Below are 114,023 nucleotides of genomic sequence, written 5' to 3'. Positions count from 1 at the left end.
TGGCCCGGCCTTCGCGCTTCTTCACCTGCTGGCGCAGGAACGGCATCCGGATCGCGTGGGTGGCGTGGGTCGTCTGCATCGGTGTAGCAAAGTCGTGCGGCACGCCCGAGAGCGGTGACACCCGCCCCGCCTCCATCGCCGGTTCCAGTTGCTCGGCGGGTACGTCGACGATCACTTCGTCCCCGTCGCGCCGGCAATGCCACAGCGCCGCGACGCCCCGCGCGGTCAGCCACTTCTCGGCGATGATCCGGTCCAGCATCGCCTGCGCATCGGCATAGAGCGACGTGGCACTCTCGCCGACGACCTCATCGGTCAGGATCGCCGGGAAATTGCCCGCCAGTTCCCATGCGCGGAAGAACGGCGTCCAGTCGATATAGTCGCGCAGATCGGCAAGGTCCCAGTCGTCGAATACATGCCGCCCCGGCTTGTTGGGCGCAGCCGGCTTCTGGTTGAAATCGATCACGAACCCGTTGTCCCGTGCCTCGGCGATCGGCGAAAGGTCGCTCTGCCCCTTGCCGGCACGGGCGATCCGGACCGCCTCGTAATCCGCGGCAACCTGTTCGACATAGGCAGCCCGCCCGGTATCGCTCACCAGCGTGGTCGCGACGCCCACCGCGCGGCTGGCGTCGAGGACAAGGACGATCGGCCCGTCATAGGCCGGCGAGATGCGCAGCGCGGTATGCACCTTCGACGTGGTGGCGCCACCGATCAGCAGCGGCATCGTCATGCCCGCCCGCTTCATCTCCTCGGCCACAGTCACCATCTCGTCCAGCGACGGCGTGATGAGGCCCGACAAGCCGATCATGTCGGCGTCATTCTCGTTCGCGGCTTCGAGGATTTTCGTCCACGGCACCATCACGCCCAGATCGACCACGTCGAAACCGTTGCACTGCAGGACGACGCCGACGATGTTCTTGCCGATATCATGGACGTCGCCCTTCACGGTCGCCATGATGATCTTGCCCTTGCCCTTGGCGCCGGGCTCCTTGGCCGCTTCGATGAAGGGCAACAGGTGCGCCACCGCCTTCTTCATCACCCGCGCCGACTTCACCACCTGCGGCAGAAACATCTTGCCCGACCCGAACAGGTCGCCGACCACGTTCATACCGTCCATCAACGGCCCTTCGATCACCTCGATGGGCCGTGCGAATTGTTGGCGGCATTCCTCGGTATCGTCGACGACATGCGCGTCGATGCCCTTGACCAGCGCGTATTCCAGCCGCTTGACGACCGGCAGCGAGCGCCATTCGGCCGCCGCCTTCTCGGCGACCGCATCGGTCCCCTTATACTTCTCCGCCAGCGCGATCAGCCGTTCGGTCGCTTCGGAATCGCGGTTGAGGATGACGTCCTCGCACGCCGTCCGCAGATCGGCATCGATCGTGTCGTACACGTCGAGCTGACCGGCATTGACGATCCCCATGTCCATCCCTGCCGGAATGGCGTGATAGAGAAAGATCGAATGCATTGCCCGGCGCACCGGCTCGTTCCCGCGAAAGCTGAACGACAGGTTCGATAGCCCGCCCGAGATATGGCAGTGCGGGCAGCGCGCCTTGATCTCGCGGCACGCCTCGATGAAATCGACGCCGTAGTTGTTATGCTCCTCGATCCCAGTCGCCACCGCGAAGATATTGGGATCGAAGATGATGTCCTCCGGCGGAAAGCCCATGCCGGTCAGCAACTTGTAGGCGCGCTCGCAGATCTCGACCTTGCGTTCCTTGGTGTCGGCCTGCCCGACCTCATCGAACGCCATCACGACGACCGCCGCGCCATAGTTCATGCAGATGCGGGCGTGGTGGAGGAACTGTTCCTCGCCCTCCTTCATGCTGATCGAATTGACGATCGGCTTGCCCGACACGCATTTCAGACCGGCTTCGATCACGTCCCACTTCGAACTGTCGACCATCACGGGGATGCGGGCGATGTCCGGTTCGGCCTGGATCAGCTTCAGGAAGGTCGTCATCGCGTGATGCGCGTCGAGCAACCCTTCGTCCATGTTGACGTCGAGGACCTGCGCCCCGCTCTCGACCTGCTGCAGCGCGACTTCGACCGCGGCGGCATAGTCGCCCGCCATCACCAGCTTCTTGAAGCGGGCGGAGCCAGTCACGTTGGTGCGTTCGCCGATGTTGACGAAATTGGTCGAGGCGTTGGTCATGTCAGCTTTCTCTCCCTCTCCCCTTCAGGGGAGAGGGTCGGGGAGAGGGGACGTTGCGGAGAGGGCGGCGGACTGCCCCTCTCCCAACCCTCTCCCCCGAAGGGGAGAGGGCTTCTGCGATCAAGCCGCCATCGTAAACGGTTCCAGCCCCGCAAGGCGGGTCTGTACCGGCACGCCCGGCACCTTGCGCGGGGCGACGCCTGCCACGCGCTCGGCCATCGCCTTGATATGCGCCGGGGTCGATCCGCAGCAGCCGCCCAGGACGTTCACCTGCCCATGATCGGCCCAGTCGCCGACCAGCGCCGCCGTCGTCGCAGGTGCTTCGTCATAGGCGCCCAGTTCGTTGGGCAGGCCGGCGTTGGGATAGACCATGATCAGCGTGTCGCAGATATCGCTCAGCGTCTTCACATGTGGGCGCAGCTGTTCCGCGCCGAACGAACAGTTCAGCCCGATCGTCACCGGCTTCGCATGGCGGATCGCGTGCCAGAACGCTTCGACCGTATGGCCCGACAGGTTGCGGCCCGACAGGTCGGTCAGCGTCATCGACAACATGATCGGCAGGTCTCGGCCCAACGCCTGCCCCGCTTCGATCGCCGCCAGAACGCCGGCCTTCGCGTTCAGCGTGTCGAACACCGTCTCGATCAGAACGAAGTCGATGCCACCCGTCACCAGCGCGTCGATCTGTTCGCGGTACACACCCTTCAGATAATCGAAGTCTATCTCGCGATAGCCTGGATCGTTGACGTCGGGCGACAGCGACAGCGTCTTGTTGGTCGGCCCGATTGCGCCCGCCACGAACCGCGGTCGCCCATCGCGCGCGGCATAATCGTCGACCAGCCGGCGGGCGATCTGCGCGCTCTGGATATTGATGTCGGCGACCAGCGCTTCCGCGCCGTAATCGGCCTGGCTTATCAGGTTCGCGCTGAACGTGTTGGTCGACACGATGTCCGACCCGGCGTCCAGATAGGCGCGGGTGATCGTCTCCGGCACCTCCGGCTTGGTGATCGCCAATATGTCGTTATTGCCCTTCTGGTCGTGGCCGAGGGTCAGCGTGCCGGCATAATCGGCCTCGGACAGTTTCCAATTCTGGATTTCGGTGCCGAACGCGCCATCGGTGATGAGGACGCGCTTGGCGGCTTCGGCGTTCAGCCGTTCGCGGGCAGTGATCATGGCAGTTCCCTTCAGGCCGCCGCAGCGACCGGCGTCGCCTTCGGCCGAAGCCCCAGCAGATGGCAGATGGCGTAGGACAGTTCGGCACGGTTCAGCGTGTAGAAATGGAAGTCGCGCACCCCGCCGGCATAGAGCTTGCGGCACATTTCCGCAGCGACGGTCGCCGCCACCAGCGCACGCGCACCGGGATGATCGTCCAGCCCCTCGAACAACCGATCCATCCATGCCGGGATCGACGCGCCGCACATTCCGGCGAACTTGCGCACCTGTGCCACGTTCGACACCGGGAGGATGCCCGGCACCAGATCGGCGGTGATGCCCGCCGCCGCGGCAGCATCGCGGAAGCGGAAGAATGCCTCGGGCGTGAAGAAGAACTGGGTAATCGCCCGCGTCGCTCCGGCGTCCATCTTGCGCTTCAGATTATCGAGATCAGCCGCCTGATGCGCCGAATCCGGATGGCATTCGGGATAGGCAGCAACCGAAATCTCGAACGGGTGCAACTTCTGCAGACCCGCGACCAGCGCCGCTGCATTCTCATAGCCGTCGGGATGGGCGACGAACTTCTGCCCCATCGTCGGCGGATCGCCACGCAGCGCGACGATGTGACGCACACCGGCCGCCCAATATTCCTGCGCGACCTGATCGATCTCCGCGCGGCTCGCCTCGACACAGGTCAGGTGCGCGGCGGCGGGCATCGACGTTTCGCGGGCGATGCGGGCGACGGTCGCATGGGTCCGTTCGCGGGTCGATCCACCCGCGCCATAGGTGACACTGACAAACTTCGGTGCCAGCGGCTCCAGCGCGCGTACCGTTTCCCATAGCGCAGCTTCCATCTTCTCGGTCTTGGGCGGGAAGAATTCGAAACTGACGGCGCAATCGCCCGCCAGGTCGGCGAACAGCGGCGCGTCGAGCGCGCGGCGCGCCTCTTCGAGATCGGAAATCGTGGGAGTCATGCCGCCTTCACCTCTTGTACGTCATAGGCGCGCCGCGCCATCCACAGCTTCACGGTAAGCTCGCCGCCGCCCAGCGTCTCGATCGACACCGGCGCCAGCCCGGCATCGGCGAACCATCCGCGCATCTGTTCGTCGGAAAAACCCAACCGCGCATGGGCATCGCGCACCCGCAGTTCCTCGCGTTCGTGCGGCGCGAAGTCGCAGATCAGCAACCGCCCACCGGGCCGCAGCACGCGTGCCGCCTCCGCGATTGCGGCACCAGGATGCTGCACGAAATGCAACACATGGTGCAGTACCGCCGCATCCGCCGCGCCGGCGCCGAGCGGCAAAGCCTGAATATCGGCCTGTCGCAACTCGGCATGGTCTAGCCCACGCTCGGTAAGCTTGGCCCGCGCCAGCCGAAGCATTTCCGACGACCGATCGATGCCGATCGCCTGATCCGCCTGGGGTGCGAAGAGTTCGAGCATCCGCCCCGTGCCGGTGCCGATGTCGACCAGCAAGCCGATCCTGGCGCCACCCAGCGCCGCCAGCATCGCCCGTTCGACCTGTTCCTCGGCGACATGCAGCGACCGGATCGCATCCCATTCGCCGGCATGGGCCTCGAACCATGCCGCCGCGGCGGCCGCTCGATCGGCCCGAACCTCGGCCAGTCGCGCGCCATCGGCATCGCGCCACGCATCATCATTTGCCGCCCATGCATCCAGCGCGTCGAGCAGCGGCGCGACCAGCGCCGGCTCACCCAGCGCGACGAAGACCCAGCTGCCTTCCTTGCGACGGACCGTCAGTCCGGCATCGCACAAGATTTTGATGTGCCGGCTGACACGCGGCTGGCTCTGTTCCAGCACCTGCGCAAGTTCGCCGACCGACAGTTCCATCGACCGCAACAGCCCCAGAACCCGCAGGCGGGTCGCGTCGCTTGCCGCGCGCAATATGTCGAGGGCCGTTGCCATGATTTTTGATATAAAGAAATCTTTATATCAGGTCAATCGATGATACGCTGCGATGATCGCCGATCGTACGATGCAACCGCGGAAGCGCTCGCGCGTTGGGCGCCCGATCATAACGGAAGGGAAACCGCCATGAAGAAGCTCATTCTGCTGCCGCTCGCCGCCGCCGCATTTTCGATCGGTGCCTGCAGCCAGAAGGCGCAGAACGAAACCGGCGAGGCGGCCGATGCCGTTGCCGCCGACGTGAACGCGACCATGGGTGAAGCCGTCACCGACGTGAAGACCGCTGGTGACCGCGCCTTCGGCGCCGCCGAAAACGCCGCCGACCGTGCTGGCGACAAGATTGAGAACGCGACCGATCGCGCCGGTGCAGCGATCGATCGTGGCGCGGCAAAGGTCGATGCGGCAACCCAGAACGCGCAGCGCGAGACTGGTGAAGCACTGGAAAACGCCGGGCGCGACCTGAAGCGCTGATCGCGTCCGCGTAAGGAAACAAGGCCGTGTCCCGACGCAACGGGACACGGCCTTTTTCGTTTGGAGATCATCGATGCGCCCCGCCCCATCTCTCGCCCCCATGCTCGCCGCGCTGCTGCTCGTTGGATGCAGCAGGTCTGACGACCGATCGGCCCCCGGCGGCGTGACACAGGACGAGGCAGCGGCACTCAACGACGCCGCCGCCATGCTCGACAATGCTGCGCTGGACGCCCACGCCATCGCCCCCGACCCGAAGGAACGACCATGACCGACACCCCCCGCCGCGCGCTGGGCGCGACCGAGTTGGCAACACCGCCGATGATTCTGGGCGGCAATGTGTTTGGCTGGACGGTCGATCGCGACGCCAGCTTCCGTATCCTCGACGCGTTCGTCGATCGGGGTGGCACGATGATCGACACCGCCGACGTCTATTCAGCATGGGTCGATGGTCATGCGGGTGGCGAATCGGAAACGATCATCGGCGAGTGGCTGCGCCGGTCCGGCAAGCGCGATCAGGTGTTGATCGCTACCAAGGTTGGCATGTTCCCGGGCGAAGGTGGTGCGAAGCTGGCCCCCGCCCGTATCGCGGCGGCGGCAGAGGCCTCGCTGCGCCGGCTCGGCACCGATCATATCGATCTCTACTACGCGCATCAGGATGACGATGACACGCCGCAAGCCGACTATCTGGCGGCGTTCGGGCGGCTGATCGATGCGGGGCAGGTACGCGTGCTGGGCGCGTCCAATTTCCGCGCGATACGGCTGAAATCGGCGCTGGACCTTGCGACGTTGGAGGGGCTGCCTCGATTCCACGCGCTGCAGCCCGAATATAATCTTGTCAGCCGCCACAAATTTGAGGGCGAGCTGCAGAATCTGTGCGTCGAACATAATATCGGGGTCGCCCCCTACTATGGCCTCGCCGCCGGTTTCCTCACCGGCAAATATCGTTCGACCGCCGACCTGTCGAAAAGCGTGCGCGGCGGCGGAATGGCCGATCTGCTGGCGGGCAAGGGGGCGACCGTCCTCGCGGCAATGGACGCCGTCGCCGCCGAAACCGGCGCGACCCTGCCCCAGATCGCCTTGGCGTGGCTGGCAGCACAGAAGGGCGTCGTGGCCCCGATCGCCAGCGCTACCAGCGTCGAACAACTGGAGGAACTGGTCGGCGCGTGGGAACTGACGCTCACACCCAATCAGCTCGCGCGCCTGACCGACGCGGGCGTATGAGACACCTCGCCGGGCACTGCGCCCGGCGAGCGGTCACTCGGCGGCTTCGGCTACGTCGGCAAACTCCACCGCCTGCAGGAAGCGTTCGGCGTCCAGTGCCGCCATGCAACCGGTGCCCGCTGCCGTCACCGCCTGCCGATATGTCTTGTCCATCACGTCGCCGCACGCGAACACGCCTGGCACGCTGGTCCGCGTCGATCCCGTCTCGACGGCGATATAACCGTCGTCATCCAGCGCGATATGCCCGCGGAACAATTCGGTCGCCGGATGGTGGCCGATCGCGACAAAGCCGCCATCGACTTCCAGCATCGACAGTTCGCCGGTTACCGTGTCCTTCAACTCGATCCCGACCAGCCCATGCGGGTCGCCGCCACCGACGAAGCGCTCGACCTGCTTGTTCCACAGCACGCTGATCTTCTCGCTGGCGAACAGCCGCTGTTGAAGGATGCGCTCGGCGCGGAAGCTGTCGCGGCGGTGGATGATCGTTACGTCGTCGCTGTGGTTGGTCAGGTACAGCGCCTCCTCGACCGCGGTATTGCCGCCGCCGATTACCGCGACCTTCTTGCCGCGATAGAAGAATCCGTCGCAGGTCGCACAGGCCGACACGCCCTTGCCCTTCAGCAATTCCTCGCTGTCGAGGCCAAGCCATCGCGCCTGTGCCCCGGTGGCGATCACCAGCACCTCGCCCTCATACACATCGCCGCTGTCGCCGGTCAGGCGGAACGGACGGCGGGTCACATCGACATCGACGATCGTGTCCCACATCATCCGCGTACCGACATGCTCGGCCTGGGCCTGCATCTCGCCCATCAGCCAAGGCCCCTGCACCACATCGCGGAAGCCCGGATAGTTTTCGACATCGGTCGTCGTCATCAACTGGCCACCAGGCTGGATGCCCTGCACCACGATCGGCTCCATACCCGCCCGTGCGCCGTAAATGGCAGCGGACAGGCCGGCCGGCCCCGAACCGAGGACGAGCATACGGGTGTGGTGCGTAACAGCCATGAGATCAAATTCCGTTCGAAGCGAGCGGCACGTCTATGCCGGTCGCGGGGTCGAACGCAACATGGGGAACGTCCTGCACCACGCAACCCACGCGACCAGCGACCGCAGCGCCTAGAGCGCGACCATCAGGATTACCGCCCAGAGCGGGAGGGCGAGGAGCAATCCGTACAGAAGGCCCGCCATCCGGGGCGGGCGATCCCGCTCGTCGCGGACCAGAATCGGGTGAAGGGGGGCAACGATCGGCATGGCGGCTATCCTCTCTCGCTGATGTCGTTAACCATCAACGAACGAAGCGCTCGCGAGTTCGGACAATCTGAACGTCCGATGAAGAAATTACCGATGTTTTTAAGCGCGCACGCTGCGGCGGGTGGTAGCGAAGGAGGGATTTGAACCCCCGACCCCAGGATTATGATACCGCCATAACCCATTGAGAAGTTTAGCCCGTTTCCCGATCCGGGATATATTTGGCGTGCCAAAATCAAAGACTTACGGGTCGTTTCCAAACCGCAACCGAACTGCGTTCGGCGGTCTGGCAGCGGAAGTTTTGCACCGCACTTCAGGTTTCCGGAAGGACCGCGGGGCGACGGACCCCGTACGCCGCGACAGCTATCACGAGACCTCGCCGAAGGCGCAGCCCTGGCGCCAGCATCGTCATGGTGGCGGTAGCCGCAAGCACTGGGCGGCCATCAGAGGCGCAGCGCTCGGCGCATTCGATCGGCTATACCGCGCGCATAGCATCGACCTGCGCCAAGCGCGCGCTGACCGGCGCGCCGGCACGCGCGAAGACGTCACGCCGACCAGCGAACGGCTGCACGGCGATGATCGCGCAATCCTCTGGTATCTGCTCGATCGGTACAACCACCTGACCGGTCAGCTATTCCCAAGCTACGCCACGATCGCGGCCGAGACGGGCAAGAGCCTCGGCTTCGTAAAGGCGTCGCTCGCCAGACTGAAGCGGTTTGGGTTCGTCAGCTGGGTCCGACGTACGAAGACCAAGGAAGGGGCGGAGGGCAATGCAGGTCCCCAGCTGGAGCAGACATCCAACGCCTATTACTTCGACTGGGCGGTGCAGCTGGTTACCGAGGCGAAGTCGACGTTCCAGAACCTTTTGACGATCGCCCTGAAGAAGCTGCGAGGGGGCGCAATGCCGGCTCGGCCGGCCACGCCGTTGAACCCGGAGCTGGCGGCCATCCTATCGCGGATGAGCGCTTCGATCGATCAGCGCGACGGCCTTGTGTCTAGTGCGAGTTCATAGTTTGCCGACTACCCGCTGGTAGAATCAAGATTGAAGAGGAATCGCTACGCGATACGCTGATTTGATTGTCCCCTCCCCTTCACACGGCACACCCGCCCCCATCCGACACGCCCTCGGCGACCGTCGGTCGGAGCGGCTCGCGCCGCTCCGATGGCTTAGCGACGGGGACGAGCACGACCCGTGCCACCCGAATTGCAGCCGTCGCGCGCGCGGGCACGCTGGCTGCGTCGATCTGCGTCGCACGGGCGCGCCCAATTCGCGGCGATCAGCCGCTGTTTCACCCTAGGGGACCGGCGGTGCGGTCCATGCGTCAAAAGCGCCACGAAAAGAGCGCGGGCGAGGCGGGGGGAATAGCGCGCAATTCGGGTCGGCAATCGCTGCACTTACTTCGGTTCACGCAATTTGTGCGGCGACCGACCGACCGATTGATCCAGCTGCGGGACGTTGGTTTGGTCCGATATGGCGGTATGAACACCTGTGCCCGAATCAGATGCCTTATCCCGTCTCACGCCGCGCGAGCGCCGGTGCCTTGAACTCGTCGCCCTGCATTTCGATACGGGTCAGATTGCTGCTGAGCTTGGCATCTCACCCGCAACCGTGAACGGCTACCTCGCGGATGCCCGTCAGAAACTGGGCGCACGCAATAGAAAGGAGGCCGCTCGAATACTCCGCTCGTCCGACGCCGACCGTAAGGAAGCTACCCCCACCGAACATACCGGTGAAATTGATCGGGTTGAGGGCGAAGTCACTGCCGGGGCAACCGTGGTTTCGCAGCTGGAGCCGGCAGCGTCAGGGGGATGGGTCTCCCGGATGCTGTATCTAGAGCGGGTGATCGCGCCTCACGAGTTAGGGCTCGGACGTCGCCTGCTCATGATCGTTGGTATGGTCGTGGCGCTTTGCGTCGCGCTCGCCATGTCGGTTGTTGCTGCCGTAGGCCTCGTGTCCATCTTCACGAACCTGCGCCCATAACCTGAACAGGGGGTTTCGCGATGGTTAAGCCGCTCCATCCGGTCATTACAGATATTACGCATGGCCTGCTCACCGCCGAGCAGTCCGCAGACGACGCCATCGTTTCCGCCGCGACCATGGTACAGTCCCTGGTAGCCGATCGTCGGCAACTGCAACTGAAGTTCGGGATCATTCAAGCGCCGCTGACTGACGCCGTGAAGGCGATGATGCTCACGGTCGAGGCCCGCGCTCATCTGGGGCGGTGTCACAAGCGGATGCACGAGATCGGCGTCGAACACGAATTCTTCGAGCCGACGTCCCATGGCGATATCTTTCCCACGACCGGCGACCCTGAACCCATCAAGCAATCGCTGTCGCTGGTTGCCTGACGTCGATCGACAAGCGTGAATGCCTACCTCTATCTAGCGACCCTGCTGACGGTCTCCGTGTGGAGCTTTAGTCGAGGCGGTGCGCCAGAGCGGCTGGCGATGGCGGCAATCGTGGTTGCCGTTTTCGCCACCGCTGCAGTTGCGTCGCATCGCATCTTCGGCGGCCGAGAGGTAGGCGTTTTCGCCGTCGATACAATTCTCACTTTAGTTATTGTGACGCTGGCATTGCTGGCGGAGAGGTTTTGGCTCCTATGGCTAGCCGCGATCCTGATCGTCAGCTTACTGCTGCAATTGGCAATCTGGTACGCGCCGCTCTACTATCGGGACGTCTATCTGATCCTGCATGCGATGAGCGCGTATCCTACGCTTATTCTCATTTTGCTCGGAACGCTAAGACATCGCCATCGAATGAAGACGAAGGGTTACGACCCGTCCTGGTCCAAAGACGACCGAGCGTGATGGCGTACCGAGCGCGTGCCATCATTTCGTTTAGGGCGAAGGTCGCGGAAATTGCGCCCGTTCCTATGACCGACCCGATACAGGACGCTCTTCTTCAATTGTACGTCGCTGAAGAAGAGCAAACGGAAATGTCGGTATCCGCCATCGGCCCGTTAATTCGCGTGGCCCAAACGACTTGGCTTCGATATATGCTCATGATGGAGCAGGCAGGCTTGATTATCCGGACGAATGACCCGAACGACAGGCGCCGTTGCTGGTTGACGCTATCTCGCGACTGCAAGGCAAAGCTCGACGATTTCATATCTGATTTTTGGTGAGCCTTTCTGCCTAGCTAAAGTCAACCGACCTCTGTCAATACGCGTGATAGTCCAGTTCGGCATGATCGAGTGCGGCCAGCGCCACGCCGTCGGCGTGCGCCCTCTCGAAATGCGCGCGGACATCATCGACGGTACCGCACCGGGGGAAGGCTCGGTCGCGGCGCGCCTGGTCGGCGATCGCATCGATCCAGTCGCCGCGATCGCGCTGCGACAACAGCCACCCGGCAAAGTCGAGACGGCGCTCGCCGTATCGATCAACCTCCATGCCACTGCTCCATTGCGAGTCGGTGGAACGGATATATCTGTTCCCTTATTGTTCCGCAATTGGCGACGCGACGGCATGGTTGTCCCGCCGCCGCGTTACCGTCAGCGATCGTTCGCCGGTGTCGCCCCCGCGATGCCGCCGGTGTCGAAATTGGCGATCACCAGCTCGCTGACCTTCTTCGCTTCGCCAGCACCGACCGTATAGGTCACCGGCAATACGACCTGGTCGAACCGCGTGAAAACCCGAGCGGCCGACGGGGTATCTCTTATGCTGCTTCGGCGTCCTCGAACACGACAGCCGGGAGGCCCAAGCGGTCGTTGAAATCGAGAAAGACCGCCTTCAGTGGCCGGATTTCGTTCCGCTCGAAAGCAGCGTTCGCGTCGGTTGGGTTGCCGAACGCGGATCCTTGTGCCGGCACGATGCCGAGCAGCTGCGGCGGCACGCGATGTGCTGCCATGACGTCGGCGGCCGAGGCGGACTTGATGCCGAGGAATTCGTCCTTAGCCGCGGCTTCGGCGATCGGGATGATCTTGATCGAATGTTCCTTGCCGTTGGGCGCGTGGACGAACATCGACCGGAAGTTGCCCGGTCCCTTGGCGGCCTTCATCGCCGCTTTCAGCTTGTCGGTGTCGGCGACATCGATGTCGCCGGTGGCGTACATGATGTAGCCAGCGTGCGCGCCGTTGAGATAGTAACGCCGGCGGAACAAAGTTGCCGCCTCATTCAGCAGCGCGGCCTGCAGAGCCGACATATATTCGGGCACGCCGTACAGCTCCTGATTGACATCCGGCTGCATCAACTGGATCACCGATCCGCGCTCAAATTCCTGTTCCTGCATCGATCCGGGGACATAGAACCACCGCCCCGCCTCAACCCCGCGCCGGGTGTATTTCGCCGGCGTATAATCGAGACGGAGGGTGGACCCGGCGATGTTGCGCACCTTCACCGCGAAACAATCTCCGAACACCAGATAGTCCTGTACCAGCTTGGTAAAGGTGTCGCGCGATAGCCATTGCGTCGGCCGGAAGGCACCCAGCAGCTGGTTGCGCTTGAAGATGATCGCGCTCGAATGATGGGGCGACACCCGGAACGCCCGCGCGAGGCCCTGCCGCGACACTGGGGGTTCGTACCACCGATTGTTGTGCGGGCATTCCAGCATGTCGAGCAGCAGCGACCGGTCAAGCACCGGCTCCGGATCGCCGAAACTGAACGCCTCGATCGCGGTGCCGCGATCGTTCGCCGGCACGATCGCGCCGGCCGACGCGGCACGCGCCTGTCGCGCGCTCATCCGCTGGGTGCGCTTGCTCATTCGATGATCTCCATGGAGCCTTTCGGCTTTTCCTTGCCGTCGAGCGGTTCGTTGATGAGGATGTGCATCGCCGCCCAGGCGATATCGGCATGACCGTCCTGCCCGCCCCGCCCAGCCTTGAACGTGATGTTCCGCCCGCTGGTCGTGATCGTCTTCTTGATCGAGATGAACGAGCTGACGACGTCCATGTACAGGCTGTCGAACGCGAGCCGGCCACGACGCACGATGTTCTGCGCCTTCATGACCATCGCGGCCTTCACCTCGAGCGAATATTCGATCTTGGTCACGCCGCCGATGCCGCTGTCGGGTTTGGCGAGCAGCTGGTGGACGCCGGCACCGACACCGGTCGCGTCGATGCCGAGGTACGTCACGGTGTAGCGCGACAGCACCGCCTTAATGAACTCGGCCTGTTGCTCGAAATCGAGGCCGCGCAGCTGGTGGCGTTCGAGAATCCGGAACTTGCCGCCGGGCGACGTCGGCGGCGCCATGATGACCAGCGCCGCGTTGTCACCGTCCTCGCTGTTCTGCGGATCATAGCCGGCCCACACCGCACGGTTGGCATAGGGTCGCGCCGCCTCCGGATCGAAGTCGGTCCATTCGACCAGGCTGTCGCAGCCGAGCGCGACCAGGTCGTTGAACCGGAAGGCGCTCAGGCTATCGTCGACGAATACGCACCCGAACAGGTTGGCGAACTCATCCTCGGCATACTCGTCCTGCAGCTCGTCCAGGTCGACCAGGTCGAACCCCTTTTCGATCGCGTCATGAACGGTGACGATCTGGCGCCAGACCGCATCCTCGCACAGCCGCCCGTCCTTCAGCGCGGCATGGCTGACATCGATCTCGATCCGGTCGGCCTTCGCCTTGCGCCGGTTGCGCCGCTCGCCGGTCCAATAGGGATAGGCGAGATGGGCGACGGTCGACGGTGTCGAGAAATAGGTCTTCCGCCAGTGCTTGTGCGTCGCCATGCCGCTGGCGACTTTGTTCAGCTCCTCGAACCCGTGGACCCAGAAGAATTCGTCGAAATAGAAATTGCCGCTGCGGCCCTGCGCCGTGCGAAAATTGGTGCCGAGGAAGTGCAGCTCGGCCGCCGCTTCGCCCTCGGGGCGTAGCGCGCTGGTGATCAGCATCGGGTCACCCTTCAGGTCGACCCCGACCAGCTTGGCAAACCCGACGATGTAATTGCGGAACTGGTGTGCCTGCGCCTTGCTGGCGCTCAGGAAAATCTGGTTGCGACCGCTCTCGATCGCGTCGATCAGGGCCTCGAACGCGAAATAATAGGTCGCACCGATCTGGCGCGACTTCAGGATCATGCGGGTGCGGCGCGACAGGTTCGCCCACCACGTTTCCTGATAGCCGAACAGCTGGTCGAGGAAGATCGCCTTCAGCTCGGCCGCCTGCTCGGCGCTGAAAAAGTTCGCCGGCGTCTTTTCCTTGCGCGGCGCGGTGTTGCGGTTCCGGACCCTCTCGTTCAGATCGCCTTCGTGCCCGCCGGGCTCCTCGTAGCGGCGGACCTTCGCCAGCGCCGCGACCTGCCGACCGAGCAGGTCGATTTCCTTGAAATCGCCCGGCGTCTTCTTGTCCTTGGCGATGAGCATCATCCATCGCGCCTCGAGGCAGTCCTCCAGGCGCCGGATGCTGGGCACATCGTCCCAACGCCCACGATCCTTCCACGACTGGACGGTGGTCCGCGCCACCTCCAGCTCTTCCGCGATCTGACTGACCTCCCACCCGCGCCAGTACAGGCTGCGCGCGGCGCGGCGCCGATCCTCGATCGGTAGCGTCAGCGGATTGCGAAGGAAGGGTGCGGTTGCGGGTTCCATGGCCGCGACCCTAGCCACGTCCCACCCCCGCCCCGGAGCCACCGGCAATCGTAGAGTGCGTCTCTACGATTGCGCCCGCTTGAGAAGCGGCCCGCCTTCCGCCCCTGTGGCGGTCATCGCCCTGCCCGGCATTTGACCCCCGAGGACCGCACCCCATGGCCAAGACCCGCTTTTTCCGCATCGCCGTCGAGGGCGGCACCACCGACGGCCGCGTGATCGAGCGCAGCTGGATCGAGCAGATGGCCGCCGGCTACAACCGCGCGACCTACACCGCCTCGATCAACTGCGAGCATCTGCGCGGCTATTCCCCCGAGCCGCCGTTCAACAGTTACGGCGTGGTTGACGCCCTGAAGACGGAAGAAATCGAGATCGAGGTCGCGGGCAAGAAGGAAAAGCGCCTCGCCCTGCTCGCCTCGCTGGAGCCGAACGACCAGCTGCTCGCCATCAACCGCCAGCGCCAGAAGCTGTTCACCTCGTGCGAGATTACGCCGAACATGGGCGGCAGCGGCAAGGCCGGCCTGGTCGGCCTCGCCGTCACCGACAATCCCGCGTCGCTCGGTACCGAGATGCTGGAATTCGCCGCCGGCAAGGGCGACGCGAACCCGTTTCATTCACGCAAGCAGGACAAGGCGAACGTCTTTTCCGCCGCGCTCGAAGCCGACATCGCGCTCGATGACGTAAGCGACCCGACTGGGGTTTTCAGTTCGATGAAGGCGATGTTCGACGGGTTCGCCGCCAAGTTCGCCAAGGGTGAAGACAAGCCGGCCGAAACGCCTTCCACGCCGCCCGCACCGACCGGCGGCGCCGGTGGGAAGGAACCGGCGAATGACAACTTCGCCCAGTTCGCGAGCCAGTTCGGCGAGACGATGACGCAGGCGATCGCCGCCGCGTTCACGCCGCTGAACAACACGGTCGCCTCGATCCAGACCGACCTGTCTGCGCTCAAGCAGCAGGTCGAAACCACCGAAGCCCCGAACAGCTTCCAGCGCAAGGCCGCCACGGGTGGCAACGGCGCGGTGCTGACCGACTGCTGATCGACCCCCGCCCCCGACACGCCGCACAGGACACCCCCATGCACAACCAGACCCGCCCCCTATTCAACGCGCTGACTGCCCAGGTCGCGTCGCTCAACGGCGTCGCCGATGCAACCGTCTCCTTCTCGGTCGCGCCCGTCGTCGAACAGAAGCTGGAGGAGAACGTCCAGCAGTCGAGCGAATTCCTCCAGCGCATCAACTTCATCACGGTCGATGCGCAGGAAGGTGCCAAGGTCGGCGTCGGCGTTACGCGCCCGATCGCGAGCCGTACCCAGACCGACAGCAAGACCGGCAAGCGCCGCACGCCGACGGACCCGACCGACACCGGCGACAAGGGCAAGTATCGCTGCGAGATCACGCACAGCGACGTCGCCATCAAGTACGCCCGACTTGACCAGTGGCGCCACCGCCCCGAGTTCCAGACGCTCGTGCGCGATGTCATCATCAAGCAGCAGGGCCGCGACATCATCATGATCGGGTGGAACGGCGTCGCCTGCGCGGCCAACACCGACGCCGTCGCATACCCGCTGTTGCAGGACGTCAATTACGGGTGGCTCTACAAGATCCGCACGTTCGCCCCGACCAAGCACATGGCGGGCGGCGACATTACGCCCGAAACCCGTAACGGCGCGGGCGTCGTGACCGCCGGCGGCAAGGTGTACGTCGCCGACGGCACGCCGGGACAGGACGTGGATTACGTCAATCTCGACGCGCTGGTCTACGACGCGACCGAGCTGCTGGCCGAATGGCACCGCGACGATACCGACCTCGTCGTGATTTGCGGTCGCAACCTGGTGCACGCGCACTTCGCCAACTTCATCAATTCGGCGGGCAACACCCCGACCGAGGTGGAAGCGCGCAACCGCATCCTGACCCTGCCCAAACAGATTGGCGGCAAGACGGCGGTGATGGTCCCGTTCTTTCCGCCGAACGCCCTGCTCATCACCCGGCTCGACAACCTGTCGCGCTACGCCCAGGCGGGCACCCGCCGCCGGCAGATCGTCGATGAGCCGGAATACGAGCAGATCGCCGACTATCAGTCGCTGAACGAAAGCTACGTGGTCGAGGATTACGACCAGGTCGCGTTCGTCGAGAACATCGTGCTGGGCAAGAAGCTCTAACCGGCTCCGCCCCGCACGCTCCCCCTTCGTCGTCATCGGAACATCGCAATGAGCCTCGCTCTTCGCATTCAGGCGCGCGTCCTGGCCGCACAATCCGCGATTGTTGCGCATGACGGCGACAACGCCACCGCCGGTTCGCCGGCGGTGGCCCCCCTTCCTGTCGATCGCGCGGTCGCGACCGCCGCCGCGCAGGTTGGCGCACGCTTGCGCCACGACCTCCAGCGGCTGAAGGAAATCCGCTCGATCGCTCTCAAGATCGCCGCGAAGCGCGAGATGCTGCCCGAATACGCGGACTGGGTCGCCGGACTGCTGTCGGGCGCGCAGACCGCCGGCACCGGCGTGTCGGGCGACGTGCTGCCGACCGTCATGGTCTGGTCGATCGACGTCGGCGACTATGCCGCCGCGATGCCGCTGATCGAGCACGTTCTCGCGCACAAGGTCGCGATGCCGCAGCGCTATGCCCGCGACGCCGCGACGCTGGTGGTCGAAGAGATCGCCGAGGCCGCAATCAAGGCACAGGCCGCCGACAAGCCGTTCGACCTCGCCATCCTCGAACAGGTCGAGGCGCTGACGGCGCACGACGACATGCACGATGAGGTCCGCGCCAAGCTGCTGAAGGCGATCGGCTTCGAGCTGGACCGCACCGCGCAGGCCGCGACCGACATCGGCGCCGACGCCACCACGCTCTTCGTCCGCTCGCTCACCGCCATGAAGGCCGCGCAGGCCCTGCACGACCGCGTCGGCGTGAAAACGACCATCAAGGCTGTCGAGAAGCGTCTCGCCGCCGTAACCCCGGAGACTGCATCGTGACCTTCCTCGCCCTACTCGCGCTGACCGCCGTGTGTTCGTTCGTACCGCTCGGCCTCGATATTTGGCTGCTGGTCAGTAGCTACCGCCACAGCCGCCATCACGATCACCTTCTGCCATCCACGCCGCGCAGTCCGCGCGGCTGACACCAGCTCGCCCCCCGGCGTCTCGGGGGCAGGTCGCAAGACGTGGGAGGGCCTTCGGGCTGTGGGCCACGCTCCTCCGGCCTCCACCCCCGAATTTTTCGAAAGCCCGCACCGTGACCCACGCCGCCCTTCTCTTCGCCCTGTCCGCCGCGCTGCTCGTCGGCGCACTGCTGACCTTGGGCGGCGCGATCGTCGCGGCGGACCATCCGCGCTGGTCGACCGATCTGGGCGTCGCCCCCGCTGACCTCGTGCCCGTCGCGATCGGTACCGCTACCTTCGGTCTGCTGGTCTTCATTGCCGCCGCCAGCGCGATCCTCGCAGCGATCACCGGCGCGTGAGCGGCTTCGGCACCATCGCCGGCGGCGAATGCCTCGGCTCAGTCATCCCCGCGCGCGATACCACGACCGAGGGCCAGATCGCGGCTGACTGGTATCCGGCAATCGAACTCGACCGCCTGCGGCTCGACCAGCGCATCGGCACCCGACAGGTCGTGACGCCCGAACGGCTGCGCGATGCTGTCCGCGCGGCACTGTTGTCGATCGACACCCAGCTCGGCGGATGGGCGGCGGCACAAACCCTCGCCGGTCATGCCAGCCTTGCCGATGTGCCGGCAAAGAAGTTCGACGGCGTAAGTCGCCTCGTAATCGCCTTCCACCGCGCCGTCGGGGCGTTGACCAAGGTCGAGCTGATCGAGCGCCACCGTGATCTCGACACCACCACCGGCGGCGACCGCGATGCCGGCGCGCTCGATCCGACGATCGGCGAGCTGCACCGCGACGCCATCCACGCCATCCGCGACATCCTCGGTCGCACGCGCACCGATATCGAGCTGCTGTGATGGCCGACACCGTCCGCAGCCGCGAGGGCGACACGCTCGACCTGGTGCTGCACCGCGACCGCGGCCTCGCCATCGGCTCGATCGGCGCCGTCCTGACCGCGAACCCCGGTCTGGCAGCGCTCGGCGCTGTCCTCCCGATCGGCACCGCCGTCATCATTCCCCCCGCCGCCGCCGACGTTCCGGCGACCCGCCCCCTCCAGATCTGGGACTGACATGGGCAAGTTGCTCACCATTATCGACACGCTGCTCGCCTTTCTGGCGGGCCTCGTCCCCGGCGCGATGGGTGCGGCGGTCAGCCTCGCCTATGAAAAAGGGCTGACCTGGTCCGACCGCTTCATCCAATTCGCGGTTGGCACCGTGGTCTCGTATTTCGCGCGCGGCGCGATCGTCGCGCTGTTCGACCTGCATACCTTCGTGGTCGACGGGATCGTCTTTACCGCCGGCATGATCGCCTTCCGCGCCACCCCGCGCTTCGCCAGCAGCGTGATCGACGTCGTCGTCGGCCTGCCCACGCTGATCCGTGACCGCTTCGTGGGAGGTGGCAAGTGACCTATTCGATGGACAAGCTGGTCGCCGAGCTGACCCGCGACGAAGGACTGCGGCTGAAGACGTATCGCTGCACCGCCGGTAAGCTCACCATCGGTATTGGCCGCAACCTCGACGACGTCGGTGTCACCGGTAGCGAGGCACGCCTGTTCGGCTGCGAGACGCCGGCCCAGGCGCTGGCCCACGTGAAGCGGCACGGCGTCACCAAGCTGCAGGCGGAATCGCTGTTCGCCAACGATATCGTGGCCTGTGAGCGCGACCTCGACCGTAACTCGCGCTGGTGGCGCACCCTGGACGATGTACGCCAGCGCGTCCTGCTCAACATGTGCTTCAACCTGGGCATTACCCGGTTGCTGCCGTTCAAGACGACGCTGCGCCATATCGAGCGCCGCGAATTCGAGGACGCTGCCGATCAGATGCTGAAGTCGCTATGGGCGCGACAGGTCGGCGCCCGCGCGCTGCGCCTGTCGGCGATGATGCGCACTGGAAAGGACGCGCGATGATCGCCGCCGTCCTCGCTGCCCTCGGCCGGCACCGCCAGTGGCTCACCTTGATCGCCGTCGGCGCCGCCGCAGCCTTCCTCTACGTTCAGTGGTCGCGGGTGACCGGCGAGCGCGACCGCGCGCTTCAATGGTCGGAGATCGCCTGCGCCGCCGCCGGCAGCACCTATGCCGCCTCGGTCGAAACAGTCGACGGCAAGCGCGTGAAGTACGCCACCGGCGAACGCTGCAAGGCGGCGATCACCAATCTCGCCGCCTTCCGCGCCGATAGCGACCGCATGACCGCCGACAAGCTGGCGGCGGCGATGCGCGACCGCGACGCCCGCACCCGTACCTATGCCGCCCACGCTCGCGCCGCCGCCGAGGCCGCGCGCGCCGCCACCCTCAGAATGGAAGCCGCCGATGCAAAGATCGAAGCGCAAGCCAATGGCGCGAATCGCGTCGATGGCGATTGGTTCGTTGCTCTTAATGACCTTGCCGGGCTGCGCGCTCAACCCGCCGATCGCTAGGTCGGTGCCCGTCGCCGTCGAGATCCGTGACACGCCGCCGGCCGAGCTGCTGCGCTGCCCGGTCGCACCGGTCGGCTATCCTGCCGATGCCGAAGCGACGATGCCCGCCACCGTCCGCGCCGCGACGATCCGCATGGCGACCGCGCTGCGCGACACCCGCGACCAGCTGCTGCGCCTCATTGGCTGGCATGACGCAACCGCCTGCAAGGAACCCGTCCAGTGAAGTCCACTCCCGCAGAACGCGCCGCCGCCGCCGAGCTGGCCAGCCAACCCTTTGGCCAGGTGATCGACACACCCAATCCGCTCACCTTGCTCGGCCGGCTGAAGGCACTGGTCGACGCCATCCTGCCCGCCCGCACCGCGACGGCGGTGGTGCCGAGCGACACGGTGGCGCTCAATCCGGTGCCACGCGGTATCTTCGTCGGCACCGGCGGCGACGTCACCCTCCGTGCGGTCGGGTCGGCGGCGGACGTGACGTACCGCAATCTGGCCGACGCCAGCTATATCGGCGTTCGCCCGCAATATGTCCGTGCAACCGGCACCACCGCCACCGCCATGATCGCGGAGGGCTGAGCATGGCCAGCGGCAACATGGGCGGCGCGAGCCTGAAGATGCTCGCCGCGATCGGCGCGGCCCCGCCGACCGTCCTCAATGCGACGGCTGACAACACCGCCGCGTGGCGGTCGATGCTTGCCAAGCTGAAGGGCGGCGCGGCCGACGTCGTGCGTGTCGCCTGTGTCGGCGACAGCAAGACAGCCGGCGCCGGTGCCGGCACGGGGTCGCAGCGCATGGACGGCGCCTTCCCGAAGTCGTGGCCGTCTCAGTTTGCCGCGATGATGGCGACGGACGGATTCTCCATCCGTGACAGCTGGTTTGGGACGGCCGGGATGCAGTCGATGGCGGCGATGACCGCCTATGACCCACGCCGCAGCGGCTTCACGGGCTGGGGCGGCGGCGAGGTGTCGCTCGGTGGCCCCTGCGTTGCAGCGGGGACGGGCACCGGAGTCGGCAATTTCCAGCCATCGCGCGCGATCGACCGGGCCTCGATCTTCCTCCGCACCAGCACGGGCGGCGGACAGATCAAGATCGCAAAGGGTGCCGAAACCTTCACGATCAATACCGCGCTGGCGGAAGGCTTCATCCGGTCGGAGGTGGTCTTTGCGACGAAGTCGGCCGACCCGATCCTGTACAGCTATGCGAGCGGCGGCTTTGTTTCGGTCGCCGGCACGGTGGCATGGGACAGCGCGCTGCCCGGCATCGAGGTCGCCAACTTTAGCATCTACGGCACGACCAGCGTCGTGCAGGCCGGTGTGTCGAAGCCCGCGTCGCCGCTCAATGCGCTGGGCAGCTATGCGCCGCATCTTGGCTTCATCAAGCTCGGCACCAATGACATCAACACCGGCGTCACCATGGCAGCATGGGAAGCGAATATCCGCGCGCTTATCGCCAAGGTGAAGCTGACCGGCACCGCCGTGCTGATCTGGCCGTCGATCGGTGGCGCCTCGCCTGCCTATGGCGCCGACGCAACCCGCCTGCAGTGGCGCTCCACCGCGCTGCGGATCGCGTTGCAGATGGGCGCGCTGTTCCTCGACGAAGAAGCGCTGCTCGGCGGCCGTGCCGGTGCCAATGCATCGGGGGCACTCCCCGACAATGTCCACGCCGCCACCTGGGCGCAGCTATGGGAGGCGGCGACCCATTACCGGGCGCTGCGCTTCTGATGCAAAAGCCAGAGACCCTGCGCCAGCTCCTCTACGCCACCGCGCTGGTCGGCCAGACGGAAAAGCTCGCCACTTTCATCGACCGCGGGCGCGTCGAATGTCGGCGCGGCGCCAACCTGACCTTCAAATATCACTACACGCTCAACCTGGTCGTGCAGGGCTATGCCGGATCGGTCGACGCGCTGATGATCCCGATCCTGGCATGGATCGCGGAACAGCAGCCCGAACTTCTCGACCGCGCGCCGCACGAGCCGTTCACCTTCGAAAGCGAACTGCTCGATGCTGATACGGCCGACGTGTCGATCGATCTGGAGCTGTCGGAACTTGTCCTGGTCAAGCGGACTGGCAAGGCCGAGTTCGTGCCGACCCATGTGCCCGAGCCGATCATTGCCGACGCCTTCCCCGGCGTCTGCGGCGTCTCGCTGGTGCAGGGCTTGCTCAATGATGGCATGACGATTGTCCCGGCATGACCGACGACGGTGACCTGCTGCAGATCGAAGCGCTGGCGACCGCGCTGTTGCGTAACCTCGACGCGTCCTCCCGTCGCGGCCTCATGCGCAGCGTCGCCAAGAAGGTCCGCGCCAGTCAGCGCGCGCGGATTCAACGTCAGCAGAACCCCGATGGGTCGGGCTTCGCGCCGCGCCGCAAGCGCCCCGAGCCGATTCGTGGCAATCGCGCCCGCCGGTTCCTCTACCCCAAGGACGATGCGAACCCGCGCGTCGTATACCTGAAGAGCTGGGTTCTCGACGGTCCGCTCATCACCGGCTTCGATATCGAAGCCGGTGGCATCCGTTCGTTCCATCACGACCGCATCGGACAGGAACTACCCGTCGAAGCGGGGCAGGAAAACGCTGGCGCCGGCCGCCTGCGCCGTAAGGGTCACATCCGCAGGAAAGCCATGTTCCGCAAGCTGCTGTCGCCGCGCCACCTGAAGGAAGGCGCGACCGACCGCGAGGCGTGGATCGGCTTTACGGGTCAGGCCGCGCGGGTCGCGCGGATCCATCAGGACGGCCTGACCGACAAGCCGGCACTGAAGGCCAGGCCGGTGCGCTACGCCCGCCGCCGCCTGCTGGGCCTGACGGAGGCGGACCGGACGATGGTTGCGGAAGCCTTCATGGCGGCGCTGGTCGACGGCGTCTCCTGACCCGGCAATGGTAGAGTGCGTCTCTACGATTGCGGCACCCTAGCCCCCGCCACGGTGCCCCGCCGACATGGCCGGCAATGTCCACTTCCGCTGCCTCCACCTCGGTCGACCTGTCGCGCCTGCCCCCGCCGGTGCTGGTCGAGCAGCTGACGTTCGATGCGATCGTCGCCGATATGGTCGTAGCGCTTAAGCGATACTGGCCGGCGTTCGACGCGACGATCGACGACGAACCGCTGATGCTGCTGCTCCAGGCGCTGGCGTACCGCGAGCTGCTGAAGCGCGCCGAGTATAACGACCGCGCCCGGCAACAGCTGGTCGCCTTCGCCACCGGCGGCAACCTCGACCATCTCGGCGCGCTGGTCGGCGTCGCCCGCCTGCAGCTGTCGGCCGACCCGCTGGTGATGGAGAGCGACGACGCGCTGCGCCAGCGCATCGTCCTCGCCCCCGAAGGCTTCTCGGTCGCCGGGCCTGAGCTGGCCTATGTCGCCCACGCCAAGTCGGCGGACGCCGATGTGCTCGACGCCTCGGCCAGCTCGCCCGCGCCGGGGGAGGTGCTGGTGACAGTGCTGGCGCGCAGCGGCAACGGTACTGCATCGGCCGAGTTGCTTGCCAAGGTCAAAGCGCGGGTCGCGGCGCGCGATGTACGTCCGATGGGCGACCTGGTCACCGTCGCCTCCGCTACCATCCGCCCGTTCGCGGTCGACGCCACGCTCTACACCTTCGCCGGTCCCGACCGCGAGTTGCTGCTGAAGACGGCGCGCACCGATCTCGACACCTATCTCGCGGACTGCCGCCGCCTCGGCCGCGACGTCACGCTGTCGGGCCTCTACGCCGCGCTGACCGTGCCCGGCATCCAGCGCGTCGAGCTGGCCTCGCCCACCGCCACCATCGTCTGCGACGCCACCCAGACCGCGCACTGCACCGCCGTCACCATCGCCCATGGCGGCTATGACGACTGAATTCGCCACCATCCTGCCGCCCAATGCGACCGCGCTCGAACGCGCGGTCGAGCGTGCCACCGCGCGCGACGACAAGATCCTCGTGCCGATCGAGACGCTGGTCGAACCGGCGACCATCGCGATCGAGCTGCTGCCATGGCTGGCATGGGGGTTCTCGGTCGACGCATGGGATGCCGACTGGAGCGAGGCGGCCAAGCGCGCCGCCGTCGCCGCGTCGATCGACCTGCACCGGCGAAAGGGCACCCGCGCCTCGGTCGAATCGATCCTGTCGCGCTTCGATGACCTGCTGACGCTGGTCGAGTGGCACGAGACCACCCCGCGCGGCACGCCGCACACCTTCGAAATCCGCCTGCCGATCGCCGCCGGCGCGGCCGGGACCGGCGGACGCCGCGCAACCGCCGCCTTTGCCGACGCCATCATCCGCGAGGTGCGCCGGGTGAAGCCGGTGCGTGAGCATTTCCGGCTCGTCCAGATGATCGAGGCGGCGGCGGCGATCGGCATCCAGGGCGTCGGACGGATGGTCGGATCGGCGCGCCTGCCCGCTGCCGCCGCCTTCGACACCAGCCCTGACTGGGCCGCCTACCTCCAGACCGAGGACGGCGAACCGCTTCAGGATTCCGCCGGCAGCTTTTGGGACACCCGACCATGACCGCGCTACCGCTCACCATCACCCAGGCTGGGCTGATGCGCTACACCGCCGCGCAGCTCGGCGACGACGTCGACCTTTCGGTCAGCTCGGTCGGCCTGACCGCCACCGAATTTGTCGCCGCGCCGACGCTCACCGCGCTGCCCGGTGAATTCCGCCGCCTGACGACGATCTCGGGCGACCAGGTCGGCGACAGCATCGTCCATATGGTCATCCGCGACGCGGAACCGCTGTCCTATACGGTGCGCGGCATCGGGCTTTTCCTCGCCGATGGGACGCTGTTCGCGACCTATGGGCAGGTCGATGCGATCTTCGAGAAATCGACGAAGTCGGACATGCACCTCGCGATCGACATCGCGTTTCCGACCGGCGATCCGGCGCTGCTGACCTTCGGCGACACCAATTTCCTGCTGCCTCCCGCGACCACCGAGCGCGAAGGCGTCGCTGAGATCGCGACCGAGGAGGAGGTCGCCGCCGGCACCGACCCGCGCCGTATCGTCTCCCCCTTCACCCTTGCCCGCCGCCTGGTCGCGCTGCTCGCAGGCTATATGCCCGCCGGGCGCCGGCTCGACACCGCCGGCTTGGCGCTGGGCGGCGGTGCGCTGACCACCGACCGGACCATCTCGGTCCCGGCCGCGACCGGTGAGCAGCTGCGCACCGCCACCGCCGCCAATGCCGCCGTGACGCCCGCCAGCTTCGGTGCGCTCGGTAACGTCATCGGCCCGACCGGCAGCTACACCCTGCCCGGTGGCCGCATCGACAAATGGGGCAGGCATCGCCAGCGGGCGAGCAGCGAGATCACCGTACCCATCACCTTCGACACGCCCTTCCCGACCGCCTGCTATTCGATCTCGCTCACCCCCTTCATCTCCGCCCCGACGACGAATGACGACTATTTCGTGCAGCTGGCGGGTGAGCCGACCCGCGAAGGCTTCGTCGTCCAATATGCTTCCGACGACGACAATGGCGGGCTGTCGGGCTTCGAATGGCAAGCGACGGGAGCCTGATCCATGGCGAAGCTATCCACACTCCCCGACGTCGCTCCGCTGGTCGGTGACGAAATCCTGCCCGTCGTGCAGGGCGGCGATACCCGGCGCGTCACGCTCGACCGCCTGCGCGCCCTGCTCGCCGACCTCGAAGGCCGACGCGATGCGACCCGCGCGCGCGCGGTCCTGTACGGCATCACCAATGCGATGGCTGCGGCGCTTTTCACCGACCGGTCAAGCGAATGGGCCTTCAGCGAGGGCGTCCAGCGCAGCGGCTTCATCAAGCGTCCGACACTGCAGGACACGCCCTGGTCCTACACCCGCGCCGGTGCGGCCACCGCCCCCACGGCGTCCGGCCCGCTTCTCGCATTCCCTGCCGGCACGCCCCGCATCACCGACGCCGGACTGCTGATCGAGGATGCGTCCTCGAATTCGGCGCGGCCGGGCAATGATTTCGCCAGCGCGCTGTGGACCAAGACGGGGGTGACCCTGCAGGCGGCCGGCGCAGGCCCCTTCGGGGCGATGACCCGTGTCACACCGGTCAGCGCCGGATTTCACTTCGTCGGACAGGTCATGGAAAGCGTCGGCACCGTGTCGTGCTACGCCCGTGCGGCCGGGGTGCGGCGGGTCGGTCTGCAGATCGAATCCGGCGGCGTTACCCGCAAGGTCGTGTACGACATCGTCGCCGGCATCGTGATCTCGGCCGACGCCGGCGTTACCGCATGGGTCGATCCCGGCGCTTTCGGCAGCTGGCGCCTGGTCGCGACGATCGCCAACGCCGGGACCGCCACCGTGCGGATCCACGCGCTGGCCGATGACGGCGCAGATGCCTTTCCCGCCGGCGGCGCTGCCGCTTTCGACCTGTCCGCCGTCCAGGCGGAACCCGGCGCGATCGTCACCAGCTATATCGACACAGCCGCGATCGGCGCGGCGCGCGCGATCGATGCCGCCTCGATCGCCTTTGCGCCCGATGGCGATTTCACCATTTTCGCCGCCGTCGACATGCGCCGGGCCGAGACGCTGGAAAATGCCATCTTCTCCCTGATCGGCACCGCGCCCAGCGACCGCGTCATGCTGCTGCGCGATGCCGCCGGTCGCCTTGCGCTCGAAGTGATGAACGCTGGCGCTGCCCGCCGCGCGGTCGGTCCCGTCCATGCCGGCGGCGCGCTGCGCTGCGCGGTCAGCGTGCGCGGGCCGCAAGTGACCGCCGTGTTCAACGGCACGACCGTGCTGACGTTGGCGGTGACCCGCCCGGCAGTGCTGCGCACCCTGTGGCTCGGCATTCGCGGAACCGCCGAGGCCGCGCTGAACGGCGCGATCCGCGCGCTGCTGACCCTGCCCCGCAGCCTTACCCAGGAAGAACTGCTCGACATGACCAATTTCCCGCGGTCGCTGACCGCCAGCGACGGCACGGACACCGAAGCGGTCCGCCAGATGATGATCGCCCATGCCAACGACGATGCGACGCACGGCCTGGGCGCCACCCGTACCGCCATGGCGATTGCCGACAGCAAGACAGGCCTGTGGTCGATCGCCGCGACCGATGCTTTCACCGGTACCGACGGCACGCCGCTCGGCAACACCGAGACCGGGGGCTTCGCCTGGGTCAATGGCAACGGCATCCAGCGGATCGGCGGCCGCGCTAAGCAGCCGGGCGGTGCCTTCAGCGGCGGCGCCGTTGACACGACCTTCAGCGACGGACAGATCGAGGCGGATCTGTATCCGGGGAACGGCGAGGCGTCGCTGGTCTTCCGCAGCAACGCGAACTTCAACCAGTATTTCCTGTTGCAGAGGGGCGGGGACGGCACCGTGCGCCTCGCCTATGTCTTTGCGCAGACCGAGCTGTTGTCGCCGCTGATCAGTATGCCGGTGGTGGCAGGCGAGCGATGGAAGGTCCGCTTCTGCGGCCCGAGTATCCTCGTCTACCGCATCGTCGCTGCGACCGAGACGCTGATCTTCGAAGCTAGGGACACCCGCCTCGCGACCAACGTCCGCCACGGTTTCCGGCTCAGTGGATCCGGTGCCGTCGACAATTTCCGACTCCTCAAGCGCGAAAGCCTCTGATGCGTATCGTCCAGCAATCCGTCCTCCGCCCGCACCTCGTCATGGCGCCGCCGTTCGTGCTGGCGGCGAAATACCGCCCCCTGGCCGAGCGTATCGTGACCGGCGCCGGCGTCGCGCTGACCGCCCCGTCGCGGGATCGCGCGCGCGCGATCGTTGGATGGGTGGCCGCCAATGCCATCCATCCGGCAGCGGCGCTGCATCCCGACGGCACGACGGCGCGTGCCGACGTCCTGCCCGAGGGTGAGACGTGGGCCAGCTTCAACGCGGTCTTCGACAAGGCCGACCGCCTCGCCAGCGACAACGCCTATTGGTACGGTCTCTACCCCGCCGGCGGCGTCATGCTTGAACGCCTGGTCGGCACCATCGCGGCCGATGGTACGATCGCGACCGATGGGATGCTGGTCGAGGTCGCACCGGGCAAGTGGCGCATTCGCGACTTTGCCAGCTTCCGCGCGGTGCAATGCACGCTCCAGTGCAAGATGGCACAGGTGCTGCTCGGCGCGATTGGCATCCCGACGCTCGACATTACGACCGTCGCGCATGATCCCATGGCCTATTACGATGCCGAGCAGGGCCGCTGGCTCTACATCGACCCGACGTTCGGGGAGATGCTGACTCAAGGCGGCGTCGACCTCAGCTCGCTTGACCTGATCTCGATTAGTCTTGCAGGCGATGCGGATGAAATCGTGTCATCGGTCCTGCCCGGTGCCGAATGGCTGGCCGAACGCTACTTCAAGCCTGCGAATGTCGCGGCGGGCATGTCGATGATGGTCGTATATGTCGACCCGCAATGGATGGGCGGCTTCCAGGACCGCCGCCCCTACCGCTTCCGGGGTCTCGGTCCCCAGCTGGTATCGCAGCCGCCCGCGACCGTGTCCGAGCTGATGCCGATCATCGGCTGCGGCTTTGCCGGCGTGGACGTGAATGGCGCGACGATCGAGGTCCGCCTGGTCAGCAACTGGCCGGGCCATACCAGCTACCAGCGCTCGCTCGATCGTGGCGCGACATGGACACCGTGCGGTGCGGTCGACTATCTGCGCGAGGACGTCGCCGACGCCCGCTATCGCAGCGTCGATGCGAGCGGCTTCGCCGGCGCGGCCGCGATCCTCTCCCGCGCCCACTGACCACCTCGGCAATGGTAGAGTGCGTCTCTACCATTGCCGCCCCCGTGACGTCTCCCGGCGCGCGCGCATGGTCGCGCGGTGACCCAGCCTGTCGACATGACCCGCCTCATCGGCGACCTGATCCGCGAAGGCGTCGTGATCGCGCGCACCGGCGCGCTGTGTCGCGTGCAGATCGGCGACATCGAAAGCGGGGACATTCCTTGGCTCGCTGGCCGTGCCGGTAAGGCGACGATCTGGTCACCGCCATCGATCGGTGAACAGGTCGCGGTGCTGTGCGGCGAGGGCGATCTCGCCCGCGCCATCGTCTTGCCCGGCCTATTCTCCGACGCCCATCCCGCGCCGGCCGACGATGATTCCACGCGCATCGTCTTCGATGACGGCACGACGCTGCAATACGATCCCGTCGAGCGCCACCTCAATGCAACCGTTCCCGGCGGCTCGATCACCTTCGAGGCCGACGACGTGCTGGTGATCGGTTCGCTCACCGTCATGGGCAAGGTCGAGGTTTCCGAAACCGTCACGGCATCCGACGTGATCGGCGGCGGCAAGAGCCTGAAGGGCCACAAGCATACCCTCGTCCAGCCAGGGCAAGGCGTATCGGGCGCGCCGCAATGATCGGCATGAACCGCCACACCGGTGCCATCTGCGAAGGCGCCGACCACCTCCACCAGTCGATCGCGTTGCGCCTGACCACGCCGCTCGGCACACGCGTCGGTCGCCGCGACTATGGCTCGCTGATCCCGGCGCTGATCGACCAGCCCCGCAACGCCGCCACCCGCCTCGCCATCATTGCCGCCGCCGCGATGGCGCTGCGCGATGAGACGCGCCTGCGCGCGCGCCAGCTGCTGCTCGATCGCGATGCCGCCGGTGCCGACGTGCTGCGCATCGTCGGCACCCGTCTCGACGGCCCCCGCCCGGCCCCGATCGACGTCACCGCCACCCTCCGCCCTGCCCGCGCCTGAAAGGATCACCCATGGCCACCGCCTTCCACCACGGCATCACCGTCGCCGAATCGAAAACCACTTCACGACTGATCGCCACCATTGCCACCGCCTGCATCGGCCTGGTCGTGACCGCGCCCGCCGCCGACGCCGTCGCCTTCCCACTCGACAAGCCCGTGCTGATCGATGAGACTCCCGGCAACATCGACATGACCACGGCGCTGGCGAAGATCGGCGCGACCGGGACGGGTGCGAAGGTGCTGGCCGCCATCGCCTCGAAGGTGCGCACTCCCGTCATCGTCGTGCGCGTCGCGCCGGGCAACGATGCCGCCGCGACCGCCGCCGCCGTCATCGGTACCAACACCGCCGGTGTCCGCACCGGCATGCAGGCGCTGCTGGCGGCCGAGGCACAGACCGGTATCCGGCCGCGTATCCTCGCCGCCCCCGGACTGGAGGCGCAAGCGGTGACCGAGGGCCTTGCGGTCGTTGCGGCGAAGCTCCGTGCCATGGCCTATGCCCGCGCCATCGGCGCCGACTTGGCGGCGCTTGCCGCCTACCGCGCCGGTTTCACCCAGCGCGAGCTGATGTTGCTCTATCCCGACCTGAAGGTCACGGACGCCGCTGGCGCGATCGTGCCGAGCTTCGCCGCCGCGCACGCCGTCGCCATGCGCGCGCTGATCGACCAGACGCAGGGCTGGCACAAGACGCTCTCCAATGTACCGATCCCCGGCGTCATCGGCACCACCGCCGACGTCCCCTTCGACCTGCAGGATCCCGATGCCGACGCCAACCGGCTGAACGCGGACGAGATCACGACCATCGTCCGCCTCGCCGGCGAGTTGCGGTTCTGGGGGTCGCGCACCTGCTCGACCGACGAAGACTTCTACTTCGAGAGCGCCACCCGCACCGCGCACATCGTCGCCGATACCATCGCCGCCGGCCTGATCTGGGCGATCGACAAGCCGCTGACCCCGTCGCTGGCACAGGACATTGTCGCGCTGTGCAACGCGAAGTTCCGCACCATGAAACAGGCCGGGCAGCTGCTCGGTGCCGAGGCGTGGTTCGATCCGACCCGCAACCAGGTCGCCGACCTGAAGGCGGGCAAGCTGTCCATCCGGTACAAATACACGCCCGTACCGCCGCTCGAACACCTGCACCTCAGCCAGGAAGTGACGGACGAATTCCTCGCCGACTTCGCCACGCTGGCCGCCGCCGCCTGATTGCCCCCGCGCCCTGACCCTTTCCCCGGAGTAACCCGATGGCATTCCCTGAAAAACTGAAGCAGGCCGACCTGTATATCGACGGCCGCTGGTGCGCCGAACAAACGTCGGTCACCCTCCCCAAGCTCGGCCGCAAGCTCGAAGATTTCCGCGCTGGCGGCATGAACCGTCCGGTCAAGGTCGACATGGGCGGCGAGGCGCTGGAGGCCGAATGGACCTGTGGCGGTTGGGTCCGCGACATCATTCGCGGTTTTGGTGCGATGTCGATCGAAGGGCAGCAGATGCGCTTCGTTGCGTCCGCGCAGGACGATGCGACCGGCGCGGTCCACAGCTGGGAAGCCGTCATCGGCGGCCGGCACGAGGAACTCGACCTCGGCGAGGCCAAGCCGGGCGAGGATACCGAGCTGAAGGGCAAGACCGCCGTCGCCTTCTTCTCGCTCCACCGCGACGGCGAGGAGCTGGTCCACATCGACGTCCTCGGCATGGTCGAGCGCTACGGCGGCGTCGACATCATGGAAGCCCATCGCACCGCCCTTGGCCGCTTCTGATCCCCGCGCCCCGGCATCGCGCCGGGGCCACTTCCTCTGTCACGAAAGCCTGACCCATGACCAAGACTGCCAGCTTTGCCCTGCAATCAGCCATCACCGTCGCCGGCATCGCCGCCCATGCCGCCGGCGATGTCATCTCCATCCGTCAGCCGAAGGCAGGCGAGCTGCGCGGCTTGTCGACCAACCCACTGATCCAGGGCGATTACACTGCGCTCGAAACGCTGGCCCCGCGGGTTACTTCGCCGCAGATCACCAAGCAGCAATTCGCCGAGATGGACCCGGCCGACCTCACCCAGTTCCATCTGGAGGTGCTCGATTTTTTGCTGCCCTCGGCCGCGAAGCAGGCGGTGTCCCCGACCGAGTAGAGCCGATCATGGCGGACATCTGGTGGGTGCTGCGCGGCCAGCCCGACCTGCAAGCGATGTCCGTTATGTCGCTGGCCGAGCTGATGGACTGGCACCGTCTCGCGATCGAGCGTGCGCCCAAGAAGGAAAAGAACGGTGGCTGATCGCGAACTGCGCCTGCGCATCCTCATGGACGCTGCTGATCGCGTCAGCCGCCCTTTACGGGAGATCTCCGGCGGGTCGCGTCGCGCGGCCGAGGCGTTGCGCGGCACGCGCGAGGAGCTGCGCAAGATCGGCGACGCACAGGGGCAGCTCGACGCCTTCCGCACTCTGCGCGGATCGATGCGCAGCTCGGAGGCAGCGATGCAGGCCGCGCAGACCCGCGCCTCCGCCCTCGGCCGCGAGCTTGCCCAGACCGCGACGCCGACCAAGGCGATGGCCCGTGAGTTCGAAAAGGCGAAGCGCGAAGCCGCCCAGCTCGAAACCCAGCATCGGTCGCAGACGGCCCAGTTGCAGGATCTGCGCACCCGCCTGCGCGACGCCGGCATCGAGACCCGCGACCTCGCGCGGCACGATCGCGAACTGCGCGACCGATCGCGTGACCTGACCCGCCAGCTCGAAGAGCAAGGCCGCGAGCTGGAGCAACTGACCAACCGCCAGCAGCGGTTCGGCGCGGCGCGTGACCGGTTCAATCGCACCATGGGCACCGCACAGAACGTCGCCGGTGCCGGCATCGGCATGCTGGGTACCGCGACCGCCATGGCGGTGCCGATCATCGCCGGCGTGAAGGCGGGGCAGGAATTCGAATCGAAGATGACCGACATCGCGCAGAAGGCGGACCTGTCGCGCGCCGCCGCAGCGGCGATGGGCGTCGAACTGTTGAAGGCCGGCCGCGCTGCCAACCAGCTGCCCGCCGCCATGCAGGACGGCGTCGACACCCTTGCCGGCTTCGGTCTCGATCCGCGCCAGGCGGCGGTGATGATGCGCCCGATCGGCCGCGCCGCGACCGCGTACAAGGCGGAAATCGCCGATCTCGCCGCCGCCAGCTACGCGCTGCACGACAATTTGAAAGTGCCGATCGCCGACACGCAGAAGATGATCGACGCGATGGCATCGGCCGGCAAGGCCGGCGCTTTCGAAATCGCTGACATGGCACAGCATGTGCCGGCACTGGCCGCCGCCTATCAAGGGCTGGGGCAGAAAGGTGTCGCGGCCGGTACCGATCTCGCTGCCGCACTGCAGATCACGCGCAAGGGCGCGGGCGACAGCGCCACGGCCGCCACCAATCTCGCCAACATCCTGCAGAAGATCACGTCGCCAGCGACGGTCAAGGCGTTCGAGAAGATGGGCGTTGACCTGCCGGCTGCGCTGAAGCGGATGTATGCCGAGGGCAAGACCCCTATCGAGGCCATCGCCGAGCTGACGAACAAGACGCTGAAGGGTGACCTGTCGCGCATGGGCTACCTGTTCGAGGACGCCCAGGTACAGGCCGGTCTGCGCCCGCTGATCCAGAACATGGATGAATATCGCCGGATCCGCGCGGAGGCGAGCAACGCCGGCGGTACCACCGACCGCGACTTCGCCGAGCGCATGCGCGACAGCGCCGAGGCGAGCAAGCAGCTGAAGGTGAACGCGGAGACACTGGCGATCCAGCTCGGCACTGTCCTGTTGCCGACCGTCAACGATCTGCTCGGCAAGGCGGCGGCGATGGCAGGGCGTTTGGGCGACTGGGCACAGCGCCACCCGACGCTGACGAAGGCGGTTGCCCTGCTGGCGGTCGGGCTAACCGCGCTGCTCGGTGCCGCCGCGCTGCTGACGCTTGGCTACGCGGCGCTCATGGGGCCGATGGCGCTGTTCGGCGCGCTGTCGACCGCCACCGGCATCGCCATGTTGCCGCTGATTGGCATTGTTCTGGGCGTCGTCGCGGCGGTCGCCCTACTCGCCTATGGCGCATACCTGATCTACCAGAACTGGGACGGCATCGCCGCCTATTTCGGTGGTATCTGGAATAGCATCACCGGGTTCTTCACTTCGAACTGGACCACCATCCGCAACCTGCTGCTCGGCGCTCTGGTAATCTTCATGCCGGTGGTAGCCGCATTGGTTTGGGTAGCCGCCGCGATCTACCGAAACTGGGATACGATCAAGGCCGGTTTCATGTCGGGCATCACCGCTCTGTGGGGTTATGTGCAACCGATCGTTCAGCCGATCCTGAACATTCTGTCGACGATCGAGAATTTGCGACAGCGATTCTTTCGGATGGGCGGCGACCTCATCATGGGTCTGCTACGCGGACTGATTTCGGCTGCGGGCGGCGTGCTGCGCTTCGTGGGCAACCTCGCCGCGCGGATCGGGCAGCGCTTCGCCGACGCACTGGGCATCCGCTCCCCGTCCCGCGTCTTCATGGCGCATGGCGGGCATCTGATGTCCGGGCTGCAGCGCGGCATCGATCGCGGCGCCGATGGGCCGCTCGGGCGCATCACTCGCCTGTCGGCCGAGTTGGGAGGAGCGATGGCGCTCGGCGCGGCAACGCCAGCGATGGCCGGCGCAGCGCCGCCCGGCAGTGCCGGCGGCGGCTTCGCGACCATGACCGTCACCATCCATATCAACGGCGCCGATCGCGCGCCTGGTGAAATCGGCCGCGAGGTCGAGGACGCCTTGGAGCGGATCGACGCCCGCCGCCGCGCCGCATCCTTCTCGCAATTCGCTGACCGTCCGGATTGGAACGTCTGATGCTTATGGCGCTGGGGCAATTCCCCTTCTCCCTGTCCACCATCGCGCACGACGAACTGTCGCGACGCACCGCGTGGCGGCACGCCACCGCGCCCCGAGTCGGCGCACGCGACGCGACCCAATATGTCGGTCCGGGTGAGGAAACGATCGCCTTCGGCGGTACCGCGCACGCCGATCTAATGAACGGCCGGGCGAACCTCGACGAACTGCGGGCCATGGCGGACAAGGGCGAAGCGCTGACGCTGGTCGACGGCGCCGGCACGCTGTTCGGTACGTTCGTGATCCAGACGCTGGATGAAAAGCACAAGGCGCTGTTTCCCGACGGCTCGCCGCGGGCGATCGAGTTCGCCATCGACCTGCTCCGGGTCGACGGATGAGCGCCATTCCTGACTTCCGTGTCGAGGTGAACGGCCGCGACATCACCCCGATCCTGCGCGAAACCCGACCCGGCAACCGCGCCCGCCCCCGCCTGATCTCGCTCGGCCTGACCGACAAGCGCGGGTCGGAAGCCGACCAGCTCGACCTGGTCATCGATGACAGCGACGGCGGCGTCGAGCTGCCGCCCACCGGTGCTACGATCCGCGTGGCGCTGGGGTGGAAATCTGGACGGGACGTCGCCCTCGGCCTGTTCGACATGGGCACCTACATCGTCGACGACGTCGGCCACAGCGGCCCGCCAGACCAGATCACCGTGCGCGCACGCGCCGCCGACTTCACGGGCGCAATGCGTGTCCGGCGGGAGCGCAGCTGGCACGGCACGACGCTCGGTGCGATCGTCGCCGACGTTGCCAAGGCGCATGGCCTCCAGCCCCGCTGCGCGGCGGCGCTGGCATCGGTCGCGGTCGCCGCCAAGGCACAGAGCCGGGAAAGCGACCTTGCCTTCCTGCGCCGCCTGGGACGCGATCACGATGCCGTCGCCACCATTAAGGATGGTCGCCTGATCCTGAAGCCGATTGCCGATCGCGCCACCGTTTCCGGCAAGGCGCTGCCGGCGATCACTATTCATCGCCGCGACGGCGACCGGCACGACTACCAAGTGCAAAAGCAGGAGGAAGCGACCGGCGTATCGGCCGATTGGCACGACCGCGCGTCGGCGAAGAAGCAGACCGTCACCGCCGGCAAGGCCGAGGGCGCGCGCAAGCTATCCCGCACCTATGCCAGCGAGGCCGACGCCCGCGCCGCCGCGAAGGCAGAGGCCGGCCGCGCCGCCCGCCAGCCTCGCACCCTCTCGCTATCGCTGGCGCTCGGCCGCCCCGACCTGAAGCCCGAGACGCCGATCACGGTTTCAGGCTTCAAGGCCGCAGTCGACGCGCAGCGCTGGGTTCTGGCGGAGGTGACCCACGCGCTCGGTGACCGTGGATTTACGACCGCGCTGAAGCTGGAAAGCGCCTGATCGCCAGCCGGGTGTCGTCACTTCGATTTCGGCCAGGCGTCAAACATCGGGCGTTGGATTGGGCAGTGTTTGCCGCGCATGTCGTGCATCTTCGCCTTCCGCCGTTCCTCGCCTTCCCGCTTCAACGCCTCGGTGACAAACCGCCGGCTCGCTTCGGTATCGTCGCTTACGGCACGATCAATTCGGCGGGAACGGACGCCTTCAGGTCGGCCGCGCTGACGCACCATGCCCGCGCCAGCGCATCGATCTCGGCCAGCGAAACCCGATCACGCTGGCATAGCGTCAGTAACCGCTGCTGCGGAATGCCGGTGACCCGCGACAATCGATCCAGCGGCGTTGACTTCTGCGCCATCCATGCGTCGAACCACCACGAACCGGTCGCGATACTTCGCGCCACGGGATGGTCCTCCGACCAACTGTCTAGATAGACCGGCAACGGGCGCTCGCCCTTCCGTCGCATCACAACAGCGCGTCCAGCGCCAGCTGCTCGCCGGGCGATGCCAGGACGGACCGGACTTGGCGGGCAGCGTCGACCGATTGCCGATACTGCACCGTCCCGTGCCGTTCGGCGTCGTCAAAGCCCAAGCGGGCCCAGTCGTCCGATGGATAGCAGGCGTCGTACACCGCGCGCGCGGCGGCGCGCATTTGGGGATCGTGATGCATCTCTTCGCTCCCTTTGAATCAAATCGCCGTCGCTGCGGCGGAAGGCGAAAGTAGAACATTACAGGAACATATCGCAAGGGTTCGTTGCGGACCCTTTGGCCACGCAAAATACGCGGAACGGAAAGTTCCTCCCGTTAGGCAGATCAATACCCTTCCGTCCGGAAAGGTACGCAATTCCAAAAATACGAAGCCCATCGGTCGAACGTTAAGGTTTCGTTGTCGAAATGAGGCCATTCGGATCCCGCAAGTTATACGATTTTGCAGGAAGAGCCGTCCATGGTCCGCTGGTTCAAGGCCGATGCCCCCATCCGCCAGAAGTTTGTAGCGCTGGCGCTGTTGGCGAGCGCGCTGGCATCGATGCCGCTTGTTGCCGCGATCATGTGGGGCGGTACCCCGAACGGCTCCATGGTGATGATCGCGGCGGCAGTCGCTGCGCAGGTTTCGATCTGTGCGCTCCTGCTGATCGCGCGCAAGCTCATCTGCGATCCCTACGTCACCACCGTCGTCCGCATGGAGGCGCTGGCGGCCGGCGAGTTCGCCGAACCGATCCGCTTTTCCGAATATCGCGACTGCGTTGGCCGCATGTCCCGCGCGATGGTGACGTTCCGCGACAATGGCGTGCGGCTCGCTTCCGCCTCCGACGCGCAACAGCTCGTTGTGGCGTCGCTGGGCGAAGGGCTCGACCGGTTGGCCGGCAATGACCTCAGCCATCGTATCGACACCAATTTCCCCGGTGAGACCGATCGCCTTCGCCAGGACTATAACCGCGCGATGGCGGCGGTGGCCGACGCGCTGAACGCGGTCACCGCGGTCAGCGAGAATATCCATGGCGGCGCGTTCGACATCAGCCGCGCGTCCGACGACCTGTCGCAACGCACCGAGCAGCAGGCTGCCAGCCTGGAGGAAACCGCCGCCGCGATGGACGAGATCACCGCCATGGTCCGCCAGTCGGCGACCGGTGCGGCCCAGGCGAAGACGATCGTCGCGCTGGCCCGCGACGAAGCGGAACAGTCCGGCGCCGTCGTCAATCGCGCGATCGACGCCATGGACGCCATCGAACGCGCGTCGAACGAAATCGGTGAGATCATCAGCGTGATCGACGGCATCGCGTTTCAGACGAACCTGTTGGCGCTGAACGCCGGCGTGGAGGCGGCGCGGGCGGGCGACGCGGGCAAGGGCTTTGCCGTCGTCGCCAGCGAAGTCCGCGCCCTCGCCCAGCGATCGGCCGACGCCGCCCGCGACGTGAAGATGCGCATTACCGCATCGGGCGAACAGGTCAGCACCGGCGTTGCGCTGGTCAACGAAACCGGCGACGCCCTGACCCGGATCGTCGGCCGCATCGGCGAAGTCAGCACGCTGGTCCACGGCATCGCCGAAACGTCGGGGCAACAGGCCAGCGGCTTGCAGCAGGTCAACGCCGCCGTGTCGGAAATGGACGGCGTGACCCAGCGCAACGCGGCGATGGTCGAACAGGTGACCGCCGCCGCGCGCGCGCTGGCCGCCCATGCCGATCAGCTGGCGGCGCAGGTCGGACGCTTCAACCTGTCCCGTGATCCGGTCCACGCCGCCGGTGCCGGTAACGCCCCGATCTATGTCGATTTTCAGCGGGGTCGGGTTGCCTGATCGACCATCGCGCTCGGCCTGACTGGTTGGCGGGCGCCGCCGCGCCTATCTTGGGCGACATGTGCAATCGAGCGCGCTTTGACGGCGAACCCACCACCCTGTTCGGATCGGCGAAGAAGCTGTTTTCCGAACGCCCGCGCGACAACCGGTTCAATCCGAAGGAGCTGCGGCCAAAGGGGCGCGCCTACGTCATCCGCGAACAGGATGGCGAACGCGCGTGGGACGTGATGGCGTGGGACGTGCTGGGCGGTCAGGCGGCGTGGCCGATGACCAATGTCCGCAACATGAAGCTGCCCCAGTGGCGCAAGCTGGCGGCGGACCCGGCGAACCGCTGCCTGATCCCGCTGACCGAGTTTTGCGAATGGACGCCGGATAAGCACGACCTGGGCGACGGCAAGCCGCCGCTGAAGGGCGAGATGTGGTTCAGCGTGACCGATCAGCCGACCTTCGCCGTCGCCGGCTTCTGGCAGGCGACGGTTAAGGGCAACGGCTTCACCATGGTCACCTGCGATCCGAACGCGCTGGTCGCGCCGATCCATCCGAAGGCGATGATTACCATCCTGCGGCCGGAGGACTGCGACACTTGGTTGCGGGGAGGCTATGACGATGTCGTATCGTTACAGCGGCCGTATGATGCTTCGGATATGTGCGTCATTGGTCCTCGATTTCCGACGCGTGAATCAGGCTCGAACCAGTAATTAACCCCCGCCGAGGGAGCGCTAGTTATCGACTGTGCTGTTACAGAATGGATGCTGCATCACAGCGTTATCGATCGTCCCCGCTCCGCCGTCACGTCGATGATGACGGTGCCCCACCTGCATACCGTTCCTGTGCAAATATCCACCGCAAGTTGGACATTTAGCTGCAGCAGCAAGTGCGCTTTGAAGAAATGCCGCACCCTTTACTTCGCGACTAAACAATCCATCCCCTAAATCAAGAAGGCCAAAGGCCGGAGTGAAGAAAAACGAAAATAGCGGATCTGTTGCCAGCTTTTCCTCTAGGCTAGTTGGTGACGCTCCGCCTTGCAAATCTTTGATGATGCGACTGTAAAGCAAAACGAGCCGCGGCCTACTTCTATTGCCGCTTCCTAACTTACGTACCGCTTCCGAATGCGAACGATTAGCCATTAGGAAACTTTCAAAAGCAGACCTGATGCGCGTAAACGCAACGAATTGCTTTGTCTCCCATTCACGAAATAGCTCAATAAAAGCCAGCATCGCTCCGGGCTGGAACGCCCCGCTCCGAGAGTAGAAATATAACGCGGGGTGGAGTCCCAAAGATGATGGATGGTTCGAACATAGGCGCTTTATGCTAGATTTTACTGCCTTCAAGTAGGCAACGGTTTGCAATCCAGACTCGTCAGCTGGAAATTGCTCCTTCACGATCCGACGATTAGAGGAATCAGCGGCCCCGACTTGATTGACAAGGTTCACTAGATCGAAGACGAAGGGAAGCGCCTTCGGCCCGTAGCCCGCGCCCCCTAACGGGACATCAAGGGTTTTGATAGGCAACGAGAGTGGCGGCTCGAAAAGTAGTTCATTCAACTCACGACCGAGCGACGCTATCTCTTTCTGCACGCCGTCTTCAAACCGGTTCCAATACCTATTACCGGTACCGGCTCGCATAATTGCCCGCGCGGATATAGCTGTAGCAGCGTGTCGAGCCTTTAGAATTCGCTGCTCTACGGCATCGATCTTAGTTCCACCTTGATTGATCCTGAAAAATGACTTTTCCGCTTTGTCGTGGTCAGCATTCCTGATCCACTGAGCCTGAATTTCCTGCCACCCTATACGCTGCGCGCGCTCCGCGACGTCTGGTCTTGCATTTTCGGGATAGTCTATAGCGATCTTGTGATCCTGATACGAGCCGATGGAAGCAGCAACTAGGTCACGTGTTCGTGTTGCAGCACGTTTCTGTTCCTCGGGTATGATGTCGTGAAAAAATGCTCGGGAAACTTTCCCATCACCGTAGTCGTCGTGGACCCACGCGATAAGCGCGCTCAGTCGGTGCGCTCCATCAATGACGAAGACGTTCATTCCCGCGCGCCATAAAATTACAGCGGGGATCAAATCGCGTTTGACGAATGTGCCGATAAGTTCCGCTACCTGGTCCGGGCTCCAGCTAGCCGTTTCACGTTGAAAGTCAGGCTTTCGTAGCGCCGGGTACAAGAAGCCTTTCGGTTCCAATCCCGTAACCGAGAGGGAACTTATATCCTCTCCTTCCTCCCCCCGCGCTGCCAAATCGGCTCGTTTGATCAACGCATCCAGATTTACAGTATTTGCACCAGCGACCACAGAGAACCCCCAGCTACGATCAGGATAGGTTTGGAATGCATCTGCTCGTGGCAGAAAGCAGAAAATAATATAGAGCTACTCCCAACGCTTCACCGCCGTGGCCATACCAAACGACACTTGCGCCTTCGATAGATCGACGCCGTTGACTCGCACCTTTCCGAGGGTGCGGCCATATCTGTCGCGCCCTCGACGCTCGATTTGCGCGCTGCCTTCGATCATAGATGCTAGAGAAGCTTTCGACGCATACGGATCGCCCTCGACACACTTCCGCCCTCGACGGCAATGCCCCGGCATTTCTGGCGCATCGATGCCGAGCAGGCGGATGCGTTCTTTGCCGCAGCGTAGGGTGTCGCCGTCGATCGCGATCAGCAGACAGGTCAGGGCTACGAAGCTCATTGCGGACTTCAGATTTGCGAGACGTTGTTGGGGATCGTTCCAAAATCAGACTGGTGCAGGGTTTCAGCTATTCCAGCAATTGTCATGCCGATGTACGTGGTCGGCACGATTAGAGCTAAGTGCGGCTTCGACGGGGTCGGCACGTAACCGTTATAACCGTAGAACGTGCTGCCACGGAGGCGCAACATTGCCGGCGCGTTCCCCTGCTGGCGAGCCGAGAAGTCAACAACGATTGACTCCTTATCGCGACCAATCAGGCGGTTGAAAGTGCAGTTATCGAACGCGACCAGCTGCGGTAAGTCGTTAGCGGAGTACCAATACACGCCACGACCGAGGTTATTTTCAAAGTAGCACCGATCGAACGTTGTTGCGACAGCACCGGCGCTGCCCGGATTGACAATCTCTACCGCGATCGACGTCGCATCAACGTCTTCGCCGGTCCCTTCAAACAAACAATTGGTGAACCCGTTCGACGATCCCCCAATCAGCTGTACCGCGCGACTATGGTTCGTACCGAAGTTGGAATTTCGTACGGTGATTACGTTGGGGCTCGATGCATAATTCGCTTGCTCGCACCGTAACCCAACATCGTTGTACATCAACATCGTCCGATCCAGCGCGACAACCAAGCACCCCAGTAAATGGAGCCCACGGCCATGGCGAAAGAAGATGCAATCCGAAATTCCAACATCGGATAGCTTTTCCAGTCGAAGCGCAGCGCCAGTCGCACCGACCGGCGAACTACCGGGGTCAGGCCGTACGAACCGCAGACCCGAAATCGACAACCGATCCGAGGCAGGCATGTTGCCGGTGATGGTCAAGCCGGTGACCGATGATCCACCCAGCCAATTCAGACCGCAATTGGCTGAACCACTGCCTAACAGGTTGAGCGCCCTCCCCTTCTGAAAGGTGTTTCTCTCAGGTAGAGCGATCGCGATGGGCTGGGAGTAGTTATATATTCCTTCCGGAAAATAGAGTTTCGATCCAGTGTCAGCACACGAAAGAAGCGCATTGCGAAGTGCGTTTGTATCGTCGGTGCTACCGTCGCCAACCGCGCCAAACTCCTTAACAGAAACCACAAGCGACTCTCCTGTAAGCGGACGTTCATTGTTGCTTTTAAGTTTAACTGTTCAAAGAACTAACCAATCCGTCATGCGTTCTTTTCCACAGCGTAAAGTGTCGCCATCGATGGCGATCAGCAGGCAGGTCAGCGCGACGAAGCTCACCGGTCAGGCGGCTTTGTCGACCGCCGAGCAGAAGTTCGCCGCGCGCTGGCGGTGGACGTCCAGACCACACCACTGTTTGGCGGCATCGAAACCGGGGCCGCTACCGGGCTGCGCGCGATCGACGAGGTTCAGGATGGCGATACCGTCACCCTTGGGGGCGGTCATCAGCGGGAGCAGCGGGATGGACAGGTTGCCGAAGTCGTTTTCGGTACCGTCGGCCTTCTTGAGCTTGACGGTGATGGTGATGCGTTCGTCGCCGGTCGTCGGGACGAACTTGTTGCGGTCCGCCTCAGCTTTCACCGATTCCATTGCCGTCGCGATTGCGGGCATCACCGTCAGCGTTTCGTCTGCCGGCTGAACAGTGACGTCGACGTTCACGAAACCATTGCTATCGGACATTTTACCGATGGTTGCGTGCGCCGCGCCAGCGCTTTCGGCCTCCGTTTTCGGCGCAGTTCCCGCGACGTTCGTTTCGCTAGCGTCGGTTTCGTTGGCATGGTCGGCGCTACCGCAAGCGGACAGCATGAGCGCTGCGATCAAGTAGATTGGCTTCACGTCGTTTCCCCCCAGCGGCCTGCGCGTTCAGGCATCGACGCTACAGTTCACGAAATTATGTCGCGTCCTCAACTACCTGTCGAGGGCGATTAGGGTATTCGATCCGGATCGGATGTTGTTGCTGCCTGACCGGACCGAATCGCTTTCCTACAAGCTCGGACCCCGTCAAACGGAACATTATGAGAACGAACGAAGCAGCAGCATGAACCGGCCGATCTTCCGGTCCGCGCCTGGGTGCGAGTTAGCTTGTCCTCAGTGCGAGGTGATGTGTGCAGTCCTCGCTAGGACGCGCGACGAGGCGTGGCGGGCTTTGGAGTTGGCTTGTCGGGAACGGGGGATGACGCCGGGTCCTGCGGCGGATCACCGGGTCCGGCTGCATCGAGAGAAGCTGGCAGTTGCTGAGCGAACGTTCGGGCGGTTTGTTCGAGAGCATCGCCCAGATCGAGTGGAAGCAGCATCGCCTGGAACATGCGGGCCAATGCATCTTCACTAGGCAACTCGGTTAGCCTGCTATCCTGCTTCGCCTGACCGCCTGCGATGAGATAGCGAAACGCTATTTGCGCGGCCGCCGGTAGCAGTCGAAAACGATGGATCAATGCCGCCTCGGCAGGCTGCACGTAGTCGCCGATGACACGATTGCCTGTCAGCACGAATTGGACGTCGACGCCCAGCGCCGCAATCTGCGTTAGATACTGAGCGTCCGGCACGCTCGTGCCGAGTTCGTATCGGCTTTGGGTTGCGAGCGTGACACCTCCAAGCTTACCGAAATCCGCTTGGTTGTGACCGAGGCGCTTCCGCTCCTGACGAAGCCGTGCAGCGAATTCATCATTCACGCTGAATCTCGTTGACTATTCATCACGCCCGCGTATGTTTCTGCTACATTCTGCAATTACGAGGCATTGCACATGCCAACCGGGTCTGTCTCCCCTGTCATTGATCGTGACCGGGTCGCCGCCGCTCGTGCCCGGCTGTCCGCCGTGGGCGACGGCATCGGCGACTGGGCGCGGCGGCACGGCTTCGCGCCGAAGCTGGTCTATTCGGTGCTGTCCGGCACGCGCCGCTGCGCGCGTGGCCAGTCGCACCGCATCGCCGTCCTGCTCGACCTGAAAGACGGCGAGCTGGACGACATTTCGCAGCGTGGCGGCGGGTCGCCGGTGCGTCTGTCGAGCGCGCCCGATGCGCGCGGCTGACCGGGCTATGCCTCTCTCCCTTTCCCCTGCGTCGAGTGCCGACCTCCCCGGCGACGTAGCAACTGGCGCGGCGATGGTCGCATCGAATCGCCGCGCCGATTTCATTGGACAGGGCGGCGGCATGAAGCGGCTTGCCCTGCTGCTGACGCTTGCCGCCTGCACACCGGCTGCGCCGGACAACCCGGCCTGCGGCCGCCGCGCGCCGCCATGGGATAGCGCGCAGTGCCGGGGCGTCGCGCGATGACGCTGCCACGCACGCCGAAAACGAGCTTCCATGCGGTCCAGCGTATCGCCGAGTTCTTCGGCGGGACGAAGGCGGCCGCGCCGATCCTCGGGGTAAAATATCGCCGTCTGCACGACTGGACGTATCAGGAAACGGCGTCCTGCCCGAGCTTTGCGCAGGCAATCGCACTGGACATCGCCTATCGCGCGGCGGGCGGTGAGGGCGCGCCGCTGTTCGAAGCATATGCTTCCCATCTCGACCTGTCGTTCAATGAACTGACGGCGTGCCACGCTGCGCTCGCCGCGGATTTGGCAGAGGCGTCGCGTGAGTTCGGTGACGCCTGGGCCGCCGCGACTGCCCTTATCGTGCCCGGCCACAGTCCGAACGCGGTGCAGCACGCTCTGATCGAACTCGACCAGGCTGAGACGCTGTTCGTCCGGCTGCGCCGCAGGATTTCCAGTTTCGTACGTCCCGGCACGGTGCCGGGGTTGCCGGGGGGTGCCCAGTGAAGAAGCAACGTCCGCCGCTCGTCCCGTGTCCGCATTGCGGCACGCGAGCGATCATCCGTTCGTCCGAACAGATCAGCCCGCTGGTGCGCGAGGCGGATTATCGCTGCGACAACATCGCCTGCGGCCATACATTCGTGGTCGAGCTGGCGATCGTACGCACCATCGTGCCCAGCGCCTGTCCGCGCGCCGGCATTCACCTGCCGCGCGGTAACCCGAACCTCGGGCCGCGCCGGGCTCCCCTGCCCGCCAACGACGATACCCGATCGCCCGCGAATGATCCCGGCCCGCTGACCCCGGCGGCCACCGACATGAGCGGCTGAGCCTGAGCGGCCCGCGCGCCGCCTTCCCCTTTACCTGATCGCGTGACCCGGCGGCTTCACCCCCACCGCCGGGACCGCCCCCGCCTTGCCTGAACCGGAGACGCCCGATGTACCTCGATCACGACTTCGCCCCAGCGACCCGCCGCGCCGCGCTGCCGCGCATCCGCGATGATGTTCCGATGACGCCGGATGGTTATATCCGACTGCGCCGTATCTCGGCCGGCCTGTCTCAGCATGATCTCGCCCAGCGGATGGCCGCCCTCTGCATCCACTTGAACGAACGTAAAGCGGGCCAGCGTATGCCCGATCTCGTCGCAGACATGCTGACCGAGTTGCGGCGGATCGAGCAGCCCGAAACTGTCGCGGATCAACACGAAACGATCGCCCGCCTCGCCGCCGTCCTGCCAATCGACGCCGACGTCTATTGGCAGCTGGCGGACTACGCCCCCGAACGCCACCCGCGCGTTTGTCGCGGCTGCGGCACCTCAGCCCACGATCACGACGCGCCACGCTGGGCGACGCGCACCAGCTGCGAGCGCTGCGCTCCCGCCGGGGATGGTCTGTGAGCGCGCCGACCTCCCGAACGGCACGCGCGCTGCGCATCGTCGGCCTCGTCGTATCCGTCGCGATCGCCCTGCTGTTCGTGCCGATCCTGATCGCCAAGACGATCGTCGACGCAAAGGGGGCACGTTGATGCTCGCCGCGCCCGCAATGGTAGAGAGGCTCTCTACGACCCCGCTCGCTTGCCCGGTTGCCGTACCCGACAGCACCGATGGCGCCCGATGACCGCGACCCGCACCATCCGCCTGACCTGCGACCGCTGCGGCGCGGAAGTGACGCATGACGATGCGGAAGGACATCGGCCGCGCGACTGGGAACGCTTCGCCCTGTCGAACAACGTGCGCGGCCTGCGGCTCGATGGCGACCTGTGCCCGTCCTGCGCGGTGCTGATCGCGGACGCGCTGCGCCATCCCGACGCCGCGCCGCCCCCGCCCCCCGCACCGGCGCGGTTGGACCTGACGCTGGAGGATCAACGCCTGCTTATCGCCGACGCCGATACCGCGATCCGTACCGCGATCTCGGAGGCGGTTGCCGAGTTCCGCGCGACGCCCACCCGTATGCTCGATCCCGATGCCTTTGCCGACGTCCTGGCCAACGCTGGCGTCCATGCCGAGACACTGGTCGACCGGATACGCGCCCGACTGAAGGAGCTTCCCCGTGGCTGATGCGACCGGACCGGAGCCTAGGCTCGCCATGGGCGTGCGCGCACGACGTATCCGCCTGCTATGGACCGCCGTCGATCTTTTCGGACATCAGCGCGCGGCCGACGCACTGGGTATCGCACGGCGCTCGCTCCGTGCAAAGCTGGAGGCGACGCGCGGCGTCCACGACGACAACCTTCTCCTGGTCGCGACCGCGCTGGACCGGCACGCCACTATGCTGGTCGATCATGCCAACACGATCCGTGCGGCGCTCGCCGCCGGGGGCGGCGCTGAATGAGCGGCACGAAGCGACCTGCGGTCTTTTACCAGATCGACGTCACCCGCGCGATTCGCGGCGCACTTGCCAGCGGCCTGCCTGTCTCGCGAACTGAAATCCTGCCCGACGGCCGTATCGTCGTGTTTCATGAACAGCCCTCGGCGGTGCCCAACAACCCCTTCGACCAGTGGCGGCAAAACCATGCGCGTTAAGCTGAAGGGGCTGACGCGAGCCCGAAAGCGGCTCGCGAACGGAACGACCGTAACCTACTACTACGCCTGGCGCGGCGGTCCCCGGATCAACGAACAGTACGGCACGCCTGAATTCGTCGACGCGTTCAATCGCGCGGTCAGCGCGCCGGTGGTCGTGCCGAAGGATACAATCCGGTCGCTGTGCGATGCCTTCCTCGATTCGTCCGACTTCGCCGCCCTGGCCGATCTGACGAAGACCGATTACCGCCGTCACATCCGCATCATCGACGCCGCCTTCGGCGACTTCCCGATCGCGGCGCTCACCGACCCGCGCACGCGCGGTGAATTCCTCGCCTGGCGCGACCGTCGCGCCCTCCAATCGCGCCGACAGGCCGATTACAGTTTCGCCGTGCTGGCTCGGGTGTTGTCCTGGTCCGTTGATCGCGGCTTGGCGCTGGTGAACCCCTGCAAGGCCGGCGGTGTAACCTACCGTGCGCAGCGGACGACGGCGGTATGGACCGACCAGGACGAAGCCGCCTTCTACGCGAAGGCTCCGGAGCATCTGCACCTCGCCCTACGCCTTGCCCTCTGGACGGGTCAGCGACAGGGCGACCTGCTCAAGCTGACTTGGGCGCAGTACGACGGCGCTTTCATCCGGCTTACCCAAGGCAAGTCGATCCGCCGCGGCGACACCAGCGCAGCGACCCGGATGGTGATCCCCGTCGGACAACCCCTCAGGACCGCGCTGGATGCCGCCAGGGCGGCGATAGACGCCCTACCGGCAGACGAACGCCCATCGGCCTCCACGATCCTCATAACGAGCCGTGGGACCGCCTGGACTCGCGACGGGTTCAAGACGTCATGGCGCAAGGCGTGCGCGGCCGCCGGCGTCGCCGACGTCACGTTCCATGATCTACGCGGGACCGTCGTCACCCGACTGGCCATCGCCGGCGCCAGCCCACCCGAGATCGCGACACTGACCGGCCACTCCCTACGCGACGTAAACGCGATCCTCGACCGCCACTATCTGAACCGCGACATCCGCCTGGCGCAGGCCGCGATCGGCAAGCTCGAATCAGGCGCGCAAGCCACGGCCGAAAGCCCCGCGAAACGCGACGACAGCAGCTGATTTTGCAAACCAAACTGCAAACCAAGGCCAACCGGCCAGCTAATCAAGAAAATCGAAATCAGGGGAAACGCTGACTTCTCAACGGCTTAACAGCCATGGCGGGTGGTAGCGAAGGAGGGATTTGAACCCCCGACCCCAGGATTATGATTCCCGTGCTCTAACCAACTGAGCTACTTCGCCCCGCCATTTCCCCATCGGGGAGGCGGCCCTATACGAACGCGAATCGCGTCGGTCAAGCGAACATGTTTCGGGAAAGTTGTTCCCACGGCCCTCCGCGATACCACCAGCTGGCCAGACCGGCGATTTTCAGCGGGCGCGGGCTGAATCTGGCCGATAATTCCGCCAATAACGCCTTGGCGGTGGCGGGTTCGACCTTGTTCTGGATGGTGACGTGCGGACGCCATCCGGCGCGGTCCTGCGGCGTCAGCATCGATCCGAACGCATCTGCCAATTCTGCGCGCACCGATTCGAGATCGGGCGATTCGATGCGATAGGCAACGCCCCGGCCAAGATTCATCAACCCGCCGACCCGCGCGATCGGGGCCGACACGCCGCGCGTAAGCGCGCTCAGCCGCTGCTTTAGTTCGGCCGCCAGTTCGGGCGCCAGATGGTGGAACATGGTGCAATGCGCCGCCAGGACATTGCGCTCCGGCGGAAAATAGGCGCGACGCTGCCGTTCGAACCACGCCTGATCCTCATGCCCGAACAACGCGGTCACGATGATCGGCGCAGGTTCGGGCGGCGTCAAATCTCCACCTGGCTGCCTAGTTCGACCACGCGGTTGGTCGGCAGGCGGAAGAACTCCATCGCGCTTTCGGAATTCTGCAGCATCCACGCGAACAGTTTCTCACGCCAGATTCTCATCCCCGGCCTCGACGACGGCAACAGCGTCTGTCGCGCGAGAAAGAAGCTGGTGTCCATCATGCGGAAGTCACCGCCACAACATCCCACCGCCTTCAGCGCACCGGGCACGTCGGGGTCCTGCATGAACCCGAATTTCAGGATCATGCGGTGGAAGCCCTGCCCCAGATCCTCGTTCTTCGTGCGAAGCTCGGGATCGACATAGGGGGTGTCGGCAATCTTGACGGTCAGCAGGACGACACGCTCGTGCAACACCTTGTTGTGCTTCAGATTGTGCAGCAGGGCGTGCGGCACGCCGTCCGGCGTCGAGGTCATGAAGACCGCGGTGCCGGGCACGCGCGTCGCACTGCTGGCGGCCGACTGGATGAAGACCTTGATCGGCATCGCGGCCTCACGCATCCGCTCGATCATCAGCTTGCGCCCCTTCGCCCAGGTCGTGAGCAGGACGAAGACGACGATCCCGACCAGCAGCGGGAACCACCCGCCATCAGGCACCTTGGTCAGGTTGGACGCGAAATAGGCACCGTCGATGCACAGGAAGATCGCCACGAACGCGGCGACCGCCGCTACCGGCCAGTTCCACACCCGCTTGACCAGCACGGCGATCATGCAGGTGCTGATGAACATCGTGCCGGTTACAGCGATGCCATAGGCGGCGGCGAGGTTCGACGATTCCTGGAAGCCGAAGATCAGCAGCAGGACCATGACCAGCAGCGCCCAGTTGACCGCCGGGATATAAATCTGTCCCGCCGCATCGGCGCTGGTATGTTCGATCCGCAGGCGCGGCATCAGCCCCAGCTGCACCGCCTGCTGGACCACCGAAAAGGCACCGGTAATCACCGCCTGGCTGGCGATGATTGTCGCAAGCGTGGCGAGGATGACGAGCGGCAGGCGGAAATCCTCAGACGCCATGAAGAAGAACGGGTTGGACGCAGCATCCGGATTTTCGAGCAGCAGCGCCCCCTGCCCGAGGTAATTCAGCATCAGCGCCGGGAACACGACATAGAGCCACGCGACCGAGATCGGGCGGCGGCCGAAATGTCCCATATCGGCATAGAGCGCCTCCGCACCCGTCACCGCCAGCACCACGGACCCGAGCGCGAGGAACGCCATGATCCCGTCCTGCGCGAAGAATCGCACGGCCCAGATCGGGTTCAGCGCCTGGAAGATGTCGGGGCGTTCGAGGATGTTCAGCACCCCCAGGAACGTCAGCGTCGCGAAATAGGCGATCATGATCGGTCCGAACAACCGCCCGACGCTGGCGGTGCCGACCGCCTGCAACCAGAACAGCCCGATCATGATGACGACCGCGATCGGGATCACGAACGCGTTGAAGCCGGGATTGACCGTCGCCAGCCCCTCAACCGCCGACAACACGGAAACGGCAGGCGTAATCATGCAGTCGCCAAAGAACAGCGCGGTTGCCAGCACGCCCAGGATGACGAGACTGGAGGTCCAGCGCCCGCCGCCGCTCTTGCGCTGGATCAGCGCGAGCAGCGCGAGGCTGCCGCCTTCACCGTTATTGTCGGCGCGCATGATGATGAAGACGTATTTCAACGTCACGATCAGCATCAGCGACCAGAAGACGAGGCTGACGACGCCGAAGATGTTCAGCTGATCGACGGGCAGGCGGTGGTGGCCGACGAACGTCTCCTTCATCGCATAAAGCGGCGAGGTGCCGATATCGCCGTACACGATGCCGAGCGCGCCCAGCGAAAGCTTGGCGAGCGACTGCCGCGGCCCATGATGGCCCGCGCCCGTATCGGGCAGGTCGGTGGCTTCCGACGAAGCCTCTCGGGAGAAGATCACGGGCGCGAGAACCGCGCCAAGGAGGCAACGAGTTTGGTCATGTCGACCGCGTCCCAGTGGTTCAAGGCCGGGCCGTTAGCACGCGCAATATGGCTGTGCAATCGTCCGCAATGCATGGTGGGGGCTGCATGGAAGATGAACGGGCATATCGCCCGTTCCCCGCTTGGCAGTTTCCGAAAGCAACGAGGCGCCTGGCGTCAGTCGAGATCGCGTCAGGGTACCACCTCTCTCGACGATCGAAGAGTAGCGGGACCCGGTATCACGTCCGAAGTGGCAAGCAGATCGCGATACCGGTCAGCCCGCCAGAAGCGCACGAATCGCAGCCAGCGCTTCGTCGCCCTTGCTTCCCTCCGGTCCGCCGCCCTGCGCCATGTCCGGCCGACCGCCGCCGCCCTGCCCACCGAGTGCCGCGACCGCCGCCTTGACCAGATCGACCGCGCTGATACGGCCGGTCAGGTCACTTGAGACGCCGACGCCGACCGAGGCGCGACCGTCATTGACCGCCACCAGAGCGACAACGCCCGACGGTACCCGCCCGCGCGCTTCGTCGATGGTGCCGCGCAGGGCCTTGGCATCGAGACCGTCGATGACCTGCCCCAGGAATGCGATATCGCCGACCTGTTCGGGACCGGCCGGCGCCGCACCGGCTCCGCTGCCCATCGCCAACGCCTTTTTCGCCTCGGCCAGCTCGCGCTCCAGACGGCGGCGCTCCTCGACCAGCTGCGCGACGCGAGCCGGCACCTCGTCCGGAGTCGCCTTCAATGCCGCAGCCGCTTCGCGCAGCTTGGCATCGCGGTTGCCGAGCCACTGGCGTGCCGCCTCGCCGGTAAGCGCCTCGACCCGGCGAACGCCGGACGATACCGCACCTTCCGACACGATCTTGAACAGACCGATCTCGCCCAGCGCATTGACGTGGGTGCCGCCGCACAGCTCGATCGAATAGGTGCCTTCGGCATCCTGCCCCATCGACACGACGCGAACCTCGTCGCCGTACTTCTCTCCGAACAGCGCCATCGCACCCATCGCGATCGCATCGTCGGGGGTCATCAGCCGCGTGGTGACGCTGCCATTGCCGCGCACCTGCGCATTGACGTCGGCCTCCACCAGCGCCAGCGATTCGGCGGCGATCGGCGAGGGTTGCGAGAAGTCGAAGCGTAGCCGTTCGGGCGCCACCATCGACCCCTTTTGTGCGACATGGCCGCCGAGCCGTTCGCGCAGCGCCTCATGCAGCAAGTGGGTCGCCGAATGGTTGGCGCGAATCTGGGCACGCCGCGCAGTATCGATGGTCAGCGCGACACTGTCGCCGACCTTGAGCGTGCCCGCGTCGATCGTCGCGACATGGGCGTGCAGCTTGCCGAGCTGCTTGGCGGTGTCGGTCACGGTCGCCTTCAGCCCCGCCTCAGTCGCCATCGTGCCGGCATCGCCGACCTGGCCACCGCTTTCGGCGTAGAAGGGAGTCTGGTTGGTCAGGACTAGCACCTCGTCGCCGGCGTCCGCCGTGTCGACGCGCACGCCATCCTTGACGATCGCTACGACCTGCCCTTCGCCCGCTTCGACCGAATAGCCGATGAAGTCGGTGGGTCCGGCGGTTTCGAGAACGTCGAACCACATATCGTCCGATGCCTTTGCGCCCGACCCCTTCCATGCCGCACGTGCGGCGCGCTTCTGTTCGGCCATCGCCGCGTCGAAGCCGGCACGATCGACGCCATACCCTTGCGCGCGCAGGGCGTCCTCGGTCAGGTCATAGGGGAAGCCATAGGTGTCGTAGAGTCTGAACGCGGTTTCACCCGCCAGCGTCGCGCCATCGGCCATACCGGCCGTTGCTTCGTCAAGCAGCTTCAGTCCCTTGTCGAGCGTGCGGCGGAACTGGGTTTCCTCCTGCTGCAGCGTCGCTTCGATCAGCGGCTGGGCGCGGACCAGTTCGGGATAGGCCGCGCCCATTTCGGACACGAGCGAGCCGACCAGCCGGTGCATCAACGGGTCCTTGGCGCCCAACAGGTGCGCGTGGCGCATCGCACGGCGCATGATGCGGCGGAGGACATAGCCGCGCCCTTCGTTCGCTGGCAGCACGCCATCGGCGACGAGGAAGCCGGAGGCGCGCAGATGGTCGGCGATCACGCGATGGCTCGCCTGCGTCGCCCCTTCGGCACGGGTGCCGGTGAGTTCGCACGAGGCGGCGATCAGCGCCTTGAACGTGTCGGTATCGTAATTGTCCGACACGCCCTGCATCACCGCCGCGATGCGTTCGAGGCCCATGCCGGTATCGATCGACTTCTTGGGCAGTTCGCCGACGATCTCGTTCGCGTCCTGCTCGAACTGCATGAACACGAGGTTCCAGATTTCGACGAAGCGGTCGCCGTCCTCGTCTGGCGAACCCGGAGGACCGCCGGGGATATGGTCGCCGTGATCGTAGAAGATTTCCGAGCACGGCCCGCACGGGCCACTGTCGCCCATCGCCCAGAAATTATCCTTGGTCGGGATGCGGATGATCTTGTGATCGGGCAGCCCGGCGATCTTCTTCCAAAGATCGAACGCTTCGTCGTCGGTGTGGTAGACAGTCGCGGTCAGCTTGTCCGCCGGCAGCCCCCAGTCGCGGGTCAGCAGCGTCCAGGCATTCAGGATCGCCTGTTCCTTGAAATAATCGCCGAACGAGAAATTGCCGAGCATTTCGAAGAAGGTGTGGTGCCGCGCGGTATAGCCCACATTGTCGAGGTCGTTATGCTTGCCCCCGGCGCGCACGCATTTCTGCGACGACGTGGCCGTCACATAGGGCCGCGTCTCAAGGCCGGTGAACACGTTCTTGAACGGCACCATGCCCGCGTTGACGAACATCAGCGTCGGGTCGTTCTGCGGAACGAGCGGCGCGGAGGCGATACGGGCGTGGCCCGCCTTCTCGAAAAAGTCGAGGAACGAGCGGCGAACATCGTTGGTCGAGGTCATTCCGGCTCGATACGCAGCAGCGCGCCACTTGCCAAGATGCACGAATGCACCGGGGGTTGACCCGGACGAAACATTCCCTTCCCTTGGCGCGCAAACGAACAGGGACGACCGATGGCCAAACGGCTTACGACTTTCATTCTCATCGCGCTGGGCGCGGGCCTCGTTCTCGGCTGGGCGTTGAACGCCGGGCTGGACGATGGCGGCGGCTCGGGCACCGCGATGCTCAAGAACATCGCCTATTATCTGTCCGCCGTTACCACGGTGTTCCTGCGGCTGATCAAGATGATCATCGCGCCGCTGGTCTTCTCCACGTTGGTCGTCGGCATCGCCCATATGGGCGACAGCTCGTCACTCGGCCGCGTCGGCCTACGCTCGTTCGGCTGGTTCGTGATGGCGAGCTTCATCTCGCTGATGCTCGGGCTGCTGCTGGTCAACCTGTTGCAGCCGGGCGTGGGACTGAGCCTGCCCGTCCCGCCGGTCACCGCCGATACCGGCGTCGCCAAGCCGGCGTTCGATTTCGTCAAGTTCGTCGGCCACATCTTCCCCGCTTCGGGTATCGAAGCGATGGCGACCAACGAGATCCTGCAGATCGTCATCTTCTCGCTGTTCATCGGCGTCGCGCTGACCGCCGTCGGGGAAAAGGGCGCACCGCTCGTCCGTGCGCTTGAGGGCCTTGTCGCCGTCATGTTGCAGGTCACCGATTACGTCATGCGCTTCGCGCCGTTCGCGGTGTTCGCGGCGGTGACCGCGACGCTGGCCGAACGGGGGCCGGGGATCATCGGCGACCTCGCCTATTTCATGGGCAGCTTCTACCTCGGTCTCGCGACGCTGTGGACGGTGCTGATCGGCCTTGCCTTCCTGATCATCGGTCCGCGGGTGAAGATGCTGCTGCGCTATCTGCGCGATCCGATCCTGCTCGGCTTTTCGACCGCATCGTCGGAAGCCGCCTATCCGCGCACGCTGGAGGCGCTCGACCGGTTCGGCGTGCCGCCGCGCATCGCCAGCTTCGTGCTGCCGCTCGGCTATTCGTTCAACCTTGACGGGTCGATGATGTACATGACGTTCGCGTCGATCTTCATCGCGCAGGCGTACGGCATCGACCTCAGCTGGGGGCAGATGATCCTGATGCTGCTGGTGCTGATGGTCACGTCGAAGGGGATTGCCGGCGTGCCGCGCGCCAGCCTGGTGGTGATCGCCGCGACGCTCGGCATGTTCAACATTCCCGAAGCCGGGCTGCTGCTGATCCTGGCCATCGACCATTTCCTCGACATGGGGCGTACCGCGACCAACGTCGTTGGCAATGCGATCGCCGCCAGCGTCATCGCGAAATGGGAGGGCGGATTCGATACGCCCGAATCGCCGGTGATCGAACCGCTGCCGACGCCGTCGGGGCATCCCCGCAACGACGTACCCGACAGCTTCCGCGACATGGGCGGGCCACCGCCAGCGGGACACTGACCGCGCGCGGCGGGGCGGACCGGACTGCCCCGCCGTCGATATTCATCGGAACGAATTGAGAACAGGTCGGTTGGTGGCGGTGAAAGGAATTTCCGATGACCGACCATCCCAACCCCAAGAACGAACCCTTTTCGAACGCCGAAAAGGACCCGGCCGACTGGACGACCGGCGATGAGAAAATGACCGGAGCGCAGGCGTCCTATCTGAAGACGCTGAGCGAGGAAGCGGGCGAGCCGTTCGACGATTCGCTGACCAAGGCCGACGCGTCCAAGGCGATCGATGCGTTGCAGGCGAAGACCGGTCGCGGTGCGTGAACCGTGTGCCCCTGTGCGCTACGGCTAAGACGCCGGATCGAGATCGTAGGTCGGGCGGCCGGTCGAACCTCGACCCGTGCTTATGACTGAATTTCGAAGGGGCCGGTCTTCAGATCGGCCCCTGTGTCCCACGGGCTGCGGCAGCGTTCGGGATTATCGGGCAGGTTGCTCGGGTCGCATGGCCATCAGCCGATCGAGCAAGACCAGTCGCATCGCGAAATCCTGCCGATAGGGGGCGTTGCGCGGCGCTCGTGCCAGTGCGGCCAGCCAGGCCCGCTTCGCACCGGGCAGGTCGCCGGTCTGGATCAATGCCATCCCGTGATAGAAATACGGGCCAGGATGATCGGGTGCGGCGGCGATGCCGCGGGCAAAGGCCGTACGGGCCGCCGGCGACAATACCTGCCCGCCATCATGCGCGAGGATCGCCGTCCCGAGCCGGGTCCACAGCCGCCCGCTATCGGGTGCGCGCTGCAATCCGCCCAGTACCGCATTGGCCGCGGCCTGCGTCGCGCCGGCGCGGCCAAGCCCATCGGCGGCGACGGCATAGGCATAGTCATAGGTAAACCGGCCCCAGATCGCATCGCGCAGATCGTCGGCGGCAATGTCAGGCGCCTGCACGGTGCGTTCGGCCGCACGCGGCTCGCCAGGCAACGTCGGCCGCCCCTGCCATGCATAGCCTGCCGCTCCGAGCATCAATGCCGCACCGACGAAGCCCCATAGCGGCCGGGCGACCCGCATCGCCGCCAGCAACGCAAAGATGGCCGTCAACAGCAGCGCGAGGACCAACCAACCGTTCATCGCCGCCGTCCCTTCAGGCTGCGCCGCGCCAGCAACCCGCCGATGACCAGCAGTATGATCGGCGCCAGCCACAGCGGCCCCGTCGCGCCCGATAGCGGCGGATCGTAGCTGACATAATCGCCATACCGCTCGATCAGCCAGTCGCGTACCACCACCGGCCGTTCGCCCGCTGCAATCCGCTGTCGCACCAGCGCGCGCATATCGGCGGCCATGTCGGCGTCGCTGTCGGCGATCGACTGACCCTGGCAGACGAGGCAGCGCAGCGTTTCCATCAACGCCTTGGCCGTCCGCTCCTGCGCAGGATCGGGCAGCTGCGTATCGGCCAGTGCCGGTGGCGGCACGCGCGACTGTCCGAACGCCGGAACGGCAACCAGCAGCGCCAGCGCGAGCAGCGCCCTCATCGTGCGGCCTTCAGCTTGGCGAGCAGCACCGGTACGTCCTCATCGCGGATCGCGCCGATATGCTGATGCGCGATGCGCCCCTGCCCGTCGATGACAAAGGTTTCGGGGACGCCCGACGACCCGAGGGCCAGTTGCAGCGAACTGTCGCGGTCGTCGCCGATCGCGGCGAAGGGATCGCCGTTGGTCGACAGGAACCGCGCGACATCGCCCGGCGTATCGCGGATCGCGATGGCATCGATCGTCGCCCCCGCCTGTTTGAGCTTCGCCAGTTGCGGCGCTTCGGCGGCGCAAGGCACGCACCAGCTGCCGAATATGTTCAGCAATCGGGGCTGCCCGGTCCGGAACGCGGCTGTCGCCAGGCCCGGCTTGCCCGGCAGGGCGGCGAGCAGGCTGAAGGCCGGCAGCGGCTTTCCGACCAGGCGCGAACGCACCTGCCGGTCACTCTGCTGCGACAGCATCCACGCGAACAGCCCGGCGATCGCGACAAAGGCGAGCAGCGGTATCCAGAGCAGCCGGCGGTTCATCGCACCTTCCGCCGACGGACACGCCCGACCAGCGCGATCGCGCCGCCGAGCGCGATCAGGGCGCCGCCGCCCCAGATCAACGTGACGAACGGTTTCCACCATAGCCGCAACTGCCGCCGCCCGCCGACATCGTCGCGACCCAGCACGGCATAGAGCTGTCCATCCCAATAGGTGGCCAGCGCCGCCTCGCTTGTTTCGGTCGACGGGTTGGCGAAGAATCGCTGTTCGGGCCGCATGACGAAAGGCGCATCGGTGCCGCGCATGACGGTCAGGTGCCCCTGCACCGCCGACCAGTTATCGCCGACCACCGGCTTGATCCCGTCGAAGCGGACGTCGAACGGCCCGACCCCGTGATGTTCTCGCGGCGCGGCGGCGATCAGCCGTTCCTGCGTGAACGCACTGTCGCTGGCCATGCCAGCCAGGCTGAACGCGATGCCCAGATGCGCGACGACCATGCCCCAGATTGGCAGCGGCGTTCGCCACGGGCTGCGCCCGGTCAGCGGCAGCACGCTGGCAACCGCCAGTCCGGCGGCCAGCGCGAGGCCGAATTTTGGCAGCCAGCCGCTGTCGATCCACAGGATCGCGGCAAGGAACGTGACGAGCGTGATGGCACCGGGCAACGCGACCCGCCGCAGTACCGCCATGCCCTGATCCCGCCGCCAGCGCAGCAACGGCCCGACCGCCATCCCGGCGACCAACAGCAGCGCGATCGGCCCGGCGGCGCGGTTGAAGAAAGGCGGCCCCACCGACAACTGCACGCCGAACGCTTCCGCCATCAACGGATACAGCGTGCCGATCAGGACGATCCCGAGGATGACCGACAGCAGCAAGTTGTTGAGGACCAGTCCGCCCTCGCGGCTGACCGGTTCGAACAATGCGCCCTGCCGGACCGTGCCGACCCGGAACGCGAACAGCGCCAGAGCGCCGCCGATATAGAGGATCAGCAGTGCCAGGATGAATCCGCCACGCGTCGGGTCGACCGCAAAGGCGTGGACGCTGGTCAGGATACCCGAACGGACGAGGAAGGTGCCGACCATCGACATCGAAAAGGCAACGACCGACAACATGATCGTCCACGCACGCAGGCCATCGCGGGTCGCCAGCACCGTCACCGAATGGAGCAGCGCGGTCGCCGCCAGCCACGGCATCAGCGATGCATTCTCGACCGGGTCCCAGAACCACCAGCCGCCCCAGCCCAGTTCGTAATAGGCCCAGTAGCTGCCGGCCGTGATGCCGATCGTCAGGAATATCCACGCGCCCAGCACCCACGGCCGCATCGCGCGGGCAAAGTCCCGCCCGACATCGCGGGTGACCAGCGCGCCGACTGCAAAGGAGAATGCGACCGACAGCCCGACATAGCCGAGGTAGAGTGTCGGCGGGTGGAAGGCGAGGCCGGGGTCCTGCAGCAGCGGGTTGAGACCCAGCCCATCGCGCGGCACCGGGGACAGCCGCGCAAACGGATTGGAGGCGAACAACAGGAAGGCGTAGAAGCCACCGGCGATCGCCGCCTGCGCTGCCAGCGTCGCGGCATGGGTGCGCGTCGCCAGCATCCGTTCGAACAGCGCGACCCCCGCCCCGGCCAGCGCCAGCACGGTGACCCACAGCAGCATCGACCCTTCGTGATTGCCCCAGGTCGCGGCGATCTTGTAGAGCAGCGGCTTGGCCGAATGGCTGTTTTCGGCGACCAGCAGCACCGACAGGTCGGTCCGCGCGAAGACGGTGATCAGCGCAGCAAACGCCCCGGCGGCCAGCAACCCTTGCGCGACCGCCACCGGCCGCACCGCCGCCAGCAGGTCGCGCACGATCGCGGGCGGTTCGGCGGCGCGCGATGACAGCGCGATCGCCGCCATCGCCAGTTGCAACAACGCCATCGCCGCCGCCAGCCACAGCGCCGCAAGACCCGCCTCTGCGATCACCGGGCGATGCTTTCGCTCTTGTGCATCTTTCCGGCGACCTGCGGCGGCATATAGCGCTCGTCATGCTTGGCGAGCAGATTGTCGGCAACGAATCCGCCGCCCTGCACGAAGCGGCCCTCTGCCACGACGCCGGAACCTTCGCGGAACAGGTCGGGGACGATGCCGGCAAAGCGCACCGGCACGTTCGCCTTGCCATCGGTCACCGTGAAATCGATCGTGACGCCATCCCCCGCGCGGCGGACCGATCCGGCGGCGACCATGCCGCCCAGCCGCACTGGCTTGTCGATCGGTGCGGCGGCGGCATCGGCCGGGGCATAGAAGAACGCCGCTTCCTCGCCCAGCGCCGACATGGCCAGCAGCACCGCGCCGACGATCGCGACCACCGCCAGCAGCGCCAGCGTCATGCGTTGCCGCTTCGGACTCATCCCCGCTCCGCGCGACGCATCGCCGCCCATGACGCGACGGTAATCGCGACGATCCCGCCCAGCGTGACCCCATAGGCGGCGGCAATGAAGGCCCAATGGTTCATGCTGCGGCCCGCCGGCGCATCCGCGCCTCCGCCTTGATCCGCGCCAGATCGGTCCGCATCCGCATCAGCACGATCCCGCCGAACAACAGGCTGGCGCCGCCGGCGGTGAAAAACAACGGCCACAGGATCGCAGGATCGATGGTCGACTTGGTGAGGGTAATGCTCGGCCCCTGATGCAGCGTCCGCCACCACAGCACCGAATAGCGGATGACGGGCAGCAGCGCGGTGCCGGCAATCCCGAACAACGCCGGGATACGCCCGTCGCCGTCGCGGTCGGCATCGGCACGGGCAAGCGCCAGATAAGCGAGATAGACGAAGAACAGCAGCAGCATCGACGTCAGCCGTCCATCCCATTGCCACCACGTCCCCCAGGTCGGCCGCCCCCAGATCGATCCGGTAATCAGGCAGAGCGCGGTGAACAGCGCGCCGGGCAATGCAATCGCCCGCGCGGCGACGGCGGCCAGCGGGTGCCGCCATACCAGATAGACGATGCTGGCGATGGCGAGGCTGGACCACCCGCCCATTCCCAGCCATGCGGCAGGCACATGGACATAGAGGATGCGGACGCTGTCGCCCTGCAGATAATCCGCCGGCGTCTGCGTCAATCCGGACCAGCAGCCGAACCCGAACAGCGCAAGCCCCGCCCACACCAATATCGGCGTCAGCGGACGGGCGATCGCAAGGAATCGGCGTGGATTGGCAAGGGCGTGAAGGCTGGGCACGGTCGCGCCCTGTCTATGCAAGGTGCGGGCAAACGGCAATGCGGATCGCGCGCCCTTGGGCAACGACAGGGATCGAAGCATGTCGCTTCGCATTTGCCTTGTAAGCAATCGCATGGAAAATGTCCGACATGATGACCGTACCGAGTGACATTGCCGGCTGCCCCGCAGATACCGTTATCGCCGGTGGCGAGAACAAGTTGCTGGCGGCATTGACCGCCGCCGACCGGGCGCTGCTGGCGCCTGGACTGGAGCGGATTTCGGTCGCGGTGGGCGACACGCTGCTTAGCGTCGGCGAACCGATCGACCATGTCTATTTCCTCGAAGGGGGGATCGCCGCCGTGCTGGAGGTGATCGACGGCGAACGGCAACATGCCGTCGGCCTGCTGGGCACGGATGGCTATGTCGGCTGGCCGATCCTGCTGGGCGACGACCGGTCGCCGCACGATGTCGTGCTGCGTGCCGAACCGGGCACCGCGCTCAGGATACCGGCGGCACGGCTGCTGGAGGCGACGGAACGGAGCGATACGCTGCGTGCCGCGCTCCTGCGCTTCATTCAGGTGTTTCTGATCCAGATGGGCCGGACGGTCGTGTCCGCCCTGTCGCACCCGGTCGAACGTCGGCTGGCTCGCTGGATCTTGTTGTACCACGATCGGGTCAGCGGCGACGAGATCGCGATGACGCACGAGGAATTCCGCCTGATGCTGGCCGTGCGGCGCAGCAGCATCACCGATGCGCTCCACCGGTTGGAAGAAACGCGCGCGATCCGTTCGGTGCGGGGCCGCGTGATCGTCCGCGACCGCGACAAGCTGCTGGAAATGGCAGCGATGACCTATGGCCCACCGGAAGAGGCCTATCAGCGACTGGTCGGTACGCCGGCTGGGTGAGGTAAATGGCGGCGTCCCGAACCCGGAACGCCGCCCTGTCCATCAGTTCGACGCGCTGGAGCGGATCGTCCCGTTGACGCCGTTGGGGAAGAACCCGCCCGCCGTCTTGGCCGTCCGGTCGAGATAGACGATGTTGAGGACCTGTCCCGGCGTCCGGCTGAACGCGATACCGCTGCCGTCGGTCGGTACGATGTTCGACGCGGTGGCGTTGCCGCTGCCGGTCGCGCGGATACCCTGATCGAGGTCGCTGCTGCCGTCGAGGCTGTCCCGCGCCGTCGAGATCGCTTCGGTCGCATCGATCAGTGCAGGCGTCGCCACGCCCTTGCGATACAGCACCGTCCGCACCAGTCCGGCGTGATACGCCTCTGCCGCGTGGATGCCGGCCGCCGCTTCGAGGAAGGTCTTGTTGCTGATAAAACCGACCGCGCCCTTATAGGCGGTGACGCCGACATCCTCGAAGATGAACGCGCCGAGCAGGAAATTCTCGTCGCTGGCATAGACGTCGAACGCCGCACCGGTACCGATCAGCCCCGCGGCCCGTGCCGCGTTCGAAAAGGCACTGGTCGAGGTCACGCCGATGTCGATCGCCGGTTGAGCCACCGCCGAAGACCCGAGCGCGCTGCGCAGGAAGTTGACATGGGCGATCTCGTCCGCCGCGATCTCACGGGCGTAGCGCGCGACCAGCGGATCGCTGAATGTGACCTGCCGCCCGCCGGAGACGGACCCCTGGGTGCCCGTGCCGCTGAGGCTGCTGTTGGGCAGGCCCGAACCGGTCGCGGCGAACGAGTAGAATTGCGCTTCGAGATATTCGAGGTTCAGCGCGAAGTTCAGCACATCGGCATCGCTCAGCGCGGTGGTCGCGGTCGGCGTGGGCGTCGGCGTCGGTCCGGGGATCAACGAACCGCCGCCGCTGTCACTGCACGCCGACAAGACGGTGGCGCCCGCCGTAGCGATGGCCGCACCACCGGCATAGCGCATGAATTCGCGGCGGGCGTTGCGCCGCTGGTCGCAGGCTTCGAGGACCTGCAGGATCGGATCGTTATGCATCTTGTCTCTCCTCAGGTTCAGTTGGCGGCGCTGGCGCGGATGTTGCCGTTCACCCCGTTGGGGAAGAAACCGCCGCCGTTCACCTGGGCGTTGTTGAGATAGACGATGTTGAGCGTCTGTCCGGCCGAACGGCTATAGGCGATGCCGTTGGTGTCGAGCGGCGCGATGTTGCTGGCGTTCGGATTGCTCGACAACGGCGAAAGACCCTGGTCGAGGTCGCTTGTGCCGTCGAGGCTGTCGCGCGCATTCGAAATCGCGTCGGTCGCCTGAATCAGCTGCGCCGACGGGGTCGCGATCCCCTTTGCATACAGCGTCGTCCGCACGATCGCGGCATGATACGCCTCGACCGCGAGGATACCGGCGGCTGCTTCGAGGAAGGTCTTGCTGGTGAGCAGCGGCGCCGCGCCCTTATAGGCGGTGACACCGACATCTTCGAAGATGAACGCGCCGAGCAGGAAATTCTCGTCGCTGGCATAAGGGTCGAACGTGGCCCCTGCCCCGATCAGTCCCGCTGCGCGCGCGGCCGACGAAAAGGCGCCGGTTGCCGACGCGCTGATGTCGATCGCGGGCTGTGCGACCGCCGAACTGCCCAACGCCGTGCGCAGGAATTCGACATGGGCGCGCTCGTCCGCCGCGATCTCGCGCGCATATTGCGCGACCAGCGTATCGGAAAAGGCGACCTGACGACCGCCGGTCACCGCACCCTGCGTACCCGTCCCGGTCAGGATCGAATTGGGAAGGCCGCTGCCGAACGCCGCGAAATAATAGAATTGCGCTTCGAGATATTCGAGGTTCAGCGCGAAGTTGAGGATATCGGCATCGGTCGGCCCGCTCTGCGCCTGCGCCTCGTTCGATTGTGCCATGACGAAAGCAGCGCCGCCCACGGCAGCGGCACCGCCCAGCATCTTGAAGAAATCGCGACGTTCTTCCCGCCGCTTCGCACGCGCATCGAATGCGTGCGTCACCAACATCTGCTCGTCCATGACACCGTCTCCCTGGATCGTTGTTACGACCCAACGAGCCGGGCACGGCGAATGATGCAGTGAAACGCACGGACGTACGGTTCCGTACAGGATGCGCCCGATGGCTGGATTGCACCAAATCTTGCAGGCACAAGACGCCAAATGGCTTTTGCAGCGAATATCGATCGCGTGAGCGAAACATCTACTGTCCTGCCCACCACGGATAACAGGTTGTTGGGGGCCGTGCGCCCCGACACGCGCCGCAAGCTGGCCCAGGTCGCGACCCGCGTCACGCTGGAACCCGGCGAAATCCTTACCAGAAGCGGCGAGGCAATCGATCGCCTGGTCTTTCCCGAAGGTGCGCCGGCGATGCTGTCGCTGTCGACCGGCGGTACGTCACAGGATGTCGGGATGATCGGCCGTGACGGTGTCGTCGGCTGGTCCCGGCTGTTCAGCGATCATCCGACCCCGTTCACCGCCCGCGCCCATATCCAGCCGGGCAGCGCGATCATCATCCCCGCCACCGCCGTCGTCGAAGCGGCGGACGAGGATAATGCGCTGCTCAAGGCGATCCTGAACTTTGCCCAGCGTTTCTCGATGCAGATGGCGCGGACGCTGGCATCGGCGCTGCGCGACGTTCCCGAACGGCGGATCGCCCGACTGTTGCTGATGATCGACGACCGGATCGATGGCGACACGATGGCGGTCACCCATGCGTCGATCGCCACCACGCTGAACCTGCGCCGGGCGACCGTCACCGACTGCCTGCACATCCTCGAAGGGGAGCATATGGTGCGGTGTTCGCGTGGGCGGATCGTAATGCGCGACCGGGCCGCGCTGGAAGCACGCGCCGGCCTTGCCTATGTTTCCGACGACGGGCTGGACTGATCAGGGGTCACTGGCCGCGCAGGGTCTTCAGGTCGATGCCGAGGCGCTGCACCTTGTAATAGAAGGTCTTGCGCGGGATGCCGAGGCGTTCGATCGCCGTGCCGATCTCTCCCCCCGTGGCGGCGATTGCCGACAGGATCGCCTCGCGTTCGAACGCCGCAATCCGTTCGGGTAGCGGACGGGTGACGTCGCCGCCGCCATCGCCGGTGTCGTTACCTTCCAGACCCAGCACGAACCGGTCGGCGAAATGCGCCAGTTCGCGGACATTGCCCGGCCAGTCGTGCCGCGCCAGCAGGTTTCGCGCGGCGTGCGTCAGGGGCGGAACATCGCGGCGCAACCGCTTCGCCGACAGGTCGACCAGATGCGCGAACAGCAGCGGCACGTCGTCGCGCCGTTCGCGCAGCGGCGGGATACGGAGCCGCACGGCGGCAAGGCGATAAAGGAGCGCCGGCGCGATCGCCTCCGCGCCGCGCTGCGCCTCTTCCGCCGCCGTGGCGATCACGCGGATGTCGACCGGCACCGCATCGCGCGGGCCGCGGATCGCGCGATCCTCGATCAACTGCGTCAACCGCCCCTGCAATCCGCGCGACGCCTGATCGATGTCGTCGAGGAACAGCGTTCCGCGCTGTGCCCCGACGATCCCCCGATCGCCGACGGTCGCGAACAATTCATCCTCGATCGCCTGCCCCGGCAGCGCGGCGCAGGCGATGGTCAGGAACCGGTGCCGCGCCCGACGCCCGGCGCGGTGGATCGCGCGGGCGAGCAGTTCCTTGCCGGTTCCGGTTTCCCCCTCGATCAGCAGGTCGATGTCGGCATCGGCCAGCACCGGGATCATCTCGCGCAACCGGGTGATCGCCGGGGTCCGTCCGACCAGCGCCATGTCCTCGACATTCGCGGCTTCGGCACGCAGGCGCCGGTTGTCGAGCGCCAGCTGCCGCGCGGCCATCGCGCGGGTGGCGGCGGCGATCAGCGCGTCGGGATCGAACGGCTTCGACAGGAAATCCCACGCCCCGCGCTTGATCGCGTCGACCGCCATCTCGACATCGGCATGGCCCGTCACCAGCACGACCGGCAGCGTGGGATCGCGATCGCGCAGGGTCCGGAACAGCTCGATCCCGGACATGTGCGGCATCCGGACGTCGGTGACGACGATCCCGTCAAAATCGGCATCGATCGCCAGCAAGGCGGGAGGGGCCGCCGGAAAGGTGACGACATCGAACCCGGCCAGCGTCAGCAGTTGCGCGGTCGACACGCGCAGATCCTCGTCATCCTCGACCAGCGCGACCCGGCCGGCGCGGTCGGTCGCAGGCCCGCTCATGGCACCCGCCGCAGCGTCAGCTCGAACCGTGCCCCCTGCTCCGACGGCAACAGCCGCAGCGTACCGCCCAGATCGGTCATGATGTCCTGCGCGATGACCAGGCCAAGCCCCAGCCCGGTCGCCCGACTGGTCACGAACGGGGTGAACATCCGTTCGGCGACGTCGGGATCGATGCCGGGGCCGTTATCGGCGACGATCAGCGACAGGGTCTGTAATTCGATTCCCACTTCGATCGCGATCCGCGGATCGGGTGTCGCGACCAGTGCCTCGATCGCATTCTGCAGCAGATTGACCAGCACCTGTTCCAGCCGGACCCGCCCGGCGACGACGATCAGGTCATTGGAAATCGGCGGCACGACGAGCGCGACGTTGGAGAGTTGCTCCTTCAGGATCAGCCGCGCGCCGTCGATCACCTCGGCCAGCCGGACGGGGCCGATCGTACCGCTCCCCTTCCGCGCGAACCCGCGCAATTCGGCAGTCACCAGCCCGATCCGATCGGTCAGGCGGGCGATGGCACCCAGATTATCGTCCACCGCCTGGGTATCGCCGCGGGTCAGCAGCTGGCGCGCGGCAGCGACATAATTGCGGATCGCGGCCACCGGTTGTGCGGTTTCATGTGCCACGCTGGCGGTGATCTGGCCCAGCGTGGCCAGCCGATTGGCCTGCCGCAATCCGTCGCGCAGTTCGGCGGCACGCGCTTCCGCGGCGATGCGCTCCTCGATCTCGCTGCGCAGTTCGCGGGTCCGGGCGGCGACCGCCGCTTCCAGTTCGACGGTCCGCATGGCCCGGCGCCGCGACCGTTCCCGCAATCCCCAAAGCCCGCCGATCAACGCCAGCGTCACCGCCGCCGCCGCCAGTGCGCTGGTGCGCACCGCACTACCGATCGTTGGCGGCAATGGCATCGCCAGATGCACCTGCCACCCCTCGTCACCCGGCGCGGTGACCGCGTGTTGCAGCGTTCGCCGCTGCCCGTTGAGGCGCAGCGCATCCCCCAGGATCGCAAAGGGCGGTTGGCTCAGCGCCGCCGCCCCGCTGTCGGCGCGCACGGCGGCGGCAACCGCCGGTTCGATCCGCCGGGTAGCGGCGAAGCGCCAGCGCGGCTCGCTCGAGATAAGGACCACGCCGGCCGGATCGGTGACGAAGGTAATGCCCCCCGCCGCCCGCCATTCGCTCTCGATCCGGTCGAATTCCAGCTTCACGACCACGACGCCGCCATCGGGCGTCCGGCGGCTGAGATACAGGCCGGGACGGTGGCTGACCGTACCCAGCGCGAACTGGGTCCCCGCCCCGGTCCGCACGGCGTCGCGGTAATAGCGTCGAAAGGCATAGTCCCGGCCGACGAAGCTGCCGGGACCGGCCCAGTTGCTCGCCGCGATCGCCACGCCTTCGCGCCCGACGACATAGATGACGCTAGCTGACGTCGATGTGGCCAGCGCCGCCAGCTTGCGGTTCAGCGCCCGCCGCGCCGCATCGCCGCCCTGTACCGCGGCCACGACGTCGCGGTCGTCGGCCAGTGCCAGTGGAAGCAGGCGGAAACGCGCGATCTCGCTAGCCAACAGCACCTGCCGCAGCCGGGCGTCGCTATCGATCTCGGCGAAGGATTCGGCCTGCGCCCGGCGTTCGACCACGCGACCGACCAGGGCGCCGATGGCAATGCTGAGCAGCAGGCCGCCCAGCACCCACCCGATCCACCATGTCCGAACTCCGCGTCCCATCGGCACCTTGTAAGTGGTCGGTCCACCATGTGCAACAATCTGCACTTTTGTCGCCGGGATTGGCAGAAATTTGGGCAAAAGCCTGCACTGTTTCAGACTTTTATCGTTATCCTATCGATACTTAGGGTAGAGCGATGCAATCAAGACAACCCAAGGTGCAGCGGAGTAAACCATTGGTGTCGCGCCGACCGCCGTGAAGAGCCGGGCTGGGCGCCTACAGAGGATGAAAGGTCGCCGCATGATACTTGCCACCGACACCGCGCACCCGCCCGTGCCACCCGCCGCCAAGCCATGGTATCGGCATCTCTATGCCCAGGTGCTGGTCGCGATCATCGCCGGCGTCCTGCTCGGCCACTTCTACCCATCGACCGGCGAAGCGCTGAAGCCGATCGGCGATGCCTTCATCAAGCTGGTGAAGATGATCATCGCCCCGGTCATCTTCCTGACCATCGTCACCGGCATCGCCGGGATGCGCGACCTGGCCAGCGTCGGCCGCGTCGCGGGCAAGGCATTCGCCTATTTCCTGACCTTCTCCACGCTGGCGCTCATCATCGGCATGATCGTCGGCAACGTTGTCCAGCCGGGCGCAGGACTCAATATCGATCCCGCGACGCTCGATACGTCGAAGGTCACCGAATACGCCGCCAAGGCGCATGATTCGACGATCACCGGCTTCCTGACCGGGATCATTCCCGACACGTTCCTCTCGGCACTGACCGAGGGCAACATCCTGCAGACGCTGTTCGTCGCGATCCTGTTCGGCATCGGCCTCGCCATGATCGGCGACAAGGGCGAACGCGTCCTCGACGCGCTGAACGACATTTCGATCGCCTTCTTCAAGGTCGTCGCGATCGTCATGAAGGCCGCACCCATCGGTGCGTTCGGCGCGATGGCGTTCACCATCGGCAAATACGGCATCGGTACGCTCGCCAGCCTCGCCGCCCTGGTCGGCACCTTCTATCTCACCGCCTTCCTGTTCGTGGTGATCGTGCTGGGTGCGGTCGCCCATTTCTGCGGCTTCTCGATCTTCAAGCTGATTTCGTACCTGAAGGCCGAACTCCTGCTGGTGCTGGGCACCTCTTCGTCGGAAAGCGCCCTGCCCTCGCTGATCGAAAAGATGGAGCGCGCCGGCATCCCGAAGTCGATCGTCGGCCTGGTCGTGCCCACCGGCTATTCGTTCAATCTCGACGGCACCAACATCTACATGACGATGGCCGCGCTGTTCATCGCCCAGGCGTGCAACGTGGAGCTGACGATCAGCCAGCAGATCCTGCTGCTCGGGGTCGCGATGCTGTCGTCGAAGGGGGCGGCGGGCGTGACCGGCGCGGGCTTCATCACGCTGGCCGCCACGCTGTCGATCGTGCCCAGCGTGCCCGTCGCGGGCATGGCGCTGATCCTCGGCGTGGACCGGTTCATGTCCGAATGCCGCAGCCTCACGAACTTCATCGGTAACGCGGTAGCAACCGTCGTCGTCGCAAAATGGGAAGGCAAGCTCGACAAGCACCAGTTCGACGAGGCCCTGGCCGGTCGCAGCGTGCGCGTCGACGAAATGCCCGAAGGCGCGGTTGCCGCCGAGTAATTCCTGAAAGGGCCGGTCGGGGCGCACTGCCCGACCGGCACCCTGCCGACCATCGCCCGCGCCGGGCGGACAAAGGTATGCCGATATGAAGACCCTGTTGCGGCTCTGCACCGCCACCCCGCTGATCGCATCGGCGATCGCCCCCCTTGCCGCACAGGCTGCGGAACCCGCAGCTGCAGCGACCCAGGTCGCCGATCGCGGCAATGCCCGCCCCGTAGCGCAGGAATATCCGACGGCCGGTGTCGGCGATGGCGTCACCGCCGGCGGCTATAACCAGTCGCGCTGGGCCGAGGACTGGACCAGGTATCGCGATCCCAAGAAGCGCGACGACGTGCTGGACCGGCTGAAATACATCCCGATCGCGGGGAACGACGTGTACCTCACCCTGTCGGGCGAGTTCCGCTACCGCGTCAACCTGACCACCAATCCCAACCTGCGCGACCGCGAAGCGCAGCGGCAGGATATCAACCGGATCGTCGGCGGTGCCGACCTGCATCTGGGCGATCATGTCCGGCTGTATGGCGAACTGGCCCATGCCGGCATGTCGGGCCGCAATCTGGGCGTAAAGGCCGGGCAGCTGCACAACGACCTGGTGGTGCAGCAGAGCTTCGTCGACGTGACCGGCACACTCGGCGGCGTCGATGTCGGCGTGCGCTATGGGCGACAGACCTTTGCCGACGGCCCGAACCTGATGGTCGTGCCGCGAGACAACAACACCATCTTCTTCGTCTATAACGGCGTGCGCGCCTGGGCGAAGGGCGACAAGGTTCGCGGCGACGTATTCGATTTCAAGACCACGCGGCTGGGCGTGGGCGGCACCGGCGACGACATCGTCGATGACAATCGTCGCTTTTCGGGCGGCACCGCCGGGTTCGTCCTGCCGAAGACGCTGCTGGGCGGATCGAACTTCTATTTCGACCCGTTCTTCTGGCGGCTGCGCAACAGCAGCGCGACCTGGGGCGCGCGGACGACCGAGGAAGTGCGCAAATTCTACGGCCTGCACCTTTATGGCGACAGCGGCCCCGTCAACATCGACTGGACCGTCAACTATCAGGGCGGCGAGTTCGACAACCGGCCAATCTCCGCCTGGCTGGTCCTGCTTCAGCAGACGTACAAGGTGGGCACGTCGAAGACCGCACCGCGCGTCGGGTTCCACTTCGACTATGCCAGCGGCGGCGGGGCCTATGGCAACGGCACGCTCCGGAACTCGCTCGCGCCGTTCGGGAACAACATCTATTACAGCTACCAGCTATATTCCACGCCGACGAACCTGATCGCCTTCGCCCCCAGCGTGCAGTTCCAGCCGACGCCCAAGCTGCGCATCGCCACCGAATATCAGCTGTCATGGCGCGACAGCGTGAACGACGCGGTATATCGCGCCAATGGGCAGGCATTTGCCGGCACGCAGCTGGGCAATGCGCGCAAGATCGCCGACACGATCCGGTTGCAGGCGATCTACGCGGTCAGCCCGCGCGTCAGCCTGACCGCGCGCTACGAACATCTGATCGCCAGCCCTGCGCTGACCGATGCGAACTACAAAAGCTCCGACTTCCTCGCCGGTTGGATCAGCTTCCGTTTCTGAGTTCCCAGAGCAACCTTGCGTCCCAGCGGCTCCCGCCGGGACGTTTTCGTCTCCAGTTCCGAAGGTTCCGTCCATGTCCCCCGCCGCTCACGCCGCCGCCCGCGCGCTGCTCGCCGATCCGCTGACCAACAAGGGCACGGCCTTTACCGAAGCGGAACGTGACCAATGGGGGCTGCACGGCCTGCTCCCGCCGCATGTCGGCACGCTCGACAGCCAGATCGAGCGGCGGCAGCGCGCGCTGGCCGGGATGCCCGACGATTTCCACCGCTACAGCTTCCTGCGCGAGTTGCAGGATTCGAACGAAATCCTGTTCCACGCGATGGTCCAGCGCGACCTGCCGGCGATGCTGCCCCTGGTCTATACCCCGACCGTGGGCGAGGGGTGCGAGCGGTTCAGCGACATCTGGCGGCGGCCGCGCGGGCTGTTCCTGTCGTGGCCCAATCGCCAGCGGATCGCGGAGATCCTTGCCGATCCGGCGCTCGACCGGGTGAAGGTGATCGTCGTCAGCGACGGCGAACGTATCCTGGGCCTCGGCGACCAGGGCGCAGGCGGCATGGGCATTCCGATCGGCAAGCTGGCGCTCTATACCGCCTGCGCCGGCATCCATCCGTCGGAGGTGCTGCCGATCCTGCTCGATGTCGGCACCGACAATGCCGCCCGCCGCGAAGACCCGCTCTATGTCGGCTGGCGCCACCCGCGTATCCGGGGCGCCGAATATGACGCGTTCGTCGAGGATTTCGTGAGCGCGGTCGCCGACCGCTTCCCCGGCGTGCTGCTGCAATGGGAGGATTTCGCCGGCCACAATGCCTATAGGCTGCTGGAGCGGTATCGCGACCGGTTGCTCAGCTTCAACGACGATATTCAGGGTACCGCCGCTACGGCGGTCGGCACGCTGTTATCGGCGATCGGGCGGACCGGCGCGCCCCTGGCAGATCAGCGCATCCTGCTGTTCGGCGCCGGTGCCGCGGGCTGCGGCATCGCCGACATGCTGGTACAGGCGCTGCAGGCCGATGGCCTGACCGTCGAACAGGCGCGCGCGCGTATCTGGGCGGTGGATCGCGACGGGCTGATCCTGTCGGACATGGACGATCTGTCGACCGGGCAGCGCGCCTATGCCCGCGATCCGGCAGAGGTGGAGCATTGGACGCGCACCGCGCACGGCGCGATCGACCTGTTCGATGCGGTCGCCAACATCCATCCGACCGTGCTGATCGGCGCCTCCGGCCAGCACGGCGCATTCAGCGAAGCCGTGGTGCGCACCATGGCCCAGTCGGTCGAGAGCCCGGTGATCTTTCCGCTGTCCAACCCGGTATCTCGCGCCGAGGCGCATCCGACCGACCTTGCCCGCTGGAGCGCCGGACGCGCGGTGATCGGCACCGGCAGCCCGTTCGGTATCGCGCAGGTTACCCAGGTCAACAACGTCTATATCTTCCCCGGCGTAGGGCTTGGCGCACTGGCGGCACAGGCGCGGACGATCACCGACGCGATGTTCATGGCCGCCGCCCGCGCGCTGGGCGCGATGGGGGGCGATGCGACGCTGTTGCCGCCGATCGAACGACTGCGCGACGTCGCGCTCGACATCGCGGTCGTGGTCGCGGCGCAGGCGGTGGCCGATGGCGTTGCCGCCCCCGACGTGGCAATAGACCGCGACACCATCGCCGCGCAGATGTGGCAGCCCGCTTATTGATCGTCGGAGCGAATCGGGAACCAACGACCTGCGCAAAGTCTTTCGGACTACTGTCAATCCTGTCCAGCAGGGGTTCAGGCGAATCCCGGCAGGACAAGGGCAGAGAGGAAGCGATCATGAAGCAGTTCTTGAACATTTTCGCCGGCATCGGCCTGACCATCGCCGGCCTCACCGCCGTTCCCGCCGTCGCCGATGCACAGCCTGGCCGCCACGCGCACCGCGACCACGGCCCGCGCGCGCATCACGACGACCGCCGCTGGGACGACCGTCGCCACTGGGACAACCGTCGTGGCTGGAACGACCGGCGCGGCTGGGACAATCGCCGTGCGTGGAACGACCGCCGTCGCTGGGACGAGCGTCGTCGCTGGGACGCGCGACGCGGCGACCGCTACGGCTATCGCGGCGAGCGGGTCGTCCCTGGCTGGTCGCGTGAAGCCGCCGCGATGGGCGTCGATTATCGTGGCCCCTGCCGCTACGTTATCCGTAACGGCCGCCGCGTCTGCGGTTAATGGAAAAGCCCCCTTCCGGCACGACGCCGGGAGGGGGTTATTTCTTGGGCGTGACCCACACCGATACCGGCACCACGACCTTGCCCGGCGCGGGCGTGCCCACATCCACCCGGTCGGCGGTGACCAGTTCGCCGTTTTCGAGGTTGAACGAGGCCCAGGGCTTCGGCATCCGTCCGAAGGTCATCTTCTGGATCGGCTGGCCGGTGGTCGAATTCATGATGGTGGCAATGACAGGCATGGGCCGCGCCTAGCCGCCGCCCTGCCCCGCTGTCCAGCCCAACTCAGAACCGCATATCCCACCCCAGCGTGAACGTGCGTCCCCGTCCGGCGAAGAATGCGAAATTGTCGTTCGGCAGGCGGGTGTCGCTGTTATAGTCGATATAGAAACGGTCGAAGATGTTCTGCGCGCTGAGCGACAGCCCGCCGAACCTCGTCTGATACCGGATCGACGCATCGGTGACGTCATAGCCTCCGAAATCATTGTCCGGGCTGGGGTTCGCCTTCCCCCGGAAATTGCGCGACAGATAGAATTGCGTCTGCACCCTTGCCGTCACCGGCCCCGTCGCCAGATCGGCCGCCAGATTCAGCCGGTCGGGCGAGATATTGGTCCCGTCAAGATCGGTATCGACCACGCCGTCCGCCGGACTGCGGTCGCTGTCATAGCGGCCGAGGATATGGGCATAGCCGGTCGACACGCGCAGCCCCGGCAGCGGCGTCTGCACCGCAAGGTTCACCTCCAGCCCCTCGATCTCCACCCGCTGGCGCTGCACCTCGAAGATGCCGTTGCCCTGCGCGACCAGCAACTGCCCACGATCGCTCGACGACCAGAAATAGGTTGCGCCGGCATCCAGCGGCCCGCGCTTCACCTCGACGCCCACCTCGCGGTTGTTCGACACGACCGGCTGGATATCGAGAAAATTGTCCAGCCGCACGCCCGGCGTCGAAATGGCGCGGGTGATGCGTCCGACATCGGCCATGGTGAAGCCCTGGGCATAGCTGGCATAGGCACGCACCCCGCCCAGCGGTTCGACGATCAGCCCGCCATTGTACAGCACGTCGCTGAACTTTGGCTTGCCCCCGGTCACCGCGACACCGCCATAGGTCCGGGCATTGCGTCCGTCATAGGTTGTGGATGCCAGCGTGCGGAAATCGTCGATGCGGACCTGCACATTCTCCCACCGCGCGCCGCCCGCCACGCGGACCAGCCCATCGGCGAGCTTCAGGTTACCCTGTACGAACGGTGCAAGGCTGCGGAAGTCGGCAGGTGGCACCCAGATGCGGTTGGTCGCGATCAGCCGCTGCTCGGTCTTGTCGAACAGCGCGTCGAACCCGATCGTCGCCACCAGCGCCTCGAACCCCGGCACGGCGCGTTCGTAGCTCGCCTTCGCGCCCAGCTTGCGCGAGCGGTTCTCCGACTGGTCGAACAGCGTTCCGACCGGCGCGATCGCCGGGTCCTGAAACGTCGCCTGAACCGCGACCTCGCCGCCGAACGTGTCGTGGGTGCGGTTGAAGAACAGCTGCGTGACAAGGTTGCCGCCCGCCACGTCGGTATCGGTGTAGGACAGCGACAGCGCCTCCGCCCGGTTGGCGGCGGGCCGTCCCGGCGGAGTGCCGCGCACCGCACTGGTCGGCAGTCCCGTCCGGCGGTTGCCGGCGATCGCAAGGTAATCGCCGTCGCCCTTCAGCTCAAAGCGGTTGGCGATCAGGTCGAGCCGCCCGGTCGCGCCGACCTCCATCCCCAGCCGCGCGAACAAATCGGTCGCCCGCGAATCCTGCGTCTCGCCCTGCGTCAGGTTGATGCCGATCCGCCGGTCCTGCGCATCGTAGAATGCGCCGCGCCGTTCGTAGCTGGCACCGATCGTCGCGTCGAAACGCCCCGACTTGGACTGGACCAGCCCGGCGACCTTTCCGCCCAGGCCATCGCCTTCGAACCCGTTCGATGCCGTTCCCTGCACCAGCGCCCGGCCGCTTACCCCCTCCTGTCGCGGCGCGCCGACCGTCACCTGGTTGACGATCCCGCCGGTGCCGCCGACGCCCTGCAATGCATTCGATCCATAGATCAGTTCGACCCGATCGATGAAGAAGCCGTCGATGGTGAAGCCGTCGCGGCTGCCGTCCCGTAAGGGAGTCGTCTGCGGGATGCCGTTGATCGCATAGAGCGGCGAGCGCCCGCGTAACGTCTCTCCCGCCCCCGACAATTTGCCGCGCGTCGGGGAAAAGCTGGGGGTCAGCGTCGCGACGGCATCGGTGATGCTGCCCGATATCGCGATCTGCTGGTCGATCGCCTGCTTGTCGATCACGTCGATGGTCAGCGGCAGCGCGTTGGGCGGCAGGATGGTGCGCGCCGCGGTGATGACGATCTCCTCGTCCGCCGGCGCATCCGGTGTCGTGCGATGGGGATCGGCGGTTTGCGCCGCGGCGGGCATCGCCAGCAGCGCCATGGCCGCCACACTCGCCAGTAACGGTCGGCGCATATCCCCACCCATAGTCATTTCCCTTGCGTAATATTGACCCTAGTTGCGAGCGCCGCTAACGCGATCTATTATCAATATCAAGACTCATCGAGTGCGCGGCATGACCCGGAACATTCTGTTTCAGATCCACTGGTTCCTGGGCATCACCGCCGGATTGGTGCTGGCGGTGATGGGCGTGACCGGTGCCACGCTCAGCTTCGAGCCGGAGATACTGGCGGCGCTCAACCACGATACGCCCGCCGCAGCGGCGACCACGCCGCGCCTGTCGGGACCGCAGCTCATCGCGCAGGTGCTGCGCCAGCGACCGGATGCGAAGATCGGCCGGATCACGCTGGCGAACACGCCCGATGAATTGACGACCGTTTCGTACCAGCGGGGCATGTCCAAGGACCGCGTGGTCGAACACATCGACCCGTACACCGGCGCCCTGTTGGGCGAACCGCGTGGCGCTGCGACACTGGACGTGGTCGAACACCTGCACCGCTGGCTCGCGCTACCGGGCGAGGGCAACGGGATCGGGCGACAGATCACCGGTTTCTCCGCCATTGCGCTCCTCTACTTCGCGCTGTCCGGCCTGTATCTACGCTGGCCCCGGCGTCCGCTCGACTGGCGCAACTGGTTCGTGCTGGATTTCCGCAAGACCGGGCGCAACCTCTATCGGATGCTGCACGCCGTCATCGGCGGCTGGGTGCTGGTCTTCTACCTGACCAGCGGCTTTACCGGCCTGTGGTGGTCGTACGACTGGTATCGACAGGGCGTCCGCGCATTGCTGGTCGCCGAGGCTCCGGCCGAGCGGCACCGGGGGCCGAAGGACGTTCCGGTCGACCTGACGCGTGCCTGGGACGGCTTCGCCCACGCGACCGGCGGGCGGCGCTATGATCGCATCACGATGAGTGCGCGCGACTATGGCGAGGTGCAGTTCCGCGCGAAGCTGCCCGAAGGGCGGCACGATCGGGTCAGCGACGAACTGACCATCGACGGCACGACCGGCGCGGTCATCGACGATCAACCCTATGCCACCCGGCCGCTGGGTCAGGACATCGTGACCAGCGTGCTCGAAATTCATCGCGGCGCCTATTTCGGGATCGTCGGGCGGGTCGCGATGCTGCTGGCCAGCCTGACCATGCCGCTGTTCACCATTACCGGCTTCCTGCTGTATTTCGCGCGGCGGCGGCGCAAGGCTGCGTTGGCCGCAGCCGTCGCCGACGTGGCGGTTACCCCGATCGAAACCGCCACGACGCTGGTGGCCTATGCCAGCCAGACCGGATCGGCCGAGCGCATCGCCGGGCTGACCGCCGACGCCCTGCCCCATGCCGCCGCGCTGCCGATCGCCGCGCTCGACCGTGCCGCGCTGGCGCGCGCCAGCCGGCTGTTCGTCGTCGCCAGCACCTATGGCGAAGGCGAGCCGCCCGACAATGCACGCGGCTTTGCCCGGACGATGGAGCGCGAGGCGCCCGACCTGTCGCACCTCGACTATGCGGTGATGGCGCTGGGCGACCGCGAATATGCCGACTTCTGCGCCTTCGGCCACCGCGTCGACCGCTGGCTGCACGACCATGGCGCCACCCGCCTGTTCGACGCGTTGGAGGCGGACGGCAACGACGCCGATGCGCAGCGCCAATGGCAGCACCAGCTGGCCGGCCTGGGCGGACGGACCGATCAGCCCGATTGGGCACCCGCCGCGATGGACGCATGGCGTCTGGTCGATCGCCGCCTGCTGAACCCAGGAAGTGCGGGGGGCGAAGCGTGGCAGGTCGTGCTGGAACCTGCCGCCGGGAGCGCCGACTGGATGCCGGGCGACATCCTCGAAATCCTGCCGCAGCAGGACCCGCGCCGCGTCGAGGCGTATCTGGCCGCTTCGGGCACGCCGGACATGCCGGAGAACCGGGCCAGGCTGATGAACAGCATCCTGCCGACCAGTGCCGCCGATGTCGCGACGCTCAAACCGATCGGCCACCGCGAATATTCGATCGCGTCGATCGCCGCGTCGGGCCGGGTCGAACTGATCGTCCGGCGCTGCACGGCGGCCGATGGCTTCGACGGCCTGGGGTCGGGCTGGCTATGCCATGGTGCAGCCGTCGGCGGGATCATACAGGCGCGGGTCCGGTCGAACCCGGCGTTCCATCCGCCCGCCGGCGACACGGTGCCGCTGATCCTGATCGGCAATGGCACCGGACTGGCCGGCCTGCTCGCCCATCTGCGCCACCGCGCCAGCCGTCAGGGTGGCCCCGCACTACTCTATTGGGGTGAGCGTCATCCGGCACAGGACGATTTTCTGGCCGGGGAGCGGCAGGCGCTGCAGAACGCCAGTGTTCTGGCCGACCAGCGCATCGCATGGTCGCGTCAGCCGGGCGGAGTCCGCTATGTGCAGGATGCCGTCGCCGCCGATGCCGGTCGTATCAGGGCGATGGTCGCTGACGGCGCGGCGATCTATGTCTGTGGCAGCGTGCAGGGCATGGCACCGGGGGTCCATGCCGTGCTGGCAACGATCCTGGGCGAACCGCTGCTGGAGGACATGCTGGGCAACGGACGCTATCGCCGGGACATCTACTGACCGGCGCGTTCGTTAATGGCGATGCTCGCGGCGCAATTGATAGCGGCCATCGGCATAGTCGTCGAACAGCCCCCGGATCGCGGGATGGTCGATCGGTTCCTCGCTGTCGTCGACGATCAGGTTCTGCTGGCTGACATAGGCGACATAGCTCGCCTCGGCATTTTCGGCGAGCAGGTGATAGAAGGGCTGGTCCTTGCGCGGACGGGCATCGACGGGAATCGATTCATACCATTCCTCGCTGTTCGCAAAGACCGGGTCGATGTCGAACACGACCCCGCGAAAATCGAACAGCCGGTGGCGCACGACCTCCCCGATCGAAAAACGGGCATGGGCGATCGGCGGCAACGGCGTGCCGAGGTCGAGCAACGGGGCGGAAATGGCCTTCATGCAAAATAATCTAGGGTCGATGTGCGTTTGCAGCAAGGATGCGCTTGCACATCCCGAATCCTTGCGCTAACCGACCGCCCTCGCTGACCAACGTGCCGCGCTGACCTGCGGTATAGAGCGAGAAACCTCTGCGGAGAGGTGGCAGAGTGGTCGATTGTACCGCACTCGAAATGCGGCGTGCCTTTACGGGTACCGAGGGTTCGAATCCCTCCCTCTCCGCCACTTCCCCGATACAGCGTTGATTACCTCGAAGGCCGGAGCTTGCCCGGTCATGCTCGCGACATAATCCGTTCCGGGAAGGAGGCGGTATCCTCGCAGCAGGAAAATGCCCGATCGCGCATCGATCACGATCGGGCACGCGCCATCAGCCTCCGGTCTTGCCCTGCACCGCGCCGTCGCCGTTGATCCGCGATCCATCGGCGTTGAGGCCCAGATCCTTCAGCAACGGCGCGACCTGCGGGTCGCTACCGTTGAAGTTGCGGAACATCGGCGCGTAATCCTCGGTATGCCCCTTCGACAACACCATGTCGCGGAAGCGCTGGCCGTTGGCGCGCGTCATCCCACCATGCTGTTCGAACCAGTTGAACGCATTGGAACTCAACATCTTGGTCCAGCTATAGGCGTAATAGCCCGCCGAATAGCCATTGCCCCAGATGTGCAGGAAATAGGTCGAGCGATAGCGCGGCGGTACGTCGGCGACATCGAGGCCGGTGGCGGCGAGCGCCTGCGTTTCGAACGCGTCGGGGTTCTGCTTGCCCTGCGCCGCGGTCAGCGAATGCCAGCTCATGTCCATCTCGGCCGCGGCCAGCGCCTCGCCGAACGAATAGCCCGAATTGAACGTCCCGGCCCGCTTGATCTTGTCGACCAGCGTCTGCGGGATCACCTGACCGGTGCGATAGTTCACCGCGTAATGCGGCAACACCTTGGGATCGAGCGCCCAGTGTTCGTTGAACTGCGACGGGAATTCGACGAAATCGCGCGCAACGTTGGTGCCCGACACGCTAGGATAGGTCTGGTTCGCGAACAGGCCGTGCAGCGCGTGGCCGAATTCGTGGAACATCGTGGTCACGTCGTCGAAGCTGATGAGGCCGGGCTGCCCGGCCGCCGGCTTGGTGAAGTTGGATACGTTGTAGATCACCGGCTTCGTGCCGAGCAGCTTCGACTGGTTGACGAAGTTCGACATCCACGCGCCGCCATTCTTGTTGTCGCGTTTCCAGAAGTCGAAATACATCAGACCGATGGGCGTGCCGTCCGCTTCGTTGACCTCATAGACCATGACGTCGGGATGATAGACCGGAATATCGGTGCGACGCTTGAACGTCACGCCGTAGAGCTGGTTGGCGGCATAGAACACGCCGTCGGTCAGCACCTTGTTGACTTCGAAATAGGGTTTCAGCTCGTCTTGGTTCAGATCGTACTTCGCCTTGCGGACCTGTTCCGAATAGAAGTCCCAGTCCCACGGCTTCAGCTGGAAATTGCCACCGGTCGCCTTGATCTGCGCCTGCAATTCCGCGGCCTCGCGCCGCTGTTCGGCGGCGACCGGGGTGCCCAGCTGTTGCATGAAGCCCAGCGCCGTCTTCGGCGTCTTCGCCATCTGGTCCTGCAGGACGTAATCGGCCCAGGTCGCAAAACCGAGCAGCTTCGCCTTCTGCGCGCGCAGCAGCGCGATGTCGGCGATCGTCGCGCGCGTGTCGTTGGCGTCGCCCTTCACCGCGCGCGTCCAGCTGGCGTTGAACAGCGCTTCGCGGGTGGCGCGATCCTTCAGGGTCGCCAGTTCGGGTTGCTGGGTCGTGTTTTGCAGCGTCAGCACATATTTGCCGGCCAGCCCGCGATCCTTGGCGGCCGCTTCGGCAGCGGCGATCTCGCCGTCCGACAGCCCGGCGAGCTTCGCCTTGTCGTCAACGACCAGCGTGCCCGCCTTCGCGGCGGCGAGCAGCTTTTGCTGGAACGCGGTTTCCAGCGTCGACAGCTGGCTGTTGTAACGGCTCAGCGTCGCCTTGTCGGCGGGGGACAGCTGCGCCCCGGCCCGCACCATCCCTTTATAGGTCAGGGTCAGCACCTGCAACTGCTCGGCATCGAGGCCCAGCGACTGGCGCTGGTCGTACAGCGTCTTCACCCGCGCGAAGAGCGCGGGATCGAGGTTGATCGCATCCTGATGCGCCGCAAAGGCAGGTGCCAGATCGGCCTGCGTCTTTTGCAGCGTATCGTCAGTATTCGCCCCGACCACGCCGTAAAACGCCATGCTCGCCCGTTCGAGCAGGCGCCCGGACCGCTCCATCGCGGCGATCGTATTCTCGAACGTTGGCGCACTGCGCGCGCGGGTGATCGCGTTGATCTCCGCCCGCTGCGCCGCCATCCCGGCCAGCAGCGCAGGCTTGTAATCGGTGCTCTTGATCCGGTCGAACGGCGGCGCCTGGAACGGCAGGGTGCTGGCCTGCGCGAAGGGATTGGCCGCGGGCAGCGGTGCCCCGGTCGTGGCCGCGGGCATCGGCCCTTGCGCCAATACGGTCGACGACAGCAGCAATAGCAGGGCGGCGGGGGCAAGATGACGCATCGAGGGTCCTATCCATCAACGATTGCGCGTTGTTTGCACCCGCCCCGCCACCGGATCAATGGGCGGACGCGTCCGCCCATTGAAGCGTTCGCTCACTTCACGGCGTCGAACACGAACGCCGTTCCGACGAAATCCCCCTTGAGCGGCGCTCGCAAGCCGCGCTCCATCCAATAGGCGCCGCTCGCACGGGCCGGAACGCCCTCGGGCAGCTTGCCGCCCCCCAGGACCCGGACGGCATAGGTGAGCGCGGGGTCCAGCCCCTGCGGATGTTCGGCCGCCGGGTTGTCGCGCCACATCGACGAATGCAGCATCTGGAACATCACGCCCTGCCGCCGGTCCTGCGCGACATACATCGTCGCCGACGACGCATTGTCTCTGGTCGGCGGGTCGATACGATACAGCTGCCCGCGCTGCACGGTCTGGCGAATGGTCTTGTAGGCCGCGACCCATTTGGCGGCGGTGGCGAAATCCTCCGCCTGCCATTTGTCGAGATTGGCACCGATGCCAAGGCCACCCTGCATCGACGACAGGAAGCGATAGTCGAGCGAGGTCGCGCGGGTGTTGGCCCAGTTGGGGCTGTCGGTCACCCATGCCATCATCACCGAGACCGGATAGGCCTGGGTAAAGCCGTCCTGGATCATCAGCCGATCGGCCGGGTCGGTGTTGTCGGACGGCCAGACCTCGTCCGAAAAGCCGAGGATGCCCAGGTCGACCCGACCGCCGCCGCCCGAACAGCCTTCGATCTCCAGCTTGGGATGACGACGGCGCAGTTCGGACAGGATGTGATACAGGTTGCGGACATAGTCGACATAGACGCGCTGCTGGTCCGCTACCGGCACCGCTGGCCAGCCGGCTTCGGTCCAGTTGCGGTTGTAATCCCATTTGAGGAACGCGATGTCGTTCTCGGCAACCAGCTTGTCGAGGACGCCCAGCAGATGGTCGCGCACGTCGGTCCGCGCGAGGTTCAGCACCAGCTGGTTGCGGCCCTCGGTCCGGGGGCGATCCGGATAATGCAGTACCCAGTCGGGATGGGCGCGATACAGATCGCTGTCGACGTTCACCATTTCCGGTTCGACCCACAGGCCGAAATCCATGCCGAGCGAATGCACCTTGTCGATCAGCGGCTTCAGCCCGTTCGGGAATTTCGTCCGGTTGACGGTCCAGTCGCCCAGCCCCGCCTTGTCGCTGTTGCGCGCGCCGAACCAGCCGTCATCGACCACGAAGCGTTCAACGCCGACCTTCGCCGCCTTTTCCGCCAGCGCCTCCTGCCCCGCCTCGGTCACGTCGAAGGCGGTCGCCTCCCAGCTGTTATAGACGACCGGGCGCGGCTTGGCGCTCTCGCCGCCGGGCAGGATATGCGCGTTCTGGAAGCGGTGGAAGGTGCGGGACGCGCCACCCATGCCGCCATCCGAATAGCCCGCGTAGAAGACCGGCGTCTCCAGCGTTTCGCCCGGCTTCAGCGACCACGAAAAGTCATAGGGATTGTACCCGCCCATGATCCGCACGCGACCCAGATTGTCCTGCCCCACGCTGATGCGGAACGATCCCGACCATGCCAGCGCACCGTACCACACCGGCCCGGCATCCTCGCTCGTCATGCCTTGGCGGCCGATCGCGAAATAGGGGTTGTTGCCATGGCCTGTCGAGCCGCGCCGGCTTTCCAGCAATGTCAGCGCCGGCGTGATCGCGACGTCCTTCTTGGTCCATTCGGCCGCATGGCGACCGGTCAGGTAATGCAGCTGATAATCGTCCCCGACCGGCAGGGTGAATACCGCCGATGCGATCTGATCGATCCGCACCGCCCGGCGATCGCCGTTGCGCACCGTGGCCGAACGCGCCAGCACCCCTGTCTCCGGATCGATCGTGTAGCGCAGCGTGACCGTAAGCGGCCGGCGGATATCGGCCAGGTCGACCAGCAGCGTTTCGCCCTGTACGCGGTGCGATTTGTATTTCAGCACAAGGTCGCGATTGCCGTCGGCAAAGATGGTCTTGATACCAGGATCGCTGACCAGCCCCTCCCCCTGGCCGGTATATTCCTGCGGCGTGACCGACCCGGCAGGATCGAAACCGGACAGCTCGCCGGGCGCCTTGACCAGGACCGGATTACCCGTCTTCACCGGATCGGTCGCGACCAGCGGATCGGCGGCGGCGAGCGAAGGCCCCCAGTAAAGCGGCTGAAGATACCCCTTGTCATCGACACCCAGCGCATAGGTCACCTGACCGCCATCAAGGCGAAAGACACGCGCGTCCTGCGGCGCAGTAACCTTTGCCAGCGCTGGTGACGACGCGGACATGCCGATCAGGCCGGTAAGAAATGCACGGCGCAGCTTCATCACAATCTCTCCTGCCGATTACCTTGAACGCAATCGTTTGCAGTAAAATATCTGATAAATGTAGCGGGGCAAGCGGATTCTGGTTCGTCAAGCTGTACGGATTCAAAAGGCACCGCCGTCTGTGCGTCCCCGGCGCTCGCGTCACTGTGCCACCGATAGCGCAAATCAATCGTTTGCGGAGATACGGGCTTGTCCCTACCCTCGAGCCCACGCGGCGGTTACGGCCGGTCTTTTGAGGATGCGGTATGATGGGTGGCGCGGATGGGGCGCAGTCTGCAATTCGTTCGATCCTAATCGTCGGCGGCGGGACGGCGGGATGGATGACGGCGGCGGCGTTGTCGCACGCGCTGGGGAAACGCTGTGCCATAACTCTGGTCGAATCGGACGACATCGGTACGGTCGGCGTAGGGGAAGCGACAATCCCGCCGATCAAGCTGTTCAACGAAACGCTGGGCATCGACGAGGCACAGTTCCTGCGCGAGACGAAGGGCAGCTTCAAGCTCGGCATCGAATTCGTCGACTGGGCACGGCGCGGGCACCGCTATTTCCATCCGTTCGGCACCTTCGGCAAACCGTTCGATATGGTCGCGGTGCATCAGCACTGGCTGGCGGCGCGGGCCGCCGGGTCGCAGATCCCGCTCGACGACCTGTCGATGGCATGGGGCGCGGCGAAGCGGGGCCGGTTCGCGCAGCCGATGGCCGATCCGCGCAGCGTGGCCTCGACCTTCGACTATGCCTATCATTTCGATGCCGGCCTCTATGCCGCGTTCCTGCGCCGTTATGCCGAGGCGCGCGGCGTCGTCCGGGTCGAGGGCAAGGTCGGCGAGGTCAGCCTGGATGGTGAGAGCGGCCGCGTTGCCAGCGTCACGCTGTCCGATGGACGACAGATCGCCGCCGACCTGTTCGTCGACTGTTCGGGCTTTCGCGGGTTGTTGATCGAAGAGGCGCTGGCCACGGGTTATGATGACTGGACCCACTGGCTGCCGTGCGACCGGGCGGTGGCCGTTCCGTGCGCCACCGGTGGCGACGGGCTGACACCCTACACCCGTTCGACCGCGCGTGCCGCCGGGTGGCAATGGCGCATCCCTCTGCAGCATCGCACCGGTAACGGCTATGTCTATTGCAGCCGCCATCTAACCGATGATGAAGCCGCCGCGACCTTGCTGGCCAATCTTGACGGAGAGGCCTTGGGCGACCCGCGCTTCCTGCGCTTTACCACCGGGCGGCGGCGGCGCTTCTGGAACCGCAACGTCGTCGCGATCGGCTTGGCAAGCGGGTTCATGGAGCCGCTCGAATCGACCAGCATCCACCTGATTCAGACCGGCATCGCCAAGCTGCTCGCTTATTTCCCGACGCGCGATTTCGATCCGATGCTGATCGACGAATATAACCGCGTGGCGATTACCGAGGTCGAACGCATCCGCGACTTCCTGATCCTCCATTACAAGCTGACCCGCCGCGACGATGCGCCGTTATGGCGCGATTGCGCGGCGATGGACGTGCCGGAGACGCTGGCGCTCAAGATCGCCCATTTCCGGCGGGGTGGTCGCCTTGTCGCGCGCGACATGGACCTGTTCGGCCCACCCAGCTGGCTCGCGGTGCATATCGGCCAGCTGAACGAGCCGGTCGCGCTCGACCCGCTGCTGGACGCCCAAAATGGCGCGACGACGAGCCGCAATTTCGTCGAACGGCTTGCCGGTGCGATCGGCAGCATGGCGGATTCGATGCCCGGCCACGCGGCCTTTCTTGATCGGATTGGCGCTACCCAAAACTGACGCCAAAAATTTTATGCAAACCTTTGCATTCCGCATTGCAAACGATTGCGGAACCAGTATTGTGCAAACTACAGGCTCCCGAAGCGGAGCGATTCAGGAGGGTTTGCCATGAAGTTGCCGGTTCTGCTCGCGTGCGCGTCACCGATCGCGCTGTTGGTCGCGTCCCCCGCGCTGGCGCAGGCAGCAGCACCCGTTGCACAGCCGACCGCCGACGCCCCCGGTGCGACGCCCGACTCGGCCGAGGCCGCTGACGAGATCGTCGTCACTGCCAGCAGCGGCGAACGCTCGCGCTTCCGCAGTTCGATCTCGGTCAGCCAGATCAGCAACGAAGCGATCCAGAATTTCACCCCCCGCTCCGAAGCGGAAGTGCTGCGCAACATTCCTGGCCTGCAGCCGTCGGACACCGCCGGTCCAGGCGGTAACGCCAATATCGGCGTGCGCGGCATCCCGGTGTCGACCGGTGGTTCGGAATATGTCGCGTTGCAGGAAGACGGCCTGCCGACCGTGTTGTTCGGCGACATCAATTTCGGCAACAACGATTACTGGCTGCGTTTCGACCAGAACGTCCAGCGCGTCGAAGCGGTGCGCGGCGGTTCGGCTTCGACCTTCTCCAGCCAGGCGCCGGGCGCGGTCATCAACTATCTGAGCAAGACCGGTGACAAGGCCGGCGGCCAGGTCGCCTATTCGAACGGCATCGGCTTTCGCGAACATCGCGTCGATTTCGACTATGGCGCGCCGATCGACGATACGCTGCGCTTCCATGTCGGCGGCTATGCCCGCAACGGTGGCGGCCTGACCAACGAACGCTTCAACATCCTGCGCGGCTATCAGATCAAGGCGAACATCACCAAGGACCTGCCCGATGGTCGCGGCTTCGTCCGCCTGTATTTCAAGCGGCTGGACGAACAGGCGCCGACCAACACCACCACCCCGTCGATCGCGACGCTGGATGGGAACAAGGTCACCGGCTTCTCGCCGCTGCCGACCTTCGATGGTCGCGACGGTTCGTCCTATTCGATCTACAACCGCCGCTTCCAGTATCTCGACTATGACGGCGGCGGGCTGAAGAGCGCCGAGGTGCAGGGCATCCACCCGCGCGTCACCGGTCTGGGCGCCCAGTTCCATTACGACCTGACCGACAATCTGACGCTCGACAACGTGCTGCGCTATCAGTGGATCAGCGGCAACTTCACGACCCAGTTCATCAACGTCGCCAACCGGGTGAACACGGTCGCGGGCGTGTCGTGCGCGGCAGGTTCGCCGGGTGCGAATGGAGTCGTCGGATCGTGCGTCAACGGCCAGGTCGTCGGCGCGATCCGCTATGCGACGGGTCCGAACCAGGGGCAGCTCTATACCGGCGCCTATGTGAACAATAACCCGAACATCAACACGTTGATGAAGAACATGAACAACTTCGCCAACAACCTGGCGTTGAACGGCAAGTTCGACGTCGGCGGTGGCAAGGCGACGTTCTCGACCGGCGTGTTCGTGATGAAGCAGAACATCGAACAGGACTGGCACGTCAACCGCAACTTCGCCGAACTGAACGGTGAGAATGCCGCGCCGCTCGACCTGTTCTCGACGACGGGGACGCAGCTGACGGCGGCGGGCCAGGCGGGGTTCAACGACAATTGGGGCAGCTGCTGTGCGCGGCGCGTCGACCTGAGCTACACCGATGTCGCGCCGTTCCTGCAGGTCGGGTACGAAACCGGCGGGCTGAACCTCGATGCCTCGGTGCGCTACGACAATGTCAGCGGCAAGGGCACGGCGCGCGGCGGCGTGACCGGCCCGACCACCCGCGTCGGCGACGCGCTCGGATCGGCGCTGATCCCGTCGCTGGCACTCAGCTCGACGGCCGAGAATATCGACTATAGCGACAGCTATGTCAGCTGGTCGGTCGGTGCGCTCTATGCGTTCAGCGGCAACACCAGCGCGTTCGCCCGCGTCAGCCGCGGCGGCCGCTTCAACGCCGACCGGCGCGTCCTGTCGGGTAACTTCAACGCCGACGGGTCGCTCAATGCGCAGGGGCAGTCGACCTCGGTCAACTTCCTCAACCAGCAGGAAATCGGTCTGAAGCAGCGCGGCAGCTTCGCCGGCGAGGCGTCGTACACCGTCGAAATCACCGGCTTCCGCTCGACGCTGACCGAGAACAACTACGACTTCACCCGCATCAACAACCCCGCCCCGAATAACGACCCCAACATCTCGAACGGCTATCGTTCGTTCGGCGTCGAATTTTCTAGCCGGGTGAACTACGGCAACTTCCACCTTGCCGCCGATGCGACCTATTCGAATTCGAAGATCGTCAGCAGCGTCACCCCGGCCCTGGTCGGCAATCGTCCGGGCGGGCTGCCCGAGTTCCTGTACGTCATCTCACCGTCCTATGACGCAGGCGTGGCCGCGTTCGGCGTCAGCGTGAACGGACAGACCTCGACGCCGTCGGACGACTTCAACCTCTACACGATCAAGGGTTCGACCTTCGTCAACGGGTTCGTGACCGTGCGGCCGGTCGATCGCATCGAACTGGGCCTGAACGTCAACAACCTGTTCGACAAGCTCGGCTTCCGCGGCGGTGGCAGCCTGAACCCGATCCTGTCGTCGACCAGTGCCGTGTTCAACAACACCGCGCTCTATGGCCGGACCGTGACGGGCTCGATCCGCTACCGTTTCTAAGGCTCCCTGCAACCTTTGACGGGCGGCACGGCTTCGGCCGGGCCGCCCCATTTGTTAGGTATGCGCCCGCGGGCATCAAGCGCACCCCACCGCCGCTTGCGCATTGCGGCCGTCCGCGCCAAGCAGCGGCCATGCGTATCGCGCTTTATGAACCCGAAATCGCGGGCAATGTCGGGGCCGTCATGCGGCTGGGGGCCTGTCTGGGCGTGGCGGTCGACCTGATCGAGCCGCTGGGCTTCGCATGGGACGATCGCCGGGTGCGGCGGACGGCGATGGATTATATCGACCATGTATCGGTGACCCGCCATGCCGACTTCGCCGCGTTTCGCACGGCGCGGGCCGGTGCCCGGCTGGTCCTGTTCACGACCAAGGCGACGCAATCGGCCTACGACTTCTCCTTCGCGGCGGACGATGTGCTGCTGTTCGGCAAGGAGAGCGCCGGCGTGCCGCCACTGGTCGCAGAGGCGTGCGATGTTGGCCTGCGCCTGCCGATCCGGGCGGAAGTCCGCTCGATGAACCTCGCCACCGCCGCCGCGCTCGCGCTGGGCGAGGCGCTGCGACAGACGGACGCCCTGCCCCGATAGGAACAGGGCGCCCTCCCGTTACCCCAGAACGGCGTCGCCCAGGTGGCGCCACTCGACGACCTGCTGCGTCTGTTCGCCCAGGCCCGCGATGCCGAGCGTCATCGTGTCGCCCGCCTTCAGATAGATCGACTGGGGCTTCTTGCCCTCGCCCACGCCCGGCGGGGTGCCGGTGATCATCAGGTCGCCGGGATACAGCGTGATATATTCGCTGACATAGGAAATCAGTTCGGCGACGCCGAAGATCATCGTGCGCGTATTGCCGGTCTGCATCCGGTCGCCGTTGACGTCGAGGAACATGGCAAGGTCCTGCGGATCGCCCAGTTCGTCCGGCGTCACCAGCCACGGGCCGACCGGGCAGAAGCTGTCATGCCCCTTCCCCTTCGACCATTGCGTGCCGCGCTGCTTCTGGTTGAAGCGTTCCGACACGTCGTTGGCGATCGTGTAGCCGGCGACATGGCCCAGCGCGTCTTCCTTGCTGACATAGCGGGCGGTCTTGCCGATCACGACGGCGAGTTCGACTTCCCAGTCGGTATGCGTCGACCCCCTGGGCAGCATCACGTCGTCGTTCGGCCCGGTCAGCGACGACAGCGCCTTCATGAACATCATCGGTTCGCTCGGCACCGGCAGGTTCGATTCGGCGGCATGGTCCGCATAGTTCAGGCCGATCGCCACGATCTTGCCGATGCCCTTCACCGGCACGCCATGCCGCGGCGTACCTTCGACCACCGGCAAGGCAGCGACATCGACCGACAGGTCGCGGATCGTATCGACGGTGATGTCGTCGATCACGCCCGACAGGTCGCGGATGCGGCCATCGGCATCGACGATTCCGGGCTTCTCCGCGCCCTGCTGGCCGTAGCGACAGAATTTCATTGCACGTCTCCCTGAAGATTTGCAGCGCCCGCGCGGTGCCGGTTCGTCGTTGTCCCTCGCTTCCCGCCCGAAGCACGTCAAGCCGTGGTGACAGGCCTCGACGTACGGTCATCGGCCCGCCATGCTGCGCGTGTAAAGATCATGGGGATGGACAGGGAACGCAAATGACGACCGGCACGCGCAGTTTGCTGGGGCGGCGCGCCCTGATCGGCGGGAGTGTCGCCACCGGCCTTGCCGCGACGTTGCCGGCACGCGCGGCGCAGGAACTGCGCTTTCGGCCGATCTGGCCCAGCGGTCCACCGGGCAGCGCGGCGGTGCATGTCATCGAACAGGAAGTGCCGCGATCGGCGACCGGGCCGGTGGACGACACCGCCTTCATCCATGTCCGCACGCCGGCCCTGACCCATGCCGTTCCGGCCCGGCCCAATGGCGCGGCGATCCTGCTGATCCCCGGCGGCGGCTATCGCCGGGTGGCGGTGGGCCGGGATGGCCGCGACATGCTGCAATTCTTTGCCGATCGCGGGTATCACGCCTACCTCCTCAAATATCGGCTGCCGGGGGATCCGTGGGCGGCGGGACCCGACACCCCGTTGCAGGACGCGCAGCGCGCGTTGCGGATCATCCGGGCGGGGGCGGCGACGAACGGCGTCGACCGGGACCGGATCGGGGTCATGGGATTTTCAGCGGGCGGGCATCTGGCCGCGATGCTGGCCTATCGCAACGACGCGACCTACCGCGCCGCCGATCCCGTCGACGTGCAGCCGCTGGGCGCGCGGATCGCATGCCTGCTCTACCCCGTCGCGCTGATGGGGGTCGCTGGAACGCACCGGGCGTCGCAGGACCAATTGCTCGGCCAGAACGCCCCGCCCGAACAGGCCACATATCATCGCACCGATGCGCGGATTACGGCGGCCAGCCCGCCGACCTTCCTGACCCATGCGATCGATGATCGGATCGTGTCGGTCGATAATACGCTGGCCCTGCTCGCCGCGCTGCGCAGGTCGCAGGTGGCGGCGGAAGCGTATCTTCCCGAACTGGGCGGGCATGGGTTCGGCGTATTGCGCGACGGCCGGGCGGCACCATGGACCGGGCTGTTCCTCGAATGGGCGCGGCGGCACGGCTTATAGGATTCGACTGTCACCGGAACGACCCGATGCACGCATACGTATTGCGCGTGACAAGCGTCGGACATTCGATACTGTCGTCAATATCCCGTTTCGAGGAATCTGCGTGACCCAGCCTGCCCTAGCCGCCGTTGCCCCGACCACGCCGCCCCTCGCCGATGCCATCCTCGAAACGCTGGTCCATCGGATCGGCAAGGATGCACAGGCCGCCCTGCCGCATGACTGGCTGGCCGCGACCATCCTGACGGTGCGCAACGACATCATCGAACGCTGGATGACGTCGAGTAAGCAGGCCCATGCCGCGTGCGCCAAGCGGGTCTATTATCTCAGCCTCGAATTCCTGATCGGCCGATTGCTGCGCGACGCGATGGCTAATCTGTCGCGGACCGATGAAGTGCGCGAGGCGCTGACGTCGTTGGGCGTCAATCTTGCCGATCTGGAGGGCGAGGAACCCGATGCCGCGCTTGGCAATGGCGGCCTCGGGCGCCTCGCGGCGTGCTTCATGGAAAGCCTCGCCAGCCTCGACCTGCCTGCCTATGGCTATGGCATCCGCTATGTGAACGGGATGTTCCGCCAGCGGATCGACAATGGCTGGCAGGTGGAACTGCCCGAAACATGGCTACGCCACGGCAATCCGTGGGAATTCGAACGCCGCGAAAGCGCCTATCGCATCGGTTTCGGTGGAGAGGTCGTCGGCGACGAGAATGGCGACATCCACTGGATGCCGGGCGAAACCGTCGAAGCGGTCGCGGTCGACACGCCGGTAATCGGGTGGCGCGGGGCGCGCGTGAACACGCTGCGCCTGTGGACTGCGCGGGCGCGAGATCCGATCCGGCTCGACCGGTTCAATGCCGGCGACCATGAAGGGGCGCTTGCCGCGTCGGTTCGTGCCGACACGCTGGTACGCGTGCTGTATCCCGCCGATTCGACCCCGGCGGGACAGGAATTGCGGCTGCGGCAGGAATATTTCTTCTCCTCCGCCTCGATCCAGGACATCGTGCGCCGCCATGTCCAGTATTTCGGCGACATCCGCACCCTGCCGGACAAGGCGGCGATCCAGCTGAACGACACCCATCCGGCGGTGTCGGTCGCCGAACTGATGCGTATCCTGATCGACGACCACGCGCTCGATTTCGACGGCGCGTGGGAGATTACGAAGGCGACGTTCGGCTACACCAACCACACTTTGCTGCCCGAAGCGCTGGAAAGCTGGCCGCTGCCGTTGTTCGAACGCCTCCTGCCGCGCCACATGCAGATCGTCTATGCCATCAACGCCAAGGTGCTGCGCGAGGCGCGGGCGCAGGGGCAGGACGACCGCGCGATCGCCGCGATCAGCCTGATCGACGAAGGCGGCGAACGGCGGGTGCGCATGGCGAACCTGGCGTTCACGGGCAGCCACAGCGTCAACGGCGTCGCAGCGCTCCACACCGACCTGATGAAACAGACGGTGTTCGCCGACCTGCACCGGCTCTACCCCGACCGGATCAACAACAAGACCAACGGCATCACGCCGCGCCGCTGGCTGTTCGAGAGCAATCCGGGACTGACCGCGCTGATCCGCGAGGCGATCGGCGACGGCTTCCTCGACGATGCGACCAGGCTCGCCGATCTCAAGCCCTTCGCCGCCGACGCGGCATTTCGCGAGAAGTTCGAGGGCGTCAAGCGCGCGAACAAGGTCCGCCTTTCGCAGCATCTGCGCGAGGTGATGGGCGTCCGGCTCGACCCCGATGCGATGTTCGACGTCCAGGTAAAGCGCATCCACGAATATAAGCGCCAGCTGCTCAACATCCTCGAAACGGTCGCGCTGTACGACCAGATCCGCAGCCACCCCGACCGCGACTGGACGCCGCGCGTAAAGCTGTTCGCGGGCAAGGCGGCGTCGAGCTATCACAACGCCAAGCTCATCATCAAACTGGCCAACGACGTCGCGCGGCGGGTGAATGCCGATCCGGCGGTGCGCGGGCTGCTGCGCGTCGCGTTCGTGCCGAACTATAACGTCTCGCTTGCCGAACTCATCATGCCGGCCGCCGACCTGTCCGAACAGATCAGCACGGCGGGGATGGAGGCGTCGGGCACCGGCAACATGAAGCTGGCGCTGAACGGTGCGCTGACCATCGGCACGCTCGACGGCGCGAATGTCGAAATCCGCGATCATGTCGGGGCCGACGACATTGTGATCTTTGGCCTGACCGCCGACGAGGTCGCCGAAAAGCGCGCCAGCGGCTATAATCCGCGCGACGCCATCGCGGCCTCGCCCGAACTGCAACAGGCGCTCTCCGCAATCAAGGGCGGCGTGTTCAGCCATGACGAGCCGGGCCGCTATGCCGGGCTGATCGATGGCCTCGAAAACAGCGACTGGTTCCTGTGCTGCGCCGATTTCGACAGCTATGCGCAGGCGCAGCGTCAGGTCGATGCCCGCTGGAGCGACCGCGCCGGGTGGAATGCCAGCGCGATCCGCAACGTCGGCGGGGTCGGCTGGTTCTCATCCGACCGCACCATCGGCGAATATGCCCGTGACATCTGGAAGGTGATGTGACGCCGGGCGACGACGCCATCGCCGCCTTGCTCGGCGGGCGTCACGCCGATCCCTTTGCGCTGCTTGGCCCCCATGCCGGGCCTTACGGCACGTTTGTACGGGCGTGGCTGCCCGGCGCGCAGAAGGTGCTGGCCCATGACCTGTCGGGTAAGGTGCTGGGCGAGTTGCGCCCGGTAGGGGATGGCATCGTCGAGGGGGTAATCGACGCCCCACCCCAGCCGCTATGGTATTACGCGCGCGGTGGCGGCGGCGAATGGTGGGTGAAGGACCCCTATTCGTTCGGTCCGGTCCTGGGGCCGACCGACGACTTCCTGCTGGCCGAAGGCACGCACCTGCGTCTGCACGACAAGCTCGGCGCGCATCCGATCCGGCACGAGGGCGCCGACGGTATGCACTTCGCCATCTGGGCGCCCAATGCGCAGGTCGTCAGCGTCGTCGGCGACTGGAACCTGTGGGATGCGAAACGCCACCCGATGCGGCGGCGCAGCGACGTCGGGGTCTGGGAAATCTTCCTGCCCGATGTCGGCCCCGGACAGGCGTACAAGTTCGCGATCATCGGCGCCGATGGGCAGCGTCTGCCGCACAAGGCCGATCCGTTCGCGTTCGAAAGCGAGCTGCGCCCCGCCACCGCGTCGCGCACGGCAGCACCGCTCGACCATGACTGGCGCGACGCGGCACATCGCGAACACTGGGCCTCGGTCGATCCGCGCCGGGTGCCGATTGCGATCTACGAAGTCCATGCCGGCAGCTGGCAACGGGGCGAGGATGGCTGGTTCCTGCCATGGGATCGGCTGGCCGACCGGCTGATCCCCTATGTCGTCGACATGGGGTTCACCCATATCGAATTTCTGCCGATCAGCGAACATCCCTACGACCCATCGTGGGGCTATCAGACGACCGGCATCTACGCGCCGTCCGCCCGCTTCGGTGATCCGGCCGGCTTCGCGCGCTTCGTCGATGGCGCGCACAAGGCGGGGGTCGGGGTGCTGCTCGACTGGGTGCCCGCCCATTTCCCGACCGACGCGCACGGCCTCGCCCGCTTCGACGGCACCGCGCTCTACGAACATGACGATCCGCGTCTGGGCTTCCACCCCGACTGGAACACCGCGATCTATAATTTCGGGCGGCGGGAGGTGTCGCAGTTCCTCGTCAACAACGCGCTGTTCTGGGCCGAACGCTATCATGTCGACGGGCTGCGGGTCGATGCGGTCGCGTCGATGTTGTACCGTGACTATTCGCGCAAGGACGGCGAATGGATTCCCAACGCCGATGGCGGGCGGGAGAATTGGGAAGCAGTCGAATTCCTGCGCGCCGCCAACCGCGCGGTCTATCGCGAACATCCCGGTTTCTTCACGATCGCCGAGGAATCGACGTCGTGGCCCGGCGTGTCGAAACCCGCGCATGAAGGGGGCCTCGGCTTCGGGTTCAAATGGAACATGGGCTTCATGCACGACACCCTGTCGTACATGGCGCGCGAGCCGGTGCATCGGTCGCACCATCACGACGAAATCACCTTCGGCCTGACCTATGCCTTCAGCGAGAATTTCGTCCTGCCTTTGAGCCATGACGAAGTGGTCCATGGCAAGGGGTCGCTGCTGACCAAGATGGCCGGCGACGACTGGCAGAAATTCGCCAATCTGCGGGCCTATTACGCCCTGATGTGGGGCTATCCCGGCAAGAAGCTGCTGTTCATGGGACAGGAATTCGCGCAGCGGCGCGAATGGTCGGAGGAACGCGCGCTCGACTGGGAGTTGATGGACGCGCCTGCGCATCGCGGCGTGGCGTCGCTGATCCGCGACCTCAACCGGCTCTATCGCGAGACACCGGCGCTCCACGCGCGCGATTGCGAAGGGGACGGCTTCCACTGGGCGGTGGTCGACGACTCCGCCAACTCGGTCTTCGCATGGGAACGCCGCGCTCCGGGCGAGCCGCCGGTGCTGGTCGTCAGCAACCTGACGCCGGTGGTGCGCGAGGGATACCGCGTGCCGGTGTCGGCGAACGGCGTGTGGCGCGAGGTGATGAACAGCGATGCAGCCGTCTATGGTGGCAGCGGCGTCGGCAATCTGGGTGCGGTGACCGCCGACGACGGCACGGTCACGCTGACCCTGCCGCCGCTGGCGACGCTGTGGTTCGAATACAGGAATTAATACGGGGGAGAGTGCTGCGTGGAAAGGCGAGGACAACCATTAGCGCGTGACGCCATGGCCTATGTATTGGCAGGCGGCCGGGGCAGCCGCCTGTTCGAAATGACCGACACTCGTGCCAAGCCGGCGGTCTATTTCGGGGGCAAGAGCCGGATCATCGACTTCGCGCTGTCGAACGCGATCAATTCCGGCATCCGCCGCATCGGCGTGGCGACGCAGTACAAGGCGCACAGCCTGATCCGCCATCTCCAGCGCGGCTGGAATTTTCTGCGCCCGGAACGCAACGAGAGCTTCGATATTCTTCCAGCCAGCCAGCGGATCAGCGAGTTCCAATGGTATGAAGGCACCGCCGACGCGGTGTTCCAGAATATCGACATCATCCAGAGCTATAGTCCCGAATATATGGTCATCCTTGCCGGGGACCATATCTACAAGATGGACTATGAACTCATGCTCCAGCAGCATGTCGACACCGGCGCCGACGTGACCGTCGCGTGCATGGAAGTGCCGCGGGCCGAAGCGTCGGGCTTCGGCGTGATGCACGTCGATGCGACCGACCGGATCATCGATTTCGTCGAAAAGCCGAAGGACCCGCCGGCGATCCCCGGCAATCCCGATATGGCGCTCGCCAGCCTCGGCATCTATGTGTTCCGCACCGCGTTGCTGTTCGATCAGTTGCGCCGCGACGCGGATACCGCGGGGTCGAGCCGCGATTTCGGCAAGGACCTGATCCCGTGGCTGGTCGAGCATGGCCATGCACAGGCGCACCGCTTCTCCTCGTCCTGCGTCCGCAGCCCCGAGGAACCCCGCGCCTATTGGCGTGATGTGGGAACGGTCGACGCCTATTGGGAAGCCAATATCGACCTGACCGACGTCGTGCCGCAGCTCGACCTGTACGACCGCAGCTGGCCGCTGTGGACCTATTCGGAAATCACCCCGCCCGCCAAGTTCGTCCACGACATCGATGGCCGCCGGGGCAGCGCGGTATCGAGCCTGGTCGCGGGCGACTGCATCGTATCGGGATCGACCGTCCATCGCAGCCTGCTCAGCACCGGGGTCCGCGCGCACAGCTTCAGCAGCATCGACGAATCGGTCATCCTGCCGATGACCCGGATCGGGCGGAACGCACGGCTGACCCGCTGCGTGGTCGATGCCGGGGTAACGATTCCCGATGGGCTGGTCGTCGGTGAAGACCCCTTGCTCGACGGACATCGCTTCCGAAGGACGGATCGCGGGATCTGCCTGATTACCCAACCGATGATCGATCGGCTGGACGGATGATGCAGACGACACAGCCCCTCCCCGCGTCGGGGAGGATCTAATGCGCATCCTCTCGGTCGCGTCCGAAGCCTATCCGCTGGTCAAGACCGGCGGCCTCGCCGATGTCGTCGGTGCCCTCCCCGCCGCACTCGCTCCGCACGGGATCGAGATGACCACGCTGCTGCCCGGCTACCCCTCGGTCGTGAAGTCGCTTGCCCGCGCCAAGCCTCTGCACCGCTGGGACGACCTGCTTGGTACGACCGCACGTTTGCTCGACGGCAAGATCGACGGGCACTCGCTGCTCGTCCTCGACGCACCCGACATCTTCATGCGTGACGGTGGCCCCTATGCCGATCCGACCGGCCGCGATTGGGACGACAACTGGCGACGCTTCGCGGCACTCGGCCGGGCGGCTGCCGATCTGGCCGCGCAATATGATCTGGTCCATGCCCATGACTGGCAGGGGGCGATGGCCCCGGCCTATCTCCGCTACGACGGTGCGCGGGTGCCCAGCGTACTGACCATCCACAATATCGCCTTCCAAGGCCGGTATGATGCTGCGGTGTTCGCGGGGCTGGGCCTGCCGGACGGGGCATTCTCGCTCGACGGCATCGAATATTATGGCGGGGTCGGGCTGCTGAAGGCTGGTCTTGCTTCGGCCAGTGCCATTACCACCGTGTCGCCCAGCTATGCCGAGGAAATCCGGCGCGGGGAATTCGGCATGGGGCTGGAGGGACTGATCGAGGCACGACGCGACCGGGTGTCGGGCATCGTCAACGGCATCGACCCGGTAATCTGGTCGCCGGAAACCGACCCCGCCCTGCCCGCCCGCTATACCGCGCGCACCCTGTCGCGCCGCCGCACGAACAAGCGCGCGGTCGAAACGGCGTTCGGCCTCGACCGCGACGATGGCCCGATCTTCATCGTCGTCAGCCGGCTGACCTGGCAAAAGGGCATGGACGTGCTGGCCGGCGAACTGGACGGGCTGGTCGCGATGGGGGGGCGCCTCGCGCTGCTGGGTTCGGGCGATGCCGCGCTCGAACAGGCGTTCGTCGCCGCCGCCCATCGCCATCCCGGACGGATCGGGGTGCGGATCGGCTATGACGAAGCGCTCTCGCATCTCTTGCAAGGGGGGGGCGACGCGATCCTGATCCCGTCGCGGTTCGAACCGTGCGGCCTGACGCAGCTATATGGCCTCGCTTATGGTTGCGTGCCGGTCGTGGCGCGGACCGGCGGGCTGGCCGACACGGTAATCGACGCGAACGAAGCGGCGGTGGCGGCAGGCGTCGCGACCGGGGTACAGTTCGCGGCGGTCACCCCGGACGGCCTGTCGCAGGCGTTGCGGCGGACGATAGCGCTCCATGCCCGGCCCGATTGCTGGACGACCCTGCAAAAACAGGGAATGCGCGCCGATTTTTCATGGACGCGTAGCGGCGCGCGGTACGCCGACCTTTATCGGAGCCTTCTTGCCGCATGACGCCGGGCGCCTGTGCGATTCCCGGCGGCACACGCTTCGCGGTCCGTGCGCGGGACGCGGCTGCCGTCTGGCTGTGCCTGTTCGACGGCGATGCCGAACGCCGCGTGGCGATGACGCGCGCCGGCGACTGGTTCGTCGCAGAGGTCGCGGGCGTCGGGCCGGGGCAATGCTATGGCTATCGCACCGAGGGGGAATGGGCACCCGATTTCGGCCGCTGGTTCGATCCTGCGAAGCTGCTGGTCGATCCCTATGCCGTCGAACTCGACCGCCGTTTCGCCTATGATCCGATCATGTCGACATTCGGCGCGGACACCGCCACGATCGTTCCTCGTGCCATCGTGCCGGCGCTGGCCGCTCCGGCCCCGGTGGAGCGACCGCTGGTCGATCCGGCCCGGCCGATCTACGAACTCAACGTCCGCGCCTATACGATGCTGCATCCCGACGTACCGGCGGCGCAGCGCGGAACGATTGCGGCCCTCGCCCATCCTTCGGTTATCGCACATCTCCAGAAGATTGGCGTCGGTACGATCGAACTGATGCCGATCGTCGCATGGATCGACGAACGCCATTTGCCGCCGCTCGGCCTGCGCAATGCCTGGGGCTATAATCCGGTCGTGCCGATGGCGATCGATCCGGGCCTTGCGCCCGGCGGCGTTGCGGAGCTGCGCGATACCGTCGCCGCGCTGCACGCCGCCGGGATAGGCGTCGTTTTAGACCTGGTGTTCAACCATAGCGGCGAAAGCGACCGCGATGGCCCGATCCTGTCGCTGCGCGGGCTGGACGATCGATCATATGCCCATGGTCCCGACGGCGCCCTGATCAACGACACCGGCACCGGCAATACGCTGGACGCGGGCGATGCCGGGGTGCGCGACCTGATTCTGGCGTCGCTGCGCCATTTCGCAGGACTGGGTGTCGACGGATTCCGCTTCGACCTGGCGCCGGTGATCGCCCGCTCGCCCGGTTTCGACCGCCACGCCCCGATCTTTGCCGCCATCGCCGCCGACCCGCTGCTACGGCACAAGGTGATGATCGCCGAGCCGTGGGACATCGGTCCCGGCGGCTATCAACTGGGCAGTTTCCCGCCCGACTGGCTGGAATGGAACGACCGCTACCGCGACGATGTTCGCCGGTTCTGGCGCGGGGACGGCGGCGTCGGAACGCTTGCGACGCGGCTGATGGGATCGGCGGATGTGTTCGGTCCGGTCACCCGCAGCGTGAACTTTCTGGCAGCGCACGACGGCTTCACCCTCGCCGACCTCGTGTCGCACGTTGATCGCCACAATCATGCCAATGGCGAGGAGAATCGCGATGGGCATGGCGACAATCTGTCATGGAACCACGGGATCGAGGGGCCGAGCGACGACCCCGCCATCATCGCCGCGCGCGCCGCTGACCTGCGCGCGCTGCTCGCCACGTTGTTCGCGACGCGCGGCTATATCCAGCTGACGGCAGGCGACGAATTCGGCCGGTCGCAGCGCGGCAACAACAACGCCTATGCGCAGGACAACGCCATCGGCTGGGTCGATTGGGCCGCGCGCGACCTCGCTTTGGAGGCGCATGTCGCCGCCCTTGCCGCGTGGCGCCGCGAGCGCCCTGCAGTGTTCGATACCGACGTACCGGACCAAGCGACCTGGCGGGCACTCGACGGCAGCCCGATGACGGCACAGCGATGGGAAGCGCCCGAATGCCCCGGTTTCGAACTGCTGCTGCCGGGCGCGACGATCCGGGTGGACCGCCCCGCCCGGTCGGTCACGCTGCGATAGGTTCCCGGACCCGCAGCATCGCCACCGCCGCCAGCACCATCACGCTCGCCGCGACCAGCATGGTATAGGCCGGCTGGGTCGGGAACCACGTCTTGATGACCCCGCCCATCACCGTCGCGACGATCAGTTGCGGCAGGACGATGAAGAAATTGAATATACCCATATACACGCCCAGCTTGCGCTGCGGCAGTGCGTTGGCGAGCAGCACATAGGGCATGGTCAGTACCGACGCCCACACGATGCCGATGCCGATCATCGGCACGATCATGCCCAGCCGGTCATGGGTCAGGTAAATGCCGATATACGCCGCCGCACCGATCAGCAGGCACAGCAGATGCGTCCGCGCTGCACCGATCGCGCGTGCGAGCAGCGGCAGGGCGAACGCCGCGACCGCCGCCACCCCCGAATAGATCGCGAACAGGACGCCGACCCAGCTACCCGCCTGGTTATAGCCGTCCGACACCGGATCGACCGTCCCCCATACCTGCTGCGCGATGACCGGCGTGGTATAGACCCACATGATGATCAGCGCGCCCCAGGTGAAGAACTGTACCAACGCCAGCCGCCGCATCGTGTCGGGCATGGTGGCAAGGTCACCGATGATATGGCTCAGAACGTTGTCGCCGCGCCCTGCCCGGACCAGCGCCGCAGACGCCATCTGCGCCATGCCGTAGAGCGCGATGCCGGCCGCAACGAAATAAGCCTCTCGCCCGCTTTCCAGCGCGCCGCTTGCCTCCGCCCACGCGATCAGCCCGGCAACAATCACGCCACCAACGATCCAGAATGGGCCGCGTGCCGGAATGACTGGCGGAGCGGTGTCGACCGGCTCCTCAGCCTCCTCCCCGAACGCTGCCAGCTGCGCCGGGCTGTATTCGCGCACGGTCAGCACGGTCCACAACACCGCCGCCAGCAGCATGACCCCGCCGAAGTAGAAGCCATAGCGCACCGCATCGGGCACCTGGCCGGCCGGCGCGGTATTGCTGACGCCGAAGACATTCTCCAGCACATATGGTGCGATACTCGCGACGACCGCGCCGGCCCCGATGAACCAGGTCTGGAACGCATAGCCCGCCGGTCGCTGTCGGGGGCTGAGCATGTCGCCGACGAACGCGCGGAACGGCTCCATCGACACGTTCAGCGACGCATCGAGTATCCACAGCGTCATCGCCGCCGCCAGAATGCCCGGCGAATTGGGCATGAAGAACAGCGCGCAGGTACACAGGATAGCACCCACCAGGAAATAGGGCCGCCTGCGCCCCAGCCGCCCCCAGGTGCGGTCGGAATAATGGCCGATCAGCGGCTGGACCAGCAGCCCGGTCAGTGGCGCCGCGATCCACATCAGCCCCAGTTGATCGATCGGCGTACCCAGCGACTGAAAGATACGGCTGGCGTTGGCGTTCTGCAGCGCGAAGCCGATCTGGATGCCGAAAAAGCCGAACGAGATGTTCCAGAGCTGGGCAAAGCCGAGCGTCGGGCGGGTGTTGGTCGTCATAAATCCTCCCCGTTCACGGGGAGGGGGACCGTCCGCAGGACGGTGGAGGGGGGTCGCCCACCCGCCACCGTAGCGTTGCGGGGCCACCCCCCTCCACCACCGCTTTCAGCGGCGGTCCCCCTCCCCGTGCCGGGGAGGATCGTTTATCGCTTCTTCGGTGCCACGAAACGGATCGCCTCGCCACCACCGGGGGCCAGCGCGATCGTCAGCGTGTCGCCCTTCGTCACCTGCCGCTGTTCGATGGTGATCGAATGGCGGGCATCGGTACGATAGTCTGCGCCGGGGCCATCGCGATAGATTTCGGCGGTATAGGTCTTGCCGGCGTCGAGGAAGTCGAGCTTCACCGTGCTGCTGCGCGCCTCCTCGTCGCCGATCGCGCCCAGGAACCAGTCGTTGCTGCCCGCCGCCTTGCGCGCGATCGTCGCATAGTCGCCGACCTCGCCGTTCAGCACGCGCGTGTCGGACCAGTCGGTCGGCACGTCGCGGATGAACTTGAAGGCGGCGGGATAGCGCGCATAATTCTCCGGTGTATCGGCGGCCATGACGACCGGCGAATACAGCGCGACGTACAGCGCCAGCTGCTTGGCAATGGTCGATTTGATCGCACTGCCGTTGCTCCCGGTCAGGCTCAGCACACCCGGCGTGAAGTCCATCGGCCCGCCCAGAAACTGGGTGAAGACCATATTGGCCTCATGCTCGGGCGGGTTCTTGCCCCCCTCCCACGCGTTGTATTCCATACCGCGACCGCCTTCGCGGCTCAGCCAGTTGGGATAGGTGCGACGTAGCCCGGTATCCTTGACCGGTTCGTGGCTGTCGATCGACACCTTGTAGCGGGCCGCGGCGTTCAGGACGCGCTGGTGATGGTTCACCATCCACTGACCCTCATGCCATTCGCGATGCTTCGACCCGTCGGCATCGACCCGCTCGATCTGGCCGGCATCGGTGACATAGCCGGTCTTCACGACCCGCTCACCATGGTCCGCCGCCCATTTGAACGCGCTGTCGAGCTGGGCATCATAATGGCTGACCGAACCGCCGGTCTCGTGATGGCCGATCAGGCGCACGCCCTTCGACTTTGCGTACGCAGCCAGCGCCGTCGCGTCGAAATCCTCGGTCGGCTGACTGAAGTTCATGTCGTTGCCGTTGCCCAGCCAGTCGCCGTCCCAGCCGACATTCCACCCTTCGACAAGCACGCCGGCGATCCCATTGGCGGCGGCGAAATCGATGTAGCGGCGGACATTAGCGGTGGTGGCACCGTGCTTCGGCCCGCGCGCCCAGGTCCAGTCGCCCTTGATCATGTTCCACCACACGCCGACGAACTTGCCCGGCTGTATCCAGCTCGACGTGTCGCCCAGCTTGTTCGGCTCGTTCAGGTTCAGCCCGATGCGGCTGGCATTGTACAGGCCCGGCGCATCGTCGGCGATGGAGATGGTCCGCCACGGCGTGGAGAAGCCGGCGGCGCGCGATACCTTGGGGCCATCGGCACCCGGCGTCAGCACGGCGCGGAATGTCGTCCCCTCGGCGCGGGCGAGGTTCATCGCCGAATAATCGCTGAGTGCCGCTTCATGGATCGCGACATGGCGGCCGCTGGCCAGCTTCACCGTCATCACCGTCTGCGCGGTGCCGACCGCATCCAGCGGGGTCTTGTTATAGAGATATTCCTCGCGGTTCCATTCGAACGCCGGCTTCCACCATGCGGTACCGGGTTCGGCAAAGGCGAACTGGGTCAGTTCGTCGGCGATGTTCACCGTCGTCAGATTGGCCTGCTTCGGCAGGGTGTAGCGGAACCCTACGCCGTCGTCGAACAGGCGGAACGTGACCGCCATTTCGCGCTTCAGGTTCTTTGCCTCGCGGAACGTCACCGTCAGTTCGGTGTGGTTGTCGCGGATCGTCTTCCATTCGCCGAACGGCTGGGTCCAGGTCGTGTCGGCGCGGTCGCGCTTCGTGCCTGCCAGCGTCAGCCCGCGCTCGATCTTGGGCGCGTCGGTGAACATGAAGCCCAGCCTGCTGTCGTTCAGCACGGCCCTGCCGTCCTTGGCGATCGAATAGCTCGGCCGCCCTTCGTTATCGAGGCTGACCGCCACCGTCAGCTTGCCATCGGGCGACGCCGCGCGCGCCACGACTTCCGCAAAGGCGGGCGAGGCCATAGCCGTCACGCCGGCCAGGGCCAGCGTCCATTTCATCATCCTCATCGCCTTCTCCCTAAATCTTTTCAATCGCGAAGCGCGACCCGCGCCGCGAACGGGCCGAACCGGTCCCCGTCCACATCACCGATGGTTTCGATTGCGCGCGCACCCTCGCCGCCGGCAAAGGTCGCGGCGGCGTTGGACAGATTGAACACGCACAGCAGCCGTTGCCCGTCCAGTTCGCGCTCGAACGCGAAGATCGCGTCCGATGCCTCGACGATGGTCATGCCGCCCGACCGCAGCGCCGGATGGGCGTTGCGCAATGCAATGACGTGGCGGGTAAAATTGAGCAGCGAAGCGCGGTCATCCGCCTGCCGGTCCACCGCCAGCGTACGGTGCGCCTCGCCCGCCGGCAGCCACGGCTTGCCCGCGCCGAAGCCCAGATTGTCGGCATCGGCCGCCCACGGCATCGGCGTTCGCGCACCGTCGCGCGACAGGGTGAGCGGCCAGTTGGCGATCGCTTCGGGGTCCTGCAAATCCTCGAACGCGATATCGACCTGCGGCAGGCCCAGTTCCTCGCCATTATAGAGGAAGATATTGCCGCGCAGGCAGGCGAGCAGCAGCATCTTGATCCGCCCGAACGCATCGGCATGGGCGGGATCGGTCAGCCAGCGCGAGACGGCGCGCGGCGCGTCATGGTTCTCGAACGCCCAGCTCGGCCACGGCGCATCCTCGCCCCAGGTGTCGAACGCATCGCGCAAGGTTCGCGGCGACAGTTCGGGAGCATAGAGGAAGTCGAAGCCGTACGCGGTGTTGAGCCGGCGGTCGCCCTCGCAGAACAGCTTCATCTCCCGCGTCGCATCGTCGCCGCCGATCTCGGCGACGGTGAAGCGGTCGCCGTAGCTGTCGAGCAGCGCACGGACCCGTTCGAGGAACGCCGGGATGTCCGGATGTCCCTGGTTATAGAGTTTGCGCTGGAAATCGAACGGGCGGGTCCGCGTCTTGCCGTTGCTCGGCATCGGCGGATTGTCCCGCAGCTCGGGGTCGTGCATCGCGAAGTTGATCGCGTCGAGGCGGAACCCGTCGACACCGCGGTCGAGCCAGAAGCGCGCGGTATTGAGCAGCGCTTCCTGCAAATCCGGGTTATGCCCGTGCAGCTGCGGCTGTTCCTTCAGGAAATTGTGCAGATAATATTGCCCGCGGCGCGCATCCCATGTCCATGCCGGGCCGCCAAATACCGACTGCCAGTTGCTGGGCGGCGAACCATCCGCCTTTGCATCGGCCCAGACATACCAGTCCGCCTTGGGATTGGTGCGGCTCGACCGGCTCTCCACGAACCACGGATGTTCGTCGCTGGTGTGCGACCAGACCTGATCGATGATGATGCGCAGGCCTAGCGCGTGCGCCTTGGCGATCAGCGCGTCGAAATCGGAGAGCGTGCCGAAGATCGGGTCGACATCGCAGTAATCTGCAACGTCATAGCCGAAGTCCTTCATCGGTGATGTGAAGAACGGCGACAGCCAGATCGCGTCCACCCCCAGCGCCGCGACGTAATCGAGGTGTGCGGTGATGCCGGGCAGGTCGCCGATCCCGTCGCCGTTGCTGTCGGCGAAGCTGCGTGGATAGATCTGGTAGATGGTCGCACCATGCCACCATGGGCGGGCGGCGGCGGGTTCGGGGGCGATCGCCCGGACGGCTGCTTCGGTCATTATCGGGTCTCCGCGGCACAAACCGCATAGCCAAAAGCGGGAAGGTCGACGCGGATCGCGCCCGGCGCGGTCACGGTGCCGCAGCGGCCGGTCATCGCCTTGAACCGGGTCGACGCGGTATCGACCTGCACGTTGCGGGTGATCGGCGCATCGGCGGTGTTGAACAGCAACAGGACTTCGGCATTGCTGGTCGGATCGAACCGCGAAATCGCCAGCAACCCGGGCTTCTCCTCCCGCGCGCGCAGCACCTGCCGGCCACGGGTCAGTGCGGGGGTGGCGGTGCGCAGCTTCGCCAGTTCGGCGATCTGCCGGTACAGCGGATGCGTCGGCGTGAAGTTCGCGGTCGCGGTGGTGGCGGTGGTGCCGACCAGCTTGTTGTCGTTGTACGATGCGACCTGCGACGCGAACATGTCTTCGCGCGCGTCCTGATCGTTGCCGTCGCCGGCAAAGCCCTGTTCGTCGCCCGAATAGATGGTCGGGACGCCGCGCAGGGTCAGCAGCATCGCATTCGACAGCATCACGCGCGACAGGATTTCGGCGTCGCTCGCCTGCGGCCGCGCCTGGCGCAGATAGAAGGCGAAGCGGCCATTATCGTGATTGCCGGTAAAGGTCGGCAACTGCCGCGCCGTCACCTCGCCATTCGCATACAGGACATCGCCGTCGAAAACCGTTTCGAACACGTCGGTGCCCTTGGCACCCGCCACGCTCTGCAACACCGCCTCGCGGAACGAGAAGTCGAGGACGGCTGGGAACTTGCCCGTCTTGGTCCATGCGGCAAGGCCTCCGGCATCGAGCGACGACAGCGCGACTTCGCCGAAGACGTGGAAATTGGGAATGCCCCTTGCCTTCGCCCGCGCCTGCATGGCGGGCACAAACGCTGCCCAGAATTCCGGGTTCACATGGCGCGCGGTATCGATGCGATAGCCATCGATCCCGAACCGGTCGATCCAGCCACCGAAGATGTCGATCATCCCCGCCACCACGCGCGGGTTCTCGGTCATCAGATCGTCCAGCCCGACGAAATCGCCCATCTGCGAACTTTCGTTGCTGAACGTCGTGTTACCCCGATTATGGTAATAGATCGGGTCGTTCAGCCATGCCGGCACCTTCACCGACCGCTCCGCCGCCGGCACGAACGGGGTATAGGCAAAAGACGGATCGGTCAGCTTCGCAAAATTCTCCGCTGTCTGAACCCCGTCCCCGGCAAAGCCCCGATTCTTGCCCTTTGCGGCATAGGGGTAATCGGCGCGGCTGCGATAGACGCACGCGCCCTTCCCCACGCATTCGCGATACTGGATGACGTCGGCGGTGTGGTTGGCGATGATGTCCATATAGACCTTCAGCCCACGCGCATGGGCGGCATCGACCAGCGCCTTGAACTCGGCATTGGTGCCCAGATGCGGATCGACCTGGGTGAAGTCGGTCACCCAATAGCCATGATAGCCGGCCGACTCGCTGCCCGGCGCGCCCTGCACCGCCTTGTTCTTGAAGATCGGCCCGACCCAGATCGCGGTCGCGCCCAGCGACTGGATATAGGGCAACCGCGCGGTCAGCCCTTTCAGGTCGCCGCCATGATAAAAGCCCTTCGACGTCGGGTCGAAGCCCGTGACCAGCCGGTCGCCGGTCATGCCGCCCCGGTCGTTCGCCTTGTCGCCATTTTCGAACCGGTCGGGCAGGACGAAGTAAATCACCTCGTCCTCGGGCGCCCGCGCGCGGAAATCCTGCGCAGCTGCGGCAACGGGCAGCGCGCTGGCGCCCAGGGTCAGGGCGAGGAGCAGGGATCGGATCACGCGGCAACCTTTGCATCGGGCGCCGGGCAATGGGCGCGGAGAAACTGGTCATGGGTCGGCATCCGCGCGACCGTGGCGGCGACATGTTGCGCCGAGATGTCGAGAAACTGGTCACGCCGCGCGGCCGGCAACGCAGCGGCGAGCGGGTGATAGCCCTTGGCGACCACCCCCTGCCCGACCAGCAACTGCAACCACGCGACCTCGGCGAACAATTCATGTTCGTCGCGCACGATCCGGCCCGATTGCTCGAACAACGCAATGCGTTCGCGCAGCGTCTCGGGCAACGGCATCGCGCGGCGTTCCCGCCAGAAAGGCTCGTTCCGCCCGTTGAGCGCGTAATGCGCAATCAGGAAGTCGCGGATGCTCAGCCATTCGCGCGCGGACTGCCGGTTGAACTCGGCGATGTCGGCAGCGCGCGGGGCGACGGTCGGCCACAGCGACAACAACCGCGCAATTCCCGACTGGACCAGATGGATCGAGGTCGATTCCAACGGCTCCATGAACCCCGCCGCCAGCCCCAGCGCGACGCAATTGCCGATCCACGGCGCGTGCCGCCGCCCCGTGGTAAAACGCAGCGGCCGGGGATCGCCCAGTGCCGCCCCGTCCAGATTGCCAAGCAACGTGGCGGCAGCCTCGTCGTCGGACAGATGCGCGCTGCTATAGACCAGCCCGTTGCCGGTCCGCTCCTGCAACGGAATGCGCCATTGCCAGCCCGCCGCACGGGCGGTGGCACAGGTATAGGGGGTGATCGGCTGAACCGACTCGCAAGGTACCGCCAGCGCCCGGTCGCACGGCAGCAGCGCCGACCAGTCGTCCCAGCGATCGCCCACCATCCGCCCGATCAGCAGCGCGGCGAACCCGGAACAATCGACGAAGAAATCGGCATCGACCCGGCGACCGTCGTCCAGCACAACGCCGGCGATCAGCCCGGTCGCACCATCCTGCGCCACGTCGACTACCCGCCCTTCGACCCGGACAACGCCGCCCGTCTCGGCCAGCTCGCGCAGATAGGCGGCATAGCGCGCGGCATCGAAATGATAGGCCCAGGACACACCCGACGGCGCCTGCGGGCTGCCGGGATCGCGGTCGAACCGGTCCTGCGCCGCCGCTTGCGCACATGCGCTGTGCGACCAGAGCGACGACGGGCGATCGCTGCCGCCGGCCGCCAGCCAATAATGGTGAAACGGCACCAGCCCGACCGAACGGCCGATCGTGCCGAATGCATGGAGGTAGCGGCTGTCTGCGCCGTTCCAGCCGGCAAACTCGATGCCCAGCTTGAAACTGCCGCCGGTACGCGCGACGAAATCGTCCTCGTCGATACCGAGATTGTGGTTGAACAGACGCAACTGGGGGATGGTCGCCTCGCCTACGCCGACCGTCCCGATCGCGTCGGATTCGATCAGCGTGACAATGGTGTCGGCGGGGAGGAAGCGGGCCAATGCCGCCGCCGCCATCCACCCGGCCGATCCGCCCCCGACAATGGCGACGCGCCGTACCGGTTCCTGATCGATCGCCATCCACGCCTCCATCCGATCAACCCGCCCGCCCCGTGCGAGGGCGGGCGGAGACGTTCATCAGAACCGGAACGATGCCCCGGCCAGGAAGCGCCGGCCATAGCTCTGATAGTCGATCACGGCGAGGTCATATCCCGGATCGACGGTCGAGAAGCGCTCGTCGGTCAGGTTCTGCCCCTGGACGAAGATCGACAGCCCTTCGAGCGCGGTGCCCTTCTGGAACTCATAGCCGACCTGCGCATCGATGATCGTCTCGTCCAGCGCGCGGCGGCGCTGGCGATTGCCACCGAAGCCCGACAGTTCGCCGACGAAGGTCGAACGGTAGCGCGCCGATCCGCGGGCGCTGAAGCCCCATTTTTCGAAATACGCCGTGCCGTTGACGACCCACTTCGAATAGCCGGGGATGTTTTCCGGCGGCGACGTCGGGTTGGGCTTGATCTGGGTCTTGGTCCACGAACCGCCGCCCGTCACGCCGAAGCCGTCGAGGAACGAGGCGAAGGTGCTGAGTGGAAGCGTGGCAGCCAGCTCGACGCCATAGATGCTGCCACCCGCGCCGTTGATCGGCACGTCGGCACGGCCGAGCGTCGGGGTGCCGGCCGGCGTACCGGTCGGCGTCGGGAACCCGGCATAGTCGAACGGGATCGTCTGGTTATATACGAACGACTTCAGGTCCTTGTAGAAACCCTGTGCCGCAATGTAGCCCGATCGGCCGAAATACTTCTCCAGCGTCAGGTCGAACGAGTTCGACCGGATCGGACGGAGATACGGGTTGCCGCCACCGCCGGTGATGATGCGCTCCTGCGGGTTGTAACCATAGCCCTGCGACACGCGCATATCGTCCAGACGCGGCCGCTGCACCTGCCGCGCGGCACCTGCACGGATTACCCAGTCGCCCGGCATCCGCAGCGACAGGTTCAGGCTGGGCAGCAGATCCCAGTAATCCGCCCCGCGAATGGTCGGGACCAGCGTCCCCGCCGCCGCGACCAGGCCCGACGACTTCTGTTCGGTATTCACCGCCTGCAGGCCGATGTTACCGGTCAGCACCGACCCGCCAATGTCCTGATTGATGTCCGCCTGGACATACATCGTCATCAGGTCTTCCTCGATGCGGAACGCCTTGGCAGGCACATCGAGGCTGGTGTTCGGGTTGAGCTGATATACGCCGCCCGCCAGCAGGTCGCGCGGATCGTAGCTGAGCATCGGCCCGAGACCCAGATAGTTGAGGCTCGTCGGCTCCTTCACATACTGATCGGGAATGCGCAGCTGGCGCAGGCCGCCACTCAGCGCCAGCAGCGCTTCGTCAGGGGTGAGTGACTTGTCGCGATCGGTATAGTTCAGCCCGACCTTCACCGCGCTGAAGAAGTCGTCCAGCTCCTTCTCGACCTCGAAGCGATACTGCGCGATGCGGTCCTTGACGATGCGGTCGTTGAAATAACCGGCCTGCAGGTTGGTGCCGCCCCAGCCGAGCGGATCGGTCAGCAGGATCAGGTTCGGATCGGAATAGTTCAGCGTCGGCTTGAACACGGTGCCGGTCTTGCCGCTGGTGAAGGAAATCGTGTCCTTCGCCCCGACATTCTGGCCATATCCGGTGCCGGCATAGCTTTCGAGGATGATTTCCTCGCGATCGGTCTTCGAATAGCTGGCGTCGAGCGTCGCGTTCCAGCCGTCGTCGCCGCGCCATGCCATGTTGTAGCCGAACGAATACAGCTTCGCCTTGCGTTCGAACGCGTCGTTGCGGACCACGCCCTCGACATTGCCGAACGTGCCCGACGTGACGAAGCCGTCGCTGTTGGCGGTGGTGCCGGTCAGCTTGACGCCATTGGGGTTGTTCGGATTGTTGAAGTCCTGACCATAACCCAGCGGCAATTCGATACCGCGCTTGATCTGGTCGTCGTTGAAGTCCGAATAGAAGCCGTCGACCGTGACGGTCAGGTTCGGCACCGGCCGGTACTGCAACGTACCCGACAGGCCGAGGCGCTTCAGCCGGGTCGAGGTGACGTACGACTTCGATCCGCCGATCACGCCCTGCCCGTTGAAACCGGCATAGCCCCAGGCGTTGAACTCCTGGATCTGGTACGGCTCGTCGAGGTAATTGCCCGACAGCGCGATGCCGATCTTGTCGTCGGCAAACTGGTCGATGTACGTGCCGTTGACGCGGTAACCCTTGTCGCGCGACCCGGCGTTCAGCTTGCCGAGATCGGCATAGGTGCCACGCGCACCGATCGAGATCGCCCGGCGACCATATTCCAGCGGGCGGACGGTACGCAGGTCGACGGTGCCCGACAGACCCTGTCCGACCAGGTTCGCCTGACCGGTCTTGTACACCAGCACCTGGCTCATGATTTCGGCGGGATACTGGTCATATTCGACGGCGCGATTGTCGCCGGTCGACGTCTGTTCGCGGCCGTTCAGCAGCGTGGTCGAGAAATCGGGCGCGAAACCGCGGATCGAGATCGAGTTCGACCGGCCCGAGACGCGCTGCGAGGTCAGGCCCGGCAGACGGGCGATCGATTCCGCGATCGACGCGTCGGGCAGCTTGCCGATATCCTCGGCCGAAATCGATTCGACGACCTGATCGCGATTCTTCTTTTCGGCGACCGCGTTTTCCAGGCTGGCGCGAAAACCGGTGACGACGATGTCGGTGTCTTCTTCCGTCGCCGGGGTGGCGGTCGGATCGGTGGCGTCCGTCTGCGCCGGCGCAGTCTGCGCAACGGCAGTGCCGGCGCCTGCCAGCAGCCCTGCAACCATCAATGCCGTGATGCTCGACCCCCGCGCCAATTTGGCGCACGTCGACGCTTGCGATGAATACCGCATGATCCAATCCTCCCCAACGATGGTTGATTCCCCGGCTCTTTCGCCCGGTTCGTCCGTACCGTCCTATTGAAACCATTGCGGGGCGTTGAGAAGCGGACAGCATACGTATTCAGTCGACACTTGCCGGTACCGATGCGTCGCCGCTACACCGGCGGCAAATCGGTCTCGGGGAGGAAGAACACGGCATGGCGGCGGGCGACAAGCCGACCTCGTTCGACATCGCGGCGCTGGCCGGCGTGTCGCAACCGACCGTCAGCCGGGCACTGCGCGGCGACCGCACGGTCAGCGCCGCCACCCGCCTGCGGATCGAGGCGATCGCGGCCCAGCTGAACTACAAGGTCGACAAGAACGCCTCTGCCCTGCGCCGGGGCAGCACATCGACGCTTGCCTTGCTGTTCTTCGAGGACCCCGCACCCGACGGGTCGCGGATCAATCCGTTCTTCCTGTCGATGCTGGGATCGATCCTGCATACCTGTGGTGCGCGTGGTTATGACCTGCTGACCTCGTTCCAGCAGCTCTCCGCCGACTGGCATGTCGATTATGAGGACAGTCGCAAGGCCGATGGGCTGATCCTGCTCGGCTATGGCGATTTCGACGATTATTCGCGTCGACTGGACCAGTTGGTGGCGCAGGGCACGCATTTCGTCCGGTGGGGATCGGCCGATCCCGCCCATCCCGGCACCGTCATCGGTTGCGACAATTTCGGCGGTGGGCGCGATGCCGGGCTGCACCTGATCGACCGGGGCCGGCGCAGCATCGCCTTTCTGGGCGACGCCTCCAGCCATTATCCCGAATCACGCGATCGCTATCGCGGCCTTGCCGCCGCGCTACAGGCGGCCGGCCTGCCGATCGATCCGGGGTTGCAGGTCGATGCGCTGTCGAGTGAGGCGTCGGGCTATGACGCCGCCAGTCGCCTGCTGGCGCGCGGCATCGCGTTCGATGCCATCTTTGCCGCATCCGACATGATCGCCTTGGGGGCGATGCGGGCATTGACCGAAGCGGGCCGCAGCGTGCCACGCGACGTCGCGGTCGTCGGGTTCGACGATATTCCCGCCGCCTCGCTCGCCCAACCGCCGCTGACCACGATCCGACAGGATTATGCGCGCGCGGGGGAACTGCTGGTCGACATGCTGATCCGCCGCATCGATCGCCGTGAAACCGCCCCCGCCCTGCTCCCGCCCGAACTGGTGGTGCGCAAATCGACGTGAGCGGATTTCCGCGCCGTCAGATTCCGACCGAAATCTCCGTGCCCGCGACGCCCGGCACATCGACCTCGAACTGGAACAGATTGCCCGCCAGCGGTTGCGCCGCCGCCTGTTCGGCGTCGTGATGCTTGTTGGCGGTGGTGGCGAACACCGTCCGCCGATCGGGACCGCTGAACGCGATCTTGGTGATCGCATCGACCGGCATCCGGACCGTTTCCAGCAGTTCGCCCTTGGGCGAATAGCGGCGAATACCCCAGCCGGCATACAGTCCGACCCACACACAACCCTCGGCGTCGACGGTCGGGCCATCGGGATAGCCTTCGTCATTCGGGATCGACACGAACAACCGCCGATTGGTCAGCGATCCGTCCGCAGCGACGGTGCAGGCATGGATATGTCCGCCCAGCGTATCGACATGATACAGCGTGCGCCCGTCGGGACTGACCGCAGGCCCGTTGGTGATCGCCACCGGTGGCGCAGAAGCGACCGCACGACCGTCCGCGCCCAGGCGATAAATGTTGCCGGTCGCGGTACTCTCACCATCATCCATCGTCCCGAACCACAACCGCCCCGACGGATCGACCGTCGCGTCGTTCAACCGGTTGCCCGGCAGGTTCGGTTCGGGGTCGACCAGCAGCTCGAACCCGCCGGTTACGGGATCGAACCGATGCAGCCCGGTCTGCAATCCGGCAATGAACTTGCCATCGGCCGATGGCAGTACGAAGCCGCACTGCCCCGGCGCCGCCCAGCTGCGCCGCTCTCCGGTCGCCGGGTCATAGCGGTGGATGCGTGGAGTCTTGATACAGCCGAACCAGAGCGCGTCGTCCCGATCGACCCACACCGGCCCCTCGAGCAGCGGCGCCGACAAATCCCACACGCTGACCGGTTCGGAACGCTGTACCATCGTCATCTTACCGCCACCCTGCATCCACGAAGAAGCTGTGCCCGGTTACCAGCCGCGCATCGTCCGACGCAAGGAACAGGATCATCGCCGCGATGTCGCCCGCAACCAGGCGACCGTTCAGGCATTGTGCCTTCACGATCTCGGCCTCACCCTCTGGCGTGTACCATTTCAACTGCCGCGGCGTGCGGACATTGCCCGGAATGACGCAGACCGACCGGATGCCGTCCCCGCCCAGCTCACGCGCGAACGACCGGGTCAGCCCCTCGATCGCGGCCTTGGCGGTCTGGTAGAGCGTCAGTTCCTCCAGCGCGAGGTGCCAGCTGATCGACCCCATGTTGACGATCACGCCCTTGCCGGCGGCCTTCATGCCCGGAATGACCGCCTGCGCCGCAAAGAACAGATGGCGCAGGTTCACGCCCATCCGATTGTCCCAATAGGCTTCGTCGACCTGCTCGATCGAATGGCGATCGTCGCTGGCGGCATTGTTGACCAGCACGTCGAACGCGCCCCCATCCGCAATTGCCTCGGCGATCGCGGCCTTGAGCGCAGCGATGTCGGTCAGGTCGACGCGCTTGAACATCGGCACCGGGCCGGCGCCGGCCAGTTCGTCGATCAGCGCCAGCGAATCCGCTTCGGCAATATCGAAGAAGGTGACGTGCGCACCCTGCCGTACAAAGCCCTCCACGACGCCGGCACCGATCCCCGAACCGCCGCCGGTGATCAGCACGCGCTTGCCGGCAAGCGATGGGTAGGAGGCGCGGACTTCCGGCGCGATCGGGTAGGCGAAATCGTCAGGCGACATCGGGTTCAGTTCCAGCAAGAGAGGATCAGGCGGCGATCAGGCCGCGGCGCGCGAGGTTGCGCATCAGGTCGCGAATGCCGAAGCCCCATGGATCGGCCGCCTTCGACGTGGTGACGGTGTTGGCCAGTTCGCCCAGCGACGGCGTGGAAATGCGCACGACGTCACCCGGCTTATGGGTGAACCCCCGACCCGGTTCGTCGCGATCCTGTACCGGTGCGAACAGCGTGCCGAGGAACAGGACGAACCCGTCGGGATATTGATGCTCCGACAGCGCCTGCCGTACCAGATCCTCCGGATCGCGGCTGATCTCGCGCATGGTGCTAGTACCGGTCAGGACATAGCCCTCCGGACCGTCGATGCGCAGGTCGACCACCGCGTCACGCACCGTATCCATGGTGAAGTGTTCGTCGAACAGCCGGATGAACGGGCCGATGCCGGTCGAGGCGTTGTTGTCCTTCGCCTTACCCAGCAGCAGCGCCGAGCGCCCTTCGAAATCGCGCAGGTTGACGTCGTTGCCAAGCGTCGCGCCGACCGCCTTGCCGTCGCTGGTCGCAACGATGACGATTTCCGGTTCGGGGTTGTTCCACGACGAATCTGACCGAATGCCGACTTCCGCGCCCCAGCCCACGGTCGACAGCACCGGCGCCTTGGTGAACACCTCCGCATCGGGGCCGATCGCGACTTCCAGATATTGCGACCACATGCCCGCCTCGATCAGCGCAGCCTTCAGTTCGGCGGCCTCGGCCGAACCCGGCTTTACCGACCGGATACCGCCGCCGATGCGCGCTTCCAGATCGCCGCGAATGCCCTGCGCCGCATCGGCGTCACCGCGTGCGCGTTCCTCGATCACCCGCTCCAGCGCCGACACGGCAAAGGTCACGCCTGCCGCCTTCACGCATTGCAGGTC

At 65.7% G+C, this 114,023-nt stretch carries 111 protein-coding genes and 2 tRNA genes (1 of these 113 running past the window's edge); 68 read left to right on the top strand and 45 right to left on the bottom strand.

Translation table 11 applies throughout. The annotated features are described in order from the left end of the window. The 4 genes from metH to QZ755_RS03465 form a co-directional block, all read right to left on the bottom strand. Positions 1-2,152, bottom strand: the 5' portion of a protein-coding gene (metH, locus tag QZ755_RS03480; protein ID WP_294319787.1) for a methionine synthase. 539 nt of this gene lie to the left of the window's left edge; only the first 2,152 of its 2,691 coding nucleotides appear in the window; its start codon is at positions 2,150-2,152; its stop codon lies beyond the left edge, outside the window. 120 nt (positions 2,153-2,272) lie between these two features. After that, on the bottom strand, positions 2,273-3,319 hold the full coding sequence (locus tag QZ755_RS03475) for a homocysteine S-methyltransferase family protein (RefSeq protein ID WP_294319983.1): 1,047 nt from the start codon (positions 3,317-3,319) through the stop codon (positions 2,273-2,275). Between the two features lie 14 nt (positions 3,320-3,333). After that, positions 3,334-4,275, bottom strand: coding sequence for a methylenetetrahydrofolate reductase [NAD(P)H] (metF, locus tag QZ755_RS03470; protein ID WP_294319785.1), 942 nt, complete (start codon positions 4,273-4,275; stop codon positions 3,334-3,336). Next, positions 4,272-5,225 (bottom strand): metalloregulator ArsR/SmtB family transcription factor, encoded by a 954-nt coding sequence (locus QZ755_RS03465; protein WP_294319783.1) that lies wholly within the window; start codon positions 5,223-5,225, stop codon positions 4,272-4,274. Before QZ755_RS03465 ends, metF begins: the two co-directional genes overlap by 4 nt. A 129-nt stretch (positions 5,226-5,354) precedes the next feature. On the opposite strand from QZ755_RS03465, the gene QZ755_RS03460 reads away from it, so the two are divergent. The 3 genes from QZ755_RS03460 (at position 5,355) to QZ755_RS03450 (ending at position 6,917) form a co-directional block, all read left to right on the top strand. Then, a complete protein-coding gene (locus QZ755_RS03460; RefSeq protein ID WP_294319781.1) occupies positions 5,355-5,696 on the top strand; it encodes a hypothetical protein in 342 nt (113 codons plus the stop codon). 100 nt (positions 5,697-5,796) lie between these two features. Further along, positions 5,797-5,964 (top strand): hypothetical protein, encoded by a 168-nt coding sequence (locus tag QZ755_RS03455; protein ID WP_294319780.1) that lies wholly within the window; start codon positions 5,797-5,799, stop codon positions 5,962-5,964. After that, positions 5,961-6,917, top strand: a complete 957-nt coding sequence (locus tag QZ755_RS03450; RefSeq protein ID WP_294319778.1) for an aldo/keto reductase — start codon at positions 5,961-5,963, stop codon at positions 6,915-6,917. Before QZ755_RS03455 ends, QZ755_RS03450 begins: the two co-directional genes overlap by 4 nt. Positions 6,918-6,950: 33 nt before the next feature. On the opposite strand, the gene trxB is transcribed toward QZ755_RS03450, so the two are convergent. Further along, complete coding sequence (trxB, locus tag QZ755_RS03445; RefSeq protein ID WP_294319776.1) at positions 6,951-7,922, bottom strand: thioredoxin-disulfide reductase; 972 nt, start codon at positions 7,920-7,922, stop codon at positions 6,951-6,953. 469 nt (positions 7,923-8,391) lie between these two features. Between trxB and QZ755_RS03440 the strand changes: the two genes are divergently transcribed. The 4 genes from QZ755_RS03440 to QZ755_RS03425 all read left to right on the top strand — a co-directional run bounded on the left by QZ755_RS03440 (position 8,392) and on the right by QZ755_RS03425 (position 10,973). Then, a complete protein-coding gene (locus tag QZ755_RS03440) occupies positions 8,392-9,177 on the top strand; it encodes a helix-turn-helix domain-containing protein (RefSeq protein ID WP_294319773.1) in 786 nt (261 codons plus the stop codon). A 477-nt stretch (positions 9,178-9,654) separates the two neighbouring features. Further along, a complete protein-coding gene (locus QZ755_RS03435) occupies positions 9,655-10,146 on the top strand; it encodes a helix-turn-helix transcriptional regulator (protein WP_294319771.1) in 492 nt (163 codons plus the stop codon). Positions 10,147-10,166: 20 nt separating this feature from the next. Further along, positions 10,167-10,514, top strand: a complete 348-nt coding sequence (locus QZ755_RS03430) for a hypothetical protein (RefSeq protein WP_294319770.1) — start codon at positions 10,167-10,169, stop codon at positions 10,512-10,514. 15 nt (positions 10,515-10,529) lie between these two features. After that, the gene (locus QZ755_RS03425; RefSeq protein ID WP_294319768.1) at positions 10,530-10,973 is read left to right on the top strand and encodes a hypothetical protein; all 444 of its coding nucleotides are present in this window, start codon (positions 10,530-10,532) and stop codon (positions 10,971-10,973) included. 351 nt (positions 10,974-11,324) lie between these two features. On the opposite strand, the gene QZ755_RS03420 is transcribed toward QZ755_RS03425, so the two are convergent. The 3 genes from QZ755_RS03420 to QZ755_RS03410 all read right to left on the bottom strand — a co-directional run bounded on the left by QZ755_RS03420 (position 11,325) and on the right by QZ755_RS03410 (position 14,684). Next, positions 11,325-11,555: a hypothetical protein gene (locus QZ755_RS03420; RefSeq protein WP_294319766.1), complete on the bottom strand. Its 231-nt coding sequence runs from the start codon at positions 11,553-11,555 to the stop codon at positions 11,325-11,327. A 265-nt stretch (positions 11,556-11,820) separates the two neighbouring features. Beyond that, positions 11,821-12,864 carry a phage portal protein gene (locus tag QZ755_RS03415; protein WP_294319764.1) on the bottom strand — a complete coding sequence of 348 codons (1,044 nt, stop codon included), beginning with the start codon at positions 12,862-12,864 and terminating at the stop codon, positions 11,821-11,823. Then, on the bottom strand, positions 12,861-14,684 hold the full coding sequence (locus tag QZ755_RS03410; protein WP_294319761.1) for a terminase family protein: 1,824 nt from the start codon (positions 14,682-14,684) through the stop codon (positions 12,861-12,863). Before QZ755_RS03410 ends, QZ755_RS03415 begins: the two co-directional genes overlap by 4 nt. 155 nt (positions 14,685-14,839) lie before the next feature. Between QZ755_RS03410 and QZ755_RS03405 the strand changes: the two genes are divergently transcribed. The 29 genes from QZ755_RS03405 to QZ755_RS03265 all read left to right on the top strand — a co-directional run bounded on the left by QZ755_RS03405 (position 14,840) and on the right by QZ755_RS03265 (position 36,005). Then, positions 14,840-15,718 carry a GPO family capsid scaffolding protein gene (locus QZ755_RS03405; RefSeq protein ID WP_294319759.1) on the top strand — a complete coding sequence of 293 codons (879 nt, stop codon included), beginning with the start codon at positions 14,840-14,842 and terminating at the stop codon, positions 15,716-15,718. 38 nt (positions 15,719-15,756) lie between these two features. Then, a complete protein-coding gene (locus QZ755_RS03400; RefSeq protein WP_294319757.1) occupies positions 15,757-16,839 on the top strand; it encodes a phage major capsid protein, P2 family in 1,083 nt (360 codons plus the stop codon). A gap of 48 nt (positions 16,840-16,887) precedes the next feature. Further along, on the top strand, positions 16,888-17,649 hold the full coding sequence (gene gpM, locus QZ755_RS03395; protein WP_294319754.1) for a phage terminase small subunit: 762 nt from the start codon (positions 16,888-16,890) through the stop codon (positions 17,647-17,649). Further along, a complete protein-coding gene (locus tag QZ755_RS03390) occupies positions 17,646-17,792 on the top strand; it encodes a hypothetical protein (RefSeq protein WP_294319743.1) in 147 nt (48 codons plus the stop codon). The genes gpM and QZ755_RS03390 overlap by 4 nt, the downstream gene beginning before the upstream one ends. Positions 17,793-17,905: 113 nt before the next feature. Then, positions 17,906-18,130 (top strand): hypothetical protein, encoded by a 225-nt coding sequence (locus QZ755_RS03385; protein WP_294319741.1) that lies wholly within the window; start codon positions 17,906-17,908, stop codon positions 18,128-18,130. Beyond that, a complete protein-coding gene (locus tag QZ755_RS03380) occupies positions 18,127-18,630 on the top strand; it encodes a head completion/stabilization protein (RefSeq protein ID WP_294319739.1) in 504 nt (167 codons plus the stop codon). Before QZ755_RS03385 ends, QZ755_RS03380 begins: the two co-directional genes overlap by 4 nt. Next, positions 18,630-18,842 carry a tail protein X gene (locus tag QZ755_RS03375; protein ID WP_294319737.1) on the top strand — a complete coding sequence of 71 codons (213 nt, stop codon included), beginning with the start codon at positions 18,630-18,632 and terminating at the stop codon, positions 18,840-18,842. The genes QZ755_RS03380 and QZ755_RS03375 overlap by 1 nt, the downstream gene beginning before the upstream one ends. A gap of 1 nt (position 18,843) precedes the next feature. Next, positions 18,844-19,179 carry a hypothetical protein gene (locus QZ755_RS03370; protein WP_294319735.1) on the top strand — a complete coding sequence of 112 codons (336 nt, stop codon included), beginning with the start codon at positions 18,844-18,846 and terminating at the stop codon, positions 19,177-19,179. Continuing rightward, positions 19,176-19,679, top strand: coding sequence for a glycoside hydrolase family protein (locus QZ755_RS03365; RefSeq protein ID WP_294319734.1), 504 nt, complete (start codon positions 19,176-19,178; stop codon positions 19,677-19,679). Before QZ755_RS03370 ends, QZ755_RS03365 begins: the two co-directional genes overlap by 4 nt. Further along, positions 19,676-20,185, top strand: a complete 510-nt coding sequence (locus tag QZ755_RS03360; RefSeq protein WP_294319732.1) for a hypothetical protein — start codon at positions 19,676-19,678, stop codon at positions 20,183-20,185. Before QZ755_RS03365 ends, QZ755_RS03360 begins: the two co-directional genes overlap by 4 nt. A 4-nt stretch (positions 20,186-20,189) precedes the next feature. After that, complete coding sequence (locus tag QZ755_RS03355) at positions 20,190-20,408, top strand: hypothetical protein (RefSeq protein WP_294319729.1); 219 nt, start codon at positions 20,190-20,192, stop codon at positions 20,406-20,408. Further along, positions 20,405-20,758 (top strand): hypothetical protein, encoded by a 354-nt coding sequence (locus QZ755_RS03350; protein ID WP_294319727.1) that lies wholly within the window; start codon positions 20,405-20,407, stop codon positions 20,756-20,758. The genes QZ755_RS03355 and QZ755_RS03350 overlap by 4 nt, the downstream gene beginning before the upstream one ends. Before the next feature lie 2 nt (positions 20,759-20,760). After that, positions 20,761-21,903 (top strand): SGNH/GDSL hydrolase family protein, encoded by a 1,143-nt coding sequence (locus QZ755_RS03345; RefSeq protein ID WP_294319725.1) that lies wholly within the window; start codon positions 20,761-20,763, stop codon positions 21,901-21,903. Beyond that, positions 21,903-22,373: a phage tail protein gene (locus tag QZ755_RS03340; RefSeq protein ID WP_294319723.1), complete on the top strand. Its 471-nt coding sequence runs from the start codon at positions 21,903-21,905 to the stop codon at positions 22,371-22,373. The genes QZ755_RS03345 and QZ755_RS03340 overlap by 1 nt, the downstream gene beginning before the upstream one ends. Next, positions 22,370-23,047, top strand: a complete 678-nt coding sequence (locus QZ755_RS03335; protein ID WP_294319720.1) for a phage virion morphogenesis protein — start codon at positions 22,370-22,372, stop codon at positions 23,045-23,047. The genes QZ755_RS03340 and QZ755_RS03335 overlap by 4 nt, the downstream gene beginning before the upstream one ends. A 77-nt stretch (positions 23,048-23,124) precedes the next feature. After that, entirely contained in the window at positions 23,125-24,006 is an 882-nt protein-coding gene (locus QZ755_RS03330) for a baseplate J/gp47 family protein (protein ID WP_294319718.1), read from the top strand. Further along, complete coding sequence (locus QZ755_RS03325) at positions 23,996-24,655, top strand: phage tail protein I (RefSeq protein WP_294319716.1); 660 nt, start codon at positions 23,996-23,998, stop codon at positions 24,653-24,655. Before QZ755_RS03330 ends, QZ755_RS03325 begins: the two co-directional genes overlap by 11 nt. Then, the gene (locus tag QZ755_RS03320) at positions 24,652-25,659 is read left to right on the top strand and encodes a hypothetical protein (protein WP_294319715.1); all 1,008 of its coding nucleotides are present in this window, start codon (positions 24,652-24,654) and stop codon (positions 25,657-25,659) included. Before QZ755_RS03325 ends, QZ755_RS03320 begins: the two co-directional genes overlap by 4 nt. Before the next feature lie 3 nt (positions 25,660-25,662). Further along, positions 25,663-27,702, top strand: a complete 2,040-nt coding sequence (locus QZ755_RS03315) for a hypothetical protein (protein ID WP_294319712.1) — start codon at positions 25,663-25,665, stop codon at positions 27,700-27,702. After that, positions 27,702-28,826, top strand: coding sequence for a hypothetical protein (locus tag QZ755_RS03310; RefSeq protein ID WP_294319710.1), 1,125 nt, complete (start codon positions 27,702-27,704; stop codon positions 28,824-28,826). Before QZ755_RS03315 ends, QZ755_RS03310 begins: the two co-directional genes overlap by 1 nt. A 96-nt stretch (positions 28,827-28,922) precedes the next feature. Continuing rightward, complete coding sequence (locus QZ755_RS03305; protein ID WP_294319708.1) at positions 28,923-29,441, top strand: phage baseplate assembly protein V; 519 nt, start codon at positions 28,923-28,925, stop codon at positions 29,439-29,441. Next, positions 29,438-29,788 carry a GPW/gp25 family protein gene (locus QZ755_RS03300; RefSeq protein ID WP_294319707.1) on the top strand — a complete coding sequence of 117 codons (351 nt, stop codon included), beginning with the start codon at positions 29,438-29,440 and terminating at the stop codon, positions 29,786-29,788. The genes QZ755_RS03305 and QZ755_RS03300 overlap by 4 nt, the downstream gene beginning before the upstream one ends. 11 nt (positions 29,789-29,799) lie before the next feature. Next, positions 29,800-30,987, top strand: a complete 1,188-nt coding sequence (locus QZ755_RS03295) for a phage tail sheath C-terminal domain-containing protein (protein WP_294319704.1) — start codon at positions 29,800-29,802, stop codon at positions 30,985-30,987. Between the two features lie 38 nt (positions 30,988-31,025). Further along, positions 31,026-31,535 (top strand): phage major tail tube protein, encoded by a 510-nt coding sequence (locus QZ755_RS03290; protein WP_294319701.1) that lies wholly within the window; start codon positions 31,026-31,028, stop codon positions 31,533-31,535. Between the two features lie 56 nt (positions 31,536-31,591). Continuing rightward, the gene (locus tag QZ755_RS03285) at positions 31,592-31,900 is read left to right on the top strand and encodes a phage tail assembly protein (protein ID WP_294319699.1); all 309 of its coding nucleotides are present in this window, start codon (positions 31,592-31,594) and stop codon (positions 31,898-31,900) included. 8 nt (positions 31,901-31,908) lie between these two features. Further along, positions 31,909-32,043 (top strand): hypothetical protein, encoded by a 135-nt coding sequence (locus QZ755_RS03280; RefSeq protein ID WP_294319697.1) that lies wholly within the window; start codon positions 31,909-31,911, stop codon positions 32,041-32,043. Next, entirely contained in the window at positions 32,036-34,612 is a 2,577-nt protein-coding gene (locus tag QZ755_RS03275) for a phage tail tape measure protein (RefSeq protein ID WP_294319695.1), read from the top strand. The genes QZ755_RS03280 and QZ755_RS03275 overlap by 8 nt, the downstream gene beginning before the upstream one ends. Next, positions 34,612-34,989 (top strand): phage tail protein, encoded by a 378-nt coding sequence (locus tag QZ755_RS03270; RefSeq protein WP_294319693.1) that lies wholly within the window; start codon positions 34,612-34,614, stop codon positions 34,987-34,989. The genes QZ755_RS03275 and QZ755_RS03270 overlap by 1 nt, the downstream gene beginning before the upstream one ends. Next, positions 34,986-36,005 (top strand): contractile injection system protein, VgrG/Pvc8 family, encoded by a 1,020-nt coding sequence (locus tag QZ755_RS03265; RefSeq protein WP_294319691.1) that lies wholly within the window; start codon positions 34,986-34,988, stop codon positions 36,003-36,005. Before QZ755_RS03270 ends, QZ755_RS03265 begins: the two co-directional genes overlap by 4 nt. Positions 36,006-36,171: 166 nt before the next feature. Here QZ755_RS03265 and QZ755_RS03260 read toward each other — a convergent pair whose 3' ends face one another. Further along, entirely contained in the window at positions 36,172-36,402 is a 231-nt protein-coding gene (locus QZ755_RS03260; protein ID WP_294319689.1) for a helix-turn-helix domain-containing protein, read from the bottom strand. A 62-nt stretch (positions 36,403-36,464) separates the two neighbouring features. After that, positions 36,465-36,668, bottom strand: coding sequence for a hypothetical protein (locus QZ755_RS03255; protein ID WP_242415540.1), 204 nt, complete (start codon positions 36,666-36,668; stop codon positions 36,465-36,467). A 276-nt stretch (positions 36,669-36,944) separates the two neighbouring features. On the opposite strand from QZ755_RS03255, the gene QZ755_RS03250 reads away from it, so the two are divergent. After that, entirely contained in the window at positions 36,945-38,291 is a 1,347-nt protein-coding gene (locus QZ755_RS03250) for a methyl-accepting chemotaxis protein (protein ID WP_294319683.1), read from the top strand. A 59-nt stretch (positions 38,292-38,350) separates the two neighbouring features. After that, entirely contained in the window at positions 38,351-38,989 is a 639-nt protein-coding gene (locus QZ755_RS03245; protein WP_294319681.1) for an SOS response-associated peptidase family protein, read from the top strand. Positions 38,990-39,010: 21 nt separating this feature from the next. On the opposite strand, the gene QZ755_RS03240 is transcribed toward QZ755_RS03245, so the two are convergent. From QZ755_RS03240 to QZ755_RS03220, 5 genes are all read right to left on the bottom strand, one after another. Continuing rightward, a complete protein-coding gene (locus QZ755_RS03240; protein ID WP_294319679.1) occupies positions 39,011-40,585 on the bottom strand; it encodes a DUF262 domain-containing protein in 1,575 nt (524 codons plus the stop codon). A 75-nt stretch (positions 40,586-40,660) separates the two neighbouring features. Then, entirely contained in the window at positions 40,661-40,981 is a 321-nt protein-coding gene (locus QZ755_RS03235; RefSeq protein ID WP_294319678.1) for a thermonuclease family protein, read from the bottom strand. An 8-nt stretch (positions 40,982-40,989) separates the two neighbouring features. Next, positions 40,990-42,060 carry a glycosyl hydrolase family 28-related protein gene (locus QZ755_RS03230; RefSeq protein WP_294319677.1) on the bottom strand — a complete coding sequence of 357 codons (1,071 nt, stop codon included), beginning with the start codon at positions 42,058-42,060 and terminating at the stop codon, positions 40,990-40,992. Between the two features lie 150 nt (positions 42,061-42,210). Continuing rightward, entirely contained in the window at positions 42,211-42,762 is a 552-nt protein-coding gene (locus tag QZ755_RS03225) for a hypothetical protein (RefSeq protein WP_294319676.1), read from the bottom strand. 281 nt (positions 42,763-43,043) lie between these two features. Further along, positions 43,044-43,595, bottom strand: a complete 552-nt coding sequence (locus QZ755_RS03220; protein ID WP_294319675.1) for a helix-turn-helix domain-containing protein — start codon at positions 43,593-43,595, stop codon at positions 43,044-43,046. A 72-nt stretch (positions 43,596-43,667) separates the two neighbouring features. Between QZ755_RS03220 and QZ755_RS03215 the strand changes: the two genes are divergently transcribed. The 10 genes from QZ755_RS03215 (at position 43,668) to QZ755_RS03170 (ending at position 47,803) form a co-directional block, all read left to right on the top strand. Next, positions 43,668-43,952 carry a hypothetical protein gene (locus tag QZ755_RS03215; RefSeq protein WP_294319674.1) on the top strand — a complete coding sequence of 95 codons (285 nt, stop codon included), beginning with the start codon at positions 43,668-43,670 and terminating at the stop codon, positions 43,950-43,952. 121 nt (positions 43,953-44,073) lie between these two features. Further along, positions 44,074-44,196: a hypothetical protein gene (locus QZ755_RS03210; protein WP_294319673.1), complete on the top strand. Its 123-nt coding sequence runs from the start codon at positions 44,074-44,076 to the stop codon at positions 44,194-44,196. After that, positions 44,193-44,684: a hypothetical protein gene (locus tag QZ755_RS03205; RefSeq protein ID WP_294319672.1), complete on the top strand. Its 492-nt coding sequence runs from the start codon at positions 44,193-44,195 to the stop codon at positions 44,682-44,684. The genes QZ755_RS03210 and QZ755_RS03205 overlap by 4 nt, the downstream gene beginning before the upstream one ends. Further along, complete coding sequence (locus QZ755_RS03200; RefSeq protein ID WP_294319670.1) at positions 44,681-45,004, top strand: ogr/Delta-like zinc finger family protein; 324 nt, start codon at positions 44,681-44,683, stop codon at positions 45,002-45,004. The genes QZ755_RS03205 and QZ755_RS03200 overlap by 4 nt, the downstream gene beginning before the upstream one ends. Before the next feature lie 107 nt (positions 45,005-45,111). Continuing rightward, the gene (locus QZ755_RS03195) at positions 45,112-45,570 is read left to right on the top strand and encodes a hypothetical protein (RefSeq protein WP_294319668.1); all 459 of its coding nucleotides are present in this window, start codon (positions 45,112-45,114) and stop codon (positions 45,568-45,570) included. Further along, on the top strand, positions 45,567-45,698 hold the full coding sequence (locus QZ755_RS03190) for a hypothetical protein (RefSeq protein ID WP_294319666.1): 132 nt from the start codon (positions 45,567-45,569) through the stop codon (positions 45,696-45,698). The genes QZ755_RS03195 and QZ755_RS03190 overlap by 4 nt, the downstream gene beginning before the upstream one ends. An 88-nt stretch (positions 45,699-45,786) precedes the next feature. Next, positions 45,787-46,230 carry a hypothetical protein gene (locus tag QZ755_RS03185; RefSeq protein ID WP_294319664.1) on the top strand — a complete coding sequence of 148 codons (444 nt, stop codon included), beginning with the start codon at positions 45,787-45,789 and terminating at the stop codon, positions 46,228-46,230. Then, positions 46,223-46,504 (top strand): hypothetical protein, encoded by a 282-nt coding sequence (locus QZ755_RS03180; protein ID WP_294319662.1) that lies wholly within the window; start codon positions 46,223-46,225, stop codon positions 46,502-46,504. The genes QZ755_RS03185 and QZ755_RS03180 overlap by 8 nt, the downstream gene beginning before the upstream one ends. Beyond that, on the top strand, positions 46,501-46,695 hold the full coding sequence (locus tag QZ755_RS03175) for a hypothetical protein (protein ID WP_294319660.1): 195 nt from the start codon (positions 46,501-46,503) through the stop codon (positions 46,693-46,695). Before QZ755_RS03180 ends, QZ755_RS03175 begins: the two co-directional genes overlap by 4 nt. Beyond that, positions 46,685-47,803, top strand: coding sequence for a tyrosine-type recombinase/integrase (locus tag QZ755_RS03170; protein ID WP_294319658.1), 1,119 nt, complete (start codon positions 46,685-46,687; stop codon positions 47,801-47,803). Before QZ755_RS03175 ends, QZ755_RS03170 begins: the two co-directional genes overlap by 11 nt. A gap of 103 nt (positions 47,804-47,906) precedes the next feature. Here the strand turns inward: QZ755_RS03170 and QZ755_RS03165 are convergent. The 4 genes from QZ755_RS03165 to alaS all read right to left on the bottom strand — a co-directional run bounded on the left by QZ755_RS03165 (position 47,907) and on the right by alaS (position 53,413). After that, positions 47,907-47,983 (bottom strand) — tRNA-Met (locus QZ755_RS03165). A gap of 52 nt (positions 47,984-48,035) precedes the next feature. Then, positions 48,036-48,551: a 2'-5' RNA ligase family protein gene (locus QZ755_RS03160; RefSeq protein ID WP_294319656.1), complete on the bottom strand. Its 516-nt coding sequence runs from the start codon at positions 48,549-48,551 to the stop codon at positions 48,036-48,038. Then, positions 48,548-50,434 carry a potassium transporter Kup gene (locus tag QZ755_RS03155; RefSeq protein ID WP_294319981.1) on the bottom strand — a complete coding sequence of 629 codons (1,887 nt, stop codon included), beginning with the start codon at positions 50,432-50,434 and terminating at the stop codon, positions 48,548-48,550. The genes QZ755_RS03160 and QZ755_RS03155 overlap by 4 nt, the downstream gene beginning before the upstream one ends. Positions 50,435-50,767: 333 nt before the next feature. Further along, positions 50,768-53,413 (bottom strand): alanine--tRNA ligase, encoded by a 2,646-nt coding sequence (gene alaS / locus QZ755_RS03150; protein ID WP_294319654.1) that lies wholly within the window; start codon positions 53,411-53,413, stop codon positions 50,768-50,770. A gap of 111 nt (positions 53,414-53,524) precedes the next feature. Here alaS and QZ755_RS03145 point away from each other — a divergent pair, with 111 nt between their 5' ends. Together QZ755_RS03145 and QZ755_RS03140 are read left to right on the top strand one after the other, a co-directional pair. Next, positions 53,525-54,871, top strand: a complete 1,347-nt coding sequence (locus tag QZ755_RS03145) for a dicarboxylate/amino acid:cation symporter (RefSeq protein WP_294319652.1) — start codon at positions 53,525-53,527, stop codon at positions 54,869-54,871. Between the two features lie 95 nt (positions 54,872-54,966). Beyond that, positions 54,967-55,185, top strand: coding sequence for a DUF3072 domain-containing protein (locus tag QZ755_RS03140; protein ID WP_294319650.1), 219 nt, complete (start codon positions 54,967-54,969; stop codon positions 55,183-55,185). A 153-nt stretch (positions 55,186-55,338) separates the two neighbouring features. Here the strand turns inward: QZ755_RS03140 and QZ755_RS03135 are convergent, their stop codons facing one another. Genes QZ755_RS03135 through ccmC form a run of 7 tightly spaced genes read right to left on the bottom strand, consistent with a single transcriptional unit; the run spans position 55,339 to position 60,075 of the window. Continuing rightward, a complete protein-coding gene (locus tag QZ755_RS03135) occupies positions 55,339-55,983 on the bottom strand; it encodes a hypothetical protein (protein WP_294319648.1) in 645 nt (214 codons plus the stop codon). After that, positions 55,980-56,384 carry a cytochrome c-type biogenesis protein gene (locus QZ755_RS03130; RefSeq protein WP_294319647.1) on the bottom strand — a complete coding sequence of 135 codons (405 nt, stop codon included), beginning with the start codon at positions 56,382-56,384 and terminating at the stop codon, positions 55,980-55,982. The genes QZ755_RS03135 and QZ755_RS03130 overlap by 4 nt, the downstream gene beginning before the upstream one ends. Beyond that, on the bottom strand, positions 56,381-56,908 hold the full coding sequence (locus tag QZ755_RS03125; RefSeq protein ID WP_294319645.1) for a redoxin family protein: 528 nt from the start codon (positions 56,906-56,908) through the stop codon (positions 56,381-56,383). Before QZ755_RS03125 ends, QZ755_RS03130 begins: the two co-directional genes overlap by 4 nt. After that, complete coding sequence (locus tag QZ755_RS03120; RefSeq protein WP_294319643.1) at positions 56,905-58,824, bottom strand: heme lyase CcmF/NrfE family subunit; 1,920 nt, start codon at positions 58,822-58,824, stop codon at positions 56,905-56,907. The genes QZ755_RS03125 and QZ755_RS03120 overlap by 4 nt, the downstream gene beginning before the upstream one ends. Next, complete coding sequence (gene ccmE / locus QZ755_RS03115; protein WP_294319641.1) at positions 58,821-59,249, bottom strand: cytochrome c maturation protein CcmE; 429 nt, start codon at positions 59,247-59,249, stop codon at positions 58,821-58,823. The genes QZ755_RS03120 and ccmE overlap by 4 nt, the downstream gene beginning before the upstream one ends. Next, on the bottom strand, positions 59,246-59,353 hold the full coding sequence (ccmD, locus tag QZ755_RS15375) for a heme exporter protein CcmD (protein WP_366509155.1): 108 nt from the start codon (positions 59,351-59,353) through the stop codon (positions 59,246-59,248). Before ccmD ends, ccmE begins: the two co-directional genes overlap by 4 nt. Next, positions 59,350-60,075 carry a heme ABC transporter permease CcmC gene (ccmC, locus tag QZ755_RS03110; RefSeq protein WP_294319640.1) on the bottom strand — a complete coding sequence of 242 codons (726 nt, stop codon included), beginning with the start codon at positions 60,073-60,075 and terminating at the stop codon, positions 59,350-59,352. The genes ccmD and ccmC overlap by 4 nt, the downstream gene beginning before the upstream one ends. A 128-nt stretch (positions 60,076-60,203) precedes the next feature. Here ccmC and QZ755_RS03105 point away from each other — a divergent pair, with 128 nt between their 5' ends. Continuing rightward, complete coding sequence (locus QZ755_RS03105) at positions 60,204-60,959, top strand: Crp/Fnr family transcriptional regulator (protein ID WP_294319638.1); 756 nt, start codon at positions 60,204-60,206, stop codon at positions 60,957-60,959. A gap of 42 nt (positions 60,960-61,001) precedes the next feature. Here the strand turns inward: QZ755_RS03105 and QZ755_RS03100 are convergent, their stop codons facing one another. Continuing rightward, complete coding sequence (locus QZ755_RS03100; RefSeq protein ID WP_294319636.1) at positions 61,002-62,006, bottom strand: ferritin-like domain-containing protein; 1,005 nt, start codon at positions 62,004-62,006, stop codon at positions 61,002-61,004. Between the two features lie 17 nt (positions 62,007-62,023). After that, positions 62,024-62,989 carry a ferritin-like domain-containing protein gene (locus QZ755_RS03095; RefSeq protein WP_294319635.1) on the bottom strand — a complete coding sequence of 322 codons (966 nt, stop codon included), beginning with the start codon at positions 62,987-62,989 and terminating at the stop codon, positions 62,024-62,026. Positions 62,990-63,199: 210 nt separating this feature from the next. Here QZ755_RS03095 and QZ755_RS03090 point away from each other — a divergent pair, with 210 nt between their 5' ends. Beyond that, positions 63,200-63,856 (top strand): Crp/Fnr family transcriptional regulator, encoded by a 657-nt coding sequence (locus tag QZ755_RS03090; protein WP_294319633.1) that lies wholly within the window; start codon positions 63,200-63,202, stop codon positions 63,854-63,856. A gap of 7 nt (positions 63,857-63,863) precedes the next feature. Here QZ755_RS03090 and QZ755_RS03085 read toward each other — a convergent pair whose 3' ends face one another. Both QZ755_RS03085 and QZ755_RS03080 read right to left on the bottom strand, forming a co-directional pair. Beyond that, the gene (locus QZ755_RS03085; RefSeq protein ID WP_294319631.1) at positions 63,864-65,174 is read right to left on the bottom strand and encodes a sigma-54 dependent transcriptional regulator; all 1,311 of its coding nucleotides are present in this window, start codon (positions 65,172-65,174) and stop codon (positions 63,864-63,866) included. Further along, entirely contained in the window at positions 65,171-66,889 is a 1,719-nt protein-coding gene (locus tag QZ755_RS03080; RefSeq protein ID WP_294319629.1) for an ATP-binding protein, read from the bottom strand. The genes QZ755_RS03085 and QZ755_RS03080 overlap by 4 nt, the downstream gene beginning before the upstream one ends. Positions 66,890-67,127: 238 nt before the next feature. Here QZ755_RS03080 and QZ755_RS03075 point away from each other — a divergent pair, with 238 nt between their 5' ends. The 4 genes from QZ755_RS03075 to QZ755_RS03060 all read left to right on the top strand — a co-directional run bounded on the left by QZ755_RS03075 (position 67,128) and on the right by QZ755_RS03060 (position 72,246). After that, on the top strand, positions 67,128-68,468 hold the full coding sequence (locus QZ755_RS03075) for a dicarboxylate/amino acid:cation symporter (RefSeq protein WP_294319627.1): 1,341 nt from the start codon (positions 67,128-67,130) through the stop codon (positions 68,466-68,468). An 85-nt stretch (positions 68,469-68,553) separates the two neighbouring features. Then, positions 68,554-70,050 carry an alginate export family protein gene (locus QZ755_RS03070; RefSeq protein ID WP_294319626.1) on the top strand — a complete coding sequence of 499 codons (1,497 nt, stop codon included), beginning with the start codon at positions 68,554-68,556 and terminating at the stop codon, positions 70,048-70,050. A gap of 73 nt (positions 70,051-70,123) precedes the next feature. Then, positions 70,124-71,737, top strand: coding sequence for an NAD-dependent malic enzyme (locus QZ755_RS03065; RefSeq protein ID WP_294319624.1), 1,614 nt, complete (start codon positions 70,124-70,126; stop codon positions 71,735-71,737). A gap of 116 nt (positions 71,738-71,853) precedes the next feature. Further along, complete coding sequence (locus QZ755_RS03060; protein ID WP_294319622.1) at positions 71,854-72,246, top strand: hypothetical protein; 393 nt, start codon at positions 71,854-71,856, stop codon at positions 72,244-72,246. A gap of 37 nt (positions 72,247-72,283) precedes the next feature. Here QZ755_RS03060 and QZ755_RS03055 read toward each other — a convergent pair whose 3' ends face one another. Together QZ755_RS03055 and QZ755_RS03050 are read right to left on the bottom strand one after the other, a co-directional pair. After that, positions 72,284-72,484: a hypothetical protein gene (locus QZ755_RS03055; protein ID WP_294319620.1), complete on the bottom strand. Its 201-nt coding sequence runs from the start codon at positions 72,482-72,484 to the stop codon at positions 72,284-72,286. 43 nt (positions 72,485-72,527) lie between these two features. Beyond that, on the bottom strand, positions 72,528-74,720 hold the full coding sequence (locus QZ755_RS03050; RefSeq protein ID WP_294319618.1) for a TonB-dependent receptor: 2,193 nt from the start codon (positions 74,718-74,720) through the stop codon (positions 72,528-72,530). A 100-nt stretch (positions 74,721-74,820) separates the two neighbouring features. Between QZ755_RS03050 and QZ755_RS03045 the strand changes: the two genes are divergently transcribed. After that, positions 74,821-77,274 carry a sulfite reductase flavoprotein subunit alpha gene (locus QZ755_RS03045; protein WP_294319616.1) on the top strand — a complete coding sequence of 818 codons (2,454 nt, stop codon included), beginning with the start codon at positions 74,821-74,823 and terminating at the stop codon, positions 77,272-77,274. Positions 77,275-77,286: 12 nt separating this feature from the next. Here QZ755_RS03045 and hspQ read toward each other — a convergent pair whose 3' ends face one another. Then, on the bottom strand, positions 77,287-77,661 hold the full coding sequence (gene hspQ / locus QZ755_RS03040; protein WP_294319614.1) for a heat shock protein HspQ: 375 nt from the start codon (positions 77,659-77,661) through the stop codon (positions 77,287-77,289). A gap of 132 nt (positions 77,662-77,793) precedes the next feature. Between hspQ and QZ755_RS03035 the strand changes: the two genes are divergently transcribed. Continuing rightward, positions 77,794-77,883: transfer RNA gene (locus QZ755_RS03035), tRNA-Ser, on the top strand. A gap of 142 nt (positions 77,884-78,025) precedes the next feature. Here QZ755_RS03035 and QZ755_RS03030 read toward each other — a convergent pair. Together QZ755_RS03030 and QZ755_RS03025 are read right to left on the bottom strand one after the other, a co-directional pair. Continuing rightward, positions 78,026-80,215, bottom strand: a complete 2,190-nt coding sequence (locus tag QZ755_RS03030) for a M3 family metallopeptidase (protein ID WP_294319611.1) — start codon at positions 80,213-80,215, stop codon at positions 78,026-78,028. 92 nt (positions 80,216-80,307) lie between these two features. After that, the gene (locus QZ755_RS03025; RefSeq protein ID WP_294319609.1) at positions 80,308-82,548 is read right to left on the bottom strand and encodes an alpha-galactosidase; all 2,241 of its coding nucleotides are present in this window, start codon (positions 82,546-82,548) and stop codon (positions 80,308-80,310) included. A gap of 245 nt (positions 82,549-82,793) precedes the next feature. Between QZ755_RS03025 and QZ755_RS03020 the strand changes: the two genes are divergently transcribed. The 3 genes from QZ755_RS03020 to QZ755_RS03010 all read left to right on the top strand — a co-directional run bounded on the left by QZ755_RS03020 (position 82,794) and on the right by QZ755_RS03010 (position 87,580). After that, positions 82,794-84,323, top strand: a complete 1,530-nt coding sequence (locus tag QZ755_RS03020; RefSeq protein ID WP_294319607.1) for a tryptophan halogenase family protein — start codon at positions 82,794-82,796, stop codon at positions 84,321-84,323. 108 nt (positions 84,324-84,431) lie between these two features. Further along, complete coding sequence (locus QZ755_RS03015) at positions 84,432-86,996, top strand: TonB-dependent receptor (RefSeq protein WP_294319606.1); 2,565 nt, start codon at positions 84,432-84,434, stop codon at positions 86,994-86,996. Positions 86,997-87,127: 131 nt separating this feature from the next. Beyond that, entirely contained in the window at positions 87,128-87,580 is a 453-nt protein-coding gene (locus QZ755_RS03010) for a tRNA (cytidine(34)-2'-O)-methyltransferase (RefSeq protein WP_294319603.1), read from the top strand. A gap of 18 nt (positions 87,581-87,598) precedes the next feature. Here QZ755_RS03010 and QZ755_RS03005 read toward each other — a convergent pair whose 3' ends face one another. After that, positions 87,599-88,453, bottom strand: coding sequence for a fumarylacetoacetate hydrolase family protein (locus tag QZ755_RS03005; protein ID WP_294319601.1), 855 nt, complete (start codon positions 88,451-88,453; stop codon positions 87,599-87,601). Positions 88,454-88,617: 164 nt separating this feature from the next. On the opposite strand from QZ755_RS03005, the gene QZ755_RS03000 reads away from it, so the two are divergent. The 6 genes from QZ755_RS03000 (at position 88,618) to glgX (ending at position 98,760) form a co-directional block, all read left to right on the top strand. Continuing rightward, the gene (locus QZ755_RS03000) at positions 88,618-89,580 is read left to right on the top strand and encodes an alpha/beta hydrolase (RefSeq protein WP_294319599.1); all 963 of its coding nucleotides are present in this window, start codon (positions 88,618-88,620) and stop codon (positions 89,578-89,580) included. 103 nt (positions 89,581-89,683) lie between these two features. Next, entirely contained in the window at positions 89,684-92,113 is a 2,430-nt protein-coding gene (locus QZ755_RS02995) for a glycogen/starch/alpha-glucan phosphorylase (RefSeq protein ID WP_294319597.1), read from the top strand. Continuing rightward, positions 92,110-94,260, top strand: a complete 2,151-nt coding sequence (gene glgB / locus QZ755_RS02990; protein WP_294319595.1) for a 1,4-alpha-glucan branching protein GlgB — start codon at positions 92,110-92,112, stop codon at positions 94,258-94,260. The genes QZ755_RS02995 and glgB overlap by 4 nt, the downstream gene beginning before the upstream one ends. Before the next feature lie 18 nt (positions 94,261-94,278). Further along, complete coding sequence (glgC, locus tag QZ755_RS02985; protein WP_294319593.1) at positions 94,279-95,538, top strand: glucose-1-phosphate adenylyltransferase; 1,260 nt, start codon at positions 94,279-94,281, stop codon at positions 95,536-95,538. A 40-nt stretch (positions 95,539-95,578) separates the two neighbouring features. Beyond that, entirely contained in the window at positions 95,579-96,994 is a 1,416-nt protein-coding gene (glgA, locus tag QZ755_RS02980) for a glycogen synthase GlgA (RefSeq protein WP_294319590.1), read from the top strand. Beyond that, positions 96,991-98,760 carry a glycogen debranching protein GlgX gene (gene glgX, locus QZ755_RS02975; protein WP_294319589.1) on the top strand — a complete coding sequence of 590 codons (1,770 nt, stop codon included), beginning with the start codon at positions 96,991-96,993 and terminating at the stop codon, positions 98,758-98,760. Before glgA ends, glgX begins: the two co-directional genes overlap by 4 nt. Here glgX and QZ755_RS02970 read toward each other — a convergent pair. The 6 genes from QZ755_RS02970 to QZ755_RS02945 form a co-directional block, all read right to left on the bottom strand. Then, a complete protein-coding gene (locus QZ755_RS02970; RefSeq protein WP_294319587.1) occupies positions 98,747-100,252 on the bottom strand; it encodes an MFS transporter in 1,506 nt (501 codons plus the stop codon). The genes glgX and QZ755_RS02970 overlap by 14 nt on opposite strands. Before the next feature lie 143 nt (positions 100,253-100,395). Then, on the bottom strand, positions 100,396-102,438 hold the full coding sequence (locus QZ755_RS02965) for a glycoside hydrolase family 97 protein (RefSeq protein ID WP_294319980.1): 2,043 nt from the start codon (positions 102,436-102,438) through the stop codon (positions 100,396-100,398). A 26-nt stretch (positions 102,439-102,464) separates the two neighbouring features. Beyond that, a complete protein-coding gene (locus tag QZ755_RS02960; protein WP_294319585.1) occupies positions 102,465-104,087 on the bottom strand; it encodes an alpha-glucosidase family protein in 1,623 nt (540 codons plus the stop codon). Further along, on the bottom strand, positions 104,087-105,877 hold the full coding sequence (locus QZ755_RS02955) for an alpha-amylase family glycosyl hydrolase (RefSeq protein WP_294319583.1): 1,791 nt from the start codon (positions 105,875-105,877) through the stop codon (positions 104,087-104,089). The genes QZ755_RS02960 and QZ755_RS02955 overlap by 1 nt, the downstream gene beginning before the upstream one ends. Continuing rightward, the gene (locus tag QZ755_RS02950) at positions 105,874-107,394 is read right to left on the bottom strand and encodes a tryptophan halogenase family protein (RefSeq protein WP_294319581.1); all 1,521 of its coding nucleotides are present in this window, start codon (positions 107,392-107,394) and stop codon (positions 105,874-105,876) included. The genes QZ755_RS02955 and QZ755_RS02950 overlap by 4 nt, the downstream gene beginning before the upstream one ends. 57 nt (positions 107,395-107,451) lie before the next feature. Beyond that, positions 107,452-110,139, bottom strand: a complete 2,688-nt coding sequence (locus QZ755_RS02945) for a TonB-dependent receptor (protein WP_294319579.1) — start codon at positions 110,137-110,139, stop codon at positions 107,452-107,454. A 251-nt stretch (positions 110,140-110,390) separates the two neighbouring features. Here QZ755_RS02945 and QZ755_RS02940 point away from each other — a divergent pair, with 251 nt between their 5' ends. Then, entirely contained in the window at positions 110,391-111,413 is a 1,023-nt protein-coding gene (locus QZ755_RS02940) for a substrate-binding domain-containing protein (RefSeq protein WP_294319577.1), read from the top strand. A gap of 16 nt (positions 111,414-111,429) precedes the next feature. Here the strand turns inward: QZ755_RS02940 and QZ755_RS02935 are convergent, their stop codons facing one another. The 3 genes from QZ755_RS02935 to QZ755_RS02925 form a co-directional block, all read right to left on the bottom strand. Next, positions 111,430-112,320, bottom strand: coding sequence for an SMP-30/gluconolactonase/LRE family protein (locus QZ755_RS02935; protein ID WP_294319575.1), 891 nt, complete (start codon positions 112,318-112,320; stop codon positions 111,430-111,432). A 1-nt stretch (position 112,321) separates the two neighbouring features. Then, entirely contained in the window at positions 112,322-113,116 is a 795-nt protein-coding gene (locus tag QZ755_RS02930) for an SDR family oxidoreductase (RefSeq protein WP_294319573.1), read from the bottom strand. A gap of 25 nt (positions 113,117-113,141) precedes the next feature. Beyond that, positions 113,142-114,023, bottom strand: an 882-nt coding sequence (locus QZ755_RS02925) for a fumarylacetoacetate hydrolase family protein (RefSeq protein ID WP_294319571.1), incomplete at its 5' end; no start/stop codon positions are given.

Origin of the sequence: uncultured Sphingomonas sp. (genome assembly GCF_913776855.1) — a bacterium.
Taxonomy (GTDB): Bacteria; Pseudomonadota; Alphaproteobacteria; order Sphingomonadales; family Sphingomonadaceae; genus Sphingomonas.
The sequence above is the reverse complement of the archived record's forward strand: the minus strand, read 5'-3'. Positions and strand labels throughout refer to the sequence as shown.

What these genes read in the sequence shown, in the direction of transcription:
- QZ755_RS02930 (WP_294319573.1), bottom strand. Translation starts at nt 113,116, where the DNA reads ATGTCGCCTGACGATTTCGCCTACCCGATCGCGCCGGAAGTCCGCGCC.
- QZ755_RS03135 (WP_294319648.1), bottom strand. Translation starts at nt 55,983, where the DNA reads ATGAACGGTTGGTTGGTCCTCGCGCTGCTGTTGACGGCCATCTTTGCG.
- QZ755_RS03300 (WP_294319707.1), top strand. Translation starts at nt 29,438, where the DNA reads ATGATCGGCATGAACCGCCACACCGGTGCCATCTGCGAAGGCGCCGAC.
- QZ755_RS03000 (WP_294319599.1), top strand. Translation starts at nt 88,618, where the DNA reads ATGACGACCGGCACGCGCAGTTTGCTGGGGCGGCGCGCCCTGATCGGC.
- QZ755_RS03295 (WP_294319704.1), top strand. Translation starts at nt 29,800, where the DNA reads ATGGCCACCGCCTTCCACCACGGCATCACCGTCGCCGAATCGAAAACC.
- QZ755_RS03345 (WP_294319725.1), top strand. Translation starts at nt 20,761, where the DNA reads ATGGCCAGCGGCAACATGGGCGGCGCGAGCCTGAAGATGCTCGCCGCG.
- QZ755_RS02945 (WP_294319579.1), bottom strand. Translation starts at nt 110,139, where the DNA reads ATGGTTGCAGGGCTGCTGGCAGGCGCCGGCACTGCCGTTGCGCAGACT.
- QZ755_RS03370 (WP_294319735.1), top strand. Translation starts at nt 18,844, where the DNA reads ATGGGCAAGTTGCTCACCATTATCGACACGCTGCTCGCCTTTCTGGCG.
- QZ755_RS03025 (WP_294319609.1), bottom strand. Translation starts at nt 82,548, where the DNA reads ATGAAGCTGCGCCGTGCATTTCTTACCGGCCTGATCGGCATGTCCGCG.
- QZ755_RS03430 (WP_294319770.1), top strand. Translation starts at nt 10,167, where the DNA reads ATGGTTAAGCCGCTCCATCCGGTCATTACAGATATTACGCATGGCCTG.
- QZ755_RS03030 (WP_294319611.1), bottom strand. Translation starts at nt 80,215, where the DNA reads ATGCGTCATCTTGCCCCCGCCGCCCTGCTATTGCTGCTGTCGTCGACC.
- QZ755_RS03125 (WP_294319645.1), bottom strand. Translation starts at nt 56,908, where the DNA reads ATGAACCGCCGGCTGCTCTGGATACCGCTGCTCGCCTTTGTCGCGATC.
- QZ755_RS03245 (WP_294319681.1), top strand. Translation starts at nt 38,351, where the DNA reads ATGTGCAATCGAGCGCGCTTTGACGGCGAACCCACCACCCTGTTCGGA.
- QZ755_RS02965 (WP_294319980.1), bottom strand. Translation starts at nt 102,438, where the DNA reads ATGATGAAATGGACGCTGGCCCTGGCCGGCGTGACGGCTATGGCCTCG.
- QZ755_RS02960 (WP_294319585.1), bottom strand. Translation starts at nt 104,087, where the DNA reads ATGACCGAAGCAGCCGTCCGGGCGATCGCCCCCGAACCCGCCGCCGCC.
- QZ755_RS03360 (WP_294319732.1), top strand. Translation starts at nt 19,676, where the DNA reads ATGATCGCCGCCGTCCTCGCTGCCCTCGGCCGGCACCGCCAGTGGCTC.
- QZ755_RS03085 (WP_294319631.1), bottom strand. Translation starts at nt 65,174, where the DNA reads ATGAGCGGGCCTGCGACCGACCGCGCCGGCCGGGTCGCGCTGGTCGAG.
- hspQ (WP_294319614.1), bottom strand. Translation starts at nt 77,661, where the DNA reads ATGAAGGCCATTTCCGCCCCGTTGCTCGACCTCGGCACGCCGTTGCCG.
- QZ755_RS03265 (WP_294319691.1), top strand. Translation starts at nt 34,986, where the DNA reads ATGAGCGCCATTCCTGACTTCCGTGTCGAGGTGAACGGCCGCGACATC.
- gpM (WP_294319754.1), top strand. Translation starts at nt 16,888, where the DNA reads ATGAGCCTCGCTCTTCGCATTCAGGCGCGCGTCCTGGCCGCACAATCC.
- QZ755_RS03450 (WP_294319778.1), top strand. Translation starts at nt 5,961, where the DNA reads ATGACCGACACCCCCCGCCGCGCGCTGGGCGCGACCGAGTTGGCAACA.
- QZ755_RS03095 (WP_294319635.1), bottom strand. Translation starts at nt 62,989, where the DNA reads ATGGACGAGCAGATGTTGGTGACGCACGCATTCGATGCGCGTGCGAAG.
- QZ755_RS03210 (WP_294319673.1), top strand. Translation starts at nt 44,074, where the DNA reads ATGAAGCGGCTTGCCCTGCTGCTGACGCTTGCCGCCTGCACACCGGCT.
- QZ755_RS03285 (WP_294319699.1), top strand. Translation starts at nt 31,592, where the DNA reads ATGACCAAGACTGCCAGCTTTGCCCTGCAATCAGCCATCACCGTCGCC.
- QZ755_RS03315 (WP_294319712.1), top strand. Translation starts at nt 25,663, where the DNA reads ATGGCGAAGCTATCCACACTCCCCGACGTCGCTCCGCTGGTCGGTGAC.
- QZ755_RS03170 (WP_294319658.1), top strand. Translation starts at nt 46,685, where the DNA reads ATGCGCGTTAAGCTGAAGGGGCTGACGCGAGCCCGAAAGCGGCTCGCG.
- QZ755_RS03050 (WP_294319618.1), bottom strand. Translation starts at nt 74,720, where the DNA reads ATGCGCCGACCGTTACTGGCGAGTGTGGCGGCCATGGCGCTGCTGGCG.
- QZ755_RS03280 (WP_294319697.1), top strand. Translation starts at nt 31,909, where the DNA reads ATGGCGGACATCTGGTGGGTGCTGCGCGGCCAGCCCGACCTGCAAGCG.
- QZ755_RS03375 (WP_294319737.1), top strand. Translation starts at nt 18,630, where the DNA reads ATGGCCGACACCGTCCGCAGCCGCGAGGGCGACACGCTCGACCTGGTG.
- QZ755_RS03195 (WP_294319668.1), top strand. Translation starts at nt 45,112, where the DNA reads ATGTACCTCGATCACGACTTCGCCCCAGCGACCCGCCGCGCCGCGCTG.
- QZ755_RS03130 (WP_294319647.1), bottom strand. Translation starts at nt 56,384, where the DNA reads ATGAGGGCGCTGCTCGCGCTGGCGCTGCTGGTTGCCGTTCCGGCGTTC.
- QZ755_RS03290 (WP_294319701.1), top strand. Translation starts at nt 31,026, where the DNA reads ATGGCATTCCCTGAAAAACTGAAGCAGGCCGACCTGTATATCGACGGC.
- ccmD (WP_366509155.1), bottom strand. Translation starts at nt 59,353, where the DNA reads ATGAACCATTGGGCCTTCATTGCCGCCGCCTATGGGGTCACGCTGGGC.
- QZ755_RS02970 (WP_294319587.1), bottom strand. Translation starts at nt 100,252, where the DNA reads ATGACGACCAACACCCGCCCGACGCTCGGCTTTGCCCAGCTCTGGAAC.
- QZ755_RS03070 (WP_294319626.1), top strand. Translation starts at nt 68,554, where the DNA reads ATGAAGACCCTGTTGCGGCTCTGCACCGCCACCCCGCTGATCGCATCG.
- QZ755_RS03455 (WP_294319780.1), top strand. Translation starts at nt 5,797, where the DNA reads ATGCTCGCCGCGCTGCTGCTCGTTGGATGCAGCAGGTCTGACGACCGA.
- QZ755_RS03405 (WP_294319759.1), top strand. Translation starts at nt 14,840, where the DNA reads ATGGCCAAGACCCGCTTTTTCCGCATCGCCGTCGAGGGCGGCACCACC.
- QZ755_RS03075 (WP_294319627.1), top strand. Translation starts at nt 67,128, where the DNA reads ATGATACTTGCCACCGACACCGCGCACCCGCCCGTGCCACCCGCCGCC.
- glgA (WP_294319590.1), top strand. Translation starts at nt 95,579, where the DNA reads ATGCGCATCCTCTCGGTCGCGTCCGAAGCCTATCCGCTGGTCAAGACC.
- QZ755_RS03320 (WP_294319715.1), top strand. Translation starts at nt 24,652, where the DNA reads ATGACCGCGCTACCGCTCACCATCACCCAGGCTGGGCTGATGCGCTAC.
- glgX (WP_294319589.1), top strand. Translation starts at nt 96,991, where the DNA reads ATGACGCCGGGCGCCTGTGCGATTCCCGGCGGCACACGCTTCGCGGTC.
- QZ755_RS03325 (WP_294319716.1), top strand. Translation starts at nt 23,996, where the DNA reads ATGACGACTGAATTCGCCACCATCCTGCCGCCCAATGCGACCGCGCTC.
- QZ755_RS03215 (WP_294319674.1), top strand. Translation starts at nt 43,668, where the DNA reads ATGCCAACCGGGTCTGTCTCCCCTGTCATTGATCGTGACCGGGTCGCC.
- QZ755_RS03340 (WP_294319723.1), top strand. Translation starts at nt 21,903, where the DNA reads ATGCAAAAGCCAGAGACCCTGCGCCAGCTCCTCTACGCCACCGCGCTG.
- ccmE (WP_294319641.1), bottom strand. Translation starts at nt 59,249, where the DNA reads ATGAGTCCGAAGCGGCAACGCATGACGCTGGCGCTGCTGGCGGTGGTC.
- trxB (WP_294319776.1), bottom strand. Translation starts at nt 7,922, where the DNA reads ATGGCTGTTACGCACCACACCCGTATGCTCGTCCTCGGTTCGGGGCCG.
- QZ755_RS03045 (WP_294319616.1), top strand. Translation starts at nt 74,821, where the DNA reads ATGACCCGGAACATTCTGTTTCAGATCCACTGGTTCCTGGGCATCACC.
- QZ755_RS02940 (WP_294319577.1), top strand. Translation starts at nt 110,391, where the DNA reads ATGGCGGCGGGCGACAAGCCGACCTCGTTCGACATCGCGGCGCTGGCC.
- QZ755_RS03410 (WP_294319761.1), bottom strand. Translation starts at nt 14,684, where the DNA reads ATGGAACCCGCAACCGCACCCTTCCTTCGCAATCCGCTGACGCTACCG.
- QZ755_RS03065 (WP_294319624.1), top strand. Translation starts at nt 70,124, where the DNA reads ATGTCCCCCGCCGCTCACGCCGCCGCCCGCGCGCTGCTCGCCGATCCG.
- QZ755_RS03335 (WP_294319720.1), top strand. Translation starts at nt 22,370, where the DNA reads ATGACCGACGACGGTGACCTGCTGCAGATCGAAGCGCTGGCGACCGCG.
- QZ755_RS03420 (WP_294319766.1), bottom strand. Translation starts at nt 11,555, where the DNA reads ATGGAGGTTGATCGATACGGCGAGCGCCGTCTCGACTTTGCCGGGTGG.
- QZ755_RS03305 (WP_294319708.1), top strand. Translation starts at nt 28,923, where the DNA reads ATGACCCGCCTCATCGGCGACCTGATCCGCGAAGGCGTCGTGATCGCG.
- QZ755_RS03080 (WP_294319629.1), bottom strand. Translation starts at nt 66,889, where the DNA reads ATGGGACGCGGAGTTCGGACATGGTGGATCGGGTGGGTGCTGGGCGGC.
- QZ755_RS03175 (WP_294319660.1), top strand. Translation starts at nt 46,501, where the DNA reads ATGAGCGGCACGAAGCGACCTGCGGTCTTTTACCAGATCGACGTCACC.
- QZ755_RS03270 (WP_294319693.1), top strand. Translation starts at nt 34,612, where the DNA reads ATGCTTATGGCGCTGGGGCAATTCCCCTTCTCCCTGTCCACCATCGCG.
- QZ755_RS03330 (WP_294319718.1), top strand. Translation starts at nt 23,125, where the DNA reads ATGTCCACTTCCGCTGCCTCCACCTCGGTCGACCTGTCGCGCCTGCCC.
- QZ755_RS03105 (WP_294319638.1), top strand. Translation starts at nt 60,204, where the DNA reads ATGATGACCGTACCGAGTGACATTGCCGGCTGCCCCGCAGATACCGTT.
- QZ755_RS03250 (WP_294319683.1), top strand. Translation starts at nt 36,945, where the DNA reads ATGGTCCGCTGGTTCAAGGCCGATGCCCCCATCCGCCAGAAGTTTGTA.
- QZ755_RS03060 (WP_294319622.1), top strand. Translation starts at nt 71,854, where the DNA reads ATGAAGCAGTTCTTGAACATTTTCGCCGGCATCGGCCTGACCATCGCC.
- QZ755_RS03010 (WP_294319603.1), top strand. Translation starts at nt 87,128, where the DNA reads ATGCGTATCGCGCTTTATGAACCCGAAATCGCGGGCAATGTCGGGGCC.
- QZ755_RS03020 (WP_294319607.1), top strand. Translation starts at nt 82,794, where the DNA reads ATGATGGGTGGCGCGGATGGGGCGCAGTCTGCAATTCGTTCGATCCTA.
- QZ755_RS02950 (WP_294319581.1), bottom strand. Translation starts at nt 107,394, where the DNA reads ATGGCGATCGATCAGGAACCGGTACGGCGCGTCGCCATTGTCGGGGGC.
- QZ755_RS03310 (WP_294319710.1), top strand. Translation starts at nt 27,702, where the DNA reads ATGCGTATCGTCCAGCAATCCGTCCTCCGCCCGCACCTCGTCATGGCG.
- alaS (WP_294319654.1), bottom strand. Translation starts at nt 53,413, where the DNA reads ATGACCTCGACCAACGATGTTCGCCGCTCGTTCCTCGACTTTTTCGAG.
- QZ755_RS03255 (WP_242415540.1), bottom strand. Translation starts at nt 36,668, where the DNA reads ATGCATCACGATCCCCAAATGCGCGCCGCCGCGCGCGCGGTGTACGAC.
- QZ755_RS03400 (WP_294319757.1), top strand. Translation starts at nt 15,757, where the DNA reads ATGCACAACCAGACCCGCCCCCTATTCAACGCGCTGACTGCCCAGGTC.
- QZ755_RS03055 (WP_294319620.1), bottom strand. Translation starts at nt 72,484, where the DNA reads ATGCCTGTCATTGCCACCATCATGAATTCGACCACCGGCCAGCCGATC.
- QZ755_RS03185 (WP_294319664.1), top strand. Translation starts at nt 45,787, where the DNA reads ATGACCGCGACCCGCACCATCCGCCTGACCTGCGACCGCTGCGGCGCG.
- QZ755_RS03005 (WP_294319601.1), bottom strand. Translation starts at nt 88,453, where the DNA reads ATGAAATTCTGTCGCTACGGCCAGCAGGGCGCGGAGAAGCCCGGAATC.
- QZ755_RS03140 (WP_294319650.1), top strand. Translation starts at nt 54,967, where the DNA reads ATGACCGACCATCCCAACCCCAAGAACGAACCCTTTTCGAACGCCGAA.
- QZ755_RS03415 (WP_294319764.1), bottom strand. Translation starts at nt 12,864, where the DNA reads ATGAGCAAGCGCACCCAGCGGATGAGCGCGCGACAGGCGCGTGCCGCG.
- metF (WP_294319785.1), bottom strand. Translation starts at nt 4,275, where the DNA reads ATGACTCCCACGATTTCCGATCTCGAAGAGGCGCGCCGCGCGCTCGAC.
- QZ755_RS03235 (WP_294319678.1), bottom strand. Translation starts at nt 40,981, where the DNA reads ATGAGCTTCGTAGCCCTGACCTGTCTGCTGATCGCGATCGACGGCGAC.
- QZ755_RS03100 (WP_294319636.1), bottom strand. Translation starts at nt 62,006, where the DNA reads ATGCATAACGATCCGATCCTGCAGGTCCTCGAAGCCTGCGACCAGCGG.
- QZ755_RS03465 (WP_294319783.1), bottom strand. Translation starts at nt 5,225, where the DNA reads ATGGCAACGGCCCTCGACATATTGCGCGCGGCAAGCGACGCGACCCGC.
- QZ755_RS03205 (WP_294319672.1), top strand. Translation starts at nt 44,193, where the DNA reads ATGACGCTGCCACGCACGCCGAAAACGAGCTTCCATGCGGTCCAGCGT.
- QZ755_RS03145 (WP_294319652.1), top strand. Translation starts at nt 53,525, where the DNA reads ATGGCCAAACGGCTTACGACTTTCATTCTCATCGCGCTGGGCGCGGGC.
- QZ755_RS03460 (WP_294319781.1), top strand. Translation starts at nt 5,355, where the DNA reads ATGAAGAAGCTCATTCTGCTGCCGCTCGCCGCCGCCGCATTTTCGATC.
- QZ755_RS02935 (WP_294319575.1), bottom strand. Translation starts at nt 112,320, where the DNA reads ATGACGATGGTACAGCGTTCCGAACCGGTCAGCGTGTGGGATTTGTCG.
- QZ755_RS03015 (WP_294319606.1), top strand. Translation starts at nt 84,432, where the DNA reads ATGAAGTTGCCGGTTCTGCTCGCGTGCGCGTCACCGATCGCGCTGTTG.